The sequence below is a fragment of the Escherichia sp. E14V7 genome, assembly GCF_004212225.1.
In the GTDB taxonomy this organism is placed as follows: Bacteria; Pseudomonadota; Gammaproteobacteria; order Enterobacterales; family Enterobacteriaceae; genus Escherichia.
This window is the reverse complement of sequence record NZ_RHJJ01000004.1, coordinates 1-115,343: the sequence shown is the minus strand read 5'-3', so window position 1 is coordinate 115,343 and position 115,343 is coordinate 1. Positions and strand designations below refer to the sequence as shown.

The following is a 115,343-nucleotide window of genomic DNA, read 5'->3' as shown; positions in this document are numbered from 1 at the left end:
AAACTGAATGCACGCGGCATCGAGCTGGAAGTCCGTAAGGTTTCCACCGACCAGAAACTGAAAATGATGGATCTGATCAGCAAAATCGATAAGTAACGTATTGTGTTGATTATCACTCAGTTTTCACACTTAAGTCTTACGTAAACAGGAGAAGTACAATGGAGATTACCGCTCTTCAAATTGTGCTGGTATTTATCGTAGCCTGTATCGCAGGTATGGGATCAATCCTCGATGAATTTCAGTTTCACCGTCCGCTAATCGCGTGTACCCTGGTGGGTATCGTTCTTGGGGATATGAAAACCGGTATTATTATCGGTGGTACCCTTGAAATGATCGCGCTGGGCTGGATGAACATCGGTGCCGCTGTTGCACCTGACGCCGCCCTGGCTTCTATTATTTCTACCATTCTGGTTATTGCTGGTCATCAGAGCATCGGTGCCGGTATCGCGCTGGCAATCCCCCTGGCAGCAGCAGGCCAGGTTCTTACCATTATCGTTCGTACTATTACCGTTGCTTTCCAGCACGCTGCGGATAAGGCTGCTGATAACGGCAACCTGACAGCGATTTCCTGGATCCACGTTTCTTCTCTGTTCCTGCAAGCAATGCGTGTGGCTATTCCGGCCGTCATCGTTGCGCTGTCTGTTGGTACCAGCGAAGTACAGAACATGCTGAATGCGATTCCGGAAGTGGTGACCAATGGTCTGAATATCGCCGGTGGCATGATCGTGGTGGTTGGTTATGCGATGGTTATCAACATGATGCGTGCTGGCTACCTGATGCCGTTCTTCTACCTCGGCTTCGTAACCGCAGCATTCACCAACTTTAACCTGGTTGCTCTGGGTGTCATCGGTACCGTTATGGCGGTGCTCTACATTCAGCTGAGCCCGAAATATAACCGTGTCGCCGGTGCGCCAGTTCAGGCTGCTGGTAACAACGATCTCGACAACGAACTGGACTAACAGGTGAGCGAAATGGTTGATACAACTCAAACTACCACTGAGAAAAAACTCACTAAGAGTGATATTCGTGGCGTCTTCCTGCGTTCTAACCTCTTCCAGGGTTCATGGAACTTCGAGCGTATGCAGGCGCTGGGCTTCTGCTTCTCTATGGTGCCGGCGATTCGTCGCCTCTACCCGGAAAACAACGATGCCCGTAAACAGGCGATTAAACGTCACCTCGAATTCTTTAACACCCAACCGTTCGTGGCGGCGCCAATTCTGGGCGTAACCCTGGCGCTGGAAGAACAGCGTGCTAACGGTGCAGAGATCGACGATGGCGCAATCAACGGTATCAAAGTAGGTCTGATGGGTCCGCTGGCAGGTGTAGGCGACCCAATCTTCTGGGGTACGGTACGTCCGGTATTCGCAGCGCTGGGCGCCGGTATCGCGATGAGCGGCAGCCTGTTAGGTCCGTTGCTGTTCTTTATCCTGTTTAACCTGGTACGTCTGGCAACGCGTTACTACGGCGTAGCATATGGTTACTCCAAGGGCATCGATATCGTTAAAGATATGGGCGGCGGCTTCCTGCAAAAACTGACGGAAGGGGCGTCTATTCTCGGCCTGTTTGTCATGGGGGCATTGGTTAACAAGTGGACACATGTCAATATCCCGCTGGTGGTTTCGACTATCACCGGGCAGGATGGACAGACCCGTGTCACCACAGTACAGACCATTCTTGACCAGTTAATGCCGGGCCTGGTACCGCTGCTGCTGACCTTTGCTTGTATGTGGCTGCTGCGCAAAAAAGTGAACCCGCTGTGGATCATCGTTGGCTTCTTCGTCATCGGTATCGCTGGTTACGCTTGCGGCCTGCTGGGACTGTAAGACTGTTGTACACTACCGGGGCCTTTTGGCCCCGTTTTTTTATCTGGAGGATTAATGACAATCACGGAACTGGTGCTGATTCTGTTCATCGCCGCACTGCTTGCCTTTGCGATATACGATCAGTTCATTATGCCCCGCCGCAATGGCCCCACCCTGCTGGCAATTCCTTTGCTGCGGCGCGGTCGCATCGACAGCGTTATCTTCGTCGGGCTGATTGTCATTCTTATCTACAATAATGTGACCAGTCATGGCGCACAAATTACCACCTGGTTATTAAGTGCTCTGGCGCTGATGGGTTTTTATATATTCTGGATCCGCGTTCCGAAGATCATCTTTAAACAGAAAGGTTTTTTCTTCGCCAATGTCTGGATTGAATATAGCCGAATCAAAGCGATGAACTTATCGGAAGATGGTGTCCTGGTTATGCAATTAGAACAGCGTCGGTTGTTAATCCGCGTTCGAAATATCGACGATCTGGAAAAGATTTATAAACTTCTTGTTTCAACTCAATAGGTTATACATTTAGCCAAAGCTATGTTAAGTGTATTTTTAATAACCAGACATAGCTTAGGCTATATTATCTCTTCGATCATTTGTTATTTATTTTAACGTTTCATTTATATATAAATCTAAATGAAAATCGTTATCAACGAAGTAATGAAATAATATATTCCAACAGTTGTTTTATATTCTCAAAATATGTTAAGGTTGCGCCCTCATTTGGGGAGTAGCCGATTTCCAGACTCCGGAAATGTACGTGTCAACATACTCGTTGCAAAACGTGGCACGTACGGACTGAACATTTTCAGTCAGGCGAGACCATATGCACATCAATCGCTATGCCTGCATGAGCGCGTCTTGTCGTTCATGTGTGCATGTTTGCGGGGGGCGAAGATGTGTTTTATGGATACCCCGGTCAGGACGTTGTCATGAATATCACTGCTACTGTTCTTCTTGCGTTTGGTATGTCGATGGATGCATTTGCTGCATCAATCGGTAAAGGTGCCACCCTCCATAAACCGAAATTTTCTGAAGCGTTGCGAACCGGCCTTATTTTTGGTGCCGTCGAAACCCTGACGCCGCTGATCGGCTGGGGAATGGGCATGTTAGCCAGCCGCTTTGTCCTAGAATGGAACCACTGGATTGCGTTTGTGCTGCTGATATTCCTCGGCGGGCGAATGATTATTGAGGGTTTTCGTGGCGCAGATGATGAAGATGAAGAACCGCGCCGTCGACACGGTTTCTGGCTACTGGTAACCACCGCGATTGCCACCAGCCTGGATGCCATGGCTGTGGGTGTAGGTCTTGCCTTCCTGCAGGTCAACATTATCGCGACCGCATTAGCCATTGGTTGTGCAACCTTGATTATGTCGACATTAGGGATGATGGTTGGTCGCTTTATCGGCTCAATTATTGGGAAAAAAGCGGAAATTCTCGGCGGGCTGGTACTGATCGGCATCGGCGTCCAGATCCTCTGGACGCACTACCACGGTTAATTTGTTCGCTGCCAGAGGTGAATATTAAAGTCCGTCTGGCAGTCGAATACTTCTTTTTCCGCCAACGTTTGCCAGACATCAGGCTTCGCACGCCAGGCAAACGGCGTCATCTGCAACAATGCAACAGCTTCATCGCCGCGAAGACGCATCGGATACCGCAGTTCATCGCTCTGCTGTAATGCAAAACCTTCCAGTTGTTCAGTATGGGGGGCATGCAGAAGTACTTCGTCGTAAATCAGCCCTTTCAACTCCATTAAATGTCGTGGCCCTGGAGTAACAGTAATTACCCACCCTCCCGGTTTGACGACACGCGCTAACTCTTCTGCTTTGCATGGCGCGTAGATGCGAATAATGGCATCCATACTGGCATCGGCAAAAGGCAGACGGTGGCTGGAAGCGACACAAAAGGTAACCTGCTTATAGCGTTTCGCCGCAGCTTTAATTGCGACCTTAGAGACATCAAGACCAAAGGTTGTCACTACTGGCAAGGCATCGGCAAAAGCATGAGTGTAATACCCTTCCCCACAGCCAATATCCAGTACCGCTGTTGCGTGCTCATTAAGACATCCACGCAATTGAGCGACTATCGCATCACGAAGCGGCTGATAATGACCGGCATCTAAAAACTCACGTCGCGCCTGCATCATTTCCGCGCTGTCTCCCGGATCGCGGGATCGTTTATATTGAACGGGCAGCAGATTGACATATCCCTCTTTCGCCATATCAAATTGATGCCGCTGAGGACAGATATAGCTATTTTTTTCAAGAGATAAAGGCTGATGGCAAAGTGGACAGGAAAACGACATGAAAACTCCGGCGGGATACTAAATGCCGCAAGTGTAACGCGAATCGCGCTGCGGGCAAATATTCGAAGGTCGTAAGCGAGCATTAAACAAAGTAAAAAGCCTCGCTTTTCGACGAGGCTTTATAGCGAGATTGAAGTGCGTTAACACTTCAGATCAGTGAATTCGATCAGATAGCGGTTACGTTAACAGCTGCCGGACCTTTCTGGCCGTCCTGAATTTCGAACTCAACGTTCTGGCCTTCGGCCAGAGTTTTGAAGCCATTACCCTGGATAGCGGAGAAGTGTACGAACACATCTTTGCTGCCATCAGCCGGAGTAATGAAGCCAAAACCTTTAGACTCGTTGAACCACTTAACCTGACCTTTAATCTTTGCCATTTGAAAAATTCCTTAGATTGTTTTCTTCGCCCGCAGGCATTACAGAGATAAAACTGACACATTACTGCTTGAGGCACTAATATAAGGTTCGGCAGAGAAGCGGTATTCAACGACAACGTGTTTACTCAGGACTTCTTTACTGAAAATGCCACACATAAACAGAACTGTACCTCGTTTAACCCAAAGCTGTTATCACATACAACGTTAATTATGGCAAGCCATTTTTAAACATGTCTCGATCAGCTGCACAAATCTCGATGCGCCTTCCACTTTTTTTGCACATTTATGCAACGGAATGCGTGTCGATATATCGAGACACTAAAGCATACCAGTACAAACAGATGCCTGAACTGATGTGGTTTCTAACATAGTTCAATAAGTTCTAATCTTCCAGTTCAGAAATACAATTTAATTACACAATGTGTGTGATATCACTTTTTATACTATGTAATGATAAAGTGTTATATAACTTTATCTCATAAAACAGTCAGTTAACAACATACACAGATGCAATGCCGATGCCATATTCAAAGCATGTTAATAATGTAAAATAAGAAAAAATGATGAATGATAAAAAAATGAGAAGAGAAACGTTTCGCTTATAAACAATGCTGTAATTAATCAATATTCCGATGCAAACATCCCAATCAGCAAGTACAAAAAATAACTTTTTCTGATGTCAAAATAAATGAATTAATAACAGAGAAAATAATCAAAATCCAATAAAGGATTAACTTTAATCAATTGCATCATTATAGTGCATGTAAGAATGATGAGATGAGTAACCCATCAACACAGGGTTACTCAAATTGCAGGAAGGATTACCGTTCTGCTACCAGACGAATAATATCTTCATCTTCATCCGTTTTTTGGTTCTCAGTCACCTTTTCATCGGCTTTTTCAGGTGCGTTAGCTTCGCACAAGCGGCGTAACAGTACATTCTGCCGTTTCTGCTGATCCAGCAATGCCTCAAGCAGTTCAATCTGTTCGTTAGTCCGGGAACTGGCACGGTTGATGAAAAACCACAAGATGAGCCCAATAATAAGAACTACTACCGATACGACCAAAGACGCAATGTTCATCACGCCTGAATTTACAACTTCGTTCATTTAACCACCTCTAAGTAGAGGCGCCATTTTACCACTGCTACGCAGGAAGGAAATCTACTGATGAAAAAATGATATCACCATGGGATGAACTGATTGATGGCACAAATTCCGCTGAAAAATTGCACATCCTGATCGCACATTATGTTGAATACCTGCATCCATAACAGCAAGAAAGCCAGCACAGCGGCAACCAGAACGACCCATCGAAACTTTTTCACTCCAATCTCCGTTTAACCTCTCTTCTGCCTTTACACTATCATGCGTTAGTTAAACAACGTCTAACCATGTCGATATTCGTGCTTTTTCGGAATGATACGCTTGCTTCAGTCCATATTGCCGCTACGATTAAGCAAACAAAAAGAGAAGAGGTCGTAATGCGATTCATCATTCGCACAATTATCTTGATAGCACTGGTATGGACAGGATTATTACTCAGCGGATATGGCGTTCTGATTGGAAGCAAGGAAAATGCTGCCGGGTTAGGACTGCAATGCACATATCTCACCGCCCGAAGCACAAGCACGGTGCAATATCTGCATACTAAAAGTGGATTTTTGGGGATTACAGATTGCCCGCTGCTACGTAAAAGCAATATCGTCGTCGATAATGATTGATAGATAACGGTACAAATATCCACATCAAAACTAATGGATATAAAGTACTTTCATCTTCTGCTCGAACGATATCACTATTAACATTATTTAATCCACGCTAAATGAAGAACCTGTCTGAATTTTATGCAGGCAGGTTCTTATTTTAATCAGAATGGATAGTCGTGATACCCCATTTGTGCGGATATTTTGCGCGCTGCCGTATGCAACATAGCCACATACTCCTGCAAACGTTCTTCAGAAAAACGCAGCGTCGGGAAGGAAATACTCAAGCCGGCAATCACCACACCAAAGCGGTCAAACACCGGAACGGCGATGCAACGCAGTCCTTCTTCCTGTTCTTCGTTATCTTCGCCGTATCCCTGCTCACGGACCTGATCTAACACGGGTAATAACGCCTCAGTGCTGGTGATGGTCCGATCGGTGCTGCGTTTATATTCCACGCCTTCAAGGATTTGCTTCACTTCATCACGATCGCGCCAGGCCAGCAGCACTTTACCAATCGCAGTGCTGTACAGAGGATTACGACGGCCAATCCGTGAATACATGCGCAAATTGTACATAGAGTCAATTTTGTGGATGTAAACGATACTGTCTTCATCCAGTGCGCCAAGATGAATGGTTTCTTTGGTCAAACGGGAGATCTCACGCATCTGGATATCTGCACTGCGAATAAGATCGACGTTTTGTAACGCACGAGCGCCCAGCTCAAATAATTTCAGGGTCAGAGAGTATTTCTCCGACTCCCCTTCCTGTGCGACATAGCCCAGGGTTTTCATGGTCTGTAAAAAGCGATAAACGGTGCTTTTTGACATCATGACACGCTGTGACAGCTCGGTTATCCCTATTTCGCGCTCTTCGCCCAGCGCCTGCAAAATGCCAAAAACCTTCAGTACGGAAGATACAGAATCAGGTTGTTTATCCAGATCTGCGTTAGCCATTTATCACCTCATTGCGAGTGTTTTATAAAAATCAGAACTGTTTTTTATTATAATTTCGCGCCAGGGCGGTCGCAATCCATCTTTTGCCGGTTAGTTACAATTCTGCGACATTCACCGTGAATATCAGTGCTAAAATCATACCCCTGTTGATTATTACCAAAAGATATAAAATTCCTATGCCAAAAGTTCAGGCCGATGGCCTGCCGTTGCCTCAGCGGTACGGCGCAATTTTAACCATTATTATTGGTATTTCGATGGCGGTTCTCGACGGCGCTATCGCTAATGTCGCCTTGCCAACCATTGCAACCGATCTCCACGCCACACCAGCCAGTTCCATCTGGGTGGTGAATGCCTACCAAATCGCGATTGTTATCTCCTTACTCTCGTTCTCTTTTTTGGGCGATATGTTTGGCTATCGACGAATTTATAAATTCGGTCTGGTGGTTTTTCTGCTCTCATCGTTGTTCTGCGCTCTTTCTGATTCACTGCAAATGCTAACCCTGGCGCGTGTAATACAAGGTTTTGGCGGCGCGGCGTTAATGAGCGTCAATACTGCACTCATCCGCTTAATCTACCCACAACGTTTTCTGGGGCGAGGGATGGGAATTAACTCTTTTATCGTCGCCGTCTCCTCCGCTGCCGGGCCGACGATCGCCGCCGCAATCCTTTCAATTGCGTCCTGGAAGTGGTTATTTTTAATTAACGTACCGTTGGGTATTATCGCCCTACTCCTGGCGATGCGTTTTCTGCCGCCAAATGGTTCTCGTGCCAGTAAGCCGCGGTTTGACCTGCCCAGCGCCGTGATGAATGCGCTGACATTTGGCCTGCTTATTACCGCGTTGAGTGGTTTTGCTCAGGGGCAATCACTGACGCTGATCGGTGCTGAACTGGCGGTAATGATTATTGTTGGTATTTTCTTTATTCGCCGCCAGCTTTCCCTTCCTGTTCCACTGCTACCGGTGGATTTACTGCGTATTCCGCTGTTTACACTATCAATTTGTACCTCCATTTGTTCTTTCTGCGCGCAAATGCTGGCGATGGTTTCCCTGCCTTTTTATCTGCAAACCGTACTTGGGCGTAGTGAAGTTGAAACAGGTTTGCTCCTGACCCCGTGGCCGTTGGCAACGATGGTAATGGCTCCGCTGGCAGGTTATTTGATAGAGCGCGTCCATGCAGGATTGCTTGGTGCTTTAGGGCTGTTCATCATGGCGGCGGGACTTTTTTCACTGGTCCTGTTGCCAGCTTCACCTGCCGATATCAATATCATCTGGCCGATGATCTTATGCGGTGCAGGCTTTGGGTTATTCCAGTCCCCCAATAATCACACCATTATTACCTCCGCCCCGCGTGAGCGTAGCGGTGGTGCCAGTGGAATGTTGGGTACAGCGCGTCTGCTTGGTCAGAGTAGCGGCGCAGCTCTGGTGGCGCTGATGTTGAATCAGTTTGGTGATAATGGTACGCACGTCTCGCTGACGGCTGCGGCTATTCTGGCAGTGATCGCCGCCTGTGTCAGTGGTTTACGCATTACCCAACCGCGCGCACAAGGCTAAAAAAAAGCGCGTCAACCAGGACGCGCTTTTTTATAATTTACTGCAAATTACTTCAGGTATTCACCGGTACGCAGGGCTTCAATACGTTTATCCAGCGGCGGGTGAGTCATAAACAGCTCACTCAGCGATTTGGACTTACCATTGATACAAAAAGCCATCATGCTGGTTGCTTCCTGCGGCTCATAGCTGGTTTTCAGACGCTGCAGCGCAGCAATCATTTTCTCACGACCAACCAGTTTGGCTGAACCTGCATCGGCATGGAATTCACGGTGACGCGAGAACCACATGGTGATAATGCTCGCCAGAATACCAAATACCAACTCCAGCACCGTCGCAACCGCAAAGTAGATCAGCGGGTTGCCGTTGCTCTCTTCACCTTCATCACGGTTACCGCCCATAAAGCCCGCGGCAAGCTGCGCCAGAATACGCGAAATAAAGATAACGAAGGTGTTTACCACGCCCTGAATCAGCGTCATGGTAACCATGTCACCATTCGCAATGTGGCTAATTTCGTGGGCAATTACCGCCTCAGCTTCATCCGGGCTCATGTTCTGCAGCAAACCGGTGCTGACAGCAACCAGAGAGGCATCACGACGAGCACCTGTCGCAAAGGCGTTGATATCCGGCGCATGGTAGATAGCTACTTGCGGCATAGCAATCCCTGCCTGACGGGCCTGGGTTGCTACAGTATTGACCAGCCAACGTTCCCTTTCGTTACGCGGTTGCTCGATCACTTCCCCGCCAACAGATCGTAATGCCATCCATTTGGACATCAGAAGCGAAACGAAGGAACCACCAAAACCGAACAGCAAGGCCATAATCATCAGCCCCTGAACGCTGCTCGACTGTATCCCTGTCAGGCTCAGTACCAGCCCGAAAACGACCATGACGGCCAGGTTCGTTAGCAGGAAGAGCGCGATTCGCATCATAATTTTCTTTTTACCTCAGTTTAACAAAACGCAATATGCGATACCCACATCGTATGGGTTACGCGACTATTTTCAAGTCTGGATAGAGCGTAAGTCACCAGAAAGACACAACTTTACATTTTGTAGCATCTGATTTACGGCATCTTGCCACTGTTAAAAAATCAGGCACAATTTCTTGTGCCTGATTGATGTTACTTGACGGGAGCGGGCTGTTCCGCTGGTCTGGATTTTTCCAGCTTCGCCAGATCGAGTGCGATATTCACTGTCTCGTCCAGATACGGATCTGGCTCCTTGTAATCTTTTGGCAAATCATCCAGTTTCTTCAACTCCGGTTTGCCTTCGCGTTTAAAGCGATCGTTCAAGCGCGCCAGACGCATCGCATCATCTTCATTGTTCTCTTTCTCACGCACAGCGTAATTCAGAGAAACAATATTGCGTTTGTCCTTCATGGCATTGAAACGAGCAATATCCTTCATGATGTTCTGAAATTCAGGATCCTTCGCGATGCGCGCATTATGTTCCTTCAGCAATTCCGGCTCAAACGCCGATAAATCGCCTGATTTCACATAGGTTGCAGCATCAATGCTATCCCACGGCAGCGCATTATCTTCGAATTTCTCTCCCGTTTCCGTCTCTTCATTGCCCGTCGGCATGATGATATCCGGCGTGACGCCCTTACGTTGGGTACTGCCACCGTTAACGCGATAGAATTTCTGGATTGTATACTGCACTGACCCCAGCGCCGGCCATTCAGGACGTAACATCTGATCGTAGATACGATTCAGAGAACGATACTGCTGGACAGTACCTTTGCCGAATGTTGGTTCACCCACAACCAGCGCGCGACCGTAATCCTGCATCGCGGCGGCAAAGATTTCTGAAGCCGAAGCACTGAATCGGTCAACCAATACCACCAGCGGGCCTTTATAGAACACCTGGCCGTCGGTATCACTGTCCTCGCGGACTTTACCATTGTTATCACGGACCTGAACAATCGGACCGGAAGGAATGAACAAACCAGAGAGCGATACTGCCTCGGTCAGCGCCCCGCCGCCATTGCTACGCAGGTCGATGACGACGCTGCTGACATTCTGTTTTTCCAGCTTCTGCAACTGAACTTTGACATCGTCTGTCAAGCCAACATAGAAACCGGGAATATCCAGTACGCCCACTTTTTCTTTGCCGACGGTCTTCAAGGACATTTTAACTGCGCGGTCTTCCAGACGAATGCGTTCACGCGTCAGTGTTACCGTACGGGTTTTAGTCCCTTTACCGGCAGGTAAAATTTCTAAACGAACTTTACTGCCTTTCGGCCCTTTGATTAAGGCAACGACATCATCAAGACGCCAGCCAATCACGTCAACCATCGGCTTGCCGGTTTGACCAACACCGACAATTTTGTCACCAACGCTGATAGCTTTACTCTTCGCTGCCGGGCCACCTGCCACCATCGAATTGATAACGGTGTAGTCATCATCCATTTGCAGCACCGCACCAATACCTTCCAACGACAAGCTCATTTCAGTATTGAACTGTTCGGTATTACGCGGGGAAAGGTAATTGGTATGCGGATCAATTTCGCGCGCAAACGCCGTCATTGCCAGCGAGAACACATCTTCGCTGTTAGTTTGCGCCAGACGGCGAATGGCAAATTTGTAGCGACGAGTCAGGGTTTCACGAATTTCTTTATCCGTTTTTCCTGTTAGTTTCAGGCTTAACTCGTCGAATTTGACTTTGCTGTCCCACAGCGCGTTCAACTCGGCCTCGTTTTTCGGCCAGGGCGCTTTGCTGCGGTCCAGGTTATAAGTGTCGTTGCCGGTAAAATCCATCGGTTTTTCCAGTACCGATAAGGCGTACTGGTAACGTTCAAAACGGCGTTTTTGCGCCAGATTGTAAAGATCGTAGAAAACGTCAAGTTTACCGGAGCGCAGTTCATCGCCCAGCTCATTTTTCTTTTTCGCGAACTGTTCAACATCGCTTGCCAGCAGCACATTGTGGCTGTAATCAAGCAGGTTCAGGTAGCGGTCAAAGATTTTGGCCGAGAATGCCTGATCGAGGTCGAACTGGCGATAATGGGAGCGGGTAAAGCGCGACGTTACGCGCTCACTCACCGTCGCATGCTGCGTCTCTTCCTTTAATACCGGAATCTGATCAGCACGCGTAATATCTTCTACTGCGAAGGTCTGGCCTGCTATTGCAAGCAGGCCAGCTAACGCGGTAAGCCTAAAAAACATGTTCATGCCTGGCCCGGCCTCCGTTTCAGAACACCAGGTGTTCTGCGCGCACAATCAAAGACATACCCGAATTCAGCTGGACGCGGACGCCGTCTTTGGTGATTTCTAATACGGTGGCATCCATCGCATTTTGACCAGCTTTCACCTTCAGGGCTTGTCCGACAGTCAGAGCTGAAATGTCAGAAACTGGGGTGTGCTGTTCTTCGCGAGGTGCTTTTACTGTTTTTGGCGCTTTCTCAGCCGGTTTCTGCGCGCGAGGTTTGCGCTCGGCGCCTTCTTTACGGCGTTGCGCAGCAGGACGTGGCTTGCGTTCGCGGCGTGGTGCGTCTTCTTTCTCACCTGCAGCTGCGGCAGCTTCGCGTTTTTTCGCCTGCTGTTCGGCACGCTGCGCCTGGACGCGCGCTTTCGCTTCTTCAAGCTGCTTGCGAGCATGTTCTACATGCTGCTCGTCCAGCTCACCGCATGGGTTGCCGTCGAGATCGACACGCGTCGCGCCTGGTTTAACGCCATACAGATAGCGCCAGCTCGAAGTGTAGAGACGTAAAGCGGATCGCAGTTGCGTTTTGCTAAGGTTCATTTCCCCAGCAACGCGATCGACCAAATCCTGAAAAATACCGATTTTCAGCGGACGCGCTTCACCTTCCGCACTGAAACAGTGGGGAAAACGTTCGGCCAGAAACGCGATTACTTCTTTACTGCTATTCAACTTAGGTTGATTTTCCATGAAATTTCCTGATTACAACGGACGTAGCCAACAAGCGCAGGCATGAACAGGCGTCATTATAATGACGTCATCAGTAAATGCTACGTTATCCGTTGATTATCCTGCGACGCTCGCAAAGAATTTTTTGTAATCCGTCGTTGCAAGCACCTTTTCAAGCTGCGCCACAAGCTGACGTAAGCCTTGCTCGTCCTCGTCTGTAAAGCGACCGAAGACAGTACTGTCGATATCGAGAACGCCAATAATCTGATTTTTCACCACCAACGGCAGAACGATTTCAGAATTACTCGCCGCATCACAGGCGATATGCCCATCAAAGGCGTGAACATCCTCGATTCGCTGTACTTCATTGCGGGTAACTGCAGTGCCACACACGCCACGCCCTACCGGGATCCGTACGCAGGCAATTTTGCCCTGAAACGGCCCGAGTACCAGCGTATCGTCCTCAAGTAAATAAAACCCAGCCCAGTTTACGTCAGTCAGACGCTCGTATAACAAAGCACTGGTATTCGCCAGCGTTGCCAGAAAGCTGGTTTCTCCCGCCATCAACGCATTAAAGTCGCGGTTTAAGTCCGCGTAAAATTCTGTTTTGTTCATTATATAATCACTTAGTTGTCTTACCTGGAACTGCCAGCCTATTAAAATAAGCATTAAATGCGTTAATGCTCAAGATCATTCCCATCATGGGTTAAGATAAATGTTAATTCTTATCACATTTGGCATGTCATGGCTCTTAACACCCCACAAATTACGCCGACAAAAAAGATAACAGTGAGCGCAATTGGCGAGGAACTACCGCGTGGTGATTATCAACGTTGCCCGCAATGTGACATGCTGTTTAGCCTGCCCGAGATAAATTCTCACCAGAGTGCCTATTGCCCGCGCTGTCAGGCGAAAATTCGCGATGGGCGTGACTGGTCGCTCACAAGGCTGGCAGCAATGGCTTTTACTATGTTGTTGCTTATGCCTTTTGCCTGGGGCGAACCTCTATTACATATCTGGCTGTTAGGTATCCGTATCGACGCCAATGTAATGCAAGGCATCTGGCAGATGACTAAACAGGGCGATGCGATAACCGGCGCAATGGTGTTTTTCTGCGTTATAGGTGCACCTCTCATACTGGTGACTTCTATTGCTTATTTATGGTTTGGCAATCGACTGGGAATGAATTTACGCCCGGTGTTGCTGATGCTGGAGCGACTAAAAGAGTGGGTAATGCTGGATATCTATCTGGTCGGCATTGGTGTTGCTTCTATAAAGGTACAGGATTACGCCCATATCCAGGCGGGCGTCGGACTATTCTCTTTTTTCGCGCTGGTGATTTTAACAACGGTGACGTTGTCACATCTTAATGTTGAACAGCTGTGGGAGCGATTTTATCCGCAGCGCCCTGCCACGCGTTGGGATGAGAATTTACGCGTTTGCCTGGGTTGTCACTTTACCGGCTATCCCGATCCGCGCGGTCGTTGCCCCCGTTGCCATATCCCACTTCGCTTGCGTCGCCATCATAGTATTCAAAAATGCTGGGCGGCGCTTTTGGCTTCAATTGTCTTATTGTTACCTGCCAACCTGCTGCCTATTTCGATCATCTACCTGAACGGTGGACGACAAGAAGATACGATTCTTTCCGGAATTATGTCGCTGGCAAACAGCAATATTGCAGTTGCCGGCATTGTTTTTATCGCCAGTATCCTGGTGCCGTTCACCAAAGTGATCGTCATGTTTACTTTGCTGGTAAGCATTCATTTTAAATGCCAGCAAGGCTTACGCACGCGGATTTTGCTATTGCGGATGGTGACCTGGATTGGCCGCTGGTCGATGCTCGATCTGTTTGTCATTTCATTAACCATGTCGCTGATTAATCGCGATCAGATCCTTGCTTTTACTATGGGACCCGCTGCGTTTTATTTCGGCGCAGCGGTTATTTTGACTATTCTTGCTGTGGAATGGCTGGACAGCCGCTTACTTTGGGATGCACATGAGTCAGGAAACGCCCGCTTCGACGACTGAAGCGCAAATTAAAACTAAACGCCGTATCTCACCTTTCTGGCTGTTGCCGTTCATCGCGCTAATGATTGCCGGTTGGCTGATTTGGGGTAGTTATCAGGATAGAGGCAATACCGTCACCATCGACTTTATGTCGGCAGACGGCATTGTTCCAGGTCGCACGCCTGTTCGTTATCAGGGCGTTGAAGTCGGCACGGTGCAGGATGTCAGCCTCAGCGATGATCTACGTAAGATTGAAGTGAAGGTCAGCATCAAGTCCGATATGAAAGATGCCCTGCGCGAAGAGACGCAGTTCTGGCTGGTGACGCCGAAAGCCTCACTGGCAGGTGTTTCCGGGCTGGATGCGCTGGTCGGCGGTAACTATATCGGCATGATGCCGGGCAAAGGTAAAGAGCAAGATCATTTTGTGGCGCTCGATACCCAGCCAAAGTATCGGCTGGATAATGGTGATCTGATGATCCACCTGCAAGCCCCCGATCTCGGTTCATTGAACAGCGGTTCGCTGGTCTATTTCCGTAAAATTCCGGTGGGACGCGTCTATGACTATGCGATCAATCCCAATAAGCAAGGCGTGGTGATTGATGTCCTGATTGAGCGGCGTTTCACCGATTTGGTGAAAAAAGGCAGCCGCTTCTGGAACGTTTCCGGCGTTGATGCCAATGTCAGTATCAGTGGCGCGAAGGTAAAACTGGAAAGTCTGGCTGCCCTGGTTAACGGTGCGATTGCCTTCGATTCACCAGAAGAGTCGAAACCTGCCGATCCGGAAGATACCTTTGGTCTGTATGAGGATCTCGCCCACAGCCAGCGTGGGGTGATCATAAAGCTGGATCTACCAGGTGGAGCCGGATTAAACGCCGATTCAACGCCGCTCATGTACCAGGGGCTGGAAGTCGGGCAACTGACCAAACTGAATTTAAACCCAGGTGGCAAAGTCACCGGGGAAATGACCGTTGATCCCAGCGTCGTCACCCTGCTTCGTGAAAACACCCGCATCGAATTACGTAACCCGAAGTTATCTCTCAACGACGCCAATCTCAGCGCCCTGTTGACCGGCAAAACGTTCGAACTGGTACCAGGTGATGGCGAGCCACGCAAAGAGTTTGTCGTTGTGCCTGGCGAGAAAGCTTTACTGCATGAACCCGATGTTCTGACGCTAACCCTGACAGCACCAGAAAGCTATGGAATTGATGCCGGTCAGCCGCTCATTCTTCACGGCGTACAGGTAGGTCAGGTTATCGACCGTAAACTCACCAGCAAAGGCGTGACATTTACCGTCGCTATCGAACCCCAGCATCGCGAACTGGTAAAAGGCGACAGCAAATTTGTCGTTAATAGTCGTGTCGACGTGAAAGTGGGTCTGGATGGTGTCGAGTTTCTCGGTGCCAGCGCCTCAGAATGGCTCAACGGCGGGATCCGTATTCTGCCCGGCGACAAAGGTGAGATGAAAGCCAGTTACCCACTGTATGCCAATCTGGAAAAAGCCCTCGAAAATAGTCTTAGTGATTTACCTACCACGACCGTGAGTTTAAGTGCGGAGACACTGCCGGATGTGCAGGCAGGGTCGGTAGTGCTGTACCGTAAATTTGAGGTCGGTGAAGTGATTACCGTACGTCCACGGGCCAATGCGTTCGATATCGATTTGCATATTAAACCGGAATATCGCAACCTGCTGACCAGCAACAGCGTGTTCTGGGCTGAAGGCGGCGCGAAAGTTCAACTTAACGGCAGCGGCCTGACCGTTCAGGCGTCACCGCTTTCGCGGGCGTTAAAGGGAGCCATCAGCTTCGATAATCTCAGCGGTGCCAGCGCCAGCCAACGTAAAGGCGATAAGCGGATTCTGTATGCTTCCGAAACAGCAGCTCGTGCGGTTGGCGGGCAGATTACGCTCCACGCTTTCGATGCCGGAAAACTGGCGGTCGGTATGCCAATTCGCTATCTCGGTATTGATATCGGGCAAATCCAGACTCTGGATCTGATCACCGCGCGCAATGAAGTACAGGCAAAGGCGGTGCTCTATCCGGAATATGTCCAGACCTTTGCGCGCGGTGGTACACGCTTCTCAGTGGTCACACCGCAAATTTCGGCAGCAGGCGTTGAGCATCTTGATACGATCCTCCAGCCGTATATCAACGTCGAACCAGGTCGGGGTAATCCTCGCCGTGACTTTGAATTGCAAGAAGCCACCATTACTGATTCGCGTTACCTTGATGGCTTAAGCATTATTGTTGAAGCGCCAGAAGCAGGTTCGTTAGGTGTTGGTACGCCAGTACTGTTCCGTGGTCTGGAAGTAGGTACAGTCACCGGAATGACGCTGGGGACATTGTCAGATCGCGTGATGATTGCGATGCGCATCAGTAAACGTTACCAGCACCTGGTACGTAACAATTCCGTCTTCTGGCTGGCTTCGGGCTACAGCCTGGACTTCGGTCTGACGGGCGGCGTGGTGAAAACCGGTACCTTTAACCAGTTTATCCGTGGCGGGATCGCCTTCGCCACGCCTCCGGGTACGCCGCTGGCGCCGAAAGCCCAGGAAGGCAAGCACTTCCTGTTGCAGGAAACTGAACCGAAAGAGTGGCGTGAATGGGGAACTGCGCTTCCCAAATAATGCCCACTGCTCCGGCGTGCCTGCGCCGGAGCGTTTATGCTAAACTGCGCGCCTGTTTTTTTGCCTGTGGTACATGCTCGTGGCCCAACACACCGTTTATTTCCCGGACGCCTTTCTGACACAAATGCGCGAAGCCATGCCTTCGACGCTCTCTTTTGATGATTTTCTCGCCGCCTGTCAGCGCCCGTTGCGCCGCAGCATTCGCGTAAATACCCTGAAAATCTCCGTTGCTGATTTCCTGCAATTAACCGCCCCTTACGGCTGGACGCTAACGCCGATTCCGTGGTGTGAAGAAGGTTTCTGGATTGAACGCGACGATGAAGATGCATTGCCGTTGGGCAGTACCGCCGAACATTTAAGCGGCCTGTTTTATATTCAGGAAGCCAGTTCAATGTTGCCCGTTGCCGCATTGTTTGCCGACGATAATACCCCACAGCGGGTGATGGATGTCGCCGCCGCGCCTGGTTCAAAAACCACGCAAATTGCCGCTCGCATGAATAACGAAGGGGCGATTCTTGCCAATGAGTTTTCCGCCAGCCGGGTAAAAGTGTTACATGCCAATATCAGTCGCTGCGGTATCCGTAACGTGTCTCTGACTCATTTTGATGGCCGCGTCTTTGGTACGGCGTTACCAGAAATGTTCGACGCCATTTTACTGGACGCCCCCTGCTCTGGCGAAGGCGTGGTGCGTAAAGATCCCGACGCACTGAAAAACTGGTCACCGGAAAGCAATCAGGAAATTGCTGCCACCCAACGGGAACTGATCGACAGTGCCTTTCATGCTTTACGTCCTGGCGGTACGCTGGTTTACTCGACCTGTACCTTAAACCGGGAAGAAAACGAAGCCGTTTGCCTGTGGCTGAAAGAGACTTACCCCGACGCAGTAGAGTTTTTACCGCTTGGCGATCTCTTCCCTGGCGCGGACAAGGCGCTCACCGAAGAAGGCTTTTTGCACGTTTTCCCACAAATTTACGACTGCGAAGGCTTCTTCGTTGCCCGGCTACGCAAAACACAGTCGATTCCCGCCTTACCCGCACCGAAATACAAAGTGGGTAATTTCCCGTTTAGCCCAATCAAAGATCGCGAAGCCGCACAAATTCGCCAGGCGGCAACTGCCGTTGGCTTACAGTGGGATGAAAATCTGCGTCTCTGGCAGCGCGATAAAGAACTCTGGCTGTTCCCGGCGGGCATTGAAGCCCTGATCGGTAAAGTCCGATTTTCCCGTCTGGGAATTAAGCTTGCTGAAACGCATAACAAAGGTTATCGCTGGCAGCATGAAGCGGTTATTGCCCTGGCATCCCCGAACCATACGAACGCTTTCGAACTGACGCCTCAGGAAGCGGAAGAGTGGTATCGCGGGCGCGATGTTTACCCGCAAACCGTGCCAACTACGGATGATGTGCTGGTAACCTTCCAGAATCAGCCAATAGGTTTAGCCAAACGTATTGGCTCGCGACTGAAAAACAGTTACCCACGTGAACTGGTGCGCGATGGGAAACTTTTTACCGGTAACGCCTGATAGCGCACAAAAAAAGCGCACTTTTTGACTGGCACATTCGCCTGCCTCAACTACGCTGAAAAATGGTGCGATCGGACTGGTCGTACCACAACCGGCAGATAAATGGAGAGCACGAAGATGAAAACCAGTGTGCGCATAGGCGCTTTTGAAATCGATGACGGCGAGTTACACGGCGAATCGCCAGGTGATCGAACATTAACAATTCCTTGTAAATCTGACCCCGATTTATGTATGCAACTTGATGCCTGGGACGCCGAAACCAGCATTCCAGCTCTACTAAACGGCGAACACTCTGTCCTGTACCGTACCCGCTACGATCAAAAGTCTGATGCCTGGATTATGCGTCTTGCATGATCCAAAAAGAACCCGTCGGCATGGCGGGTTATTTATTCTGGTTATTTCCCCGAAGTAAAATCCTCTCCTAAACTTAACGGTACGGCACCACACTTCGAGGATGAAATGTTCGCGCTGGTACTTTTTGTTTGCTATCTGGATGCTGGCTGTGAAGATATTGTTGTTGATGTTTACAACACGGAACAGCAGTGCGTCTACTCAATGGACGATCAACGGATCCGCCACGGCGGCTGCTTTCCTGTTGAGGATTTTATTGATGGGTTCTGGCGGCCCGCGCAGGAGTACAGTGACTTTTAATTACTGGAGTTGTTCCACTGTGAGTGTCCCTCCGAAGACGGCGCCGGTGTCTATATAATGCAAGTTTCCAATATCTACGCGATGAGGTAACGGCGTATGACCAAACCAGAAATGGTCAGCACCGGTAATTCCCTGCCCTTTTTGGCCTTCACGTAATCGCGAACGACTCCACAATACCTGGTGCAAATCGACGTCCTTTTGCCATTGATAAACATCGTCAGGATAATCAGCATGGGCAATAACGTGTTTGCCAGTGCGACTGTTTAATTCAAGAATAAAAGGCAAATGCTGGCATTTGCTGAGCGCCCTTTCTGCTTGCTTCTGTTGCTTATCTGCCAGTGCAGCAAACCAGTCGCCACCGTTCATATACCATAAAGACATCTGCTGCGTGGCCAGCGCATCTATCGCCATCTGCTCATGATTGCCTCTTACCGCTCTGACCCAGCGTTGCTCCAGTAGTTGAAGACAACGCAAACTCTCCGGACCACGATCAATAACATCACCTACCGAGATCAATAAGTCTTGCCACGGGTCAAAACGGCAATGCCATAATTTGATACGCAGTTGCCCAAAGCAGCCATGAATATCCCCCACCAACCAGATATGTCGCCAATGGCTGCCATCAATTTTCTGATAGGTGCGGCCTGCCTCTTTCATCAATTTTTTACTCCCGCGCAGAAGGTCACATTATTTTAACATAAATGTTAAAAAAGGCTGGACTGAAGCAGTAGAGTGTGTGTTATGGTTGATTGTGAAGTCAGCACAGGGAAAACAGTGATGTATTCATCCGCTGGCTTAATAGATAAAAAGAGACCGAATACGATTCCTGTATTCGGTCCAGGGAAATGGCTCTTGGGAGAGAGCCGTGCGCTAAAAGTTGGCATTAATGCAGGCTTAGTTGCCTTGCCCTTTAAGAATAGATGACGACGCCAGGTTTTCCAGTCCACACGAAAAGTGGTCAGAAAAAAGCGTCTTTATCATCGTTTTAAAAGTAAAAAAAACGCCCGATCTGATAAAAGATCCTGGGCGTTTTTTCTGACAAATCAAAAAGCTAATTCAGGTAACTAGCAGAGTTTTTCAGCTCGTTCTATAAATGGCATCAGGCTCATTTTTTCACCGGGTTTGTTGGGATCTTCAATCTGGATCACCGAAATAGGCTGGGCCTTAGTCTTCCCACTGGAAACTTCTTTTTGCGCAACATCGTTCAAAGGGTATTGAACCAGAGTGCTGGGGTTAATGACATACAGCGCATTACCCGGTCGGCATGTCAACATCACTTCTTCGCGATTAAACGCCCATTTGTCTTTGCCAATTTCAAAACGGCTGACGGTAATCACCTGAGGAGCCGCCAGCGCCGCAGTGGAACTGGTGAGCAACAAAAACGCCAATATACTTTTTTTCATCATTTATCGTAATCCATCAAAACGGTTCCAGAGTCGCTAGCAGGCTGATAATCACCAGTACCACCGCGCCTATCGCCCATTCGAGTTGAGTCATCCATACAAACCAGGGAACAGCCCGGTCTTCATCATGCCGCATTCTTGGGACCAGAACATAACGATTTGCCAGCGCGATAACCACCATAATCATTACCAGTATGACTTTGAGCAATAAGAGCTGGCCCCAGTAAGAGGCAAGCGTGGGGGGAAATCCCGTGATGAGTAATGCATTGAGCACACCACTCACTAGCACGCCAATGACAGCAAAATGTCCGCACCAGGAAAAACGCATCAGCGCATGAATGGCCGGGCGTTTCCAGCGCCCTTTCACCAGCCGCATACACCAGACAACCGGCAGTAGCCCTCCAAACCATGCGGCAGCACAGATAAGATGTACGGCGTGATTGGTCTGATGAATTTTTGCGGTTAATCCTTCATTTAATGTCGCGTGTCCCATACCCGCCATCAGGATAAATTGCGCGGTAGTCAGCATAAACAGTAACCGCAACATATTCCGTGGTTGCATCAGAACGACGGTCAACGTAACGAGAGCGAGAACGATTTGCCAAATCCAGACGCCTCCGAAGTGCGTTTGTAACACCGACTGCCAGATGCTCAGCGAAACGACATCTGGCCATCCCGCGCCCATCAACCCACCCTGAACGGCGAACATCGCTGCGGCACTGATCAAACTCCATGCGGCTGCGTGCTGTTGTAAACGCAAAAAACGCTTCGTCAATAATCGACGAATCGTCACTGGTGCCAACCATGCCCCGTACATCGCGAAGCCAAAAACCAGCATCAGAGAGATAAAATGGATAAATCGCAGTGTGACCCAGGTAAGCGCTAGCATGCTTTATTTCACAGTAAAGGTGTACTGCCCTTTGGTTTTATGCCCGTCCACCGAAACAACATGCCAGTCAACGGTATAACTTCCGGGATTCAGGGCGTCGGCAAGCGGAACGATCAATTGCTTTTTGTCTTGTTCATTACGCTTCGCGGGTAATGTTTTAACATTTTCATTCTTCGGGCCGATGATTTTGGCCCCACTGAATCCAGGTTCAATATCTTCAGAGAAATTTAAAGTAACGGCCTGTGGGGCAGCGGTGACCGCCGCATTCGCCGCAGGATACTGGTGAGTCAGGTGCGCATGAGCCCAGACGGAAGGGGCCGCCAGCAAACCGGCAATGATTGCCAGCGTATAACGAAGAGAACGCGCAGTTGAAACCATATTATCTATTCCTTTTTGTAATGAGTTTTTTACAGAGCATAACCTTGTCTAATGAGAGAGTCGAGGATCATCAATTCAGGCTTGCCATCCTGGCTGACTCTTAGTAACTTTTGCCCGCAATTAACGAGGAGACACCGTATGCTGAAGAATCTGGCCAAACTGGATCAAACTGAAATGGATAAAGTAAATGTCGATCTGGCCGCTGCCGGAGTGGCATTTAAAGAACGGTACAATATGCCGGTGATTGCTGAAGCGGTTGAACGTGAACAACCGGAGCACTTGCGTGGCTGGTTTCGTGAGCGCCTTATTGCCCACCGTCTCGCCTCTGTAAATCTGTCACGTTTACCTTACGAGCCCAAACTTAAATAAACCTTATATTAAGTTACACTTTCTTACATGGTGCCTGCTAAATTATAAGTATTTTCTCATACACGCCATTATTCGCAGACACTATGAAAAGGAAGTCATCATGTCGTACTGGAAAGTTGCAGCAGCACAATATGAGCCTCGTAATGCTTCACTCACTGAACAGGTAGCCCATCATCTGGAGTTCGTGAGGGCTGCCGCCAGACACCAGTGCGAACTTTTGGTTTTTCCCTCACTTTCTCTACTGGGATGTGATTACAAACGACGTGCGCTTCCGTCTCCGCCCGATCTCTCGCTTTTAGACCCGCTTTGTTATGCAGCAACAACCTCGCGAATGACCATTATTGCTGGCCTTCCCGTTGAATATAATGAGCGTTTTATTCGCGGTATTGCCGTATTCGCCCCCTGGATGAAAACGCCAGGAATTTATCATCAAAGTCATGGTGCATGCCTGGGTCAACGTTCCGAAACCATCACTGTAGTGGATGGCCAACCGGAAGGTATTGATATGGACCCGACTTGTTCACTTTTTACAACCGGGCAATGCATCGGTGAACCTGACCTATTGGCTTCGACCCGACGCTTAGAGTTTTTCTCACATCAATACTCCATCGCTGTGCTAATGGCGAACGCCCGTGGTAACAGCGCACTGTGGGATGAACATGGCCGCCTTATTGTTCGCGCCGATCGCGGTTCGCTTTTGTTGGTTGGCCAGCGCTCTTCCCAGGGTTGGCAAGGCGATATCATTCCATTACGCTAGGCGTTTTCTTCCTGGAGCATGACCATGTTGCGCATTATCGATACAGAAACCTGCGGTTTGCAGGGAGGGATCGTTGAAATTGCCTCTGTTGATGTTGTTAACGGGAAAATCGTCAACCCTATGAGCCACCTGGTGCGTCCCGACCGTCCCATCAGTCCACAAGCCATGGCGATTCACCGTATCACAGAGTCCATGGTTGCCGACAAACCGTGGATTGAAGAAGTTATCCCGCACTATTACGGTAGCGAATGGTATGTCGCCCACAATGCCAGTTTTGACCGCCGGGTATTGCCAGAAATGCCCGGTGAGTGGATTTGCACCATGAAACTGGCTCGTCGTTTGTGGCCAGGAATCAAGTACAGCAATATGGCACTGTATAAATCGCGCAAGCTGAATGTCCAGACACCATCGGGTCTGCATCAACACCGCGCGTTGTATGATTGCTATATTACCGCAGCCCTGCTTATCGATATTATGAACACATCAGGCTGGACGGCGGAGCAGATGGCGGATATCACCGGGCGGCCGTCGTTGTTGACAACGTTCACGTTTGGCAAGTATCGCGGTAAAGCCGTATCAGACGTTGCAAAGCGCGATCCGGGCTATCTGCGCTGGTTGTTTAACAACCTTGACAGTATGAGCCCGGAGTTACGTTTAACCTTGAAGCATTATCTGGAGAGTGTTTAACCCGCTGATTGGCCTGGTAATGTCCCCTGCGCCAGGGCTATCAGAAAAGCATATTCCATCGCCACACCTTCGTAGGATTTAAAACGTCCGGATTTACCGCCATGCCCTGAATCCATGTCGGTACAAAGCAATAATAGATGATTATCAGTTTTAAGCTCGCGCAGCTTAGCCACCCATTTTGCCGGTTCCCAGTATTGCACCTGTGAATCGTGTAATCCGGTCGTTACCAGCAGATGCGGATAAGCCTGAGCCGTGACATTGTCATACGGGCTGTAGCTTTTCATATACTCATAATATTGCGGATCCTGCGGATTTCCCCACTCTTCAAATTCGCCGGTAGTAAGAGGAATCGACTCATCAAGCATCGTTGTTACAACATCAACAAACGGTACCTGGGCAATCACGCCGTGGAATAACTCGGGGCGCTCATTAATTGCAACGCCCATCAACATACCGCCAGCACTGCCCCCCATCGCATAACAGAGTGAAGGTGAACCGTAGCCCAGCTTTAACAATGCGTCGCAGGCATCGAGATAGTCATTAAAGGTATTTTTCTTTTTCAGGAATTTACCGTCTTCGTACCATTGCTGCCCCAGCTCGCCGCCACCACGGACATGGACAATGGCGTAGACAAAACCGCGATCCAACAAACTCAGGCGGCTAAAACTAAAATCGGCATCAATGCTTGCGCCGTAAGAGCCATATCCATATACCAGCAGCGGGTTGTGGCCTTTCTGGAAATGCTTGCGATGATAGACCAGCGAAACAGGCACTTCGACGCCATCACGGGCAGTGATCCACAAGTGTTCGCTGCGGTAATTCGCCGCATCGAAACCGGGGACTTCCGTTTGTTTTAATACCCGACGCTCTCCAGTATCCATATCCAGTTCAAACAATGTATCTGGCGTAGTCATGGAGGAATAGCCATAACGCAATCGTGAGGTTTCAGGTTCCGGGTTATAGGCAATCCAGGTAACGTAAGCCGGATCATCAAAGGCAATGCCGATAACCTCCCGCGTTTTGCGGTTGATTTGCCGCAGACTGGTTAACCCACGCTGACGCTCTTCAACCACCAACCAGTCAGTAAACAGCGTAAAGCCTTCGAGCATGATGTTATCGCGCGGTGGGATTAACTCTTCCCACGCTTGCTCATCACGCATACGGGTACGGTATAAGCCAAAATTTTTGCCGTTGCGGTTGGAGCGCAGATAAAACCGATGCTGGTAGTGATCAAGACTGTATTCGTGATCTTTGCGACGCGGTAAAAAGACAAACGGCTCGGCATCGGCCAGCTCTGCATCCAGCAGCCGAACTTCGCTGGTAGTGGCGCTGGCAAGATGAATAACCACATAGTGTTTCGACGTCGTTTTATGTAGGCTGACGTAAAAGGTATCGTCTTTTTCTTCGTAAATCAGTTTGTCTTCAGATGCTGGAGTGCCAATGGCATGCCGCCAGACCTGATACGGCAACAACGTCACTGGATGCTTGCGAACATAATAAAATGTCCAGGAGTCATTCGCCCAGACAAAGCTGGGTTCCACGTTATCAAGCAGTTCAGGATACCAGTTGCCCGTTTCCAGATTGCGAAAACGGATACCGTACTGGCGTCGGGAAAGAAAATCTTCTGCAAGTGCCATAATCGTGTTATCGGGCGTAATCGCCATTCCGCCCATTGAATAAAACTCACTGTGCGCCGCCCGTTTGTTCGCATCGAGCAGAGTCTCCCATTCGTCCCACTCTTCACTGAACGCTGACTGACGCTGGTAGATTGCATATTCACAACCAGGTTCATAAATTTGCCGGTAGCGATAGCCATTTTTGACGTAAGGTGCAGAGACTTCTCTTTGCGGTATGCGGTCAATGATTTCTTTTAATATCCGATCCTGCAAAGCTTGTTGCGACGCCATGACCTGATGACCGTAGCTATTTTCTTGTTGCAGGTAATCCAGCACTTCCGGCTGCGAGCGTGTGTCGTCCCGCAGCCAGTAGTAATTATCGATGCGCGTGTCGCCATGAAGCGTCATGGCATGGGGGATGCGGGCGGCTTTTGGTAGCATGTTATTGTTCTTTCTGGTTGAAACATCTTATAAGGGTGGCAAAACTCACCCGGGATGCAAGCGAAACAGGGCGGTCATTGTATAGATGATGACAGGTAATGGTGTGAAAATCGAAAGGATGTCGCCAGCGAAAATTAATTCGCTCAAATAGCTGTGCGGTTTTGTATAGCCCGATAAACAGGCATATCAGGCTATACGGAGTGAGATATTATTCAGACAAAGTGCGTTTTTGCTGTTCGAGATCGCGTTCAATTCCTTCACGGACTTCCTGGGGAATTTTCAGCGCATCCCCCAGTGCATTCAGGTAACTGCGCTCCATAAAATGGTCAATATCAATAGCCGCACAGCTCAGGAAATAGATCTCCAGTGCCTCTTCTTCGTTGCGAATCCCCTGGGCCAGGCGCTGCGGATCCAATGGTTGCTCGATTGCCTGTTCGATAAGTTCACGCCCCTGCTCTTCAACACCAGCTTCACGCAATTGCTGGTCGATAGCCGCGCGTTCTTTACTATCGATATGACCATCGCTTTTGGCAGCAAAAACCAGGGCGAGGATTAAACGTTCTGTACGTTCATCCAGCGGCGTACTTTGAGTGCCGAATTGCGGTTCGTTCTGATGTGCCGCACGAATTTTATCTTTGTATTTGTTCCACAGTACTGTACCGGCGACCGCTCCGCCACCGACCAGCAACGCGTTTGTACCGTATTTCGTTAATAGTTTACGCGCTGATTTATTCGCAACCAGCAGCCCTGCCAACCCGCCTAATGCGCCGGGTACTAAAAGTTTTCCCAATCCCTGATCTGTAGACGAAGAGGAAGAACTGCTTTGCCCAAGAAGGGATTGCAGTTGATTTAACCAGTTAGCCATTTTTGCTCCTCAATTCACCATTTTAATGGCAATAGCATAGCGAATGAGGATGTCAGAAAGTGTATATAGAGACAAAAGATGCGCAAATAAGCGGGACGGGAGGCAGTCCTCACAGGAAATTCACGTCAGGTAAGGTGCCGGGTGATGTGATTAATTTGAGGCTTGTAGATTTGATTGTGATTGTCTTATGCGAACCTGGCGTTTCTTATCAGGATTCTGGGGAGTTAGTGCATTGTTGGGCGGATAAGGCGCTCGCGCCGCATCCGCCAGCGGTAAACCGAATTATCAGAAGCCATTAGCGCCGCTGATATTCCGCCATTCCCGCTTTACAATCCACATTAACCAGATAATGAATATCGGCACTTTTACCACGCACGGTCAGCGGTACCGACCATTTATCATCTTTCCCCTGAATGTCCTGCAAACTAACCCACGCCACCGGATCGGCCTGACCGACGATTTTTTGATCGTCTGCCCAGCGCGCCACGCGGTTTTGCTGATAATCACGTTTTACACTCGCAGCGATTCCGGCTGCATCTAAACCTTCACATTTGGGGAAAGTTACCGACTTGCTGGTTTCGTTATTGGCAGCGAAAACTGATATACAGGCGGAAACCAACAACAGCCCCAACAACGCTCCTCTTTTTTTCATGTTTTTCTCCATAGCACAATGATTCAGGAGAAAGCATGGTACAAATTATCAGGAGCGCAAGTTACTTCAGGCGGCGTGAGTTTCACCTTCCCCATCCGTGTCAGTATCAACCACCTGAGGAGAAGGTAATTTACCGGTTTTCAGAATGGTACTAAGCACATCTTTCTGTTCCGCCAACCACAAAGAAAGCGCCTCACGCTGCTCGTCTTCCATTGTCACCGGAGAATTCGCCAACCATGTGTCGAGTAGATCCGCTGTATCGAGCATTTTGTCATAAGCATCGGCTTCCTTTTTGCTGGTAAACGACATCTTCTCTTCGCCCTCACGAATGACTACGTATTTAATTTCAACCGCCATTTGCAGCCTCTCATCATAACTGTAATTTTATACAGTATATTTCTTTTCAGTCGAGAAATCAACGCAAGCAATCAAGCAATAAAGACACACGCAAACGTTTTCGTTTATACTTCACGCGGAATTAATCAGGGGATATTCGTTATGACGTTATTAGGCACTGCGCTGCGTCCGGCAGCAACTCGCGTGATGTTATTGGGCTCCGGTGAACTGGGTAAAGAAGTGGCTATCGAATGCCAACGCCTCGGCGTAGAGGTGATTGCGGTCGATCGCTACGCCGACGCGCCCGCCATGCATGTCGCTCATCGCGCCCATGTCATTAATATGCTGGATAGCGACGCATTGCGCCGTGTTGTTGAACTGGAAAAACCACATTATATCGTGCCGGAGATCGAAGCTATTGCTACCGATATGCTGATCCAGCTTGAAGAGGAAGGGCTAAATGTTGTCCCCTGCGCGCGTGCAACACAATTGACGATGAACCGCGAAGGTATTCGTCGTCTGGCTGCGGAAGAGCTTCAGCTTCCCACTTCAACTTATCGTTTTGCTGATAGCGAAGACCTTTTCCGCGAGGCGGTCGCCGCCATTGGCTACCCCTGCATTGTTAAACCGGTGATGAGTTCTTCCGGCAAGGGGCAGACGTTTATTCGCTCTGCCGAACAACTGACTCAGGCATGGGAGTACGCCCAGCAAGGTGGTCGCGCCGGAGCGGGTCGCGTGATTGTTGAAGGCGTCGTTAAGTTTGATTTCGAAATTACCCTGCTGACCGTCAGCGCGGTAGATGGTGTTCATTTCTGTGCGCCTGTAGGTCATCGCCAGGAAGACGGTGACTATCGTGAATCCTGGCAACCGCAGCAAATGAGTCCACTGGCCCTCGAACGTGCGCAGGAGATTGCCCGCAAGGTGGTGCTTGCACTGGGTGGTTATGGGCTGTTTGGTGTCGAGTTGTTTGTCTGTGGTGATGAAGTGATTTTTAGTGAAGTCTCCCCTCGCCCACATGACACCGGGATGGTGACGTTAATTTCTCAGGATCTTTCTGAGTTTGCCCTGCATGTGCGTGCTTTCCTGGGACTGCCGGTGGGCGGGATTCGCCAGTATGGTCCTGCCGCTTCAGCCGTTATCCTGCCGCAACTGACCAGCCAGAATGTCACGTTTGACAACGTGCAGAAGGCCGTTGGCGCAGGTTTGCAGATTCGTTTATTTGGTAAGCCCGAAATTGATGGTAGCCGTCGTCTGGGGGTTGCGCTGGCTACAGCAGAAAGTGTTGATGAAGCGATTGAACGCGCGAAGCACGCCGCCGCACAGGTAAAAGTACAAGGTTAAATCTGGCAAAAACGCGACAAAAATGCCCGATCCACGATCGGGCATTTTGACTGTTACAGCTTCGCGCCTTCTACTGCTTCACGCGCCAGCTTAGTAATGCGCTCGTAATCGCCCGCTTCCAGCGCATCTGCCGGAACCAGCCAGGAACCACCAATGCACAGTACGCTTTTCAGCGCCAGGTAATCACGGTAGTTAGCCGGAGAAATACCACCAGTCGGGCAGAAACGAACCTGAGAGAACGGACCCGCAATTGCCTGCAGTGCTTTCACGCCGCCATTAGCTTCTGCCGGGAAGAATTTGAACTCTTTCAGGCCGTAGTCCATACCCAGCATCAGTTCGGAAACAGTGCTGATACCTGGAATCAGAGGAATAGTCCCTTCTGTCGCCACTTTCAGCAGTGGTTCAGTCAGACCTGGGCTGATTGCGAACTGAGCCCCCGCTTCAGTCACTTCTGCCAGTTGCTGCGGATTCAGCACCGTACCGGCACCGACAATCGCTTCCGGCACTTCTTTGGCGATAGCGCGGATAGCATCAACTGCACACGCCGTACGCAGAGTCACTTCCAGAACGCGCACCCCACCAGCAACCAACGCTTTTGCCATTGGCACCGCGTGTTCCAGTTTATTTACCACGATAACCGGTACAACCGGGCCGGTGGTCAGGATTGATTCTGCACTTGTTTTCCAGTTTTTCATCAGAGTTTTCTCTCGCCTGATTACAAATTTTGTCGTCTTAAAAAGTGATACAGGTTGCGCCCTGTTCGGCACCGGACAGTTTTTCGCGCAAGGCGCTGAATAATTCACGTCCTGTTCCCACGCGTGAAGCGCTCAGGTCAGGAATGTGCGGTTCGCGAGCAGCCAGTTCAGCTTCGTCTACCAGCAGCGTCAGTTCGCCTGTCTGTCCATTCACACGAATGATGTCCCCATCGCGCACTTTTGCCAGCAGCCCACCATCGTAGGCTTCTGGTGTTACGTGGATAGCTGACGGCACTTTACCTGAAGCACCAGAGAGTCGTCCATCGGTAACTAACGCAATTTTGAAACGCCGGTCCAATAATACACCAAGTGGCGGCATGAGTTTATGTAATTCTGGCATTCCGTTCGCTTTTGGCCCCTGATGGCGGACAACAACCACACAATCACGGTCCAGCATACCTGCTTCAAAAGCAGGCATAACGTCATGCTGGCTCTCGAAAACAACAGCAGGCGCTTCAATCACCTGGTTTTCAACCGGCACTGCAGAGGTTTTCATGACGGCACGGCCCAGGTTGCCGCTTAACACTTTTGTCCCGCCATGATGCGAGAAAGGTTGTTCAAAGGAAGCAATCACATTGCTGTCGAGCGATTTGTCTGCACCTTCGCGCCAGTCCAGCTCGCCGTTATTCAGCCATGGTTCGAGGGTATAGCGCGAAAGACCAAAGCCCGCCACCGTATTGACATCTTCATGCAACAGGCCCGCCTTGAGCAGCTCACGCACCAGAACCGGTACACCACCCGCCGCCTGGAAGTGGTTAATATCGGCCGGACCGTTTGGATACAAACGCGCCATCAGAGGTACGACATCAGAAAGGTCAGAGAAGTCATCCCAGTTAATCTGAATACCGGCTGCACGCGCCATCGCCACCAGGTGCATGGTGTGGTTAGTAGAACCACCGGTCGCCAGCAGTGCAACAATACCGTTCACCACCACTTTCTCGTCGATCATCTTACCGATCGGCATCCATTCATTACCGTTGCCAGTCATGCGTGTAACCTGGCGCGCAGCGGCTGCGGTTAATGCATCACGTAACGGGGAGTCTGGATGAACAAAAGAAGAGCCCGGCAACTGCATCCCCATAAACTCCACCACCATCTGGTTGGTGTTGGCAGTACCGTAGAAAGTACATGTACCAGGGGCGTGATAAGACGCAGCCTCTGACTCCAGCAGTGCCATTCGATCCACCTTCCCTTCGGCATAAAGCTGGCGAATACGCACTTTTTCTTTATTTGGCAACCCGCTTGCCATCGGACCTGACGGCACAAATACCGCAGGCAAATGACCGAACGACAGCGCTGCCATCGTCAGCCCTGGGACAATCTTATCGCACACACCGAGGAACAGCGCGCCATCAAACATGTTATGGGACAGCCCCACAGCCGCAGACATCGCAATGACTTCGCGGCTTAACAGCGACAGTTCCATACCATCCTGCCCCTGGGTGACACCATCACACATCGCCGGAACACCACCCGCAACCTGCCCAACCGCATTAGCTTCATGCAGTGCTTTACGAATGATCTCGGGATAATGTTCATAAGGCTGGTGGGCGGAGAGCATGTCGTTGTAGGAGGTGATGATAGCGATATTGTTACGCAACATGCTTTTCAGGGAGGCTTTGTCTTCTGGCTGGCAAGCGGCGAAACCGTGAGCCAGGTTACCGCATGCCAACTGCGAACGATGAACGGTCGAAGTTTTCGCTTGTTCGATCCGGGCGAGGTAAGCAGAGCGAGTCTCGCGCGAACGTTCAATGATTCGATTTGTTACGCGTAACAATTGTGGATTCATAAAGGCTCCTGAAATTGAGTTGTCAGAGCAGGATGATTCACAACGCGTTTCATACATGGATATTATGATTGAAACGCCTGTAACCGGAGCTCATAGGGCAAAAACGTTTCAGTCAGTGTAATAAAAAAAGCCTCGTGGGTGAATCCGCACGAGGCCTGAAAGTGTAAAAATTGTTCTACAATCTGTGCAAGATCATGTTACCGGTAAAATAACCATAAAGGATGAGTGCAGATATTACTCAAACTCATTCCAGGAACGGCCATCGCGGGTAATCATCGCCACCGAAGCAACCGGTCCCCAGGTTCCGGCCTGATACGGTTTCGGCGCATCGTTATCCATCGCCCATGCTTCAGTAATGGAGTCCACCCATTTCCAGGCTTCTTCCACTTCATCACGACGTACAAACAGCGCCTGAATACCGCGCATGGTCTCCAGCAACAGACGTTCATAGGCATCTGCCAGATGCGTCTGATTAAAGGTTTCTGAATAGCTCAGATCCAGCTTGGTGATTTGCAGGTTATGTTTGTGATCAAGACCCGGGACCTTGTTCAATACTTGAATATCCACGCCTTCATCAGGTTGCAGACGGATAGTCAGTTTGTTCTGCGGCAGGTCCTGCCACGACTCTTTAAACAGATTGAGCTCTGGCGTTTTGAAATAGACCACCACTTCAGAGCATTTGGTCGGCAAACGTTTACCGGTACGCAGGTAGAACGGTACGCCAGCCCAGCGCCAGTTGTCGATATCGACACGGATAGCCACGAAGGTTTCCGTGTTACTGCTTTTGTTCGCGCCCTCTTCTTCCAGGTAACCCGGAACTTTTTTGCCCTGGGCGAAGCCCGCAGTGTATTGCCCGCGTACGGTTTTTTCGCGTACGTTGGAGCGGTCAATGCGGCGCAGAGACTTCAGTACTTTCACTTTTTCATCGCGGATGCTGTCTGCGCTCAGATCAGACGGCGGAGACATCGCAATCATGCAGAGAATTTGTAGCAGGTGGTTCTGGATCATGTCGCGCATCTGACCGGCTTTATCAAAATAGCCCCAGCGCCCTTCGATCCCCACTTCTTCTGCCACGGTAATCTCAACATGATCAATAGTGCGGTTGTCCCAGTTGTTCACAAACAGGGAGTTAGCAAAACGCAGCGCCAACAGGTTCAGCACCGTTTCTTTACCAAGGTAATGGTCGATACGGTATACCTGGCACTCCTCGAAGTATTCGCCAACCTGATCGTTGATTTCCTGCGAGGTCGCCAGCGACGTCCCCAGCGGTTTTTCCATCACCACACGCGCCGGTTTGCCGTTCAGTTTCGCCTCACCAAGCCCTTTGCAGATTGCGCCAAAAGTGCCTGGCGGCATGGCAAAGTAGTTAATGGTGATACGATTTTTTTGATCCAGCATCGCACCAAGACGGCTGAATGCAGCGGTGTCATTGACATCGAGATTACAAAAATCCAGACGTGCACTCAGGGTGTCCCATAAACCTTCATCAATAGTTTCTTTCATGAAGGTTTCCAGCGCTTCGCGGACTACTTTGGTATATGCCGCTTTATCCCAGTCAGCACGCCCTACGCCGATAATACGGGTATCCGGGTTGAGCTGACCGGCTTTTTCCAGTTGATACAGGGAAGGCAGCAATTTACGACGCGCAAGGTCGCCTTTCGCGCCGAAAATGACCAGGTCACAAGCCTGGGCTGTTTGCGTTACCGCCATGTCATTCTCCTTAAGTTAACTAACCCGGTACTTAAGCCTGGGTATACTTGTAATTTTCTTACGGTGCACTGTACTGCTTTTACGAGCTTGCGAAAACTGTAAACGCTTATCCACCTGTGCGATTACGGCAAAAGCGCGCAAAGTGCGGCAAAACTGATAAAAAAATCATCGTTTTCCATTGGGTAAAAATCTGACACTGATCATGTTATGAAAAAAAATGACAACTTTTTTATCCGCTTTTGTCATTAATACGACACACAGGCGTAATATCAGACCAAACTGCATTTCGATTTCTTTCAGTGTGGAAATCGTCATTACCGTGAGTCTCTTTACATCATGAATATGCTGGAAAAAATCCAGTCTCAACTGGAACATTTGAGCAAATCAGAACGAAAAGTCGCCGAGGTCATTCTTGCTTCGCCTGACAACGCGATCCATTCGAGTATTGCTGCTCTGGCGCTTGAGGCCAATGTTAGCGAACCAACGGTGAATCGTTTCTGTCGCAGCATGGACACCCGCGGTTTTCCTGATTTTAAACTCCATCTGGCACAAAGCCTGGCAAATGGCACGCCCTATGTTAATCGCAACGTTAATGAAGATGACAGCGTTGATTCATACACGGGGAAAATATTTGAGTCGGCAATGGCCACGCTCGATCACGTCCGTCACTCGCTGGACAAATCTGCCGTCAACCGTGCCGTCGATCTCCTGACTCAGGCCAAAAAAATCGCCTTTTTCGGTCTGGGCTCTTCTGCCGCCGTCGCCCACGATGCGATGAATAAGTTTTTTCGCTTTAATGTTCCAGTGGTTTACTCCGACGATATTGTGTTGCAACGCATGAGTTGTATGAATTGTAGCGACGGAGACGTGGTTGTGCTGATTTCTCACACCGGAAGAACCAAAAATCTGGTTGAACTGGCGCAGTTAGCACGGGAAAACGACGCGATGGTAATTGCCCTCACCTCCGCCGGTACGCCACTCGCCCGGGAAGCAACGCTGGCAATTACCCTCGACGTACCTGAAGATACTGACATTTATATGCCCATGGTGTCTCGACTTGCGCAGTTGACCGTGATAGATGTGCTGGCAACAGGATTTACTTTGCGACGCGGCACAAAATTCAGAGATAACTTGAAGCGGGTCAAGGAAGCGCTCAAGGAATCGCGCTTTGATAAGCAGTTACTTAAATTGAGTGACGATCGCTAAATCGATTATCACTGTTCTATCCTTATACGATATTCGCATGTGTTTAAATTACAACCATAATGGTTTTAGTTTATGCGAATTCATGTTCAAGCAACACCTGGTTGTTTCAGTCAACGGAGTATTACATGTCCAGAAGGCTTCGCAGAACCAAAATCGTTACCACGTTAGGCCCAGCTACCGATCGCGATAATAACCTTGAAAAGGTCATCGCAGCGGGTGCAAACGTCGTACGAATGAACTTTTCTCATGGCTCGCCTGAAGACCATAAAATGCGCGCGGATAAAGTTCGTGAAATTGCCGCAAAACTGGGTCGTCATGTGGCTATTCTCGGTGACCTTCAGGGGCCAAAGATTCGCGTATCAACTTTTAAAGAAGGTAAGGTTTTCCTCAATATTGGGGATAAATTCCTGCTGGATGCCAACTTGGGCAAAGGTGAAGGCGATAAAGAAAAAGTCGGTATCGACTATAAAGGTCTGCCTGCTGACGTCGTGCCTGGCGACATTCTGCTGCTGGACGACGGTCGCGTACAGTTAAAAGTACTGGAAGTTCAGGGCCTGAAAGTGTTCACCGAAGTGACCGTCGGCGGCCCTCTTTCCAATAATAAAGGGATCAACAAACTCGGTGGTGGTCTGTCTGCTGAAGCGCTGACAGAGAAAGACAAAGCAGACATTAAAACTGCGGCATTGATTGGCGTAGATTATTTGGCTGTCTCTTTCCCACGCTGCGGCGAAGATCTGAATTATGCTCGTCGTCTGGCGCGCGATGCAGGTTGTGATGCGAAAATTGTCGCCAAAGTTGAACGTGCAGAAGCCGTTTGCAGCCAGGATGCAATGGATGACATCATCCTCGCTTCTGACGTGGTGATGGTCGCACGTGGCGACCTCGGCGTAGAGATTGGCGATCCGGAACTGGTTGGGATTCAGAAAGCGCTGATTCGTCGCGCGCGTCAGCTGAACCGCGCAGTCATTACTGCTACCCAGATGATGGAATCGATGATTACCAACCCAATGCCGACGCGTGCAGAAGTCATGGACGTGGCGAACGCCGTTCTGGATGGTACTGACGCCGTAATGTTGTCTGCGGAAACCGCCGCAGGTCAGTATCCATCTGAAACCGTTGCTGCAATGGCGCGTGTTTGCCTAGGTGCCGAAAAAATCCCGAGCATCAATGTGTCTAAACACCGCCTGGACGTTCAGTTCGACAATGTGGAAGAAGCTATCGCGATGTCCGCAATGTACGCGGCTAACCACCTGAAAGGCGTTACCGCGATCATCACCATGACCGAATCCGGTCGTACCGCGCTGATGACTTCCCGTATCAGCTCCGGTCTGCCGATTTTCGCCATGTCTCGTCATGAACGCACGCTGAACCTGACTGCGCTTTATCGTGGTGTTACGCCGGTCTATTTTGACAGTGCAAATGAAGGCGTGGTTGCTGCCAGCGAAGCAGTAAATCTGCTGCGCGATAAAGGCTACCTGATGTCTGGTGATCTGGTGATTGTCACCCAGGGCGACGTGATGAGTACCGTGGGTTCGACGAATACCACGCGTATTTTAACGGTAGAGTAAGTACGTTGCCGGATGTGGCGAAAACGCCTCATCCGGCCTACAGTTCAATGATAATTCAATAGATTTCTAATCTTCTGAAGCAAACTTGAACTTATCATCAGGCGAAGGCCTCTCCTCACGAGAGGCTTTTTTTATTTGATGGGATAAAGATCTTTACGCTTATACGGCTGGATTTCGCCCGGTTTGCGCGTTTTCAGCAATTTTAAAATCCAGGTGTACTGCTCTGGTCGCGGACCAACAAAAATCTCAACTTCTTCATTCATACGCCGCGCAATGGTAGCGTCATCCGCCTCTAACAGGTCATCCATCGGTGGACGAACCTGAATCGTCAGACGATGGGTTTTGCCATCATAGATTGGGAACAACGGAACGACACGCGCGCGACACACTTTCATCAGGCGACCAATTGCTGGCAGCGTTGCTTTATACGTTGCGAAGAAATCAACAAATTCACTGTGTTCAGGTCCATGATCCTGATCCGGTAAATAATAGCCCCAGTAGCCCTGACGAACCGACTGGATGAAAGGTTTAATACCATCATTTCTCGCGTGCAGACGACCGCCAAAACGACGACGCACCGTGTTCCAGACATAATCAAAAACCGGGTTGCCCTGATTATGGAACATCGCTGCCATTTTCTGCCCTTGTGAGGCCATCAGCATAGCGGGGATATCAACTGCCCAGCCGTGCGGTACCAGAAAGATCACTTTCTCGTTGTTACGCCGCATCTCTTCGATGATCTCCAGCCCCTGCCAGTCGACGCGAGGTTGGATTTTCTCCGGCCCACGTATCGCCAGTTCAGCCATCATTGCCATCGCTTGCGGCGCGGTGGCAAACATCTCATCCACAATCGCTTCGCGTTCGGCTTCGCTACGTTCGGGAAAGCAGAGAGACAGATTGATCAACGCCCGACGACGTGAGCTTTTACCCAGTCTTCCGGCAAAACGCCCCAACCGCGCAAGGATGGGATCACGGAATTTCGCGGGTGTTAAGGCAATACCGGCCATTGCCGCCACGCCCAACCAGGCTCCCCAGTAACGAGGGTGACGAAAGGATTTATCAAACTCAGGAATATATTCGCTATTATTTTTTTTCGTTTCCATGCTTTTCCAGTTTCGGATAAGGCAATAATCAATCTGGTGGTAGTGTAACGGCGCAACTTGCCCCGCACCAAATAAAAAAGCCGGCACTGACTGCGTACCGGCTGCCAATGGGTATTAATTAATCAAACTGTAGCTGCGGTACAATCTCCTTGGCCTTCGCCAGGAAATCGGTACGATCTGAACCGGTCAGCCCTTCAGTACGCGGCAGTTTCGCTGTCAACGGGTTCACCGCCTGCTGGTTAATCCATACCTCATAATGCAGATGTGGCCCAGTTGAACGCCCGGTGTTACCGGAAAGCGCGATACGATCGCCACGCTTCACTTTCTGCCCCGGTTTAACCAGAATCTTACGCAGGTGCATATAACGCGTGGTGTAGCTGCGACCATGACGAATCGCGACATAATAACCCGCTGCGCCACTGCGTTTAGCAACTACCACTTCACCGTCTCCCACCGAAAGCACCGGCGTACCCTGCGGCATCGCAAAATCAACGCCTCTGTGCGGCGCAACGCGAGCGGTTACCGGGTTCAGACGACGCGGGTTAAAGTTAGACGAAATGCGGAACTGTTTTGCCGTCGGGAATCGTAAGAACCCTTTCGCCAGGCCAGTGCCGTTGCGGTCGTAGAATTTGCCATCTTCAGCGCGAATAGCATAGTAATCTTTGCCTTCTGAACGCAAACGCACGCCCAGCAGTTGGCTTTGTTCACGTTTGCCATCAAGCATCTCACGTGACATTAATACCGCAAATTCGTCACCTTTTTTCACTTTGCGGAAGTCCATCTGCCACTGCATTGCTTTAATCACCGCGCTCACTTCAGCACTGGTTAAACCTGCATTTTTGGCGCTGGCAACAAAACTTGTCCCAACGGTTCCTTTCACCAGATTGTTAACCCACTCCCCTTGCTGCATTTCGCTGGTCATTTTAAAACCATTAGCGGCGGTGCGATCATAGGTACGGGTTTCGCGGCGAGACACTTCCCAGGTCAGACGCTGTAACTCGCCTTCCGCGGTTAATGTCCAGGAAAGTTGTTGACCAATTTTCAGGTTACGCAGATCTTTATCAGCAGCAGCAAGTTGGGTGATATCACCCATCTCAATACCATATTGATTAAGGATGCTACTTAACGTGTCGCCCGTAGAAACGACATATTCATGAACGCCGGCTTCACCAGCGATTTTGTCGTCGAGTTCGTCCTGGGGAATGGCTTCATCTTCTTGCGCGGCTTGATCAATCGGCTCACTGGCCTCAGGTAAGAGAGAACGAATTTCGTTCTGTTCAAGCTCAATGGTTTTGACAATAGGCGAGGCGTCTCGGTGGTAAACATAAGGCCGCCAGACAGCGACGGCCAGAGTAAGAACGGTAAGCGACCCCAACATAACGCGGTGTGGTCGCGGTAAATTATTAAACGCCAGGGCGACAGAGCGGGCTATCTGTTGCACGTAATCACTTCCTCATTAATCTCCTTTCAGGCAGCTCGCGTACTGGTTAGCTAATTGATTCAGGAATTCTGAATAGCTTGTTTTGCCCAGTTTGATATTCGTCCCAAGGGGATCCAACGTTCCCATACGAACGGATGTCCCTCGTGCGACGCTTTCAACGACCGCAGGCCTGAACTGTGGCTCAGCAAAAACGCAGGTTGCTTTTTGCTCAACCAACTGTGTTCTTATTTGATGTAAACGCTGCGCGCCAGGTTGAATCTCAGGGTTTACGGTAAAGTGACCAAGCGGTGTCAGTCCGAATTGTTTTTCGAAGTAGCCGTAAGCATCATGAAAAACGAAATAACCTTTTCCCTTGAGCGGCGCGAGCTCGTTACCAACCTGTTTCCTACTTGAAGCTAATTGTGCCTCAAATTCCATCAGGTTGGCGTCAAGTTTGGCTCGACTTTGCGGCATAAGTTCCACTAATTTTCCATGGATTGCAACCGCTGTAGCCCGCGCTATCTCTGGGGAAAGCCAAACGTGCATGTTGAAATCGCCGTGATGGTGATCTTCGTCACTTTTTTCCGCGTGGTCATGATCATCATCAGCGTCGTGAATGCTTTTCATCAGCAGCGGTTTTACACTCTCAAGCTGCGCAATGGTTACCTGCTTCGCCTCGGGTAATTTACTCACGGGCTTTTGCATAAACGCTTCCATTTCCGGTCCAACCCAGACAACTAAGTCCGCGTTCTGTAAGCGTTTTACATCAGATGGACGCAGTGAATAATCATGTTCAGAGGCCCCATCAGGAAGTAACACCTCCGTCTCTGTTACTCCATCAGCAATAGCGGAAGCGATGAATCCAACAGGTTTAAGCGAAGCGACAACGGCAGCTTCTGCTACCTGAGTTGCACTGCCCCAGAGAGCAGCAGATAATGCTGCGAAAAGAAGCGTTTTTTTATGTAACATAATGCGACCAATCATCGTAATGAATATAAGAAGTGTGATATTATAACATTTCATGACTACTGCAAGACTAAAATTAACATGACAAGTCTGGTTTCCCTGGAAAATGTCTCGGTTTCATTTGGCCAACGCCGCGTCCTCTCTGATGTGTCGCTGGAACTCAAACCTGGTAAAATTTTGACCTTACTTGGGCCGAACGGCGCAGGTAAGTCGACATTGGTTCGGGTTGTTCTCGGGCTGGTAACACCAGATGAAGGTGTTATCAAGCGCCACGGAAAACTGCGCATTGGTTATGTGCCGCAGAAGCTGTATCTCGACACCACGTTGCCACTGACCGTAAACCGTTTTTTACGCTTACGCCCCAGAACACATAAGGAAGATATTCTGCCTGCACTAAAACGCGTTCAGGCTGGGCATCTTATTGACGCGCCAATGCAAAAGCTCTCTGGCGGTGAAACGCAGCGTGTACTACTCGCGCGCGCATTGTTAAATCAGCCCCAGTTATTAGTTCTGGACGAACCCACCCAGGGCGTGGATGTGAATGGTCAGGTGGCGTTATATGACCTTATTGACCAGTTACGTCGCGAACTGGACTGTGGCGTTTTAATGGTGTCTCACGATCTGCATCTGGTAATGGCAAAAACCGATGAAGTACTTTGCCTTAACCATCACATCTGTTGTTCTGGCACACCAGAAGTCGTTTCCCTGCATCCGGAATTTATTTCGATGTTCGGGCCTCGCGGAGCTGAACAGCTGGGTATTTATCGCCATCATCATAATCACCGCCACGATTTACAGGGGCGAATTGTTCTGCGTCGGGGAAGTGATCGCTCATGATTGAATTGTTATTTCCCGGTTGGTTAGCCGGGATTATGCTGGCCTGTGCCGCAGGTCCTTTGGGTTCTTTTGTTGTCTGGCGTCGTATGTCTTATTTTGGCGATACGCTGGCCCATGCGTCTTTACTTGGAGTGGCGTTTGGTCTGTTGCTGGACGTGAATCCCTTCTATGCAGTGATTGCCGTTACGCTGCTGCTGGCGGGCGGTCTGGTATGGCTGGAGAAGCGCCCACAGCTGGCGATCGACACGTTATTGGGAATTATGGCGCACAGTGCCTTGTCGCTGGGCCTGGTCGTTGTCAGTCTGATGTCTAACATTCGCGTTGACTTGATGGCATACCTGTTCGGTGATTTGCTGGCAGTGACGCCGGAAGATCTCATCTCCATCGCCATTGGCGTGGTCATTGTGGTGGCAATTCTGTTCTGGCAATGGCGTAATTTACTGTCGATGACCATTAGCCCGGATCTGGCATTTGTCGATGGTGTGAAATTACAGCGAGTGAAATTGCTGTTGATGCTGGTAACAGCATTGACGATTGGTGTGGCAATGAAATTTGTCGGGGCGTTGATTATTACCTCGCTGCTGATCATTCCGGCTGCTACCGCACGTCGTTTTGCCCGTACGCCGGAACAGATGGCAGGTGTCGCCGTTTTAGTGGGGATGATTGCTGTAACTGGCGGTTTAACTTTTTCAGCGTTTTACGATACGCCTGCGGGTCCGTCAGTGGTGCTGTGCGCTGCGCTGTTGTTTATTTTGAGTATGATGAAAAAACAGGCCAGCTAATTTGTACCTAAACACAATTGTCGGATAAGACGCGAACGACGTCGCATCAAGCACATTGCCAGTGTCGGATGCGGCGCGAGCGCCTTATCCGACCTACGGTTCGCTATATCAGGTAGGCCTGATAAGACGCGAACGACGTCGCATCAGGCATATTGCCAGTGTCGGATGCGGCGTGAACGCCTTATCCGACCTACGGTTCGCTATACCGGGTAGGCCTGATAAGACGCGAACGGCGTCGCATCAGGCATATTGCCAATGTCGGATGCGGCGTGAACGCCTTATCCGACTTACAGCTCTATACCTGGTAGGCCTGATAAGACGCGAACAGCGTCGCATCAGGCACACTGCCAATGTCGGATGCGGCACGAGCGACCGAACCGACCTACGGCATTTCTGGCGGTGTGATGCCGAAATGGTTCCATGCCCGCACTGTCGCCATACGCCCGCGTGGTGTACGCTGCAAAAAGCCTTGCTGAATCAGATAAGGCTCCAGCACATCCTCAATGGTTTCACGTTCTTCGCCAATAGCCGCCGCCAGGTTATCCAGACCTACAGGCCCACCAAAGAATTTATCGATTACCGCCAGCAACAATTTGCGGTCCATATAATCGAAACCTTCAGCATCGACATTCAGCATATCCAGCGCCTGGGCGGCGATATCTGCCGAGATGGTGCCATCGTGCTTCACTTCGGCGAAATCACGCACTCGACGCAGCAGACGGTTGGCAATGCGTGGCGTACCGCGAGCGCGACGAGCAACTTCCAGCGCGCCGTCATCACTCATCTCAAGCCCCATAAAGCGTGCACTACGACTAACGATATATTGCAGATCCGGCACCTGATAAAACTCCAGACGTTGCACAATACCAAAACGGTCGCGCAACGGTGATGTCAGCGAACCTGCGCGCGTGGTTGCGCCAATCAGTGTAAACGGGGGCAAATCAATTTTAATGGAGCGTGCAGCCGGACCTTCACCAATCATGATATCTAACTGGTAGTCTTCCATTGCCGGATACAACACCTCTTCCACCACTGGTGAAAGACGGTGGATCTCATCAATAAACAGCACGTCATGTGGTTCAAGGTTAGTGAGCATTGCTGCCAGATCGCCGGCCTTTTCCAGCACCGGACCGGAAGTCGTGCGTAAATTAACGCCCATTTCATTGGCGACAATATTAGCAAGCGTGGTTTTACCTAAACCCGGAGGGCCAAAAATCAACAGATGATCGAGGGCGTCGCCGCGCAGTTTCGCTGCTTTGATGAAAATCTCCATCTGTGAACGAACCTGCGGCTGACCAACATACTCTTCCAGTAATTTGGGGCGAATGGCGCGATCTGCTACATCTTCCGGCAAAGTCGTACCGGCAGAAATCAGACGGTCTGCTTCAATCATCCTTTACCTCATAACGCGGCGCGTAGGGCTTCGCGAATTAATGTTTCACTGCTGGCGTCAGGGCGGGCGATTTTGCTCACCATGCGGCTGGCTTCTTGTGGTTTATAGCCCAGCGCCACCAGCGCAGCAACCGCTTCCTGTTCAGCATCATCGGTTGCCGGGCTGGCAGGCGACGTGAGCACCAGATCGGCGGCTGGCGTAAAGAGATCGCCGTGCAAACCTTTAAATCGGTCTTTCATTTCGACAATTAAACGCTCGGCGGTTTTTTTACCAATGCCCGGCAGTTTCACCAGTGCTCCCACTTCTTCACGTTCAACGGCATTAACGAACTGCTGCGCTGACATTCCGGAGAGGATCGCCAGCGCCAACTTCGGGCCGACGCCGTTGGTTTTGATTAACTCTTTAAACAACGTGCGCTCTTGCTTATTGTTAAAGCCGTACAGCAGCTGCGCGTCTTCACGCACCACAAAGTGGGTGAAAACGATCGCTTCCTGTCCCGCTTCAGGGAGTTCATAAAAACAGGTCATCGGCATATGCACTTCATAGCCTACGCCGCCCACTTCGATTAACACCAGCGGGGGTTGTTTTTCAATGATGATGCCTCTGAGTCTGCCTATCACATGACGCTCCTGCGTAATGAATCAAAGATAATGCTGTATGATAAAAAAATGCTGGATAGATATCCAGCGAAGGATGAAGAAAACTTGCGAGGCGTCCCGATGATCTGAAAAATGGCGCAGTATAATTTATTCTACAGGTTATATTGGAAGCAAATATTTGAATATTACATATTCAGTGAGTTAATGCGTAAAAAAATATACATTTCGACTCCTGAAAAATAAACTTTTTTATGTTATTACGTGTATTCATATTTATTTCAATGGAATGACAACGTGAATATTAATTACCCTGCTGAATATGAAATTGGTGATATCGTCTTTACATGTATAGGTGCTGCCTTATTTGGCCAAATATCAGCAGCATCAAATTGCTGGAGTAATCACGTCGGGATCATTATCGGTCATAACGGTGAAGACTTCCTGGTTGCAGAAAGCCGGGTTCCCCTTTCAACCATCACCACGCTATCCCGTTTTATTAAACGTTCTTCTAATCAACGCTATGCTATAAAGCGATTAGACGCAGGGCTAACAGAACAACAAAAACAACGAATTGTTGAACAGGTTCCCTCCCGGCTACGCAAACTCTACCACACCGGTTTTAAATACGAATCTTCACGCCAGTTCTGTTCAAAATTTGTCTTTGATATTTATAAAGAGGCGCTATGTATTCCGGTGGGCGAAATAGAGACATTTGGAGAATTGTTAAATAGCAATCCGAATGCAAAACTCACTTTCTGGAAATTCTGGTTCTTAGGTTCTATTCCGTGGGATCGTAAAACGGTTACGCCAGCGAGTTTGTGGCATCATCCGAGTCTAATGTTGATTCATGCGGAGGGAGTAGAAACGCCTCAGCCTGAACTGACTGAAGCGTGATAATTTAGCGCAGTCGCCCTCTCGCCAGGTTCAGCCGCGATTCGCTCATCTGCATCGCATTCTGGCTGACATGGCAGTGGGTGATGGCAATCGCCAGCGCATCGGCGGCATCCGCCTGTGGATTAGCAGGTAATTTCAGCAAGGTACGCACCATATGCTGCACCTGGCTTTTTTCGGCGCTACCAATGCCCACCACTGTTTGCTTCACCTGACGCGCAGCATATTCAAACACCGGCAATTCCTGATTCACCGCAGCCACAATCGCCACGCCTCGTGCCTGCCCCAGTTTCAGGGCAGAGTCAGCGTTCTTTGCCATAAAGACTTGTTCGATTGCGAAATAATCGGGCTGGAACTGGGTGATGATTTCCGTCACGCCCGCATAGATCAGTTTCAGACGAGACGGTAAATCATCCACTTTGGTGCGTATGCATCCGCTACCCAGGTAGGACAGTTGCCTACCTACCTGGCGGATGACGCCGTAGCCGGTCACGCGCGAACCCGGGTCAATACCGAGAATAATAGACATCACGCGTCTCCGTTTTGTTGTTTAGCCGGCCTCATCAGAGGGTCGCTGCAACCTCATCAGAGATCTCACCGTTATGGTAAACTTCCTGCACGTCGTCACAGTCTTCCAGCATATCGATCAGACGCATCAGTTTCGGTGCAGTTTCTGCATCCATATCGGCTTTGGTTGACGGGATCATGGAAACTTCTGCGCTGTCTGCTTTCAGACCTGCCGCTTCCAGAGCGTCGCGTACTTTACCCATCTCTTCCCATGCAGTGTAGACGTCGATTGCGCCGTCATCATAGGTCACAACGTCTTCAGCACCTGCTTCCAGTGCTGCTTCCATGATGGTGTCTTCGTCGCCTTTCTCGAAGGAGATCACGCCTTTTTTGCTGAACAGATAGGCTACGGAACCGTCAGTGCCGAGGTTACCGCCACATTTGCTGAATGCGTGACGCACTTCAGCAACGGTACGGTTGCGGTTGTCAGACAGACATTCAATCATGATTGCCGTGCCGCCAGGACCGTAACCTTCGTAGATGATGGTTTCCATGTTCGCATCATCATCACCGCCCACACCACGTGCAATTGCGCGGTTCAGGGTGTCACGGGTCATGTTGTTAGACAGTGCTTTATCAATTGCTGCACGCAGACGCGGGTTAGCGTCCGGATCGCCACCGCCCAGCTTAGCCGCGGTTACCAGCTCACGAATGATTTTAGTGAAGATTTTACCGCGCTTAGCATCCTGCGCAGCTTTACGATGTCTGGTGTTGGCCCATTTACTATGACCTGCCATAAAAATATCTCCAGATAGCCCTGCCTGTTCAGGCAGCGTTAATAACAAACTGTTCAATCGCCTGCCGGTTGCTCCAGGACTTAGTGAGCGCCGCCGCAGCAGGCGCATCAAGCCACTTGTAAGCCAGATGTTCAGTGAAAACAATCTGGCGTTCGTGCGGGAGCGCAAGACAGAACCATGATTCTGTATTACGCGTCACGCCCGGCGCATAGCGATGACGTAAATGTGAAAAAATTTCAAACTCTACCGTGCGCTGACAGTCAATTAAGGTCAGTTGTTCAGCGACAACATCGATGGTGACCTCTTCCTTTACTTCGCGCATGGCAGCTTGCGGCGCGGTTTCACCCTCTTCCACACTGCCGGTTACCGACTGCCAGAAATCGGGATCGTCACGCCGCTGCAACATCAGCACCCGTTTCGTATCTTGTGCATAGATGACCACTAAGATCGAAACGGGACGCTTATACACTTTATCCTTCACGCTGCCTCTTCGTTGACTGCCTTCGCTCATCCCATTCACATAGTTATCTATGCTCATGGGAGTTCACTCAGTTGCCGCCTCGATGCAACGCGAATGATTTCGTGTATTTGAGTCATATCAGTTATTCTCAGCCTTCTTCACAACCTGAATGCTCAGCTCAGCCAGTGCAGTCGGGTTAGCAAAGCTCGGTGCTTCAGTCATCAGACACGCTGCCGCCGTGGTTTTCGGGAAGGCGATAACGTCACGGATGTTGTCGGTGCCGGTCAGCAGCATGGTCAGACGGTCAAGACCGAATGCCAGACCTGCGTGCGGCGGAGTACCGTATTTCAGGGCGTCGAGCAGGAAGCCGAATTTCTCGCGCTGTTCCTCTTCGGTGATCCCCAGAATGCCAAACACCGTCTGCTGCATATCACCATTATGGATACGCACTGAACCACCGCCCACTTCGTAACCATTGATGACCATATCGTAAGCGTTCGCCACCGCATTTTCCGGTGCAGCTTTCAGCTCTGCCGCCGTCATGTCTTTCGGCGCGGTGAACGGATGGTGCATTGCCGTCAGGCCGCCTTCACCGTCGTCTTCAAACATCGGGAAGTCGATAACCCACAGCGGCGCCCATTTGCTTTCGTCGGTCAGGCCAAGGTCTTTACCCACTTTCAAACGCAGTGCGCCCATCGCGTCGGCAACAATTTTCTTGTTGTCGGCACCGAAGAAAATCATATCGCCATCTTGCGCGGCAGTACGATCCAGGATGGCTTCGATGATTTCCGCATTAAGGAACTTCGCTACCGGGCTGTTGATACCTTCCAGACCTTTCGCGCGTTCGTTAACTTTGATGTAAGCCAGACCTTTCGCGCCATAGATTTTAACGAAGTTACCGTATTCGTCGATCTGCTTACGGGTCAGCGATGCGCCACCCGGAACACGCAGAGCGGCAACACGGCCTTTCGGATCGTTCGCCGGACCCGCAAATACCGCGAATTCAACGGATTTCAGCAGATCGGCAACGTCGGTCAGTTCCATCGGGTTACGCAGGTCCGGTTTATCAGAACCATAACGGCGTTCAGCTTCCGCAAAGGTCATTACCGGGAAATCGCCCAGATCAATGCCTTTCACTTCCAGCCACAAATGACGCACCAGCGCTTCCATCACTTCACGCACTTGCGGCGCGGTCATGAAAGAGGTTTCCACATCGATCTGAGTAAATTCAGGCTGACGATCAGCGCGCAGGTCTTCGTCACGGAAGCATTTAACGATCTGATAGTAGCGGTCAAAACCGGACATCATCAGCAGCTGTTTGAACAACTGCGGGGATTGCGGCAGCGCGTAGAATTTACCTTTGTGCACACGAGAAGGCACCAGGTAGTCACGCGCGCCTTCCGGCGTGGCTTTAGTCAGCATCGGAGTTTCGATGTCGAGGAAGCCGTGGTCATCCATAAAACGACGTACCAGGCTGGTGATTTTAGCGCGGGTTTTCAGGCGCTGAGCCATTTCCGGGCGACGCAGGTCGAGGTAGCGGTATTTCAGACGTGCTTCTTCGGTGTTGACGTGGTTAGAGTCAAGCGGCAGAACGTCTGCGCGGTTGATGATGGTCAGCGAGGAAGCCAGCACTTCGATTTCGCCAGTCGCCATATCGCGGTTGATATTTTTTTCGTCACGCGCACGTACGGTGCCCGTGACCTGAATGCAGAACTCATTACGCAGTTCAGAGGCCAGCTTTAACGCGTCCGCACGATCCGGATCGAAAAATACCTGCACGATACCTTCGCGGTCGCGCATATCGATAAAGATCAAGCTACCAAGATCACGACGACGGTTGACCCAACCACACAGAGTCACCTGCTGCCCCACGTGGGACAAACGGAGCTGTCCACAATATTCTGTACGCATGAGATATCCCTTAACTTAGCTGCTGGCGGATGTCCCCTGCTGTGCAGGTGACCTGAGTCGCAGCGTTAGCTGTATGTCACAACTGAATGAAAAAAGGCGGCTATTATACTGGAAATTCTGCCGCACCGTAAGAGCCTGGCCCGCGCTGGAACGCCTCGTTACCACTTTATATCGGGCCTGGATTCAGACTCTACGCCAGTTTGCTATAAAGGTGTTGCCCGAACTCATAAAAATTAACAAAATTTGTCGTTCCGCCATCGGCTAATCGCATTAAGGTGAGAGGCACGATTTTGTTTTATCTGGAGTGATCATGCTTGAACTTAATGCCAAATCCACAGCGCTAGTGGTGATTGATTTACAGGAAGGCATCTTGCCTTTTGCCGGTGGTCCGCATACTGCCGAAGACGTGGTAAATCGCGCCGGGAAGCTGGCGGCGAAATTTCGCGCGAGCGGTCAGCCCGTGTTTCTGGTGCGTGTTGGCTGGTCTGCCGATTATGCTGAAGCATTAAAACAGCCGGTTGATGCCCCTTCTCCCGCTAAAGTGTTGCCCGAAAATTGGTGGCAACATCCTGCTGCATTAGGTGCAACCGACAGCGATATCGAAATCATCAAACGTCAATGGGGTGCGTTTTACGGTACGGATCTGGAGTTGCAATTACGCCGCCGAGGTATCGATACAATAGTGTTATGTGGGATCTCGACCAATATCGGCGTTGAGTCCACCGCCCGCAATGCCTGGGAACTCGGTTTTAATCTGGTGATTGCCGAAGATGCCTGTAGCGCCGCCAGTGCCGAGCAGCACAATAACAGCATCAACCATATCTATCCACGCATCGCCCGTGTGCGCAGCGTGGAAGAGATCCTCAACGCGTTATGATTTATATCGGTCTGCCGCAATGGTCGCATCCTAAATGGGTGCGTCTGGGGATAACCAGCCTGGAAGAGTATGCCCGCTACTTTAATTGCGTGGAGGGCAACACCACGCTATACGCCCTGCCGAAACCCGAGGTTGTCCTGCGCTGGCGGGAGCAGACTACGGATGACTTCCGCTTCTGTTTTAAGTTTCCGGCGACCATTTCGCATCAGGCAGCGTTGCGTCATTGCGATGATTTAACCAGTGAATTTTTGACCCGTATGTCACCGCTGGCTCCGCGCATTGGGCAATACTGGCTGCAACTGCCTGCCACCTTCGGCTCACAGGATTTGCCTGCGCTTTGGCATTTTCTCGATTCTCTTCCCGGCGAATTTAATTATGGTGTGGAAGTGCGTCATCCGCAGTTTTTCGCCAAAGGGGAAGAGGAACAAACGCTTAATCGCGGTTTACATCAGCGCGGCGTTAATCGGGTAATTTTAGATAGCCGCCCGGTTCATGCTGCACGTCCGCATAATGAAGCCATACGCGACGCCCAACGGAAGAAACCGAAGGTTCCGGTACATGCCGTACTAACGGCGACAAATCCGCTGATCCGTTTTATCGGCAGCGATGATATGGCGCAAAACAGGGAATTATTTCAGGTCTGGTTAAAGAAATTAGCGCAGTGGCATCAAACCACTACGCCTTATCTTTTTTTACATACGCCAGATATTGCCCAGGCTCCGGAACTGGTACATACACTGTGGGAAGACCTACGTAAAATGCTTCCAGAGATCGGAGCAGTCCCGGCTATTCCACAGCAATCTTCTCTTTTCTGAATTTGCCACCTATCATAGACAAGTGCCATCGGCCATTTTAAAGGGAGTTTGTATGGTAAGCGCGCTGTATGCCGTTTTAAGTGCGTTGTTATTAATGAAGTTCTCTTTTGATGTTGTTCGCCTGCGAATGCAGTATCGCGTTGCCTATGGCGACGGCGGTTTTAGCGAACTACAAAGTGCTATTCGTATTCATGGCAATGCGGTGGAATATATTCCTATCGCGATTGTATTGATGCTATTTATGGAAATGAATGGTGCTGAAACCTGGATGGTGCATATTTGCGGCCTCGTTTTGCTCGCTGGTCGTCTGATGCATTATTACGGTTTCCATCACCGTCTGTTTCGCTGGCGACGTTCTGGTATGAGCGCCACCTGGTGTGCGCTATTGCTGATGGTGCTGGCGAATCTTTGGTATATGCCCTGGGAGTTGGTTTTCTCCCTACGTTAGCGCACAATACGCCACTTTCTTTTTCCCGGATTTTTACGTTATGTCTCACCGCGACACGCTATTTTCTGCTCCTATCGCCAGACTGGGCGACTGGACCTTTGATGAACGGGTAGCTGAAGTCTTCCCGGATATGATCCAACGTTCCGTTCCCGGCTACTCCAATATTATTTCAATGATTGGTATGTTAGCTGAACGCTTCGTTCAACCGGGTACGCAGGTTTACGATCTGGGCTGTTCTTTGGGCGCGGCGACGCTCTCAGTGCGTCGCAACATTCATCATGATAATTGTAAAATTATCGCCATCGACAATTCCCCGGCAATGATTGAACGCTGCCGCCGTCATATTGACGCCTATAAAGCGCCTACGCCTGTTGACGTTATTGAGGGTGATATTCGTGATATTGCCATTGAAAACGCGTCGATGGTTGTACTGAATTTTACCCTGCAATTCCTGGAACCTTCCGAGCGCCAGGCGTTACTGGATAAAATTTATCAAGGGCTAAACCCGGGCGGCGCGCTGGTGCTTTCGGAAAAATTCAGTTTCGAAGATGCCAAAGTTGGTGAACTGCTGTTCAACATGCACCACGATTTTAAACGTGCCAACGGTTACAGCGAGCTGGAAATCAGCCAGAAGCGCAGCATGCTGGAAAACGTGATGCTGACCGATTCCGTGGAAACCCACAAGGCACGCCTGCATAAAGCCGGTTTTGAGCATAGCGAGCTGTGGTTCCAGTGCTTTAATTTTGGTTCACTGGTGGCATTAAAAGCAGAGGACGCTGCATGATCGACTTTGGTAACTTTTATTCTCTGATTGCCAAAAATCATCTTTCACACTGGCTGGAAACCCTGCCCGCGCAGATTGCCAGCTGGCAGCGCGAACAGCAGCACGGTCTGTTTAAACAGTGGTCCAATGCGGTGGAATTTCTGCCTGAAATTAAACCGTATCGTCTTGATTTACTGCATAGCGTGACGGCAGAAAGCGAAGAACCACTGAGCGCTGGGCAGATTAAGCGCATTGAAACGCTGATGCGCAACCTGATGCCGTGGCGCAAAGGGCCGTTCTCACTGTATGGCGTCAACATCGATACCGAGTGGCGTTCCGACTGGAAATGGGATCGTGTTCTGCCCCATCTTTCTGATTTAACCGGGCGCACCATTCTTGATGTCGGCTGCGGCAGCGGCTATCACATGTGGCGCATGATTGGCGCAGGCGCACACCTTGCGGTGGGGATCGACCCTACGCAACTATTCCTCTGCCAGTTTGAAGCGGTGCGTAAACTTTTAGGTAACGACCAACGGGCGCATCTGCTGCCGTTAGGGATTGAACAACTTCCGGCACTGAAAGCCTTTGATACCGTCTTTTCGATGGGCGTGCTTTATCATCGTCGTTCACCGCTGGAGCATCTCTGGCAGTTAAAAGACCAACTGGTCAATGAAGGTGAACTGGTGCTTGAAACGCTGGTTATTGATGGCGACGAAAACACGGTGCTGGTACCAGGCGATCGTTACGCACAAATGCGTAATGTTTATTTCATCCCGTCGGCCCTGGCGTTGAAAAACTGGCTGAAGAAGTGTGGTTTTGTTGATATTCGCATTGCGGATGTGAGCGTCACCACTACAGAAGAGCAGCGTCGTACCGAGTGGATGGTCACCGAATCGCTGGCCGATTTTCTTGATTCACATGATCCGGGTAAAACGGTAGAAGGTTATCCTGCGCCTAAACGCGCGGTGCTGATTGCGCGTAAGCCGTAAAGGTCTGGTATTACTGCCGGATGCGGCGTGAACGCCTTATCCGGCCTACAAAACCTTGCTAATTCAATATATTGCAGGGACTATGTAGGCCTGATAAACATAGCGCATCAGGCAGTTTTGCGTTTGCATAACCTCAGCGCCCGTTTCCGGGCGCTATTCACTTCTTATGCCTGAATAGCTGGCTGATCAAACGCCGTTAACTTCGGCGCATTACCCGTATATTTTTCGATATACACCAGCGCAGAGTTACCGGCACAGGCATTCGCCAGCTGCGAGCTGGGGATATCCGCCGTTAACACGTTCGCACTGCCGTTTTTACACAAACCATTTTCCAGATCCGGCCATGCACCTTCATGCACGCATACCACGCCTTTTTTGATCCCGTCAGTCACCACAGCGCCTGTCAGGATCTGACCACGTTTATTCCAGACACGGACCAGATCGCCATTCTCAATACCAAAGCGAGCAGCATCTTCGGTGTGAATTGTGATCGGCTCACGATCGGCAACCGCATATTTTTTACGCAGCTCCGCATAGTTAAGCTGACTGTGTAGACGATGTGCCGGATGCGCGGTCAGAAGCTGCAACTGCTTCTCGTCGGCGGTACCTTTCCACTCATCAGGCGCAAGCCAGGTTGGGTGTGCCGGGCAATCCTTATAGCCAAATTTTTCCAGCGTTTTTGAATAGATTTCAATTTTGCCGCTTGGCGTACCCAGCGCATTTTTCACCGGATCGGCGCGGAAATCACCATAGCGAACATATTGCTCGCTCTTCTCGCTGCGGCGCATTTCAAGCAGTTTATTTTGCTGCCAGAAGGCATTAAACATTGGCATAGTCACGCGTTGCGCACGCGCATCTTTCTGAGCGGCATCATAGAAAAATTTCAGCCACGCCATTTCATCTTTACCTTCGGTATAGATCTCTTTTCCGCCAGGTTTCAGTAATTCCGCAAGATCGGCAAACACGTCAAAATCGTTACGCGCTTCAAATTGCGGAGCGACAGCTTGCTTCATCGGCACAATATGCTGGTTGCTGTAATCACCGGTCATCGTCAGGTCATTGCGCTCAAACGATGTGGTGATCGGTAATACGATATCTGCGTGTTTGGCTGCTGCGGTCCAGTAGCATTCAGAAACGACGATCATCTCCGGTTTCTGCCATGCTTTGATCAGACGATTAGTATCCTGGTGATGGGTAAAGTTACCGCCACCCGCCCACCAGATCATTTTGATATTTGGGTACGTTTGCTCTTTACCGTTGTGCTGATATTTCCCGCCAGGATTTTCCAGCGCATCGACAATACGGGCGACCGGAATCGCGGTCATTCCGCCATCATCAGCTTCCTCACTTGCCTGTCCGGCAATCGCCGCAGACATTTCTGGCAGTACGCCGCCAACTCGCGTCGGGTTGCCACCGTTGGAGTAATGATAAGAGAATCCAAAACCGCCGCCCGGTGTACCAATTTGCCCTAACATCGCCGCCAGCGTCACCAGCATCCAGTGTTTCTGTTCACCGTATTGCTGGCGTTGGATCCCCCAACCAGCCATCAGCATCGTGCGATTCGCCGCCATCAGTTCTGCAAGTTTGACAATCTGCGCTTCCGGTACGCCAGTAATTTCTGCCGCCCAGGCCGCACTCTTCGGCGTATTATCGTTCTTGCCGGTCAGATACTCTTCAAACTGCGGATAACCGGTGGTGTATTTCTCAAGGAAGGCTTTATCGTGTTTGCCTTGAGTCATCAGGGTATGCGCGATGCCTAACATCAGCGCCACGTCGGTCCCCATATTCGGCGCGATCCAGGTCGCGTTATCGCCAAAGAACTCGATGGTTTCGGAACGGATAGGGTCGATGGCAATCACTGGTTTGCCCGATTTTTTCAGCTGATGGAAGTATTCCAGCCCTTGTTCATCGGTACTGCTCCAGGCAATTTTTAAGGTATTCAGCGGGTTCATGCCCCACAACACCACCACCTGACTGTTTTCCAGAATCAGCGGCCAGGAAGTCTGCTGTTCATAGACCTCCACAGAACCGACAACGTGCGGCATGATCACCTGCGCAGCCCCGGTAGAGTAATCGCCACTATGCCCGGAATATCCCCCTGCCAGATTCATATAACGTTGCATCAGCGTTTGCGCTTTATGCAGCACCCCTGATGAACGCCAGCCGTAAGACCCTGCAAAAATGGCCGAAGGGCCATTGGCCTTGCGAATGCGATCGTGTTGCTCATGAATCAGTTTTAATGCCTGTTCCCAGCTCACCTGAACGTAACTGTCTTCGCCACGACCTTTCGCCGGTTGCAATGGATTGTCGAGATAACTTTTTCTCACCATCGGATGCTGAATACGCGCCGTAGTGTGTACCTGATCCGCCGCCGTAGACTGTAAGGAGTTCGGGATGGTCTTCGCCAGCGCGCCTGTAGAAGAAACAATCTTACCGTCCTTCACTTCTACGTTCATCGCTCCCCAACGACCCGCGGTGAGGATTTTTCCGCCCTTCTCTTCTGCCCATGCGGGTAACGGCGTAGCCGATGTCACCACCAGCGCCCCGGCAGCAATACTGCTATGTTTAATAAACTCACGTCTTGTTAATGTCATAACTTCCTCCCTGATCTACGAGGATCACTGTTTTTCGGTAATATCTTTGGCGTTGTACTGGAAGTACCGCGTCAAAATGTCCAGTTCGTTTTCGCTCATGCTGGTTCGCGCCCCCATTCCTTTGGCGATAGAGGGCCAGGCATTGACGGTGTAATGGTCAGCGGCAATAGGCGCATGGCAGCCAGCACAATAGGTGTCATCGAGTTTTTCAGCGTATTGCCATAACGGTTTACGATCCGCTAATACGGGATCGATTAGCGCCCCTTGTAATGACGCCTGACGCCATTGATTACCGTATTCGTCAGCCTGCCATTCCCCGTTTACCGTTAGCGCCTTGATACCTTCATCACTTAATGTGGCTAGCGCCAGACGTTGACCTGCCGCCAGGTAGAGCGTGTTTTCACTGCCCTGCATTTGATAACCCTGCAACAGAACGATCGGCTGTTTGCCACTGGCATCAACGACGGTGAGATCGGTACCAGGATTCACAGTGGCCAGTTCGCCTATGCGGGAAGGTTTGAAAGGATAAATATGTGCGCCATTGGTCACAGAAGTGGCAGCCTGACTTTCCAGTTCATGCGCCGCGTTGTCATCCATTTTTATTTCTGGCGGGAAATGGGCAATTCCTTTATGACAATCAATACACGTTTCACCGTCCTTTTGCGCTTTGGTATGCATTTTCTGCGCAGATTCACTTTGCGAGGCAATATCCATAGCATCAAAAGAATGGCAACTACGGCACGTTGCAGAATCCGATGCTTTTAATTCTTTCCATACTGTTTCGGCCATTTCCTGACGATGCGCTTCGAACTTATCGTCACTGTCTATTTTGCCGCTAACAAATTCATGATAAATATCTTTAGATGCTTTTAATTTGGCAAATAAATAATCCATCCCTGACTTTGGAATATGGCAATCGGCACATTCCGCACGTATCCCTTTCTGGTTCGAAAAGTGGACAGTTCCCTGATATTCCTCAAAAGGTTTACTCATCGAGTGGCAGGAAAGGCAAAATGCTGTATCCGACGTTTTATGTAAGGCTTTTTGCGCCAGCAATAACCCGCCGCCACCAACCACAACCGCTATCAGCAGAAAAAATAACCCAATGCGTTTTTTCCCTCGCATAGATTCCTCTAATTAAATTCCAGGACACCGAAGTCATTATATAAATAAATATACAACGAATTAACTACTTGCTTAATTCGGCACAACACTGCCTGAAATAATCGATAAAGAATATGATTTATTACAATGTAATCATTAATTGCTAAGGAATAACCCAGTTGTTATTTGGAATATATATTTATCAGTTTTAGCAATTTAAATCCCATAATTAATGTGAATATATAAAATATTTTTAGCACCACGCTATGCGCACTGTCACCCGCTCAGCAGATCACAGTTATCGTTCGTTTTTTATACGGTTTAGGGATAAAAAAAGGCCCCTGTTGAAATTGCAGGGGCCTGGTACGAGCAAGCATCATATTGGGCGACATGATGCAACGGTAAAAATCATTTGGCCTGATGGCGTTCAATGATTCCTTTCATTTCAGCAACCGCCGCCCCGTCTACGACATAACGCGAATACTCGTCCGCGTGTGCATCTGATGACATGGACAATCCTTGATTACGATAACGCATCGGTGAGGCTTGCCACGCTCCCGCGGAGCTATGGACTTCCAGCACTCCGGCATCGAGGAAGTGGTGCAGGTTTTCTGCACGGACTCCTGCTCCGGCCATGATGATTGGAGTATCACCATAGGCAATAAGTTCCATAATTTTTGATAAACCTTGCAGAGCGTCTGATTTTTGCCCGGAAGTCAGTACCCGGGCAATGCCCAATTGCGCAAGATTATTCAGTGTATTTAATGGGTTAGCACACATATCGAAGGCACGATGAAAAGTAACGGCCAACGGACCGGCAGCAGACATTATTTTTTCCATTCGTGGCATATCGACATTACCGTCAACATCGAGAACGCCCGTCACCAGTCCCGGAAAGCCTAATTCGCGGACAGTACGAACATCCTCAAGAATGGCGGCAAACTCGCCGTCGCTGTAGCAAAAATCACCACCGCGCGGGCGGATGATCGGATGCACGGGAATCGTTATCTGCTGACGCACGGATTTAAGCACGCCCAGCGACGGCGTTAAGCCCCCTTCTTTCGGTGCCGCACACAATTCAATTCTGTCAGCGCCATTTTGCTGCGCCGTTAGTGCGCATTCCATGCTGTAACAGCAAATTTCCAGTAATGCCATTTTTGCTCCTTAATTACGCCGACTGCTCGCTGGCGACGATCTCTTCAATGGACCACGGATGAAATTTAATCGTCGTTTTGCCATCGGTGACCGCCAGCGTCGGATTCGGTAATCGCTCATGCTCACCTTTTGGCGAACTGGTTTTAACTGAGATCCCTGGCAGGCTGAGTCCTTCATCAGAAAGCAACGCCAGCGCACGGGCATTCAGCGTTTCTGGCTCGCCCGGCAGAACGATTTCAATATGTTCCCAACCTTCGTGCGGGTAACGTTTTTCCCCGGGCCACGGTAGCTCCACAATGGAAAACTGCCAGTGCGCAACCTGTACCGGTTCATGCAATTTAAACAGACAAATCGGCCTGCCATTGATCATATTTTCTGACAGGAGTTCGCCGCACTGTTCAAACCCGCGACGCCAGCGTTCAGCGGTGGCGTTTTGATGGCAACGCAAAGAAATGTGATCGGCAGTCAGCGGAGTGATATCCAGCCCCAGACGGCGGGAAAGTTCATCTAATGCGTGGGTAAATCGCGGTAAATCCGATGCAATATCCTGCAACTCGTCGATAGATTGCCAGTTCGCCATAATCACTCTTCGTCTTTCAGTAAAAGCGTTAATTTACCCTGTTGCCCTTCCCCAACCAACCGCTGATTTCACGCCGCTTCTGATGCAATAGTGAAAACGGCAATACGCCGCGCGCACGTTGCTGACGAAAACAGCCATTTGCAGTATACTCCCGCCCTAATTTCTTTAACTGGTGCGGGCAATTTTTGCTCGCTTCATCAATGTAAGGTATTCCGGTGAATATTCAGGCTCTTCTCTCAGAAAAAGTCCGTCAGGCCATGATTGCGGCAGGCGCGCCTGCGGATTGCGAACCGCAGGTTCGTCAGTCAGCAAAAGTTCAGTTCGGCGACTATCAGGCTAACGGCATGATGGCAGTTGCTAAAAAACTGGGTATGGCACCGCGACAATTAGCAGAGCAGGTGCTGACTCATCTGGATCTTAACGGTATCGCCAGCAAAGTTGAGATCGCCGGTCCAGGCTTTATCAACATTTTCCTTGATCCGGCATTCCTGGCTGAACATGTTCAGCAGGCGCTGGCGTCAGATCGTCTCGGTGTTGCTACGCCAGAAAAACAGACCATTGTGGTTGACTACTCCGCACCGAACGTGGCGAAAGAGATGCACGTCGGTCACCTGCGCTCTACCATTATTGGTGACGCGGCAGTGCGTACTCTGGAGTTCCTCGGTCACAAAGTGATTCGCGCGAACCACGTCGGCGACTGGGGTACTCAGTTCGGTATGCTGATTGCGTGGCTGGAAAAACAGCAGCAGGAAAACGCCGGTGAAATGGAACTGGCTGACCTTGAAGGTTTCTACCGCGATGCGAAAAAGCATTACGATGAAGATGAAGAGTTCGCTGAGCGCGCACGTAACTACGTGGTAAAACTGCAAAGCGGTGACGAATACTTCCGCGAGATGTGGCGCAAACTGGTCGACATCACCATGACGCAGAACCAGATCACCTACGATCGTCTGAACGTGACGCTGACCCGCGATGACGTGATGGGCGAAAGCCTCTACAACCCGATGCTGCCGGGTATCGTAGCGGACCTGAAAGCCAAAGGTCTGGCAGTAGAAAGCGAAGGCGCAACCGTCGTATTCCTTGATGAGTTCAAAAACAAGGAAGGCGAACCGATGGGCGTGATCATTCAGAAGAAAGATGGCGGCTATCTTTACACCACTACTGATATCGCCTGTGCGAAATATCGTTATGAAACACTGCATGCCGATCGCGTGCTGTATTACATCGACTCCCGTCAGCATCAACACCTGATGCAGGCATGGGCGATCGTCCGCAAAGCAGGCTACGTGCCGGAATCCGTACCGCTGGAACACCACATGTTCGGCATGATGCTGGGCAAAGACGGCAAACCGTTCAAAACCCGCGCGGGCGGTACGGTGAAACTGGCCGATCTGCTGGATGAAGCCCTGGAGCGTGCACGTCGTCTGGTGGCAGAAAAGAACCCGGATATGTCAGCTGACGAGCTGGAAAAACTGGCTAACGCGGTTGGTATTGGTGCGGTGAAATATGCGGATCTCTCCAAAAACCGCACTACCGACTACATCTTCGACTGGGACAACATGCTGGCGTTTGAGGGTAATACCGCGCCATACATGCAGTATGCTTACACGCGTGTATTGTCCGTGTTCCGTAAAGCAGAAATTAACGAAGAGCAACTGGCTGCAGCTCCGGTAATCATCCGTGAAGATCGTGAAGCGCAACTGGCAGCTCGCCTGCTGCAGTTTGAAGAAACCCTCACTGTGGTTGCCCGTGAAGGCACGCCGCATGTGATGTGTGCTTACCTGTACGATCTGGCCGGTCTGTTCTCTGGCTTCTACGAGCACTGCCCGATCCTCAGCGCAGAAAACGAAGAAGTGCGTAACAGCCGTCTGACACTGGCACAACTGACGGCGAAGACGCTGAAGCTGGGTCTGGATACGCTGGGTATTGAGACAGTAGAGCGTATGTAATCGCGTTATGTGTCAAAGGCCGATGTCGCAGTTACGGACATCGGCTTTTTTATCACCGCCGATAATTCACAATCACTTCATTACGTTGTACTTTCAGCGGCGGAATTAACCGCCCACCGCCAGGCACTTCCCAGATAAAGCGCAACGGTTCTGCCGCCGGTATACCGAAAAAGGCCACGTTGGTTCCACTCTGCCCCTCTAATTCGACACAACGAGATTGTGAGCATAAACGTACCCGCAGTCCCGCGGGGGTCGGACCGATAAGCTGATAACGCCACGCCACCAGCGTCATCAATCCTGAAGCAGGTTGTCGCGAAGAAAGAGGCGCTGACGACATCGACTCACCGCGATGATTTAGCGTAATTCCGATACTACTTGCCTGCCACATCCCCTCCCCGGCGGCTTGCGCCAGCAGCGGAAACAATAATATTGCTAATAAAGTTCTCATCATTTACCGCCAATCGTCGCCGTCATGCGGATATGTCGGTTATCAGATAGTTCAAGATTCGACAGCACCACTAACTGCGGCAAGCTGCGGCGCAGAAAGCGAGACAATAATGGTCGCAGCGCGTGGTTCACCAACAATACTGGCGGCGCACCCAACATCTCCTGACGGGATAGCGCTTCCTGAGTTTGCGCCAGTAAACGATCCGCCAGCCCCGGCTCCAGTCCGCCCCCGCCCTGCAACGCCTGTAGTAACAAACGTTCCAGCGGTGTATCGAGGCCAATAACATGGACTTCATCTTTGCCAGGAAACCACTGCTGGGTAATCGCCCGTCCCAACGCCACGCGCACGACGGCGGTTAATTCATGTGGATCGCTTTGGATGGGCGCATGCTCCGCCAGCGCTTCGAGAATGGTGCGCATATCGCGAATCGGCACTTTTTCATCGAGCAGATTTTGCAGCACTTTATGTAGCGTGGTGAGCGTGACAACGCCAGGAACGAGATCTTCCGTCAGCTTTGGCATCTCCTGGGCGACGCGATCCAGCAGTTGTTGCGCCTCCTGGCGACCAAACAACTCTGCGGCATGCTGGCTAATGAGATGGTTAAGATGCGTTGCCACCACTGTGCTGGCCTCAACCACGGTGTACCCCTGAATCTGCGCCTGTTCTTTTAGCGCACTTTCGATCCAGATAGCGTTCAGACCAAAAGCCGGATCGACGGTCGCTTCACCAGGTAACGTCCCGGCAGCGGTACCTGGGTTAATTGCCAGCCAGCGCCCCGGATAAGCATCGCCACTGCCAATCTCTACGCCTTTCATCAAAATACGATAACGTGCCGGTTGCAGATCCATATTGTCACGAATGTGCACCACCGGCGGCAGGAAGCCCATTTCCTGAGCAAATTTCTTACGAATACTACGAATACGGCCCAGCAACTCGCCATCTTGTTGGAAATCAACCATCGGGATCAGTCGATAGCCCACTTCCATTCCCAGAGAATCTTCCAGTTGCACATCGTTCCACGTCGCTTCGACAACGGCATTATTCTCTGCCATTTTTACCGGTTTGGGTTCGGCAGGCGCTTTTTGTTCGCGTCCGCGGATCCACCAGGCCAGCCCGAGCAATCCCGCCGTGAACAGCAAAAATACCAGGTTCGGCATTCCAGGCACCAGCCCGAGTAAACCGAGCACGGCGGCGCTTAACAACATAACGCTTGGGTTACTGAAAAGCTGATTCACCATCTGCTCGCCAACATCCTGATCGGTGCTGACACGCGTAACGATGACCCCCGCGGCGGTAGAAATCACCAGCGCCGGGATTTGTGCCACCAGACCGTCGCCAATGGTCAATAGCGTATAACTTTCCGCCGCGTGCCCCATGCTCATGCCATGTTGCAGCACACCGACCAGCAATCCGCCGACAACGTTAATGACCATGATGAGGATCCCGGCGATGGCATCACCACGAACAAATTTACTTGCCCCGTCCATTGAGCCGTAAAAGTCGGCTTCCTGAGTCACTTCGGAGCGGCGTTTTTTCGCCTCATCTTCACCAATCAATCCGGCGTTCAGGTCAGCGTCAATCGCCATCTGCTTACCCGGCATACCATCGAGAACAAAGCGCGCGCCCACTTCCGCGATACGCCCGGCACCTTTGGTAATAACCATAAAGTTGATGATCACAAGAATGACGAACACCACGATACCGATAGCGAAATTGCCACCAACGAGGAAGTGACCAAACGCTTCGACCACCTTCCCTGCCGCCGCCGCGCCCGTATGGCCTTCCATCAAAATGATACGGGTTGAAGCCACGTTAAGTGCCAGACGCAACAGCGTGGTGAACAGTAAGATTGTCGGAAAGGCGGCAAACTCGAGCGTACGCTGGGTAAACATCGCCACCAGCAACACCATAATCGATAACGCGATATTAAAGGTAAACAGCAGGTCGAGAATGAATGCAGGCAATGGCAGCACCATCATCGACAAAATCAGCAAGATCAAAATCGGTCCGGCAAGGATCTGCCATTGTGTCGATTTCAGGTTTGCAGGCAGGCGCAGCATCGCGGCCAGATTACTCATGGGTCGGTTTCTCGTTAATAAAATCCAGGGCTTCCGGCACCGGAAGATGAGTTGGTTGTACAGGGCGCTGTCCACCAGCCAGACGCCAACGTTTCAGTTGCCAGACCCAGGCCAGCACTTCCGCCACGGCGGCATATAGTTGACCCGGTATTTGTTGACCGATTTCAGCATGTCGATACAGCGCACGCGCCAGCGGCGGCGCTTCGAGGGTCGGGACATTATTTTCAGCTGCTATTTCACGAATGCGTAATGCCACCAGCCCCGCGCCCTTGGCAACGACCTTTGGCGCACTCATTTTGTTTTCGTCGTACTGCAAAGCCACTGAGTAGTGAGTTGGGTTATTGACGATAACGTCCGCTTTCGGCACATCGGCCATCATCCGCCGCCGTGCCGCAGCTCGCTGCATCTGACGGATTCGCCCTTTGACATGAGGGTCGCCTTCGCTTTGTTTGAACTCATCACGAATATCCTGCCGTGACATACGCAGCTTTTTCAGGTGGCTGAAGATTTGGAAAAAGACGTCAAATCCCACCATCGGAATAACGCCAAGCACCACCAGCAGTGCGCACAGCCCTACCAGATCCATCGCATTACCCATAGCGGTAATGGGGGACTCCGCCATTAAGCGCATCATCTGCGGCCAGTGGTGCCAGAGATAAAATCCCGTCACACTGCCGACCAGGATGGATTTCAGTATCGCTTTCAGCAACTCCGCACCGGTTTGTGCCGAAAACATCCGTTTAATGCCCGGTAGCGGGTTGAGTTTGGAAAACTTCGGCTGCAAGGATTTGCCGCTAAATACCAGGCCACCCAGCATCACCGGAGAAATGAGCGCCACCAGCACCACGCCGCTAATCAGCGGCAGCAGCGCCAGCATGGCTTCTCTGATCAGCAGAATAATCTGCCCGAGGATCAGATTCGGGTCATTGATGATGCTGTGATCAAAATGCAATCCCGCGGAGAGCATGCCCGACAATCGACGAGCCAGCGACACACCGCCAAACCAGATAACACACACGCCCACTAACAAAATCAGCAGCGACGTTAATTCACGGGAACGCGGGATTTGCCCCTCTTCCCGCGCTTTTTCAAGTCGGTGAGGTGTGGGGGCTTCTGTTTTGTCGTCGCTCTCGTCAGACACGTCGCCAATCCTGGAAAGAGTAATAAGCGTGAATGATGCCAGAGCGCAAAGCGTTCAATGGTTTGAGTAAGGGGTAAAAAAGGCGGGATTTAGGGCTTTTGCTGCCACACATCATGCATAGTGTGCGTTTGTCGGATGCGGCGTCATCCGACCGCCTGATGTGACGCGGCCGCGTCACATCAGGCAATACAAATCAGAATCCAAGGCTATCCAACAAATCGTCGACCTGGTCCTGACTGGCTACTACACCGGCTTTGCTGGTATCAACCTGCGGTCCATTCAGCAAACTCTGGCTTTCACGTTTCGGACGTGCATCCTGCTCTGGGATATTTTCCAGCAGCACCATTAGCAACTGGCGTTCAATCTCCTGAATGACATCCATCATTCGTTTAATGACCTGCCCGGTGAGGTCCTGAAAATCCTGCGCCATCATGATTTCCAGCAACTGCGCATTGGTAAAACTGGTATGCGTCGGCACATCCGCCAGAAATTGCCGTGTATCGGTCACCAGTTCGCGAGCGTCGGCAAGGTCAATGGGATCGGCAAACCAGCCATCCCAGCGTTGGGTTAACGCTTTTGCTGATTTCTCCATGTGATCCTGATGCGGTTGTGAGGCCTCAACACTGTTCAGCGCCCGCTCCGCAGCCTGGGCAGTCATCTGCACAACGTAGTACAAACGATCGCGAGCATCAGGGATGGCTTCCGCCGCTTCTGCAATGGCCTGGTCCAGCCCCAGCTCCCGCAGACTGTCGCGCAGCATACGCGTCAGGCTGCCGATGCGCGCAATGATATCGCCAGCAGAATTTTCATCAGCAGGTTTAATTGATGGTTGCATCATAGTCGCATCCTCACATGCCCAGTTTCTCAAAGATTTTGTTGAGTTTTTCCTCCAGCGTCGCGGCGGTAAATGGCTTAACCACGTAGCCACTGGCCCCCGCTTGTGCTGCGGCAATAATGTTTTCTTTCTTCGCTTCCGCAGTCACCATTAACACTGGCAATGCTGACATCGCGCCATCAGCACGAATCGTTTTCAGCAATTCAAGGCCGTCCATGTTTGGCATGTTCCAGTCGGAGATAACAAAACCATATCCTCCCGCCTGCAACTTATTGAGAGCATCGGCGCCATCCTCCGCTTCCTCAACATTATTAAATCCAAGCTCTTTCAGCAGGTTACGCACGATGCGTCGCATGGTGGAAAAGTCATCCACAACCAAAAATTTAAGCTCTTTATCCGCCATCTCACACTCCTGATTTAAATACGTATCGCCTGTCCGGCACTGATTTTTGCCAGCATTTGCTGGCTTACCTGGCTAAGATCGACCACTTCGCAGACGCCACCCATATTGATGGCCTCGCGCGGCATGCCGAACACCACGCTGCTTGCTTCATTTTGCGCAAGAGTCCATGCCCCCGCCTGACGCATTGCTAACATTCCCGCCGCGCCGTCGTTGCCCATGCCCGTCAGGATCACCCCAACCGCATTACGCCCCGCCTGTTTGGCCACAGAATGAAACAACACATCTACCGATGGCCGATGGCGATTGACCGCCGGACCATCGTGAATTTTGATTTGATAATTCGCGCCGCTACGCGCCAGTTCCATATGCCGATCGCCCGGGGCGATATAGGCATGCCCCGGCAAGACGCGTTCTCCGTCCTCGGCTTCTTTCACGCCGATTTGGCACAGCTTATTAAGTCTGTCGGCAAAAGAGCGGGTAAAACCGGGCGGCATATGCTGGGTAATTAACAGTGCCGGGCTGGAAAGCGGCAACGGTTGCAGTACGTGACGAATCGCCTCAGTTCCCCCCGTTGAGGCGCCAATCGCAATCAGCTTTTCTGAGCTCAAGAGCGGTCCGGCCTTCAGCGTTGTCGGTGCCGACAACGGTTTATGCGCAGTAAGGCTCGCCCTTGCTGCCGTACGCACCTTTTCGGCAATCATTTCGCTATACGCCAGCATTCCTTCGCGGATCCCCAGTTGCGGTTTGGTGACAAAATCTATCGCCCCCAACTCCAGAGCACGCAGCGTGACTTCGGAACCTTTGCCTGTCAGAGAAGAAACCATCACTACTGGCATCGGTCGCAAACGCATTAATTTTTCGAGGAAATCCAGTCCATCCATACGCGGCATTTCGACATCCAGCGTCAGCACATCAGGGTTGAATTTCTTAATCAAATCACGCGCGACCAGCGGATCGGGAGCCGTCGCTACCATTTCCATGTCACTATGGCTATTGATGATTTCTGTCATTATCTGGCGCATCAGTGCCGAATCATCGACCGACAACACCCTGATTTTGCTCATCGTTAATCCTTACTTAGCGCATACACCGTCTGTCCACGCAATGTGAAGCTGCGCTCAAGGTGGCTAAAGTTTTCAGAATGACCCGCAAACAATAATCCGTCGGGCTTAAGCAGCGGTACAAAGCGGCGCAAAATCTCCTGCTGGGTCGTTTGATCGAAGTAGATCATGACGTTACGACAGAAGATCGCATCGAACGGCCCCGGCGCAGCGTACTGTTTCGCCAGCAAATTCAGCGGGGAAAAATCGATGTAGTTCGCTAGTGCCTGACGCACACGCACCAGCCCTTGATGCGGCCCTGTGCCGCGCATGAAGTAGCGCTGGAGTTGTTGCGGCGTCAGGTTTTTCAGCTCTTCATGGCGATAAATGCCGCTTCTGGCTTTCTCCAGCACTTCGGTGTCGATATCGCTGGCGAACACTTTCCAGCGTCCGGGCGCGGTGCCCAGCGTGTCCGCCAGCGTCATCGCAATGCTGTACGGTTCTTCACCTGTCGATGCCGCCGCACTCCATACGCGATATTCACCAGAGGCGTGGCGGGCGTGCTCCGCGAGCAATGGGAAATGATGCCCCTCGCGGAAAAATGCCGTCAGGTTTGTGGTCAGCGAATTAATAAACGCCTGCCACTCGCCGCTGTGCTGATTAGATTCCAGTAAATTCAGATAATGGCCGAAGTCTGCAAGCCCCAGCGAGCGCAAACGGCGCACCAGGCGGTTGTAAACCATGTCGCGTTTGTGGTCCGCCAGGACTATCCCCGCACGTTGATAGATCAATTGACTTATCCGCCGAAAATGCGCGTCGGAAAGCGCCAGGCGCTCGGTCATCTGTAACAATAAAGACGTTTGCCCGCAGGGCAGAGATGATGTCATAGCGCCTTCTCAGTCACTTCAGGATACCCCTGGCGCAGCCTGTAACTGCGCCAATTGTGTTGTAATAGCGCACCAGAAACGATAAGCGCGACGTTCTGTTGCATCATCAGCCTCATCTGACGGCAATGGCGCTTGAGTAAATACCCATCAAAATGTTTCCCAGTTTGGATCTTGTTCAGTAATACGCAATCGCGGCTGTGCGGGTGGTTGTTCAGTACCAGGGCGGGATTGTAATTGTGGTTTATTCGTTTGCGAGCGGGCAGTCAGACGGAACGCGGAAACCGCTTGCGTTAAACGGCTGGCCTGTTCTTCCAGCGCAGCTGCGGCGGAAGCTGATTCCTGCACCAGCGATGCGTTCTGTTGCGTGACGCGATCCATTTCCGACACTGCCAACGCCACTTGATCGATACCGCGACTCTGTTCGTCCGATGCCGAGGCAATCTCGCCCATAATGTCGGTAACACGGGTGACGGCATTGACAATATTCGTCATGGTTTCCCCGGCACTTTCTACCAGCACCGAACCGGTATCAACGCGGGAGGCGGAATCTTCAATCAGCGCTTTGATCTCTTTTGCCGCCTGGGCGCTGCGACTGGCGAGATTACGCACTTCGCCCGCCACCACGGCAAAACCACGCCCCTGTTCCCCTGCTCGGGCGGCTTCAACAGCCGCGTTCAGTGCCAGGATATTGGTCTGGAAAGCAATGCCATCAATAACGCTAATAATGTCAGCAATTTTCTGCGAACTGTCGGCAATTTCGTGCATGGTTTTCACCACACCGTCCACGACTTTGCCACCATGCTGAGCAGTGTCGGAGGCACTTTGCGCCAGTTGCGAGGCTTGACGGGCGTTATCGGCGTTCTGTTTCACCGTTGCAGTGAGCTGCTCCATGCTGGCGGCCGTTTCTTCCAGCGCCGATGCCTGCTGTTCAGTACGGGAGGAAAGATCGGTATTCCCCGCAGCAATCTCACGAGTACCAGCATAGATAGCGTCTGAACCTTCTCGCACATGGTTGACCGTGTCAGTCAGAGAACCTTGCATATGTGAAATACTCTGTGCCAGGTCGCCCATTTCACTGCGCCCGGCAATGCTGAGGGTATTCGCCAGATTGCCACCAGCAATTTCTCGGATGTGAGAAATGATCTTCGCTAACGGGTTAAGTAGCATGCGGCGGATGCCGTACCACGCCACCAGCAGAATCAATACCACCACCAGCGCGATAACCGCCAGTTGCCACTGGGCAAATCGGTAATCATCCGCGTTGTCAGTGACGATATCTTGATACCGTTTTTCACTACTGAGGGCGTACTGGGCAAAGGCTTCGCCCATCGCATTTTGCATTCCCTGGGTTGGCTGAGCGAAATAGGCTCCAGTATTGCCATAATCAAGATAATCAATCAGTTCTGTTAATGCTGTGTGATAGTTTTTATATTTTTCATCGATATTACGACTGGTAGCGACCATTTCAGGTAACGGTGCCATGCTTTTGAATTTTTTATAATGCGTCGCTGCCTGGGCCAATGTTTTCCTGGCGCTATCAAGTAATTCAACTTTGGCGTTACTTTGTTGATTGGATGAATCCATCATCATCCGCACCGCTGAACGACTCAGATTAATGCGCGTTTGCAGCATTAAATCCCAGGTTGAGGTCAACTCGCTCTGTTGTTCCCGTAATTGATTGGAAACCACAAAACTTTTCTGGCTATGGTGAAGAGAAGAAAAAAACAGACTTCCGGAAATAAGCTGTAACAGTGCGAATACCCCCAGCACCATTACCAACAGCGTGACTACGCGGATACGGTTAATCATAAGGCACCTTCCTGAAAACAAGTTGATTCCGTTATCGGCAGGAAGGAGGGAAACTTTATTTCTGATGCCAGTCATGGCGAAATTAAAATGAAAAACCCGATCCGCAGGGTATCGGGCTCATTTCATTTGAGTACAGCGGGATAAATTATGCGACTTCTGATGCCGTGCTATCCAACAGCGCCATCTCTTCGCTATTCAGCAGTTTTTCGATATTAACCAGAATTAGCATGCGATCGCCCAGCGCGCCCAGGCCGGTGAGGTATTCTGTGGAAAGCGTCACAGCAAATTCCGGTGCCGGGCGAATTTGTTCCGTCGTCAACGAAAGAACATCTGAAACGCCATCTACCACAATGCCGACCACCCGCTGCCCAAGATTCAGAACGATAACCACCGTGTTATCGTTGTACTCCACATCCACCTGGCTGAACTTAATACGCAAATCGATAATTGGCACAATCACGCCGCGCAGATTAGTGACGCCTTTGATAAACGCGGGTGTATTGGCAATCCGCGTAACCTGATCGTAGCCACGGATCTCCTGCACTTTCAGAATATCGATGCCGTACTCTTCGTCACCGAGGGTAAATACCAGAAACTCCTGGCCTGACGGTTCGCTGGCCAGCTTTGTTACATTTGTCATACCGGTCATATTTATTCCCTTTTTACTCAATCAGGCGGCGGTATTCGCCATACGTTGTTCGCGGTTTATCGCCTGCAAGGCGGAAACATCAACAATCAGTGCCACGCTGCCGTCGCCAAGAATGGTTGCAGCAGAAATGCCAGGGACTTTGCGATAGTTACTTTCAAGGTTTTTAACCACCACCTGATGTTGACCAATTAACTGATCCACCAGCAAGGCGTAGCGGCGACCGCCACTTTGCAGAATGACAACAATCCCCTCTGTAGCTTCGGTTTTCGCGCCTGCGACGTTGAACACTTTCCACAGTTCAACGATGGGCAGATATTCACCACGCACTTCCAGTACTCGCTCGCCGCCTGCCAGTGGATGGAGATCGGCTTCACGAGGTTGTAGTGATTCCATGACGGCGTTCAGCGGCAGAATGAAAACTTCGTCAGCAACGCGTACCGACATGCCATCGAGGATCGCCAGCGTAAGCGGCAGTAAAATGCGGATTGTGGTGCCAACGCCCTGCTTCGACTGGATTTCAACGTGGCCACCCATCTCCTGGATATTACGTTTGACGACATCCATGCCGACGCCGCGCCCGGAAACATCGGTGACCTGCTCCGCCGTGGAAAAACCAGGGGCGAATATCAACATCGCCACTTCGTCGTCAGTCATATTGTCGCTAACGCTCAGACCTTGTGAGACGGCTTTTGCCAGAATCCGCTCTCGATTAAGCCCCGCGCCATCGTCGGTCACTTCGATGCAGATGTTGCCCCCCTGGTGTTCCGCAGACAGGATTAAATTTCCAACGCTATCTTTACCCGCAGCGAGTCGTTTTTCTGGCAATTCAATACCATGGTCGAGGCTATTGCGTACCAGGTGGGTCAGAGGATCGATAATGCGTTCTATCAGACTCTTGTCGAGTTCGGTGGAACTGCCCACCAGCGTCAGCTCCACCTGTTTGCCAAGTTTACCCGCCAGGTCGCGCACCAGCCGGGGATAGCGACTAAAGACATATTCCATCGGCATCATGCGAATCGACATCACTGATTCCTGCAAATCGCGGGCGTTACGTTGTAACTGCCCCATGCTGGTAATCAAATCCCCATGATTCACCGGGTCCAGTTCACTGGAGCGCTGGGCCAGCATCGACTGAGTAATCACCAGTTCGCCAACGAGGTTAATCAGCTGATCAACCTTCTCAACCGCCACGCGGATACTGGTAGATTCACTACCGCGCGTCGGTTTTTCCCGTTCCACACGTTCTGCTGGCGCTTGTTCGGCTGCCAGTTTAAGTACCGGTGGCGGGGATATTTTTGGCGCGGATTCTACTGTTTCAAAGGCAATCTGATCGGCCTCAATCACAAAACAGAGCACCGCTTTAATATCATCTTCCGCGATGTCGCCCGGTAATATTGCCGAAAGAGAATCAGCGGCTTTCACCACATCAGTCAACGTTGTCAAATGACACAGCTCTTCTTCCAGTAGATCGACTTCTCCCGCTTTCAGACGCGAAAGTAGAATTCGTCGCGGCGACTCACTGTTACCCTGTTCATCTTGCGGTTCACTTTTGGCAACCACACTTAACCGGGCCATGGCGGGGGTCGATTCGCCTTTCGCTTCTATTGCCAGTTGACGTAAGGCCTGGCAGATATAGTCAAAACTGGCGGCATCCGGCTCTTGCGACTGTTTATAAGCGTCGAGCTGTTCCTGCATGATGTCCTTCGTTTCCAAAAACAGATTGATAATGTCGGTGTTAAGCAGCATTTCACCGCGTCTGGCTTCGTCGAGCAGGTTTTCCATCAGATGCGTGGTTTCCTGCAATACGCTAAAGCCAAAGGTTCCCGCCCCTCCTTTGATAGAGTGGGCCGCACGAAAGATGGCATTCAATTGTTCGGCATCTGGCGCTTCTGGCTGTAAATTCAGCAGATGCTGCTCCATATCGGCCAACAGTTCGTCCGCTTCATCAAAAAATGTCTGATAAAAATCGCTTATATCCATGCTCACGCTGTCACCTCGGTTCGGCTGATGGCATTGTGGAAACACTGACCTGCGGTGTTACCCCAGGTTTTTCCAGGACGCTTACTGGCTCATTCTGGCTTTCGGCGTTTTCATGCAAAATGGCCTGTTCGGCTTGTTTATTCAGTACCAACAGACTGATTCGACGATTAACGGCATCATCCGGGCCGCGATCGCTTAAGCGCATGGTCGCCGCCATGCCGACAACACGTAAAATTTTGCCATCAGCCAGACTTCCCACCATTAGCTCACGGCGCGAAGCATTAGCGCGTTCAGTGGAAAGCTCCCAGTTGCTGTAACCTTTCTCACCATTGGCGTAAGGGAAATCATCGGTATGGCCTGAAAGGCTGATACGGTTAGGAATACCGTTCAGCACCGGCGCAATGGCGCGCAGAATGTCGCGCATATAGGGCTCGACATCAGCACTGCCGGTTTTAAACATCGGGCGATTCTGGCTATCAATTATCTGGATACGTAAACCTTCCTGTACCAGATCGATTTTGAGATGTGGACGCATTGCCCGTAGTTTCGGGTCTGATTCAATAAGCTCGTCGAGATCGCCACGCAATTTCCGCAGCCGACTTTGCTCCATGCGTTTTTTAAGTTCTTCAATGTTCGGCTGCTTATTCACTTCCCCCTGGCTTTGGGTGAAATCATCACCGCCGCCGGGAATTGGGCTTTCACTATTAGAAATGCGATCGCCGCCCGTAACCGCTGTCGCCAGCGGCGTACGGAAGTATTCCGCAATCTGAATCAGCTCTTTTGGGCTGGAGATGGAGATAAGCCACATCACCAGAAAAAAAGCCATCATCGCGGTCATAAAGTCAGCATAAGCAATCTTCCACGAACCATGTGCTGCGCCGTGGGATTTCGCTTTGCGTCGTTTGACGACAATAATCGGGTGCGCTTGATTCTTCATGCTTCCTCGGTTGTCGTCTGCTGCTGCGGATTTTTCACCGCGCGCACATGCTCTTCCAGTTCAACAAACGACGGACGTTCACTGGAATAGAGCGTTTTGCGACCAAATTCAACGGCGATAGGCGGTGCGTAACCATTCAGATTAGAAAGCAGTGTGACTTTGACGCACTGCATCATTTTGCTGGTTTCGGCGCTTTTCTGGCGCAAAACACTCGCCAACGGGGAAATAAATCCGTAAGCCAATAAGATACCGAGGAAAGTCCCCACCATCGCATGTGCGATGAGCGCACCCAACTCGGCGGCAGGACGATCGGCTGATCCTAGTGCGTGCACCACCCCCATTACAGCCGCAACAATACCAAACGCAGGAAGAGAGTCTCCGACCAACGCCAGGCTGTTCGCCGGGACTTCCGCTTCGTTTTCGTGCGTTTCTATCTCTTCGTCCATCAGGGCTTCAATTTCGAAGGTATTCATGTGGCCGCTGATAATCAGGCGCAGATAATCGACGATAAAATCCAGCATAACGGCATCCGCGAGGATGCGCGGATAACTGGCGAAGATCTCGCTCTCTCGTGGATTTTCAATATCGCGTTCCAGTGAGAACATGCCCATTTGCCGCGATTTCGCCATCAGGCGGTAAAGCAGCGCCAGCAAATCCATATACATTGCTTTGGTATATTTAGAGCGACGAAACAATAATGGCAGCGCCTTCAGCGTACCTTTGATTGCTTTGCCATTATTGCCGACGATAAACGACCCAATGCCTGCACCGGCAATAATCACCAGTTCAGCGGGTTGATAGAGTGCTCCAAGGCTTCCACCGGTCATCAAATAACCGCCGAAAACTGTACCGAGAACAACCAGGTAACCTAATAAGATAAGCACGACATCATCCTTCCACTGTTGACCATGACAGGATGTTCAGTCGGCAGACGTTACCTTACGGCTGGAGAAAAAAAAGCAGCGGCAATTGCTTACCGCTGCTGGAGTGTTTCGCCACACCGTATGAGTTAAACAGCCTGTATTCTCTGTTCATCCAGCAGTTGAGGGATAATATCGGCAGGGTTCTGAGAAAGTTTACGTCTTTTTACGGCGCGCGATGGCGGTTGACATAAGCTGCAGGCAAAACTGCCGACAGGTTGATGAGCATGGGTGATAAAATTACCGCCGCAGCAGTTGCAGCTGGAAAGTTGTAGTAAATCACTTTCGACAAATCGCACCAGAGTCCAGGCGCGGGTTAGCGCCAGCAGTGGTCCGTTTTCGGCTTGTGGGCACTGTTCAAGGTATAAACGATAGGCTTTGATTACCGCATCAACGCCATTACATAACCCGGTTTTCAGTAAAAACTGCCATGCATTACAGAACATCGACGCATGGACATTTTGTTCCCAGGTCATAAACCAGTCGGTGGAAAACGGCAACATACCTTTCGGCGGCGGGCTTCCGCGCAGCTCTTTATAGAGTTTGATCAGGCGTCCGCGACTTAATTGTGTTTCGCTTTCCAGCATCTGCAAACGAGCACCGAGGGTTATCAACTCCATGGCGAGTTGAATATCACGGGCTTCCTGAACAATGCTTTTTTCACTCATGATCAGGCCCTTTTCTTACGTTGTACTTCTTCGGGCTGATTAACATCATTCAACAAACGCGTGGAGAGCATAATACCGGTATGAATTTGCTGGAGATCGTCAACACGGGAATCCTGCGTCAGTTGGTTAACAGTCTGGTGGCTGTCAAAGCGGAATTGACAAATCAGTTGATTGGTTTCGGCCAGTTTAACCATTTGTGGAAGAGTCAGCGTCGCCAGCGTTGTTGCCATTTCTTCATTAATACCGAGACGAAACATGGCGGACGCTTTGTCCTGAACGATCAGACGCTGTGCAAGAAGTAAATATGACAAATTGATGTCATAAATATGTTTCAGCAACTCGGAGGTATGCATTATTCCCACCCAGAAGAACTAACTTTATTTTTTATGCGGTATCACCGCACCCCGTGATGTCGCCGGGAAATCCCGGTAAAAAGTAAATAAAAATGGAATAGTAGCGATCAACGAAAAAACACACAGACATCATAAGAGGTGAAACACGTCTTACACAGAGTGATGCTTTTTACACTTATCTAAGATTTTTCCTAATTCGACGCAACTGTACTCGTCACCACTCATACATACAACGGAGCGGAGCTGCGATTTTCGACAATGTGTGACACAGATCACACAAAACACTCAATTACTTAACATTGATGTATAAGTCATACTTTTGTTTTGCGTATATTTCATTCTGTTAAAAAGTTTTTCAGCTTATCTGTCAGCAAAAATGATGAGAAGGGATAAAATTGAGATGTTGCGCACTGTTAATATAAATCACCGTGAATAACCATATCCCGAATATGGGATAAATATCGTTGATCTCTGTAAATCATTAAAAAACAGTCAATTAAATAATACTATTCCATTTAAGAAAAATTAAGGCTGCCAACAACACCAATGTTAACAACATGTTTTATTAATATTAACCATTTGTTTAGTGAGCGAAATCAATTTCTCCACTTCCTCATCATCACCCGCATTACTACACAGTAACACTACGCAATTGATTAAATGTATTTATTAATGACCATGCTAATATTTGCGTTTTTGACCAAGTTGTTATTGCATCTATAGCTCATTCAGGGTAAAGCTGTGATCTCACCTGAAGTTCATAGAATAAGGAGCAGGTTATGAGTTACGCCAATATTCTTGTTGCCGTTGCTGTCTCACCAGAAAGCCAGCAACTGTTAGCAAAAGCGGTATCTATCGCCCGTCCCGTGAATGGGCGTATCAGTTTAATCACCCTCGCGTCCGATCCAGAAATGTACAATCAATTAGCCGCGCCGATGCTTGAGGATTTACGCAGTGTGATGCATGAAGAAACACAAAACTTTCTGGACAAATTAATCCAGGATGCTGGATATCCCGTTGAAGAAAAGTTTATAGCTTACGGAGAGTTGAGCGAACATATTCTGGCGGTATGCCGTAAACATAAATTCGATTTGGTGATTTGTGGTAATCATAATCACAGTTTCTTTTCGCGAGCATCCTGCTCTGCGAAAAGTGTGATTGCTTCAAGTGAGGTTGATGTGCTGTTGGTTCCGCTTAAGGGAGATTAAGCGCAATTACGCCAGCTTTGGAAAGGTCGCAACTTTATCGCGCTGCTGGCTTTCCGCGCTGCGCGGAACTATCAGCTTTAGGTCGCTAATAAAGCACTCCTGCCAGTGGTTAATATCGTTTTTCACGATAATTTCCAACATTTCTGCATGACGGGAAATACGTTCTGCCAGCGACATAGTCAATGCCCGATTCAACGCCGCCGCGACTTCATCACGATCGTATGGGTTAACGATTAACGCTGACGTCAGTTCATTCGCCGCCCCCGCAAATTGTGAAAGTACCAGTACACCGGGATTGGCAGGATCCTGGGCGGCGACATATTCTTTCGCCACCAGATTCATCCCGTCACGCAGCGGCGTCACTAATCCGACATCGGAATAGCGGAAGATTTTCATCAGTAATTTACGGTCGAAATGCTGGTTCAGATAATAAAGCGGTGTCCAGCCTAATTGCCCATATTTTCCGTTAATTCTCCCGGCTTCATTTTCCAGCTGATGACGAATATCCTGATATGCCTGCACATCACCACGCGAGGTTGGCGCTATCTGGGTATAACGTATTTTGCCATGATGCTGCGGATATTTTTCCAGCAAGGCTTCATAGGCAAGAAAACGCTCAGGCAGACCTTTGGAATAATCCAGTCGTTCGACAGAAAAGATATTTTGTACGCTTTTCAGCTCCGCTTTTAATTGCGCCAGTTTGGCCGGCAGCGGTCCGGCAGCCTGTTTGGCTATTTCATCCGGTTCAATACCAATAGGGTAAACTTCGGTGCGAAATGCCTTGCCCCAGGCCGTATGATTGCGCGAACTACGCGTCGTGACGCGCGTCAGGTTGGAAAGGCAATCCAGAAACGCCAGGCGATCGTTTTCTGTCTGAAACCCCAGCAAATCATAATCACAAAGCTGTTCAAGCAACGTGTTATAAGTCGGCAGCGCGTTGAAGATTTCCGGTGTTGGGAAAGGAATATGCAGAAAGAAACCAATGCGATTATTCACGCCACGTTTACGGAGTTCATGCGCAAATGGCAACAGGTGATAATCGTGGATCCAAATAATGTCATCGTCTTCCAGCAACGGCAGTAATTTATCTGCCAGCAATGCATTCACGCGTAAATAGCCTTCCCAGGCGGAACGCTGAAATTGCACCAGATCGAGTCGATAATGAAATGCGGGCCAGAGAACAGCATTGGAGAATTGGTTGTAGTATTCGTCGAGATCCTTTTCACTGAGGTTAAAAGAGGCCCAGGTGATATTTCCTTTTTTCACCTTTTTTAGCGGCTGATCCTCATTCCCTGTTTCGCCACTCCAGCCAAACCACAGTCCACCTGCGGCTTTCAGCGCCCCCAGTATACCGACAGCAAGGCCACCGGCACTGGCGGCGTGCTCGTCTGGTGGTGCAATCCGGTTAGATACTACGACTAAACGGCTCATAGTCATCACTCCTGTTATTGTCTCTTTTTAGTTGTTGTAATGCGTTGGTTATCATTTCAAGCCAGCGCCAGACATCCGGCACGCCCGCCAGCCGCCATGATGCCTGAGTTGCGCCTGTGCCAATTTTCACTGACATTCCGCCCAGCCTGTTAACGACCGAGAAGCCAGATTCATCGGTTAAGTCATCGCCTAAAAAAATAGGCTTGCGGCCAATAAAGGGAACTTCCTGCATAAATGCGGCAATCGCGTCCCCTTTGCTGGTGCCTCTTGGTTTTATCTCAACGACACACTTTCCCTGTTGTAACGCCATTTGCGGCCAAATCTGGGTAATGCGCTGCGCTAATGTCAATAAGGCGTCCTCATGCTGCGGTGCCTGACGATAATGCAGCGCAAACGCCATCCCTTTAGCCTCAATCTCCACACCGGGAAGCCTGGCGATAGCCGTATGCAGTTGAACGCTAATATCCCGGGCAATCGCTTCCGGCAAATGAACAATATGCGTTTTACCATTGATGTCACGGCGCTCCGCCCCATGCACACCCGCTAACGGGAAGCGATAAGGTTTCGCCAGTGCGTCAAGCTCTACCATTGAGCGCCCTGATATCAATGCCAATGCACCATCACTTGCGGTTGCCAGCAGCTGGAGTCCTTGCAGAATATTTTCAGGTACGACGACCTGATCGGGATGCGGTTTGATTTCCGCCAGCGTTCCATCGAGATCAAAAAACCAGGCATAATTCGCGGATAGTTCAGGGGGTTCGGTTAACGGTTCTGTCACCCGGTACTCCTCCTTATCTTTTTATTGTTCGCGCAGAACGCGCTTTACAGACATGTAAGTATAGACAGTGTGACGAGGCTCGCCATTGACAAAAAGAACAGCCAACCGTTGTGGCGGTTGGCTGTGGAGGATTTTTGAACTAAATAATGGTCGGATAAAGCATCAAACAGTGCGTTTCGCTTTTTGCTTATAACGGTCGAAGATCACCGCAGCCAGCAGGATTAAGCCACGAACAACATACTGTGCGAACGGAGAAATATTAAGCAGGTTCATGGCGTTTTCCACGGTGCCTAAAATTAAGATACCCGCCACTACATATGAGATTTTTCCGATGCCGCCTTTCAGAGAAACGCCACCTAAAACGCAGGCAGAGATAACAATCAACTCATAACCAATAGACGTCATTGGCTGGCCGCTGGTCATACGAGAAGCCAGAATGATCCCGGCAATCGCCGATACCAGACCAGAGAGAACGAAGATAATAATTTTGGTACGGACCACCGGTACACCCGCGAGACGTGCCGCCTCTTCGTTACCGCCAATTGCCAATGTATTACGACCAAAAGTGGTTTTGTTCAGCAGCAAACCAAAAACGACCAGGCAAGCCACAGTGAGCCAGATTGGCGCAGGCAGGCCGAACCAGTTGGCATAACCGAGTGCAAAGAAGCTTTCATCTTCGATGCCCACCGCTTTACCGTCAGAGATAATATACGCCAGACCACGGACAATCTGCATCGTCGCCAGCGTGGTAATCAGGGCGTTGATTTTCAATTTAGCGATAACAAAGCCATTCACCAGGCCGCACAGAACGCCCAGCAGTAGACCTGCCGCCACGCCAATCCACAAACTTTCGGTCAGGTTAATAACCACCGCAGTGGTTACGCCTGCGCAGGCAATCACCGAGGCAACAGAAAGGTCAAAGTCACCTGAGGCCAGGCAAAACAACATACCGCAAGCCACCATCCCCGACATGGAGATTGCAAGTCCCAGCCCTTTCATATTAATAAAGGTGGCAAAGTTCGGCACGAAGATGGCACAGGCGATGAAAAGCACTGCGAACACCACCAGCATACCGTACTGATCCCAGATACGCCCGAGGCTGAATGACGACTTAGGTGCGCCAGAACCCGATGTAGAAACAGAAGACATCTTATTCTCCTTACTCAGGCAACTGCCTGGCTGACTTTAGGCATAGCAAGGCTTAGTGCCTGACGCTCATCTGCCTGCTCGTGTAGTAATTCACCGGCGATTTCACCTTCCCGCATAACTACGATGCGGTCGGCGACACCAAGGACTTCGGGCAGGTCACTGGAGGCAAACAGTACCGCCACGCCCTGCGCGGCCAGCGCATAAATCACGTTATAAATTTCATGTTTAGCCCCCACATCGATGCCGCGCGTAGGTTCATCAAGCAAAATGACTTTCATCTCTTCGGATAACCAGCGCCCCAAAATAGCTTTTTGCTGATTACCCCCGGAAAGATTCATGATCAATTGCTCTGCACCTGGCGTTTTGATGTTGAGAGAACGAATGTGGTGATCGGCATTATTGGCTTCCCAGCCGTTGTTGATCACGCACCCGCCGTGCACATGTTTGCGACGAGCGCTGATGTTGATATTGTCGCGCACCGAATGCACTGGAATAATGCCCTCCGCTTTGCGATCTTCTGGGCAGAGCATCATGCCCGCGGCAATGGCGTGGCCCGGTTTACGGATATCGATCGGCTGTTGGTCGATATAAACCTGACCAGCGGTAATTTGCGTACCGCCAAACATGCCTTTCATTAATTCGCTGCGCCCTGCCCCCACCAGACCAAACAGACCGACGATTTCGCCACTGCGAACAGCCAGGCTTATTGGCGTACGCACGCCTGGTGCCTTTACCGCATCCAGACGCAAGCGCTCCTCGCCGTAGCTGCGCGGTTGCCAGCCGTAGATATCGCCGATGTCGCGACCAACCATTGCCTGTACCAGCGAGTCATGATCTACCTGCTGCATGTCGGTAAAGGTTTTGACGTAACGACCATCTTTAAAGACAGTGATGGCATCGCTGAGCGCAAAAATTTCTTCCATACGGTGAGAAACGTATAAGATCACCCGCCCCTCTTTTCGCAGTTCACGAATGACGCGAAACAGATTGTCTATTTCACGCGCGGATAAGGAGCTGGTTGGTTCATCAAAAGCGATAATTTTGGCGTTACGTGCCAGAGCTTTGGCAATTTCAACCATCTGCCATTGCCCAATGGAGAGATATTTCAGCGGCGTATCCGGGTCAATATCCATACCCAGATGTTTGAGCTGTATCCCAGCTTCATAATTCAGCAGTGAACGATTCACGATGCCGCCTTTATGAGGAAGCTGGCCGAGATAGATGTTCTCCGCGACGGTCATTTCCGGCACGAGATGCAGTTCCTGGTAAATAATCGCGACACCCGCATTCAGTGCCGCGGTGGTATCGGAAAAGGACATTTCCTGCCCATTAATCACTACAGAACCCGTGGTTGGCGCATAGTTTCCACTAAGGATTTTTAAAAGTGTTGATTTTCCGGCGCCATTTTCACCCATCAATGCATGAACCTGACCGGCATAACAGTCAAAACTGATATCCGTAAGCGCCTTGACGCCTGGAAAGGTTTTACCAATGCCGCGAAATGAGAGATACGGGGTAGACTGTTGCATAACGTCTCCGTGAATCACTGGTCGTTTTACACCCCCTCTGCATAACGCAGAGGGGAATTTTTCCGGCAGATTACTTACCGCCTAAACCTTTTTTCTCCAGTTCTTCTTTAAAGTTGTCACGCGTGATCAGCACCACGTCGGTAACTTCAGTGAATTTTGGCGGTTCAACGTCTTTTGCTACCCAGTTGTAAAGCATTTCGCTGGATTTATAGCCATGAACGTCCGGGCTTGGCAGCAGTGAACCATAGAAACCCGTAGCCTGTGCCTTTGACAGTTCGCTCACCGCATCCACACCGTTAATACCGATACCGATAATATCAGCTGCTTTAAAGCCCTGACCTTCCGTCGCGCGTACGCCACCCAGCACGGTGCTGTCGTTCATACCGACGATCAACCAGTGTTTAACTTCAGGATGCTGAACCAACATTGAGTTGGCGGCGTCAAACGCCCCCGGAATATCGTTAGATTTGGTAGGAACCTGATAGATTTGTTTTTCCGGGAATCCGGCGGCTTTCAGCGCGTCCATAGAACCGGTAGTACGACGGCGGGCGGTATCCAGTTCGTTGGCAGTAATCGCCATTACGGCGCTTTCTTTCACATCCCAGCCACGTTTCTGCATCTCTTTATACAGTTCCTGGCCCTGACGTTCGCCAATTTTCGTCGCAGCCATCATCACTAACGGAACGGTATCAACCGGCTTACCTTTAGCATTAACAAACTGATCATCCACGGCAATAACTTTCATATCGTAGCCACGCGCTTTCGCCACGATGGCTGCACCCAGTTTCGGGTCCGGGGTACAGATAACAAAACCTTTCGCACCACTGGCTGCCAGGCTATCAATAGCGTTCAGTGTTTTTTCGCCATCAGGTACGGCTATCTTAATAACTTCAAAGCCTAAATCTTTCCCGGCTTTATCGGCAAACTTCCATTCAGTCTGAAACCACGGTTCTTCTGGTTGCTTCACCAGGAAACCGAGTTTCAAATTTTCCGCCATAGCGGATTGTGACATAACGGCAGCCAGACCGATGGCTGCAAGAGCTTTAGTAAATTTGTGCATGGTTATCTCCAGCTTTAGCATCATTTTGTGTAGGGCAAAACCTAAGAACTTTTGTTAATTCAATCGGAAAACAAAGCATTACCTTTGGCGAAAAGATAAGTGACTGTGTTGGCATAGTTTTAGCGAGAAATTAATTCTCCATAGGAGAGCAATATCACACCGCAGAATTACAGTGAGAACGTGCATGAATTTAGCAATAAAAGACATACGGAAGACGTCAATTGTATGACAAATGAGAAATGACTTAGCAGATTAGTCCATAAGATTAGCCTGGAAATCCTTGTGGCATCATTTGATAGCTCTGGCGTGTCTTCTTTTTAATCTAATTTGCTCGGGCAAGAAGCTGCTCATTACAGCTGAATGGTGAATGATGTAAGAAGAATAAAAACTCCAGACAAAATTCCTTTTGCTGTTAATTATCACCACCTTCATTAATGAAGGATAAATCCATAATGCGAGCATCATCGCAAAACTGAAAAAATACCTGAAAATATAAGAACAGCATCATGAAATTGATAAATTCATTTAATATCAATAACATCCAGAAACTCACAACATTGAGAGTTATTGCAAATCAATAACTCTAATCAATGAAATGTAAAAAAATATAAACTTGGTGATTTAAGGATTTTCTTATAATGCTTCAGACGTTATGCTTATTTCAGATCATCGTCAGAATTGACTCCAGGATCACATTTCGGACCCGCAGAAAGGAATTATTCTGCAAACAGTAATTACGGTGTTTTGATTTATCTTGCACCTCTCGTCTTCTGGATATAAGGATATTAGGTATGGCAACCACTGGAATGCTTCTCAAACTCAACACCCAAATGAACCGCGAGTTTTATGCATCCAATCTCTACCTTCACCTGAGCAACTGGTGTTCTGAACAAAGTCTGAATGGCACCGCGACTTTTCTTCGCTCCCAGGCACAAAGTAACGTGACTCAAATGATGCGCATGTTTAACTTCATGAAAAGTGTCGGAGCGACGCCCATCGTTAAAGCCATTGATGTACCTGGAGAAAAACTGAACTCTCTGGAAGAACTCTTCCAAAAAACGTTGGAAGAATATGAGCAGCGTTCAAGCACGCTGGCGCAATTAGCAAATGAAGCTAAAGAATTGAATGATGATTCTACTGTCGATTTTCTGCGCGATCTGGAAAAAGAACAGCAGCACGATGGCCTCTTACTGCAAACCATTCTTGATGAAGTGCGCAGTGCGAAACTGGCCGGTATGTGCCCTGTCCAGACCGACCAGCATGTTCTGAATGTCGTGTCGCATCAGATACATTAATAAAATCGGCGCATAAAAAGATGCGCCGAATACAAAAAAGTGGTGAAAACCGCTGCCTCACATTACTGAGGCAGCGGTTTTTTTAATGGGATTCGTTTTGTGGGGTGAACTTTAGCTCAATCAACGCGATGGCTTTTTGAATAGCGCGCATAGTGACTGGGTCAGCAGCAGCCGGATGGTGAGTAAAATCAATATTCTTCAGCTGGCTGGACATTTTTTCACGTACCTCAACAGGCGCGATCACATCGAGCACGTCGAGAATTTGTTTGATCACCAACTGGCAAGCAACAACATCAGAAACCAGTTCCTGATCGGCATTCAGCGGCTGGGACATCCTAAACTCCTGATAGCATTTTGAAAGCCGTTATAGTAGCGGCTTCCCTTCCTCAACGATAGTCACATCAGCCCGCATCAGGGTACAAAAAAACCTGCCGAAGCAGGTTTTTTTGTTATCTGAACATATTGCCAGGCGGTACGTCTTTGAACGTCTTGCAATAATTATTAAACATGCTTTTCAGGATCTTACGCAGTTTCATCGCGCCACTCCGATTATTTGTTATGCAGGTGTTATCGTCTTTACGTTTATAATATGACATTCATCACAAAAATCAATCTTTATGTGATATGCATCACATAAATACCTCTTTAATGTTATAAAGATGATAAACACAAAACCTCTGCGTTCTGCAGAAAGCAGGGAATAGCGCTAATCCGTCGTCTTTTCTGTCCATAGCCTGGCTGTGTCCACAAGTACAATACCTGTTTCTTCTCCCTCTTCAGGCTGTGACATGAAACATCTGATAATTGTTTTTTCACTTTTAACAGTAGCGGGCTGTACCGTAACTCGTCAGGCTCACCTGAGCGATGTTGACGCCACGAGTGGCATTGTCCGCCTCGTTTACAATCAGGCTTTTTTACAACACGCCCGCACTGACAACTATCTCGATCAGGGAATCGCGAACCGCGCATGTCAGCAGGTTGGATTTACCCGCGCCTTTGCGTTTGGGCAACCTGTAAGTAACTGTAGTTTGTTTGCAGGATCATTATGTCTGAATACGCAATTTACACTGTCGTATCAGTGCCGATACTTAACACCCTCGGCTTATCAATAAAGATTTTAATCAGCGAGGGAGGCTTCGCTGGTTAATTAACATCACAAATAGCGTTAATGCGTTTTATTCACATTCGCATTTTTAATAATTGAATTTAATATTTTACCTTTTGCAAATAATAAAATAACAAATTATAGTGGCGCCACAGCAACAAATATAACCTTTGTGGAGCACTATCATGCTGAAACCAGAAATGATTGAAAAACTTAATGAGCAGATGAACCTGGAACTCTACTCTTCACTGCTTTATCAGCAAATGAGCGCATGGTGCAGCTATCACACCTTCGAAGGTGCTGCCGCGTTTCTGCGTCGCCACGCCCAGGAAGAGATGACGCATATGCAGCGTCTGTTTGATTACCTGACCGATACCGGAAATTTACCGCGAATTAATACCGTTGAATCACCGTTTGCTGAATATTCTTCACTTGATGAATTATTCCAGGAAACCTATAAACACGAACAATTAATTACGCAAAAAATTAACGAACTGGCTCATGCTGCAATGACCAATCAGGACTACCCAACGTTCAATTTCCTGCAATGGTATGTGTCTGAGCAACACGAAGAAGAGAAATTGTTCAAATCTATTATTGATAAATTGAGCCTGGCAGGGAAAAGCGGCGAAGGTCTTTATTTCATCGATAAAGAACTCTCTACCCTCGACACGCAAAACTAATCTTCTCCGGCGGCAGATTACCTGCCGCCGTTTCAGATCAGTGACGACAAATCTTACTTTTATCGGTTGAGAACCCTTCTTCGCAGGGAATAAATTTGCCTTTTGCCGCCAGAAAAGCCACCAACTCTCCCGCAGTCATCCCTTCAGCCGAGCAAGTATGAAAACGTGTCTGATCACCAAAACGCGCTTTGATCGCCGCTTCCAGGCTGGCGTGCGTATATTGCTCACCTGATTCAATCATCATATTTAACACTTCATGACCGTGAATCGATTCCATCGTTCCTCCTCAAAAAAAAGCATAGCGTAACGATCCCCGCGCCTTATGGCTTTGCGCCAGCTCAGTTCTGAATGCATTTATTGTACATTTTTATTTACACCAGATGTAACGTCGATTTGACGAAATATGGATAATGCCTTAACCTGCGCCGCAGATATCACTCATAAAGATCGTCAGGACAGAAGAAAGCGTGAAAAACAGAACTCTGGGAAGTGTTTTTATCGTGGCGGGAACCACAATTGGCGCAGGTATGCTGGCAATGCCGCTGGCAGCGGCTGGCGTCGGTTTTACCGTCACTCTGACATTGTTAATTGGCCTGTGGGCCTTGATGTGTTACACCGCGCTGTTACTGCTGGAAGTGTATCAGCATGTCCCTGCAGATACCGGCTTAGGCACGCTGGCAAAACGCTATCTGGGCCGCTACGGTCAGTGGCTGACCGGCTTCAGTATGATGTTTTTAATGTATGCCCTGACCGCAGCATATATCAGCGGTGCCGGCGAATTGCTTGCCTCCAGCATCAGCGACTGGACAGGCATTTCAATGACCACAACCGCTGGCGTGCTGTTGTTTACTTTTGTTGCCGGTGGTGTGGTTTGTGTTGGGACGTCGCTGGTCGATTTGTTTAACCGTTTTTTGTTCAGCGCCAAGATTATTTTCCTGGTGCTAATGCTGGTATTGCTGCTACCACATATTCATAAAATCAATCTGCTAACGCTGCCACTGCAACAGGGTCTGGCATTGTCTGCAATTCCGGTGATTTTTACCTCGTTTGGTTTTCACGGTAGCGTACCAAGCATCGTCAGCTATATGGATGGCAACATTCGTAAATTGCGCCGGGTGTTTATTACCGGTAGCGCGATCCCTCTGGTGGCATATATTTTCTGGCAACTGGCGACACTGGGCAGCATTGATTCAACAACCTTTATGGGACTGCTGGCGAATCATGCTGGATTAAATGGGCTGTTACAGGCATTACGCGAAGTGGTGGCCTCGCCGCATGTCGAGTTGGCAGTGCATTTATTCGCTGATTTAGCCCTCGCCACATCTTTCCTGGGCGTAGCGTTAGGCTTATTTGATTATCTGGCGGATTTGTTTCAGCGTTCCAATACCGTTGGTGGAAGACTGCAAACCGGTGTAATTACCTTTCTGCCGCCACTGGCGTTTGCGCTGTTTTATCCACGTGGTTTTGTAATGGCGCTCGGGTATGCTGGCGTAGCGCTGGCAGTATTGGCGTTGATAATTCCTTCACTGCTGACCTGGCAGAGCAGGAAGCATAATCCACAAGCAAGCTATCGGGTGAAAGGTGGACGTCCCGCACTGGTGTTGGTGTTTATCTGTGGCATTGGCGTGATTGGCGTGCAATTTTTGATTGCGGCAGGATTGTTGCCAGAAGTGGGATGAATGCTTTGCCGTGTATTTGGGCATAGTCCAGATTTTTGTCCACATCCTTATCAGGCCCATAAAACATGGGTGCCAGAGTTAATTCTGACACCCAATATAGCCTCTTAATGCAGGCAGCACTGCTTATATTTCTTGCCACTACCACATGGGCAAGGGTCGTTACGACCAGGTTTTTCTTCAGCTTTAATCGGTTGCTGAACAGCTTTTTCCTGAGGATGCGTCATCCAGTAAGCATGCAAATCAAGCGCCGCCAGTCGAATGGCATCCACGCTTTCTTCAAACGCTTCTGGCGACATCTTCTCTACCCGCTCGAAGTTTTCCTCAGTACCGTGCAGCGCAATCGCTTCAAGCGCCGGTTTTAATGAGTCAGGCAATGCTGACCAGTCAGAAAGCGCAACGCCACGCATATAGCCAAAGCACCACTCTTCGACAATCGTCAGCTCCCTACCGTCAACTTCTCGCAGACCAAATAACGGTTCAAACTGTTCAGGAAACTCGTTGAGTCGCTCTGCAGTATCGGCCATATGTTGAAACGCCAGGTTCATAAAGCGCGTCATCTCTTTCTCTGACGCCCAGCGCGGCACATAATCCGCCCCACCCCACACAGCAACCAGCCACTGTTCTGGTTCAATTTCTTGCGGAGAACTCAACACCGCCGTCAACAAACCGTCCAGCTCTGCCACATCAAGGATGGCGTGGTCTGTGTTGTATTTGGTCAAGATATCATCCAGCCATTCCAACTCACTTTCGTTTAACGGTCCAGTTTTCATACGCTTTTCCTTGTGGATCTCGACTCGCCAGCGCCTATCTTACATGTCGGTCTGGCATAGAGATACTTTTCGAGTGGATTACCCGGAGATTAAAAATCAGAGAGGGTGTAACGACAAGTTGCACATACAAAAAAACCACCCGAAGGTGGTTTCACGACACTGCTTATTGCTTTGATTTTATTCTTATTTTCCCATGGTACCCGGAGCGGGACTTGAACCCGCACAGCGCGAACGCCGAGGGATTTTAAATCCCTTGTGTCTACCGATTCCACCATCCGGGCTCGGGAAAAATTGGAGGCGCGTTCCGGAGTCGAACCGGACTAGACGGATTTGCAATCCGCTACATAACCGCTTTGTTAACGCGCCAAATTCTTCATGCTTTTCAGCCAGACACCCGCTTAATGCCGATGCCTTTTAAACTGGAGCGGGAAACGAGACTCGAACTCGCGACCCCGACCTTGGCAAGGTCGTGCTCTACCAACTGAGCTATTCCCGCAATCATCAAGCAATCAGCTAATCACTTGATTTTATTATCGTCTGGCAATCAGTGCCGCCGTTCGATGCGTTGCATTCTACTTACCTGACGCGTTGAGTCAACGATATTTTTCACCACTTTTGATCGTTTGCTGAAATTTGCGTCGAAACGATCACTGATCAAGCAAATCCGCGCGAGCAGCGCTCAAATATTGCAACATTGACCAGAGTGTCAGCACCGCAGCCACAAAGAAAAGAGCAATACCGGCGTACTCAACCCAAATATTCGGGCGCCACAGCAACCAGGCCAGCGCGACCATCTGGGCAGTCGTTTTGACTTTACCAATCCAGGATACGGCCACACTGCTACGTTTACCGAGTTCAGCCATCCATTCACGCAGAGCAGAAATGATAATTTCACGGGCAATCATCGTTGCCGCCGGTAAGGTCACCCACCAGCTATGATAATGCTCGGTTACCAGCACCATGGCGATGGCGACAAGCACTTTGTCTGCTACTGGATCAAGGAAGGCACCAAAACGAGTACTCTGGTTCCAGCGACGCGCCAGAAAACCATCGAACCAGTCAGTCACCGCCGCGACGCAGAAAATGAGCGCGGCAGCAAACGGCGACCAGGGAACAGGTAGATAAAAAACCAATACAAAGAATGGGATAAGGATGACACGGAACAGTGTGAGCAACGTAGGGATATTAAATTGCATAATGACGGGTAACTATCTGTTGTCAGTAAGATTACCCCTATGTTGCTACAGAGACATCAATGTTTCAACGACCAGAAGATCTTTTCTGCCAGACCTTGCGAAATACCCGGCACTTTTGCAATTTCTTCGACGCTGGCGTTACGTAAACCTTGCAAACCGCCCATATATTTCAACAACATTTGCCGACGTTTTGGCCCGACGCCTTCAATGGTTTCCAGGGTGCTGGTATTTTTGACCTTCGCCCGTTTTTTGCGATGTCCGCCAATCGCATGATCGTGTGATTCATCGCGAATATGCTGGATGACGTGCAACGCAGGCGAATCAGGCGGTAAGCTAAAGCCCTCTCCTTCAGGCTCGAAGAACAATGTTTCCAGCCCAGCCTTACGGTCGGCCCCTTTGGCAACGCCAAGTAACAACGGATGGTTTTTATCCCAGGGGACGTCCAGCTCGGCGAAGACATTTTTCGCCTGCGCAAGTTGTCCTTTGCCACCATCAATCAGGATCACGTCCGGAATCTTACTGTCATCGATGGCTTTACCATAACGCCGACGCAACACCTGATTCATCGCCGCATAATCATCGCCCGGCGTAATGCCATTGATGTTATAGCGCCGATACTCCGCACGCAGTGGGCCATTAGCATCAAACACCACGCACGAGGCAACGGTTTGTTCGCCCATCGTATGGCTGATATCGAAACATTCCATCCGTTTCACTTCCGGCAATTTCAACACGCTGGCAAGCGCTGTCAGTCGCTGATGAACGGTTGATTGCTGCGAAAGTTTGGTGGTTAACGCTGTTGCTGCATTCGTCCGCGCCAGTTTCAGGTAACGCGCCCTGTCGCCACGCGGTTTGGTCTGAATGTTAATCTTGCGCCCCGCCAGTTCTGATAATGAATCGGCGAGCAGCGTTTTATCGCTAAGATTAAAATCGAGCAGGATCTCTCCCGGGAGAGTGCGCATCTGGCTGCCCTGTAAATAGAACTGACCAACAAAGGTTTCCACGACTTCGCCCAGTTCCGTACCGCCCGGCACCTTCGGGAAATAGCTACGGCTACCGAGCACTTTGCCCTGACGAATAAACAAAACATGGACACATGCCATGCCAGCATCGAACGCCACACCAATAACATCAAGGTCGTCGCCCGTATTAGAGACAAATTGTTTTTCGGTGACGCGTCGCACCGCCTGAATTTGGTCGCGAATACGTGCCGCTTCTTCAAACTCCAGATTCTGGCTGGCTGTTTCCATGCGGCTAATCAGTTGCTTAAGCACCTGATCGTCTTTACCCGATAAAAACAGGCGCACATATTCAACCTGCTGGGCATACTCTTCTTCGCTAACCAACCCGGCCACGCACGGCCCAAGACAGCGCCCTATCTGGTATTGCAGACATGGACGCGAGCGATTGCGATAAACGCTATTTTCGCACTGGCGAATAGGGAAAATCTTTTGCAACAACGCCAGAGTTTCACGCACCGCATAACCATTCGGGAACGGGCCGAAATACTCTCCCTTGGCGTGCTTCGCACCGCGATGCATCGCCAGACGTGGATGTGTATCGCCACTGAGGAAAATAAAGGGGTAAGATTTGTCGTCGCGTAACAAAACGTTGTAACGCGGCTGATAGAGTTTGATGTAGTTGTGTTCCAGCAATAATGCTTCGGTTTCAGTATGAGTCACCGTGACATCGATTTGCTGGATCTGGGCGACCAACGCTTCCGTTTTGCGCGAAGCGAGATTGCTACGGAAATAGCTTGAAAGCCGTTTTTTCAGGTCTTTCGCTTTACCGACATAAATAACCGTACCACCAGCATCATACATGCGATATACGCCCGGCTGGCTGGTGACGGTTTTTAAAAACGCTTTTGCGTCAAACTGAACACTCACTGACTTGTTAACGTCTCCGCATTACACAAACCATGGCGAATAGCCAGGTGAGTCAGCTCAACATCGCCATGAATGTTTAATTTACTGAACATACGGTAGCGATAGCTGTTCACCGTTTTCGGGCTGAGATTAAGCTGTTCTGAAATCTCATTGACCTTCTGGCCTTTGGTAATCATCAGCATAATCTGCAATTCGCGTTCAGACAAACTGGCAAATGGGCTTTCTGTTTTTTCTGGTTCGATCTGGCTTAACGCCATTTGTTGCGCAATGTCAGAAGCAATATAACGCTGCCCAGAATAGACAGAACGAATCGCGCTCACCACCTCCTGCGGGGCCGCACCTTTGCTTAGATAGCCCGCAGCGCCAGCCTGCATGACTTTTGCTGGTAAAGGGTTTTCGGTGTGAACCGTAAGCATGATGATTTTGACATCTGCGGTTGAACGGGCGATTTTACGCGTCGCCTCAAGGCCGCCAATGCCAGGCATACTCATGTCCATTAGCACCACGTCGACGGAATTTGCCCGGCACCACTTAACGGCATCTTCACCACAGGAAGCCTCACCAACGACTTTAATACCCTTTATATCTTCCAGAATGCGTCGTATCCCTGCGCGCACCAGTTCGTGGTCATCAACAAGTAGAACGTTGATCAAAGGAATATCTCCAGAAATAGGGATAACGCTACTGATAGTTAGTCATCCGTATATTAGCGGGTTTTATTGCAACTTTGAAACGTTAAAAATGGTGGGTATTCGATTTTTCTCTCATTTTTGATAATTCGATTGTCCACAGTTATGATCACGTCCGTCACCAAAAAGCTTCCGGGGCGTTGTAACCTGTCTGTTAGACTGAAATGTGACAAAAATTGACTTCATTCAGCACAAATGAAAAATCATCAGCATGAATATGTAACATTAATTAACTCAATAAATACGCACAAAAAACATTCATGATATAAATATTTATTAACCACTATATTAACTAATTTAATATCAATCATGATTCAGTGAGTAAAAAACAACCACTGCTATTTTTAGCAAAGCTTATGGTATACTCCGCCGCCTTAACATTTTTTACTGCAAATTTTCATTGCAACATGACGAGGAAAATAAATGAGTACGCCTGATTTTTCTACTGCCGAGAATAATCAAGAACTGGCAAATGAAGTCTCCTGCCTGAAAGCGATGCTGACGCTGATGCTGCAGGCGATGGGACAAGCTGACGCGGGCCGCGTGATGTTAAAGATGGAAAAACAGCTTGCGCTGATCGAAGACGAAACCCAGGCTGCGGTATTTTCCAAAACGGTTAAGCAAATTAAACAGGCCTACCGTCAGTAATATAAAACCGGCTGAAAGCACACCTTTCAGCCGGTTTTACACCTGGCACGCAGAATGTAATAGAGGTCATATTAAGCCAGTTGCGGCGGCGTAACAGGCAACCTGGGTCTTATTCGGCGCGTTGATTTTTTTCTGCATGTTTTTCTGATGAAAATTAACCGTGTTCTCGGAGATTGACAAGATCATCGCAATCTCTGCCGATGTCTTACCTTCCGCGGTCCATTTCAAAATTTCCTTTTCCCGCTTACTGAAATTCATCTCCGGCGTCATCACTATTTGATCATTTAAACGCATCAGCGCCATCAGACTTTCGCGCACCAGTAGCTGCATTTTTAATTGCAGCTCATCACTAAGAACAGGTATTTCGCGCGTACTGCTACGAGAAAATGACAAAAATCCCAACGCCCGGTTCGGTAGCATTAAATACTGAGTAACTCCCCTGCGTAAACCATGTGCACGCGCAGCCTCCCATAATGGCTGGGCTTCACTGAATAAGTCATCATTCCACAATAAATGGCCCTGACTGAAGTTTTCAGGGTTGAGCACGGGATCAATAGCGAGAAAGTTTTTTGCCTGATAATAACTAACCCACGACTCAGGGTAATTGGTGTAGAAAGCCACTTTGGGTCGCGTGAATGGCACCGGGTGGCGAACACATAACGAATAGTAATCGTACTCGAGCTGCTGAGCCTGAAGCTCTATTTCATGGTAGACCTCTTCTGCGGCCTCCATCCTCTGAAAGCGCGACAGCATTGTGCGACGCCAGCTAAAAAAATCCGTATCCTGCATAGTAAACCGCAATGCCCCTGAGAGTGAGTATCATTTATACTGAAAACTCAAGCTATCACATAAATAAGATTTATATATAATTTATATTATTCAGATAATGAATTACTTTTGCAAGACATCGCATTCTCTTATGTTATTAATGAGTTATGCTGATTTATTGACCGTTTATTGAGTCTTCAGAAGAGTGGTTCGCCCCGGTCACTAACTCACCGGGGCTGATTTTTTCTTATTATTGCAGTAGAAACTTCTCGAGAAACTGGCGGGTACGGGGCTGCTGTGGATTGGCAAATAACGCTTTCGCCGATCCCTGCTCTACTATCCGCCCCTGGTCCATAAAGATCGCGCGGTCAGCAACATCTCGGGCAAAGCTCATTTCGTGTGTCACAATCACCATTGTGCGCTTTTCCTGTGCCAGCTGGCGGATAGTATTCAGGACTTCGCCCACCAACTCTGGGTCCAGAGCCGAGGTTGGCTCATCAAACAAAATCACCTCGGGGCGCATCGCCAGCGCCCGGGCAATCGCAACTCGCTGCTGTTGACCGCCAGATAAACGACGTGGATAGCTGGTTTCTTTGCCTGCAAGGCCAACTTTCGCCAACAACTCACGTGCGCGCGCCGTGGCTTCCTCTTTAGGTTCACCTTTGACAATCACCGGCCCTTCAATAATGTTTTCCAGCACCGTACGATGCGGAAACAAATTAAAGTTCTGGAAAACAAAACCAACGTGCTGGCGCAACTGACGAATCAGGGATTTTTGCTGACTTAACGAACGCGCGGTATCAATGGTGATATCCCCGACGGTAATCGTCCCCGCTTCTGGTTGTTCCAGCAAATTTATGCTGCGTAGCAACGTGGTTTTTCCGGAGCCGCTTGGACCTATAATCGCCACCACTTCGCCGGTTTTAACCTCCAGATCTATGCCATGCAGCACCGTCTGACCGTGGAATTTTTTCACCAGGTTTTTAACGTCAATGGCACTCATTTTGGCTCCCTCTCCTGGCGATTAAGTTGATTCTCAAAATGGTTCTGCAACGTCGATAACACCGTCGCCATAATCCAGTAGATGAGCGAAGCCGCCAGATACATGGTGAAAACTTCCAGTGTGCGCGAAGTAATCAACTGCGCCTGACGGAACAGCTCTGGCACCTGAATCGTCGCAGCCAGAGAAGTATCTTTTACCAGGCTGATAAAACTGTTCGACAACGGCGGCAGTGCTACCCGCGCGGCCTGTGGCAAAATAGCACGACGCATAGTTTGCCACGGCGTCATGCCGATACTGGCAGCCGCCTCCCACTGACCTTTATCAATGGACGAAATCGCTGCCCGCAGCGTTTCGGCTGCATAGGCGGCGGTGTTCAGTGACAGGCCAATCATCGCTGACGGAATCGGGTCTAATTCAATGCCAAACTGCGGCAAGCCGTAGTAGATCATAAACAGCTGTGCGATGAGTGGCGTACCACGGAAGATGGAGATATAAAAACGCGCCAGCCAGCGCACAGGCCAGACGGGCGACAAGCGCATCAGCGCGAGAATAAATCCCAGCAGTAAGCCAAAAAACATGCCGCCGATGCTGAGTTGCAGCGTATACCCTGCCCCTTTCAACAGGAACGGCAGAGAATCAATAACCAGTTGTATACTTTCTTGCATGAGCATTTCCGGCGCTAAACGTGGGGATGATAGGCGAACAGTGCAGGCGCGCCCCCGGTATGAATAAACAGAATCGGTCCTTCATCTTTGAAGCGTTTCTGACTTATACCATCAATCAGCCCCGCCATCGCTTTTCCGGTATACACGGGATCAAGCAGAATACCTTCCAGACGCGCCAGCAGTTTCACCGCCTCCATGCCTTCGTCATTCGACACACCGTAGCCAGGCGCAAAATAGTCATCCCAGAGTAAAATTTCCGCTGATGCAGTCAGCTCCAGTTCTTTCGCAATCGCCTGTTGTAGGCTAACCACTTTCGGCAACTGGTCAGCAACAGAACGTGAAACAGTCACGCCAATCAATTCTGTTTCAGGCATCAGTTGTTCCAGCCCTACTGCAAGCCCGGCGTGAGTTCCGGCACTGCCTGATGCCACCACCACCGACGATATGTTAACCGCCCCTTCACACTGCTGGGCGATTTCCAGCGCACTCTCCACATAGCCCAACGCGCCTAAAGCATTGGAACCGCCAACCGGAATGACGTATGGGCGAAAGCCTTGCGCTTCGACGCGAGTCGCTAACTCTTCCAGTTGGGCATCAGGATTGGTCAGCGCATCGCACATTTCAATCTGAGTATTGAACAGATCCAGCAACAAGCGGTTGCCGTTGGTTAAATAGTTTTCTGCGGCAGTGCCAATGGGATTTTCCAGCAGCGCCACGCAATGCAAACCAAGTTTTGCGGCCACTGCGGCAGTCTGGCGCACATGGTTAGACTGAATCGCTCCGGCGGTAATCAGTGTATCGGCACCTTCGCGCAAGGCGTCTGCTGCGAGAAATTCCAGTTTGCGTAACTTATTTCCGCCCATTGCCAACGGGGTGACGTCATCCCGTTTGATGAAAATGTCCCGCCCGAGATAATCAGAAAAACGTGGCAGATATTCGAGCGGTGTCGGTGCGCCGATAAACTCCAGCCGTGGAAAACGAGTTAAATTATGCAGTGGCATAAAAGCCTCCGATGTGTGTTGTTGTGATCTTGTTATTATGCACGCAGGAAACGTATAAATAAAAAATGCGCCGATTAAAGCGCCCTTTTTTGTCATTATGCCCCGCCCAGAATAGCGTTGACACGTTCCTGGCTGTGAGTTCAACCGAGGGATGCAACACACTGGTTGAACCGATCTGCGGATGATTCATAGTTTAGCGTTTTTCTCAGTCTTTCGTTGAGCATATGGCAACTGTAGTACTCATGGATTCCGGGCGATAGCAGTTAGTGTGTTAATAGAATCAGATTTGTGGTCCCGTGATACTGTTGAATGTCCGATGGGTCATCAGGAACGTAACGGTGTAAAGGCTGCTTATGTCCATAAAGCAGAAAATCTGATGTCCCCTGGTTACGGGGATAACTTCTCCTGGCATTTTAGGTTGATCAAGCCTGGTTATCCATACTCGTTCATTAATATGGCAATCATTATCTCTGCATTAATTATTATTTATATCCAGGTCTGTTTTTAGGATAAAAATATTATATTCCATGACGATATTTTCAGGCACTTTTCTTATAAAAAAGCAGAGAAACACTCACTATCTAAAATTACACCAATCAATAAACAAACTAACATCCAGAAAACATTACAATTCCAAATTACTCGTCAAAAAAAATCAACCCAATTGCTTGAGATGGATTTTTTCTGTTTATTTGCAATAATGCCCGCATCGATCATTTGTATGATGATTAGATAATACATATTATTTTCCAATGGCATTTACACAGTCAAAACATTTAACCCACCATTCTTAAACAAAAAAATTGGAGCTTTTGTGAAAATCAAAATTAATAAAAAAGAAAAGTTTTATGTCTATATAAAAAACAGAAAAACATTCGGCATAACGCAAGAGGGAATGAAGACAACATTACTATGCAGCCTTATATCTGCCACTCTGACCATTCAGCCTGCTTTGGGAGCCAAAATGGAAGTTACTCTTTCTAAAGGAAACCCTGCAGAAATATCTGAAAATATCATTGGTGCTGATGGCGTGCGTCACCCCCCGGGTAATGATGATGGGGAAGCTGGTGAAGATGCTCTCATTGTTAATGTTGTACCTGGTTCGTTACAGGATGAAAATATCCTGACAATTAACAGCGGTACTCGCATTAGTGGCGGTGAAGGCGGATGGGCTGGTGATGATGATGTTACTAAGATGGGTTCTGCAGGAGGCCTGGGCGGCACAGCTATTACTGGAAATAATTTTACTCTTGTTAATTATGGTGATATTTCCGGTGGTAAGGGTGGTTGGGGAGGTTATGGTAATGGCGGGGGCGATGGAGGTGAAGCGGGTACCGCTATTTCCGGAGATGATCTTACCATTACGAACAACGGAAGCATTACGGGTGGCGATGGCGGAATGCCTGGAGCCAGTGGTTATGGCGATGAGAGTGGTGGTTTAACGGGGACTCCTGCTGTTGGTGGGACTGCCATATCTGGCAATAATCTTCAAATAAGCAATAACGGAAACATCACTGCCGGGCAAGGTAGTAGTGGTGCCTGGTGGGCGGTATGGGGGTCTTCTGCCGGCACAGGAGGGAATGGAGGCACGGCAATATCCGGAAATAATATGGAGATAACAAATAATAATCACATTACAGGTGGCCAGGGGGGGGATGGTGCTCGCGGTGGTGAAGGTAGTGTCGAATTTACTACCGATCAGAATATTAATGGAAGTAGCGGTGGTAGTGGTGGTATTGGAGGGTCTGCTATATATGGTAATAATATTAAGATAAATAATACGGGAGATATAACTGGCGGACTGGGGGGCACTGGTGGTGAAGGTGGTGAAGGTGGTACAGATGAATATGATCACACTGACTCAGCGCCCCTTGGTTCTGGTGGTACTGGTGGTATTGGTGGTAACGGTGGGAATGCCATCTCTGGAAATAATATGGAAATAAATAATTATGGAAATATTATTGGTGGAAATGGCGGCACTGGTGGTGATGGTGGCGATGGATGGCGTTCCCATGAAAATAATAAAACTGGTGCCGGAGGTAATGGTGGCAACGGAGGTAATGGTGGTACTGCTATATCCGGGAGTAATATTACGATAAATAATCATGGTAGGATTTTGCCTGGTAGTGGAGGAGAGGACGGTAAAGGCAATATTGACTTCTACGGAGGGATACCGGGTAACAGAGGGCAAGATTGTGATACCGCAATATCTCTGAATGGTGGAACTAACTCGTTGAATCTCTACGCCGGTTCTACCATTCAAGGTGATATTGTTTTGAATAATGTTGAAAATAATGCTGATGGTAATTCTCTGTCCATTACAAATAAAGACTCCGCCAGCTCTGAAATAAAAGGCAATCTGAGAGCGGGTACAGGTACACATGTTTCCGTTTCGGGAGCTGATGTTTCCTTTAGCGGACGTTCGATATTTGACACAGATTCATCGCTGAATATGAGCACAGGTTCCAGTCATTTAACTGCCAACAGTATTCAGTTCAATAACGGTGCAGTGCTTAATGTTGATACTGCCATGACAATATGGAAGCAAAATGAGTACGGCTTGTTGACGACCTCCGACGGCATAACAGGGCTCTCTGAAAATAATATTTATCAGCATAATAATCTACTGAGTGATGGTGCTGAAGACTATGTTTTAACATCACTTAGTGGTAACGGGCAGACAGTAAAAGAGGTGAGTTCTTCCCTGAAGTGGAATGACCCCTCAGGAAATGGATATGGCTCGTTTGATCTAAGGAGAGGCGCGGTGTTAGAGCTGAAGGTGCGACTTGCAGATAACAATGCGGCTCAGTTATCTCATGGCTGGGATGGAAAAACGCTGACCAAAGCCGGCGAAGGAACACTGATTCTGTCTTCCAAAAACACTTACACGGGTGTAACAGACATCCGCGGCGGCAATGTTCGCATGAACAGCAACAGTGCTCTGGGGCAGACCAGCGAGATTCGTCTGGCAGACGACACCATGCTGGACATGAACGGTCACAGCCAGACCGCAGGTAAACTGAACAGCGCAGCAGGTTCCATACTGAACATTAATGGCGGTAATCTGACCCTCACAGGTGGAGGCCTGTCTGCAGGTACCCTCATCGGCTCTGGCTCCCTGAACCTCAGCGGTGGCGTGTTCGATATTACTGGTGCCAGCCGCGCCCTGAATGCCACCATTGCTATCGCAGATAAGGCAATGGTGAAGGTGCTTAATACTGACGGACTGGGAGCAGGCTCGGTTAACACTGTCGGCACACTGATTCTGGGCAAGGCTGATGCACCTGTCATGCTTGCTAACAGCCAGGTCACCATCGCTCAGCAGGGGACACTCTCCGGCTCTGGTGGTGTCGCCGGGAACGTAACCAACAGCGGTACTCTTGACCTGAGAGCCGATGCTCCGGGTAATGTACTGACGATCGGGGGTAACTATACCGGTAACAATGGCCTACTGCTCATGAACACCGCTCTGGGAAATGACAGCTCCGCAACAGACAAACTGGTAATCAGAGGCGATGCTTCCAGTCAGACCCGTGTGGTTGTTATAAATGCAGGTGGTACCGGAGCACAGACACTAAACGGTATTGAGTTGATTCATGTCGATGGTAATGCTGACAGTGCTGAATTTATTCAGGCCGGGCGTATTGCTGCCGGGGCTTATGACTACACGCTGGGACGTGGTCGGGGAAGCAACAGTGATAACTGGTATCTGACCAGTGGTAAAAACACGCCGTTCCAGCTGCGCGCTCTGAAAGCAATGCAACCCCCTGCCCCTGAACCTGCTCCGGGTGGTAATGACAACGACTTGCGTCCGGAAGCTGGCTCCTATACGGCGAACATGGCTGCCGCAAACACCATGTTCGTATCCCGTCTTCATGAACGCCTGGGGCCGATGCATTACACCGATGTGATTACCGGTGAACAGGAAAAAACCAGCATGTGGATGCACCATGAAGGGGAACACAACCACTGGCGTGACGGTACAGGTCAACTGAAAACACAGGGTAACCGTTACGTCCTGCAGTTGGGCGGTGACCTGGCTCAGTGGAGCCGGAACAGCTCTGACCGCTGGCATCTGGGAGTTATGGCTGGTTACGGTAATGACCATAACAATACGGATTCTGTACGTACCGGATACAGTTCAAAAGGCAGTGTGAAAGGATACAACACAGGTCTGTATGCCACCTGGTATGCTAATGATGAGACACATAGCGGGGCTTATCTGGATAGCTGGGCACAGTACAGTTGGTTCGATAACGATGTGAAAGGTGACGGACTGCCGGGGGAATCCTGGAAATCAAAAGGTCTGACAGCCTCACTGGAAACCGGTTATGTCTGGAAAACCGGTGAGTTTACCGGTAGCCATGGCAGTCTGAACGAATGGTATGTCCAGCCTCAGGCTCAGGTTATCTGGATGGGCGTAAAAGCTGATGAGCACCATGAACGCAATGGTACCCGTGTTGAAAGCACTGGTGACGGTAACGTCCATACCCTTCTGGGCGTGAAAACCTGGATTAAGGAGCACAACAGAATGAATGACGGCAAATCCCATGAGTTCCGTCCGTTCGTTGAGGTGAACTGGCTGCACAACACCCGTGATTTTGGCACCCGCATGAACGGTGTGACGGTACATCAGGACGGCGCCAGCAATATCGGAGAAGTAAAAACCGGTGTTGAGGGGCAGATAAATGACCATCTGAACCTGTGGGGCAATGTGGGTGTACAACTCGGTGACGAGGGATACAGCGACGCCTCTGCCATGCTGGGTATGAAGTATACATTCTGAACCGGGTTGCTCTTTATCAGTCAGTGCATGAGAGAAACGGGATAACCTGCTCAATGACCGTTGGTTATGACGGCGACCAGAATGCGCTGGCTGAACGAATAAACGGGCTCCTGAAAAACTCGCGTCCTGCAGGTCTGGAAAATAGTAAAAAATCCGTGGCTATTTATAACCATGAGCGGCCACACCTGGCACTAAAATACAAAACGCCCGATGAAGTTCATCAGGCGTTTTACAGACAAAAAAACTGTCAACTTATAGCAGGGCCGTCAATACGTTGATTACTTGGTCACATCAGCACCAAACCATTTTTCGGAAAGGGCTTGCAAGGTTCCATCTTTTTGCATTTCTGCAATGGCATCGTTGACTGCTTTCAGCAAGTCTTCGTTACCTTTACGCAGCGCGACACCTGACTCCTGGCGGGAAAAGGCTTCGCCAGTTACTGCCAGCGTATCATTGGTTTTCTTCACCAAATCCAGCGCCGCCAGACGGTCAACCAGGATGGCATCAATACGGCCTACGCGCAGATCCTGGTACTTGGTCGGGTCGTCATCATAGGTGCGCACATCAACACCCTGAACATTCTGACGCAGCCACTCTTCATAGTTGGTGCCTAAACCAACGCCAACTTTTTTACCTTTCAGGTCGTCTGCGGTTTTTATTGTGCCTTCATTACCTTTTTTCACCAGCGCCTGAATACCGGAAATGGTGTAAGGGGTAGAAAAATCGTATTTTTTCTTGCGTTCATCAGAAATGGTGACCTGGTTAATCACCACATCGATGCGTTTAGAATCCAGTGACGCCAGCATCCCGTCCCATTTGGTCGGTTTTAATGCGGCATCAACGCCCAGATGTTTTGCCAGTTGTTGGGCAAATTCCACTTCAAAACCAGTCAACTTGCCGTCATCGCCCTGAAAGCTGAACGGCGGGTAAGTCCCTTCCAGTCCCACCAGCAACGTGCCACGCTCTTTTACTTTATTGAGCAGGCCTTCGTTGGCAAAACTTTTCACGCTCATACCCGCAACCAGCGCCACGGCCATAACGCCCATCAACGCCTGATGTCCCAGATGTGCTAGTTTCATATTCACCCCGAATGTTGTTTTGTTGGTTTGCAGTGTAGAGCTATTGTTTGTAAACACAAAAACAAGTCTGCTACATCTTATTCTTATTTAATATATATCAGAAGCTGACATGCAGGGGGAATTCTGCGCAAGATCACCGCGGGTTTGCGTCTGGTAACACTGATACTTACGTAATGCGATGCGGTAATTATTGGTGCTTGTGGTGGGTAGCCATGGCGCCAGGTTTTCATCAAGAAAACCATCCTGCAGCAGGTCGGTGGAAATATCTTGCTCGCTTAAATAATTACCCAAACGACGCAGACGCACCACATACTCGCGCACAGTACCGGGGCTCATTTCAGTATGGTCAAAGAGAAACTGCTTGAAGCCGATAATATCAAAAAAATCACTCTGCGTTTTGCAGTGTAAATCGCCGCAAAAACGACACAACGCGGACCATGATTTTTGTTCTTCCTGCCAGCCATTTTCATCAAGCAGTGTATCGAGACGGGAAATCTCGATTTTATTCACTATTTTGCCGTCGCGAACCAGCGTAATGCGATCAAGTAGTTTACGGCAAAATGCGCAATGGGTTTGACTGTGTTTAAAGTCTTTAAGATAGCGACTCAATGGCCGCCTTTTCTGGTGCTGCATCATTATTAAGAACTCCTGGTATTCAAAATTAATGTGCGGCATTTACTTAAGTTATAACTTACCCAGTTTGGTGCGTAACCGTTTAATGGCCTGACTGTGTAACTGACTGACCCGCGATTCACCAACTTCCAGCACCGCGCCAATCTCTTTGAGATTAAGCTCTTCCTGGTAATAGAGCGTTAATACTAACTGTTCACGCTCCGGCAACATTTCGATGGCTTCCATTACCCGTTGACGCAAATTACTTTCCAGTAATTTTTGTAACGGGTTTTCCCGCTGATGATCGTCACTTACCAGTTCAATACTATCGCCGTGCTCTTCACGCCACTCATCGTAGGAAAAGAGTTGGCTGTTATTAGTATCAAGCAACATTTGTCGATAATCGGCGATTTCGATCCCTAAACGTTCTGCCACTTCAGTTTCTGTGGCGTTACGGCCAAGTTCCTGCTCCAGTTGCCCCATTGCCTGCGCCACTTCACGCGCATTGCGTCGCACGCTTCGTGGCACCCAGTCACGGCTGCGAAGTTCATCCAGCATAGCACCACGGATTCGCTGCACTGCGTAAGTTGTAAATGCCGTTCCTTGCAGGGCGTCATAACGTTCAACGGCATTAAGTAATCCAATGCCGCCCGCCTGTAGGAGATCATCAAGTTCTACACTCGCGGGCAGTCGGACCTGCAGGCGCAATGCTTCGTGACGCACCAGCGGGATATAACGCTGCCACAGCGAGTATTTATCCATTACACCTTCAGCGGTATAGAGTGATTTCACGATAAACAACCCTGCGTTATATAAGTAATCGGCATAATTATCCGTTTCTGCAGGTTTTTTAATCGGACGATTAATGGGTGAAATAAGCGGTTATTTAGAGTGATCGGTAAATAATGAGCAAAATAACCCCGCCGGACGCGGGGTTAAGAGATCTGACAACGTACGCTTCATCTTGCCGGATGCGGTGTAAATGCCTTATCCGGCCTGGACGAATATGCAAATTTAATTAATTGCGATTCACCTTGTAGGCATGATAAGCGCCGCGCATCAGGCAATTTGGCGTTTGCTGTCATTATCGGTTAATCCGGTTTTGGCGATTAACCTTGCAGCAGAGACAGAACTTGCTGCGGCACCTGGTTAGCTTTAGACAGCACGGAGTTGCCCGCCTGCTGGATGATCTGCGCTTTCGACATGTTGGACACTTCGGTCGCATAGTCGGCGTCCTGAATACGGGACTGCGCTTCAGACAGGTTGGTGGTGGTGTTGTTCAGGTTAGTGACCGCAGAATCCAGACGGTTTTGTACGGCACCGAGGGAGGAGCGGAATTTGTCGACTGATGCAATCGCTTTGTCTAAAAGTGCCAGTGGATCAGCAGAAGAAGCCCCTGAGAACTGTGCAGTCGGAGTTGCTGTAGATAATTCAACAACAACCTTGTTCCCTGTGGCTGTTGCTGCAGTGTCATCATCAAGCGCCGTTGAAACCGTTGTAGCGTAGTTTTTGCCCTGGAATGTTACATAACCCGCAGCCGCACCTTTAGAGTCAGCGGCAACTTTAATCAGTTGATCTTTCTGAGTAGCCGCTGTCGTTAGTCCATTATCGGTGTCTTTGTATTCGACATCGGCTTTATTCAACGTGACTTTACCGTTTGAATGATCAATCGACGCGGAGTAGAAATCACTGCCGGATTGAACGACGAACTGTGCAGTGGCAGCCCCTTTCGCATCCAGTGTATTGTGTAACGTCAGGCTAGAAACATCGACTGTTTTACCTGTCGCAGTAGTCAGATCTTTCGCAACAGCAGTGAAATCAACACCAACGGGTTCCGTTCCTGCATCACCCGTAATTTGAGTAATGGAACTGCTAACATTCAGCGACTGACCCGAAACGGAGAAGCCATTCAACCCTAATGTTGAAGAATCAATTTTCTGCAAATCGATAGAGATGGTCTGCCCATCATTCGCGCCAACCTGAATCTTCATCGAACCGTCTTTCGCCAGCACATTCACGCCGTTGAACTGGGTCTGACCGGAAACACGGTCAATTTCATCCAGACGGGATTTGATTTCGTCCTGAATAGAAGACAGGTCAGAATCAGAGTTAGTCCCGGTCGTCGCCTGAACGGTCAACTCACGCACACGCTGCAAGTTGTTGTTGATTTCAGACAGTGCGCCTTCTGCGGTCTGCGCCAGAGAAATACCGTCATTGGCGTTACGCGCGGCCTGAGTCAGCCCTTTAATGTTAGAGGTGAAACGGTTAGCAATCGCCTGACCAGCGGCGTCGTCTTTCGCACTGTTGATACGCAGGCCAGAAGAGAGGCGTTCGATAGAAGTCGACAGCGCAGACTGGTTTTTGTTGATGTTGTTCTGAGTGATCAGCGAGAGGCTGTTGGTGTTAATGACTTGTGCCATAATTTTTATTCCTGTTTTTAGCTCTACGGTTTAAGTATTGGGCTTCCACCCTTCGGCTTCGTCGCCGTCAACCCTGTTATCGTCTGGTCACTCACAACCTTTAGAATTTTTTTCTAGCCGTCGAAATACTCCCCTTCCTCGTTGCTGTTCGTGTCATTAAGCCAAAAAATAAATCGTAAACTTTGCCCCGCTTGCGCCGATAACCCCGGTATTCGTTCTACATGTCGCATGATTAAGGAATATATATGGCTAGTATTTCAACGCTCGGGGTTGGGTCGGGGCTGGATCTCAGCAGCATCCTCGACAGTCTTGAGGCGGCAGAAAAATCTACCCTGACGCCGATATCAAAACAGCAAAGCTCGTACACCGCGAAACTGAGCGCCTACGGGACGCTGAAAAGCGCGCTGGAGAGTTTTCAGACCGCCAACACGGCACTGAATAAAGCCGACTTATTTACCGCTACCTCAACCACCAGCAGTTCTTCAGCTTTTAGCGCCACCACCACGGGCAGCGCAATTGCCGGAAAATACACCATTAGTGTCAGCCAACTGGCACAAGCACAGACGCTCACGACCCAAAACAGCCAAAAAGACAACAAAGCCGCCATCGCCACCAGCGATAGCGTCCTGACCATCCAGCAAGGCGGTGGAAAAGATCCCGTCACGATTGATATCAGCGCGGCTAACTCGTCACTCTCTGGTATCCGCGATGCAATTAACAACGCCAAAGCCGGTGTCAGCGCCAGTATCATCAATGTGGGTAACGGCGAGTATCGTTTGTCTATCACCGCCAATGATACCGGTAGCGATAACGCCATGAAACTGAGCGTCAGCGGCGACAGCGCCCTGCAAAGTTTTATGGGTTACAACGGAACGTCGGGTGATAGCAGTAATGGCATGATTGAAAGCGTCACCGCGCAGAACGCCAAACTGACGGTTAATAACGTTGAGATTGAAAACAGCAGCAACACTATCAGTGACGCGCTGGAAGATATCACTCTCAACCTGAATGACGTCACCACCGGTAATCAGACCCTCACCATCAGCAAAGACACCTCCAAAGCTGAAAATGCGGTTAAAGCGTGGGTGGATGCCTATAACACGTTACAGGATACGTTCAGCAGCTTAACAAAATACACCGCAGTCGATGCCGGGGCAGAAAGTCAGGACTCCAGCAACGGCGCGTTACTCGGTGACTCCACGCTGCGCACCATCCAGACCCAGTTAAAAACGCTGCTTGCCAATACGCATAGCAGTTCGGCCTATAAAACATTGGCACAGATCGGTATTACCACCGACGCCAGTAGCGGAAAACTGGAAATAGCGACCGACAAGCTGCAAACAGCCCTGAAGAAAGATGCTGCTGGCGTAGGTGAAATGTTTATTGGTGACGGTAAAAGCACTGGCGTAACCACCAGCATTAGCAGCAACCTGACCAGTTGGCTCTCCTCCACCGGGATAATCCAGGCTGCAAAAGATGGCGTAAGCAAAACGCTGAACAATTTGACGGATCAGTACAACGCTGCCAGTGAACGTATCGATACATTAATGGCGCGCTACAAAGCCCAGTTCACCCAACTGGATGTGTTAATGAACTCGCTTAACTCCACCAGTAGCTATCTGACACAGCAATTCGACACCTCAAATAGCAGCTCGAAATAATCTTCAGGAGAGACTATGTACAGCGCAAAAGGCACGCAGGCCTATGCACAAATTGGCGTTGAGAGCGCCGTGATGAGCGCCAGTCCACAGCAACTGGTTACCATGCTATTTGACGGCGTGTTGAGTGCGCTGGTAAGAGCACGCCTGTTTATGCAGGACAACAACCTGGAAGGTAAAGGCGTTTCTTTATCGAAAGCTATCAACATCATTGAGAATGGGTTGAAGGTGAGCCTCGAAGAAGAAAGCCAGGATGAATTAACCCAGAATTTAATTGCGCTCTATAGCTATATGGTCAGGCGTTTGCTGCAAGCGAATTTGCGTAACGATGTCTCCGCAGTAGAAGAAGTGGAAACGTTGATGCGCAATATTGCCGATGCCTGGAAAGAGACTTTACTCTCCCCTTCTTTGATTCAGGACCCTGTCTGATGAACCATGCACCGCACTTGTATTTTGCCTGGCAACAACTTGTCGAAAAAAGCCAGCTCATGTTACGCCTGGCGACAGAAGGACGATGGGATGAACTCATCGCCAGCGAAATGGATTATGTGAATGCGGTGCAACAAATCGCGCACCTGACGGAAGAAATGGAACCCTCTGCCATGATGCAGGAACAACTCAAACCAATGTTACGCCTCGTCCTGGACAACGAAAGCAACGTTAAGCAGTTATTGCAGGTGCGAATGGATGAGCTGGCGAAGCTGGTTGGTCAGTCATCGATGCAAAAATCCGTATTAAGTGCTTACGGTGACCAGGGCGGCTACGTACTGGCGCCGCAGGAGAATATCGTCAATTTTTCTCCCCATCTGCATTTTGGCAAAGTATAAAAGTTGGATTACTCGCGAATAACCTGATTACGGCTACGCTTCTAATGTTCCCCTCATGTGGAGTCGAAGAATGCGTAATCCCACGCTGTTGCAATGCTTTCACTGGTATTACCCTGAAGGCGGCAAGCTCTGGCCCGAGCTTGCCGAGCGCGCCGACGGTTTAAATGATATTGGTATCAATATGGTCTGGCTGCCGCCTGCCTATAAAGGCGCATCGGGCGGATATTCTGTCGGCTACGATTCCTATGATTTATTTGATTTAGGCGAGTTTGATCAAAAAGGCACTGTCGCGACGAAATATGGTGATAAAGCGCAATTGCTGGCGGCCATCGACGCGCTTAAACGCAACGACATCGCCGTACTGCTGGATGTGGTGGTGAACCACAAAATGGGTGCCGACGAAAAAGAAGCGATTCGCGTTCAGCGAGTTAACGAAGAGTGTCGCACGCAAATTGATGATGAAATTATCGAATGCGAAGGCTGGACCCGTTACACCTTCCCTGCACGAGCCGGAAAATATTCACAATTCATATGGGACTTCAAATGTTTTAGCGGTATCGACCATATCGAAAACCCGCATGAAGATGGCATCTTTAAAATCGTCAACGATTACACTGGCGAAGGCTGGAATGATCAGGTCGATGATGAATTAGGCAATTTCGATTATCTGATGGGCGAAAACATCGATTTTCGTAACCATGCCGTCACCGAAGAGCTCAAATACTGGGCGCGCTGGGTAATGGAACAAACTCAGTGCGATGGTTTTCGTCTCGACGCGGTAAAACATATTCCGGCGTGGTTCTATAAAGAGTGGATCGAGCATGTGCAAGAAGTTGCGCCGAAACCACTCTTTATTGTGGCGGAATACTGGTCGCGCGAGGTCGAGAAACTGCAAACGTATATTGATCAGGTGGAAGGTAAAACCATGCTGTTCGATGCACCGCTACAGATGAAATTCCACGAAGCGTCTCGTATGGGGCGTGATTATGATATGACTGAGATTTTTAGCGGCACATTGGTTGAAGTCGATCCTTTCCACGCTGTGACGCTGGTCGCCAACCACGACACCCAGCCGTTACAAGCCCTTGAAGCTCCGGTGGAGCCGTGGTTTAAGCCGCTGGCTTATGCCCTTATTTTGCTACGGGAAAATGGCGTGCCTTCGGTGTTTTACCCTGATCTGTACGGAGCTCATTACGAAGATGTCGGCGGTGACGGTCAAACCTATCCAATCGATATGCCAATAATCGAACAACTTGATGAGCTAATCCTCGCCCGACAGCGTTTTGCCCACGGTGTACAGACGCTATTTTTCGATCATCCGAACTGCATTGCCTTTAGTCGCAGTGGCACCGATGAATATCCTGGCTGCGTTGTGGTTATGTCGAATGGCGACGATGGCGAAAAGACGATTAATCTGGGGGAGAACTATGGCAATAAAACCTGGCGCGATTTCCTCGGTAATCGACAAGAGAGCATAGTTACCGATGAAAATGGCGAAGCGACTTTTTTTTGCAACGGCGGCAGCGTCAGCGTTTGGGTTATCGAAGAGGTGATTTAAAACCGATCGCTGACAATACACGCATCGTTATTGCCGCGCCGTTACAGTTTCAGGCCCGATAAGCTTGCGTATCGGGCACTTTTTTTGACATAAAAATCCCCCAGAGCCAGGGGAATTTTCATTACGGCAGCGGCGTCGGTAACGGCGCTTTTTCCAGCGCGGCGGCACACTCTGCCGTCGGACGAGCCACGCGTTCCATCGTCATGCCATCATACTCAATAGTGTTACCGTCACGCTCAATCTCGTACAGCTCACGTTTCACAGTAACGTTAGTGAGAGAATCAGACATCAGCGTCAGCTTACCCGGTAACGCAATCACTCGCTGCCATTGACGGCAATCCAGGGTATCACCCTCTTTAGTGACAATCAGGCTACCAATCGCTTCCGGGCTGACCAGTGCACGTTGCGGCCCTTTGGTCTGCCAGTACCCTGTCAGCCAGTCTGGCGCGGGGGTTTTTACAACATTATTATAGTTTTCGACTTCGGCACAGCCCGCCAACAACATGAGTGCGCCTGCAATTGCGAGTTTTTTCATCATTCGTCCTGCATGAGAAGAAAAGTGGATTGTGGCATTAAAGCCCTGACGCTGCCAGCCTTTCCAGGCCCAAAGAGAAATTTGATCTAACTATTATTTTTGTGAATTATTGCCACGCAAATAAATTATCCTGATGTATGATTCGCGACTCTTGTTTAAACCTTCTGAGTTCAGAGGCTACATACATGTCATGGCAGCAATTCAAACAAGCCTGGTTGATTAAATTCTGGGCGCCAATCCCTGCGGTCATCGCGGCGGGCATTCTCTCCACTTACTATTTTGGCATTACCGGCACTTTTTGGGCAGTTACGGGTGAATTTACCCGCTGGGGCGGTCAGCTCCTGCAACTGTTTGGCGTCCATGCTGAAGAGTGGGGCTATTTTAAAATTATCCATCTGGAAGGATCGCCATTAACCCGCATTGACGGAATGATGATTCTCGGTATGTTCGGCGGCTGTTTTGCCGCGGCATTATGGGCCAACAACGTCAAACTGCGCATGCCGCGTAGCCGTATCCGCATTATGCAGGCCATTATTGGCGGGATTATTGCTGGTTTTGGTGCACGTCTGGCGATGGGCTGTAACCTGGCGGCGTTCTTTACCGGCATTCCTCAGTTCTCGCTGCACGCCTGGTTCTTTGCCATCGCCACCGCCATCGGCTCATGGTTTGGCGCGCGCTTTACCCTGCTGCCTGTTTTTCGTATCCCCGTGAAAATGCAGAAAGTCTCTGCCGCCTCACCGCTGACGCAGAAACCAGATCAGGCGCGGCGCCGTTTTCGTCTCGGGATGCTGGTCTTTTTCGGCATGCTTGGCTGGGCGCTGCTGACGGCGATGAACCAACCAAAGCTGGGGCTGGCGATGCTGTTTGGTGTCGGCTTTGGCTTACTGATAGAACGTGCACAAATCTGCTTTACTTCGGCGTTCCGCGACATGTGGATCACCGGACGAACCCACATGGCGAAAGCGATCATTTTCGGTATGGCGGTAAGTGCCATCGGGATTTTCAGTTATGTACAGTTAGGCGTAGAACCTAAAATCATGTGGGCGGGTCCGAACGCGGTAATTGGTGGATTACTGTTTGGTTTTGGTATTGTGCTGGCGGGCGGCTGCGAAACGGGATGGATGTACCGCGCGGTGGAAGGCCAGGTGCATTACTGGTGGGTCGGTCTGGGCAACGTTATTGGCTCCACGATTCTGGCGTATTACTGGGATGATTTCGCCCCGGCACTGGCAACCGACTGGGACAAAATCAACCTGCTAAAAACCTTTGGTCCAATGGGCGGCCTGCTGGTGACATATTTACTATTGTTCGCTGCGCTGATGCTGATTATCGGCTGGGAAAAACGTTTCTTCCGCCGTGCGGCGCCGCAGACAGCTAAGGAGATCGCATGAAAAATATCGTTCCTGATTACCGTCTTGATATGGTGGGTGAGCCCTGCCCTTACCCGGCGGTTGCAACCCTTGAGGCTATGCCGCAGTTAAAAAAAGGCGAGATCCTCGAAGTGGTCAGCGATTGTCCACAGTCGATTAACAATATTCCGCTGGATGCGCGTAATCACGGCTATACGGTACTGGATATTCAGCAAGACGGGCCGACCATTCGTTATTTAATTCAGAAGTAATCTTTTCTCCCGCTGTTTCAGGCAGCGGGACCCACTTGCTACGAATACTCCGTTGTCTATTTTCCGTACCACAGTTGAATTATTATTGATTCACACAGACACAGCATTAAGTGATCGGACCAGATTGAAGGAATAACACCGATCATGCAAACTACTCTCCCTCACAACTGACGAGAGATTATTTCCCTGATGGATCAGGTTGCTAATTTTCAAAAGATGTTTGAGCAAGTGAGAACGGAGCTAAACTTTTCCTGGTTTTATGCTGAGTTAAAACGTCATCATATTGCACATTATATTTACTATCTTGCCACAGATAACATCAGGATCGTCACGCACGATGACAATGTTTTGTTAATAAGAGGAAGCAGAAGTCTATTAAAAGTCAGTGCCATCAAGGATCCTGAGCAAGTCAAAAAAGCAGCCCGAACTCACATTTCAAGACGGTCTACATTTCGGGAATATTGTATAACGCTTGCAAAGGCTGGTGTTTTTCGGTGGGTTACTGACGTTGGTGACAATAAGCGGCGTTACTATTCTATCGATAATACACTTTTATATATTGAAGATATCGAGAACAACAAACCACTTATTTAGCTGTTCTCGCCAGCTCAGGTCTGACAGTGGCTGGTTATTAATAAAATTTTCAATGATCGGTTCTGAAATAGCGATTAACTAACGCCTTCATGTTCATGCCTGTGACCTTGTATTTTTCGTTGATGACAAAGAAAGCCCTAGAGCGCACCAGATAACAGGCGGAGTGAATCATCAAGCATCATCGTTCACCGTAGATCTCCCGGTGTGTCATACCCTATACACGCCCATCACTCGATGGGCATTCTGAAAGCAAGTTACTGCGAAGCGTTCTTCCAGCGATGGCTCCATACAATGGTGAGCGGTCATTTTTTACAAACAGAACCGTGTCATAAGAAACATCTATTAGACAACGATGTTTTCGCCTGTTGGTATGTTGTAATTAGACAACCAACAAGAAACAATCATGTTCACTGTCAAAACAGATGATCTCTCCCATCCTGCAGTACAAGAATTAGTGAATTACCATATTTCCGGTATGCAGGAACAATCTCCACCAGAAAGCATCCATGCTTTAGACGTACAAAAACTACGTGATCCGGCAGTGACATTCTGGTCAGCATGGGAAGGAGATCGACTCGCCGGAATTGGCGCGCTGAAGTTACTGGATGATGAACATGGCGAGTTGAAATCAATGCGTACTGCGCCAGACTTTTTACGTCGTGGCGTTGCAAATCTGATTTTACGGCATATTTTGCAAGTTGCACATGACAGACGCCTTCAGCGCCTGAGTTTAGAAACAGGAACACATGCTGGATTTACGGCCTGCCATCAACTTTATCTCAAACATGGCTTCACTGCCTGCGAGCCCTTCGCTGATTATAAACCGGATCCAAATAGCCGTTTTATGACCTTGAACTTATATGAAAATCATCAATTGTCATGACTGGTAGCCCAACCAACTGCGGCAGGGAATGCTGATTATGTGTTTGCAGCACTTTTTTGTGCTTGCAGGCAGCTTCTTATAAAGGTTCGATCACTTCATACTAATGAATACTCATTACCTTACGGTGCGGCCCCAAAAGTGATTAATCAGTCGCCCATTACCTATTGTTCCAATGTAAATGGGACATCATCCCCCCACTCTCACCATTGCTCGTACAGCCAAAAACTTAGCTTTAGTGTACTCAACCCACTGTAAGCAAGTTAAATAACTCTGACAAAAACAGGGAACGTGCCATTTGCTCGTGATTTTTGCATTTTTATGAATATTGGTTAAGTAATACCACCTAGGAATGAAATAACAAAATCGAGAGTTAATATCACCTAAATTAAATGATAAAGCACAGTTGTTTGCTATGGGATTACAATCTGATACTCTAGATAAACTCTAAAGTAATCCATACCCATTTATATAGATTACTGATTATTTTTAACATTTACTGCAGAAGAGTTTTGTTCATATGAACCTGTCATTCTCATTTATTTTAGCATTTTTCTGTATCGTAGGTGCATTAATCGCATTCAGCTTGCCAATATTTAAATTTCTTGATAACGACATTCAGCCAAACAGAGCCAATAGACTTGATGGCATGCGTTTTTATCTTGCATCTTTTGTTATATTCCATCATATGGACTGCGCTTACTCATATTTTACAACTGGTCAATGGGCTCCGATATCCCAATGGCTTTTAATTATGGGAAAGAATGGCGTAGCATTGTTTTTCATGACAACCGCTTATTTATTTTGGGGAAAGATTAGGGACAAAGATAATATAGACTGGATTGATTTATATAAAAAAAGACTCCTTAGAATTGTCCCGTTAACTTTCTTTTGCTCATTCCTGGCTATTTCTCTCCTTTTCATATTCACGGAAAAAATCCCATTCACCGCAACGACTATATCTAATTTACTGACCTGGTTTGATGGTGGTTTATGGGACAATAAATTACCAGTGACGGCTTTTCATACCCCCTTTATTGTATTAGCCGGGGTTACGTGGACATTAAAATGGGAATGGATGTTTTATTTTTCTCTTCCATTGCTATTTATGCTCAATAAAAGATCTATGGAACTGAGCATTGTACTTTTTGCATTTTCATTTTATTTCTTACCTTCCTTCACGAATACAGCTTATCTTTGGTCATATTTCTTTGCAGGAATGCTTTGTAAGGAATTGAAAGAAAGGGTTATTCTATCAAAGACCACTGCAAATTGTATTTTATTATCTACAATACTGCTGGCCTATCTGTCAGCACCTACATTGTATAGCCCGCCAGAGACTGCTTTCCTTGCTATTATTTTCTTTTGTATCATCTCTGGAGCCGAACTATTTGGTGCATTAACAACCAGAGCAGCTAAAAGATTAGGGGCGATTAGCTACAGTTTGTACCTCACGCAGGGGTTAGTACTTTTCCCAGTTTACAACTATCTGGCAACTGCAAAAATGATAGCTATTGGCCCCTTACTACTTTCGATACTTATTATAGCCTTCTTCGCTATTTGCCTTCTATCCACTTTCACTTACCATTTTATAGAGCTACCATTTATCAAAAAAATAAAGACTAACTCGCCATCCTCATTACATGAAATATAAAAAATAATGAGAGTGTACTTATCTGCATTCACTAATCGCCGCCCCAGGTTTCGTAGACCAGTTGTTTTTGTTGTATCGGCAGGACGCCTCAGTTACAAAACCTACACCTGCATGGACATCATATGACCATGTATTTTTCATAAATGACAAAGATCGCCCAAGAGCACACCAGATAACAGGCAGTTAGAGTTGACTGAAACATCAAGCATCGTAGTTCTCCGTAGATCTAACGGTGTGATTTGCCCCATATATGCCCCACCACTCAGCATCGAAGAGCACAAAGCCTTGCAATCCAGTGCAAAGCTTTGTGTGCCCCCCACTACGACCTGCATAACCAGTAAGAAGATAGCAGTGATGTCAAACGGCGCAGCAGTCTTCTTTTCCTTCACACTTTCCCCACCCAGCATGCATACCTTTCTGCCGTAACTGAAGTGAATGTCTCAGGGCGTGAAGCGGACGTTGTATTCTTTGAAGTCAAATACTCCAACAACGGACTATCAGGTTAGCGATACTGCTCATACTCAATCGCTTCCCGAACTTTAAGAATTGCCTTGTATAAGGCATCGGTAGTCACGGAACCTAGGGCTAACCTGATTGCCTGGGGCACCACTAATGATGTACTAAACGGTTCTGCTGTTGAGACAGAAATGTTGCAATTCATTAAATTCTTGGCAACCCTATCAGCTCGTGCTTCATCTGGCATAGGGATCCAGGCAAAATAGGAATTCGAATGCGTAACACAGCGAAGATTGCCCAAGTTGGATCTTAATACAGCCTGGCGCTGGCGCGCATCGCGCCTTTTCAGTATTTCAAACCGGGAAACAGTACCATCTTTTATCCAGTTACAGACCAGCGAGGTAATCACTGAGGGCGTATTCCACGCGGTTGCTCTCACAGCTCTTTCCAGAGCTGGTCTGTAGGTTTCAGGACAAACTATAGCCCCTACTCTAAGTCCCGTCGCGATGTTCTTTGAAAAACCCGTAACGTACACGGTGCGTTCCTGCGCATAAAAGGCAACCGGTGGCGGAGGCCTGTGGATCAGAAAACTATAAGCTGTATCTTCAATGATGATCAGGTCATAAGCTCGGGCAATATCAGCCATTTTTTTTCGCTGCTTACGGCTAAGCACCCAGCCCAAAGGATTGTGCAACGTAGGCATTGTATAGATGGCTCTTACATCCCTTTTCTGGCATATCGCTTCCAGTGCAGATAAATCGGGGCCATCAACCAATGCTGGAATACTGACAATCTCCAGATGGTATAACTCAGCCAGTACTTTAAAGCCGGGATAGGTCAGAGCATCGACGGCCACCACATCTCCTGGTCGCAATAACCCCATAACTGTGACGGTAAGTCCATGCTGCGCGCCATTCACAATAATCACATTCTCTGGTTCAGGCTCAAACTCTGGACTGGCAAGGTAACCGGCGATAATTTTTCGCTCAGTCATTCTGCCTGCATGCGGCTGATAGCGCAGAAGCGACTCAATATCTCCCACGGTCGATATATGTCGGAGAGCGCCACGCAATATTTCCCCCTGATCCGGTAACGATGGATAGTTAAAGTTCAAATCAATCACATCTGTAGCAACAGCAGGCTGGTCGACTCCATGTCCGTATGGAAGCGCGATTTCACGAACAAACGTCCCCCTTCCCGTTTCTCCGCTGACCAGCCCCATAGCCTCCAGCTCGCTATAAACTCGTGTCGCTGTCGCCAGCGAAATGTGTTCCCGCGCAGAGAGTGCTCTGTGTGTCGGTAAACGGGTGCCGGAAGGAATATCTCCACTGCGTATCTTCTTTGCGAACATATCTACGATGGATTTATAGCGCTCTTTCATCGAATGTATCCATGACAATAATTATATTGTATCGAATGTTTGAGCGTACCATCGCCATCACAATGCTCAAGTCTGTAGGCAACAAAAAGTGAGGTCGGTATGGAGAATTCAGTGGCAGATAAAATGGCTGCAAGTTCAGTATCTGGTTGGGTCAACGGTCTGTTGGGCGTCATCATTTTTAGTGGTTCCCTACCGGCCACACGTGTTGCCGTGCTTGATATGGATCCGTTTTTTCTGACTTTCCTCCGGGCATCCATTGCCGGTACGCTGGCGGTGATTCTTGTTTATTACTTTCGTGAAAAACGCCCACAAGCCGCTCAGTTCGCACCGCTAATTATTGTGTCTGTGGGCGTCATTGTTGGCTTTCCCTTACTTACAGCGATGGCGCTAAAGCATATTGATGCGGCCCACTCGATCGTTTATTTAGGGCTACTGCCGCTTAGTACAGCGATTTTTGGGGTACTACGAGGTGGTGAACGACCAACAATAGCGTTCTGGATTTTTTCTGTTCTGGGTAGCCTACTGGTGATAGGGTTTGCCTTCATGCAAAGTGATACAGTCTCCCTGACAGGCGATCTTCTTATGCTTGCCGCTGTGGTTATTTGTGGACTTGGGTATGCAGAAGGCGCAAAACTGACCCGAGTGCTTGGGGGATGGCAAGTCATTAGCTGGGCACTGATTATTTCCCTGCCTTTTATGGTGTTGGCCTCATTGATGACAATACCCGATACTTTTGGCGGGATTTCTACATCGGCCTGGTTCGCTCTGGCCTACGTCTCGCTATTCAGCATGCTGATTGGCTTTATATTCTGGTATAAGGGACTGGCTACTGGCGGGATTGCAGCTGTCGGTCAGCTACAGCTATTACAGCCTTTCTTTGGATTGGGTCTGTCAGCCACACTGCTGCATGAAGCCATTAGTCCGCTGATGATACTGATTACATTCGGTGTCATCCTCTGCGTCATAGGCTCCCGTAAATTTTCCTGATAAAATTCAGTCTGGTCTGCCAGTACTGACCAGGCGTTCTATCTGGAAAACTCGTCTTTATGTTCACCGATCCAAGCGTTTTTCCAATGTAAAAATAAACGTCTTCCTCTGGCACATAGCAGTCCTAAAGATAGTGGCGTACAGTCATAGATGGTCGGTGGGAGGAGGTGCAAATCCTCTCATACAAAAAAATACGTAAAATCGATAACGGCTGGAAATAATTCAATACTTGCACTATCGGAAGTTCACCAGCCAGCCGCAGTATCCTATCATGACAAGTTACTGCGGCTTTTTATATTTAACGGATCAACAGCCAGACCAGCAGACACACCACCACTGGCACAGCAAAATCCATCAGGCTTGCCACATCCCATGCCCGAGGATCAAAACCGCCCCACCACGGCATGTTAATCCGCTTGCCATACCAGGCTCAGTAAAAGTGCCTGAACTGTTTGTGGTAGAGCCCTTCCCTGCCGTGCATCATCTGGTCAGCACCATAACGGCACACCTACCAGAACAGT

115 protein-coding genes, 3 tRNA genes and 4 pseudogenes (1 of these 122 running past the window's edge) are annotated in these 115,343 nt (G+C 49.4%); 48 read left to right on the top strand and 74 right to left on the bottom strand.

Annotated elements, in window-relative coordinates; genetic code table 11:
- The 5 genes from manX to mntP all read left to right on the top strand — a co-directional run.
- Positions 1 to 96 carry the final stretch of a PTS mannose transporter subunit IIAB gene (gene manX / locus D9741_RS04925; RefSeq protein ID WP_130218753.1) on the top strand. The gene continues 876 nt to the left of window position 1, outside the view, so the window shows 96 of its 972 coding nt (coding positions 877–972); the start codon falls outside the window, past its left edge; its stop codon occupies positions 94 to 96.
- A gap of 62 nt (positions 97 to 158) precedes the next feature.
- Positions 159 to 959: a PTS mannose transporter subunit IIC gene (gene manY, locus D9741_RS04920; RefSeq protein ID WP_130218751.1), complete on the top strand. Its 801-nt coding sequence runs from the start codon at positions 159 to 161 to the stop codon at positions 957 to 959.
- 12 nt (positions 960 to 971) lie between these two features.
- The gene (manZ, locus tag D9741_RS04915; RefSeq protein WP_130218749.1) at positions 972 to 1,823 is read left to right on the top strand and encodes a PTS mannose transporter subunit IID; all 852 of its coding nucleotides are present in this window, start codon (positions 972 to 974) and stop codon (positions 1,821 to 1,823) included.
- A gap of 54 nt (positions 1,824 to 1,877) precedes the next feature.
- On the top strand, positions 1,878 to 2,336 hold the full coding sequence (locus D9741_RS04910) for a DUF986 family protein (protein ID WP_130208443.1): 459 nt from the start codon (positions 1,878 to 1,880) through the stop codon (positions 2,334 to 2,336).
- Between the two features lie 416 nt (positions 2,337 to 2,752).
- On the top strand, positions 2,753 to 3,319 hold the full coding sequence (gene mntP, locus D9741_RS04905) for a manganese efflux pump MntP (protein ID WP_001353153.1): 567 nt from the start codon (positions 2,753 to 2,755) through the stop codon (positions 3,317 to 3,319).
- Here mntP and rlmA read toward each other — a convergent pair.
- From rlmA to mgrB, 5 genes are all read right to left on the bottom strand, one after another.
- The gene (gene rlmA / locus D9741_RS04900; RefSeq protein WP_130218747.1) at positions 3,316 to 4,125 is read right to left on the bottom strand and encodes a 23S rRNA (guanine(745)-N(1))-methyltransferase; all 810 of its coding nucleotides are present in this window, start codon (positions 4,123 to 4,125) and stop codon (positions 3,316 to 3,318) included. The two genes, mntP and rlmA, sit on opposite strands and share 4 nt — an antisense overlap.
- A gap of 166 nt (positions 4,126 to 4,291) precedes the next feature.
- Entirely contained in the window at positions 4,292 to 4,501 is a 210-nt protein-coding gene (gene cspE / locus D9741_RS04895; RefSeq protein WP_001062678.1) for a transcription antiterminator/RNA stability regulator CspE, read from the bottom strand.
- A 39-nt stretch (positions 4,502 to 4,540) separates the two neighbouring features.
- A complete protein-coding gene (locus D9741_RS04890; protein WP_064529246.1) occupies positions 4,541 to 4,657 on the bottom strand; it encodes a DUF2627 domain-containing protein in 117 nt (38 codons plus the stop codon).
- Between the two features lie 665 nt (positions 4,658 to 5,322).
- Positions 5,323 to 5,610, bottom strand: coding sequence for a YebO family protein (locus D9741_RS04885; RefSeq protein WP_130218745.1), 288 nt, complete (start codon positions 5,608 to 5,610; stop codon positions 5,323 to 5,325).
- Between the two features lie 74 nt (positions 5,611 to 5,684).
- On the bottom strand, positions 5,685 to 5,828 hold the full coding sequence (mgrB, locus tag D9741_RS04880) for a PhoP/PhoQ regulator MgrB (protein ID WP_130208449.1): 144 nt from the start codon (positions 5,826 to 5,828) through the stop codon (positions 5,685 to 5,687).
- A gap of 156 nt (positions 5,829 to 5,984) precedes the next feature.
- Between mgrB and D9741_RS04875 the strand changes: the two genes are divergently transcribed.
- Complete coding sequence (locus D9741_RS04875; protein WP_130208729.1) at positions 5,985 to 6,224, top strand: YobH family protein; 240 nt, start codon at positions 5,985 to 5,987, stop codon at positions 6,222 to 6,224.
- A gap of 146 nt (positions 6,225 to 6,370) precedes the next feature.
- On the opposite strand, the gene kdgR is transcribed toward D9741_RS04875, so the two are convergent.
- Positions 6,371 to 7,162, bottom strand: a complete 792-nt coding sequence (gene kdgR / locus D9741_RS04870) for a DNA-binding transcriptional regulator KdgR (RefSeq protein WP_096849880.1) — start codon at positions 7,160 to 7,162, stop codon at positions 6,371 to 6,373.
- A gap of 176 nt (positions 7,163 to 7,338) precedes the next feature.
- Between kdgR and D9741_RS04865 the strand changes: the two genes are divergently transcribed.
- Entirely contained in the window at positions 7,339 to 8,712 is a 1,374-nt protein-coding gene (locus tag D9741_RS04865; protein WP_130208451.1) for an MFS transporter, read from the top strand.
- Between the two features lie 47 nt (positions 8,713 to 8,759).
- On the opposite strand, the gene htpX is transcribed toward D9741_RS04865, so the two are convergent.
- The 4 genes from htpX to msrC all read right to left on the bottom strand — a co-directional run bounded on the left by htpX (position 8,760) and on the right by msrC (position 13,193).
- Positions 8,760 to 9,641 carry a protease HtpX gene (gene htpX, locus D9741_RS04860; protein WP_000984517.1) on the bottom strand — a complete coding sequence of 294 codons (882 nt, stop codon included), beginning with the start codon at positions 9,639 to 9,641 and terminating at the stop codon, positions 8,760 to 8,762.
- A 191-nt stretch (positions 9,642 to 9,832) separates the two neighbouring features.
- On the bottom strand, positions 9,833 to 11,881 hold the full coding sequence (gene prc / locus D9741_RS04855; RefSeq protein ID WP_130218743.1) for a carboxy terminal-processing peptidase: 2,049 nt from the start codon (positions 11,879 to 11,881) through the stop codon (positions 9,833 to 9,835).
- Positions 11,882 to 11,900: 19 nt separating this feature from the next.
- Positions 11,901 to 12,599, bottom strand: coding sequence for an RNA chaperone ProQ (proQ, locus tag D9741_RS04850; RefSeq protein WP_000431365.1), 699 nt, complete (start codon positions 12,597 to 12,599; stop codon positions 11,901 to 11,903).
- A gap of 96 nt (positions 12,600 to 12,695) precedes the next feature.
- Positions 12,696 to 13,193, bottom strand: coding sequence for an L-methionine (R)-S-oxide reductase (msrC, locus tag D9741_RS04845; RefSeq protein WP_130218741.1), 498 nt, complete (start codon positions 13,191 to 13,193; stop codon positions 12,696 to 12,698).
- Between the two features lie 129 nt (positions 13,194 to 13,322).
- On the opposite strand from msrC, the gene yebS reads away from it, so the two are divergent.
- From yebS to D9741_RS04820, 5 genes are all read left to right on the top strand, one after another.
- Positions 13,323 to 14,606 (top strand): membrane integrity lipid transport subunit YebS, encoded by a 1,284-nt coding sequence (yebS, locus tag D9741_RS04840; protein WP_130218738.1) that lies wholly within the window; start codon positions 13,323 to 13,325, stop codon positions 14,604 to 14,606.
- Positions 14,575 to 17,208: a lipid-binding membrane homeostasis protein YebT gene (gene yebT / locus D9741_RS04835; RefSeq protein WP_130218736.1), complete on the top strand. Its 2,634-nt coding sequence runs from the start codon at positions 14,575 to 14,577 to the stop codon at positions 17,206 to 17,208. The genes yebS and yebT overlap by 32 nt, the downstream gene beginning before the upstream one ends.
- A 79-nt stretch (positions 17,209 to 17,287) precedes the next feature.
- On the top strand, positions 17,288 to 18,727 hold the full coding sequence (rsmF, locus tag D9741_RS04830; protein ID WP_130218734.1) for a 16S rRNA (cytosine(1407)-C(5))-methyltransferase RsmF: 1,440 nt from the start codon (positions 17,288 to 17,290) through the stop codon (positions 18,725 to 18,727).
- Between the two features lie 117 nt (positions 18,728 to 18,844).
- Positions 18,845 to 19,081 (top strand): YebV family protein, encoded by a 237-nt coding sequence (locus D9741_RS04825; RefSeq protein WP_002431586.1) that lies wholly within the window; start codon positions 18,845 to 18,847, stop codon positions 19,079 to 19,081.
- Positions 19,082 to 19,186: 105 nt separating this feature from the next.
- Entirely contained in the window at positions 19,187 to 19,378 is a 192-nt protein-coding gene (locus D9741_RS04820) for a YebW family protein (RefSeq protein WP_130208463.1), read from the top strand.
- Here the strand turns inward: D9741_RS04820 and pphA are convergent, their stop codons facing one another.
- The 4 genes from pphA to yobA all read right to left on the bottom strand — a co-directional run bounded on the left by pphA (position 19,379) and on the right by yobA (position 22,048).
- A complete protein-coding gene (pphA, locus tag D9741_RS04815) occupies positions 19,379 to 20,035 on the bottom strand; it encodes a protein-serine/threonine phosphatase (protein WP_130218732.1) in 657 nt (218 codons plus the stop codon).
- Positions 20,036 to 20,442: 407 nt separating this feature from the next.
- Entirely contained in the window at positions 20,443 to 20,784 is a 342-nt protein-coding gene (locus tag D9741_RS04805) for a YebY family protein (RefSeq protein WP_130208467.1), read from the bottom strand.
- 13 nt (positions 20,785 to 20,797) lie between these two features.
- Positions 20,798 to 21,670 carry a copper homeostasis membrane protein CopD gene (copD, locus tag D9741_RS04800; protein ID WP_130218728.1) on the bottom strand — a complete coding sequence of 291 codons (873 nt, stop codon included), beginning with the start codon at positions 21,668 to 21,670 and terminating at the stop codon, positions 20,798 to 20,800.
- Positions 21,671 to 21,673: 3 nt separating this feature from the next.
- On the bottom strand, positions 21,674 to 22,048 hold the full coding sequence (gene yobA, locus D9741_RS04795) for a CopC domain-containing protein YobA (protein WP_130218726.1): 375 nt from the start codon (positions 22,046 to 22,048) through the stop codon (positions 21,674 to 21,676).
- 138 nt (positions 22,049 to 22,186) lie between these two features.
- Here yobA and holE point away from each other — a divergent pair, with 138 nt between their 5' ends.
- From holE to exoX, 3 genes are all read left to right on the top strand, one after another.
- Entirely contained in the window at positions 22,187 to 22,417 is a 231-nt protein-coding gene (gene holE, locus D9741_RS04790) for a DNA polymerase III subunit theta (protein ID WP_000916758.1), read from the top strand.
- A gap of 100 nt (positions 22,418 to 22,517) precedes the next feature.
- Positions 22,518 to 23,174, top strand: a complete 657-nt coding sequence (yobB, locus tag D9741_RS04785) for a carbon-nitrogen hydrolase family protein YobB (protein WP_130218724.1) — start codon at positions 22,518 to 22,520, stop codon at positions 23,172 to 23,174.
- Positions 23,175 to 23,198: 24 nt separating this feature from the next.
- Positions 23,199 to 23,861 (top strand): exodeoxyribonuclease X, encoded by a 663-nt coding sequence (gene exoX / locus D9741_RS04780; RefSeq protein ID WP_130218722.1) that lies wholly within the window; start codon positions 23,199 to 23,201, stop codon positions 23,859 to 23,861.
- Here exoX and ptrB read toward each other — a convergent pair.
- From ptrB to yebG, 4 genes are all read right to left on the bottom strand, one after another.
- Positions 23,858 to 25,918 (bottom strand): oligopeptidase B, encoded by a 2,061-nt coding sequence (ptrB, locus tag D9741_RS04775; RefSeq protein ID WP_130218720.1) that lies wholly within the window; start codon positions 25,916 to 25,918, stop codon positions 23,858 to 23,860. The genes exoX and ptrB overlap by 4 nt on opposite strands.
- Before the next feature lie 208 nt (positions 25,919 to 26,126).
- Positions 26,127 to 26,783 (bottom strand): tellurite resistance TerB family protein, encoded by a 657-nt coding sequence (locus D9741_RS04770; RefSeq protein WP_130218718.1) that lies wholly within the window; start codon positions 26,781 to 26,783, stop codon positions 26,127 to 26,129.
- 295 nt (positions 26,784 to 27,078) lie between these two features.
- Positions 27,079 to 27,435 carry a protein YebF gene (gene yebF / locus D9741_RS04760; RefSeq protein WP_130218714.1) on the bottom strand — a complete coding sequence of 119 codons (357 nt, stop codon included), beginning with the start codon at positions 27,433 to 27,435 and terminating at the stop codon, positions 27,079 to 27,081.
- Positions 27,436 to 27,501: 66 nt separating this feature from the next.
- Complete coding sequence (gene yebG, locus D9741_RS04755) at positions 27,502 to 27,792, bottom strand: DNA damage-inducible protein YebG (RefSeq protein ID WP_130208483.1); 291 nt, start codon at positions 27,790 to 27,792, stop codon at positions 27,502 to 27,504.
- Positions 27,793 to 27,933: 141 nt separating this feature from the next.
- Between yebG and purT the strand changes: the two genes are divergently transcribed.
- Positions 27,934 to 29,112 (top strand): formate-dependent phosphoribosylglycinamide formyltransferase, encoded by a 1,179-nt coding sequence (gene purT / locus D9741_RS04750; RefSeq protein WP_130218712.1) that lies wholly within the window; start codon positions 27,934 to 27,936, stop codon positions 29,110 to 29,112.
- Positions 29,113 to 29,165: 53 nt separating this feature from the next.
- Here purT and kdgA read toward each other — a convergent pair whose 3' ends face one another.
- The 3 genes from kdgA to zwf form a co-directional block, all read right to left on the bottom strand.
- Positions 29,166 to 29,807 carry a bifunctional 4-hydroxy-2-oxoglutarate aldolase/2-dehydro-3-deoxy-phosphogluconate aldolase gene (gene kdgA / locus D9741_RS04745; protein WP_130218710.1) on the bottom strand — a complete coding sequence of 214 codons (642 nt, stop codon included), beginning with the start codon at positions 29,805 to 29,807 and terminating at the stop codon, positions 29,166 to 29,168.
- A 37-nt stretch (positions 29,808 to 29,844) separates the two neighbouring features.
- Positions 29,845 to 31,656: a phosphogluconate dehydratase gene (gene edd, locus D9741_RS04740; RefSeq protein WP_130208487.1), complete on the bottom strand. Its 1,812-nt coding sequence runs from the start codon at positions 31,654 to 31,656 to the stop codon at positions 29,845 to 29,847.
- A 234-nt stretch (positions 31,657 to 31,890) separates the two neighbouring features.
- On the bottom strand, positions 31,891 to 33,366 hold the full coding sequence (gene zwf, locus D9741_RS04735; RefSeq protein ID WP_130208489.1) for a glucose-6-phosphate dehydrogenase: 1,476 nt from the start codon (positions 33,364 to 33,366) through the stop codon (positions 31,891 to 31,893).
- Between the two features lie 336 nt (positions 33,367 to 33,702).
- Here zwf and hexR point away from each other — a divergent pair, with 336 nt between their 5' ends.
- Both hexR and pyk read left to right on the top strand, forming a co-directional pair.
- A complete protein-coding gene (gene hexR, locus D9741_RS04730) occupies positions 33,703 to 34,572 on the top strand; it encodes a DNA-binding transcriptional regulator HexR (RefSeq protein ID WP_130218708.1) in 870 nt (289 codons plus the stop codon).
- Between the two features lie 125 nt (positions 34,573 to 34,697).
- Entirely contained in the window at positions 34,698 to 36,140 is a 1,443-nt protein-coding gene (pyk, locus tag D9741_RS04725) for a pyruvate kinase (RefSeq protein WP_130218706.1), read from the top strand.
- A 131-nt stretch (positions 36,141 to 36,271) separates the two neighbouring features.
- Here pyk and lpxM read toward each other — a convergent pair whose 3' ends face one another.
- The 3 genes from lpxM to znuA all read right to left on the bottom strand — a co-directional run bounded on the left by lpxM (position 36,272) and on the right by znuA (position 39,632).
- Positions 36,272 to 37,243, bottom strand: a complete 972-nt coding sequence (gene lpxM / locus D9741_RS04720; RefSeq protein ID WP_130208491.1) for a lauroyl-Kdo(2)-lipid IV(A) myristoyltransferase — start codon at positions 37,241 to 37,243, stop codon at positions 36,272 to 36,274.
- Positions 37,244 to 37,361: 118 nt separating this feature from the next.
- Complete coding sequence (gene mepM, locus D9741_RS04715) at positions 37,362 to 38,684, bottom strand: murein DD-endopeptidase MepM (protein WP_130218704.1); 1,323 nt, start codon at positions 38,682 to 38,684, stop codon at positions 37,362 to 37,364.
- A gap of 15 nt (positions 38,685 to 38,699) precedes the next feature.
- On the bottom strand, positions 38,700 to 39,632 hold the full coding sequence (znuA, locus tag D9741_RS04710; RefSeq protein ID WP_074399578.1) for a zinc ABC transporter substrate-binding protein ZnuA: 933 nt from the start codon (positions 39,630 to 39,632) through the stop codon (positions 38,700 to 38,702).
- 78 nt (positions 39,633 to 39,710) lie between these two features.
- Between znuA and znuC the strand changes: the two genes are divergently transcribed.
- Both znuC and znuB read left to right on the top strand, forming a co-directional pair.
- A complete protein-coding gene (gene znuC / locus D9741_RS04705) occupies positions 39,711 to 40,466 on the top strand; it encodes a zinc ABC transporter ATP-binding protein ZnuC (RefSeq protein ID WP_130208493.1) in 756 nt (251 codons plus the stop codon).
- Positions 40,463 to 41,248 (top strand): zinc ABC transporter permease subunit ZnuB, encoded by a 786-nt coding sequence (znuB, locus tag D9741_RS04700; RefSeq protein WP_130208494.1) that lies wholly within the window; start codon positions 40,463 to 40,465, stop codon positions 41,246 to 41,248. Before znuC ends, znuB begins: the two co-directional genes overlap by 4 nt.
- Positions 41,249 to 41,630: 382 nt before the next feature.
- On the opposite strand, the gene ruvB is transcribed toward znuB, so the two are convergent.
- Both ruvB and ruvA read right to left on the bottom strand, forming a co-directional pair.
- Positions 41,631 to 42,641 carry a Holliday junction branch migration DNA helicase RuvB gene (gene ruvB, locus D9741_RS04695; RefSeq protein WP_000568522.1) on the bottom strand — a complete coding sequence of 337 codons (1,011 nt, stop codon included), beginning with the start codon at positions 42,639 to 42,641 and terminating at the stop codon, positions 41,631 to 41,633.
- An 8-nt stretch (positions 42,642 to 42,649) separates the two neighbouring features.
- Complete coding sequence (gene ruvA, locus D9741_RS04690) at positions 42,650 to 43,261, bottom strand: Holliday junction branch migration protein RuvA (protein ID WP_000580323.1); 612 nt, start codon at positions 43,259 to 43,261, stop codon at positions 42,650 to 42,652.
- 273 nt (positions 43,262 to 43,534) lie between these two features.
- Between ruvA and D9741_RS04685 the strand changes: the two genes are divergently transcribed.
- Positions 43,535 to 44,134: a YebB family permuted papain-like enzyme gene (locus tag D9741_RS04685; protein WP_130218702.1), complete on the top strand. Its 600-nt coding sequence runs from the start codon at positions 43,535 to 43,537 to the stop codon at positions 44,132 to 44,134.
- Positions 44,135 to 44,138: 4 nt separating this feature from the next.
- On the opposite strand, the gene ruvC is transcribed toward D9741_RS04685, so the two are convergent.
- The 4 genes from ruvC to aspS all read right to left on the bottom strand — a co-directional run bounded on the left by ruvC (position 44,139) and on the right by aspS (position 47,806).
- Positions 44,139 to 44,660 carry a crossover junction endodeoxyribonuclease RuvC gene (gene ruvC, locus D9741_RS04680; protein WP_010350951.1) on the bottom strand — a complete coding sequence of 174 codons (522 nt, stop codon included), beginning with the start codon at positions 44,658 to 44,660 and terminating at the stop codon, positions 44,139 to 44,141.
- Positions 44,661 to 44,694: 34 nt separating this feature from the next.
- A complete protein-coding gene (locus D9741_RS04675) occupies positions 44,695 to 45,435 on the bottom strand; it encodes a YebC/PmpR family DNA-binding transcriptional regulator (RefSeq protein ID WP_000907234.1) in 741 nt (246 codons plus the stop codon).
- Positions 45,436 to 45,463: 28 nt separating this feature from the next.
- On the bottom strand, positions 45,464 to 45,916 hold the full coding sequence (gene nudB, locus D9741_RS04670) for a dihydroneopterin triphosphate diphosphatase (protein WP_001300367.1): 453 nt from the start codon (positions 45,914 to 45,916) through the stop codon (positions 45,464 to 45,466).
- 117 nt (positions 45,917 to 46,033) lie between these two features.
- The gene (aspS, locus tag D9741_RS04665; RefSeq protein ID WP_130208496.1) at positions 46,034 to 47,806 is read right to left on the bottom strand and encodes an aspartate--tRNA ligase; all 1,773 of its coding nucleotides are present in this window, start codon (positions 47,804 to 47,806) and stop codon (positions 46,034 to 46,036) included.
- Positions 47,807 to 48,116: 310 nt separating this feature from the next.
- On the opposite strand from aspS, the gene D9741_RS04655 reads away from it, so the two are divergent.
- From D9741_RS04655 to cmoB, 5 genes are read left to right on the top strand one after another with little or no spacing between them, the layout of a single operon-like run.
- On the top strand, positions 48,117 to 48,683 hold the full coding sequence (locus tag D9741_RS04655) for a hydrolase (protein WP_130218698.1): 567 nt from the start codon (positions 48,117 to 48,119) through the stop codon (positions 48,681 to 48,683).
- The gene (locus D9741_RS04650; RefSeq protein WP_130218696.1) at positions 48,680 to 49,498 is read left to right on the top strand and encodes a DUF72 domain-containing protein; all 819 of its coding nucleotides are present in this window, start codon (positions 48,680 to 48,682) and stop codon (positions 49,496 to 49,498) included. The genes D9741_RS04655 and D9741_RS04650 overlap by 4 nt, the downstream gene beginning before the upstream one ends.
- 52 nt (positions 49,499 to 49,550) lie before the next feature.
- Positions 49,551 to 49,946 (top strand): MAPEG family protein, encoded by a 396-nt coding sequence (locus D9741_RS04645; RefSeq protein WP_130218694.1) that lies wholly within the window; start codon positions 49,551 to 49,553, stop codon positions 49,944 to 49,946.
- A 40-nt stretch (positions 49,947 to 49,986) separates the two neighbouring features.
- A complete protein-coding gene (cmoA, locus tag D9741_RS04640) occupies positions 49,987 to 50,730 on the top strand; it encodes a carboxy-S-adenosyl-L-methionine synthase CmoA (protein ID WP_000019588.1) in 744 nt (247 codons plus the stop codon).
- Entirely contained in the window at positions 50,727 to 51,698 is a 972-nt protein-coding gene (gene cmoB, locus D9741_RS04635) for a tRNA 5-methoxyuridine(34)/uridine 5-oxyacetic acid(34) synthase CmoB (protein ID WP_119457715.1), read from the top strand. Before cmoA ends, cmoB begins: the two co-directional genes overlap by 4 nt.
- 164 nt (positions 51,699 to 51,862) lie before the next feature.
- Here the strand turns inward: cmoB and torZ are convergent, their stop codons facing one another.
- The 4 genes from torZ to D9741_RS04615 all read right to left on the bottom strand — a co-directional run bounded on the left by torZ (position 51,863) and on the right by D9741_RS04615 (position 57,131).
- Positions 51,863 to 54,292, bottom strand: coding sequence for a trimethylamine N-oxide reductase TorZ (gene torZ / locus D9741_RS04630; RefSeq protein WP_130218692.1), 2,430 nt, complete (start codon positions 54,290 to 54,292; stop codon positions 51,863 to 51,865).
- A gap of 24 nt (positions 54,293 to 54,316) precedes the next feature.
- Entirely contained in the window at positions 54,317 to 55,417 is a 1,101-nt protein-coding gene (locus D9741_RS04625) for a NapC/NirT family cytochrome c (protein ID WP_130218690.1), read from the bottom strand.
- A 387-nt stretch (positions 55,418 to 55,804) separates the two neighbouring features.
- Complete coding sequence (gene cutC / locus D9741_RS04620; protein ID WP_130218688.1) at positions 55,805 to 56,551, bottom strand: copper homeostasis protein CutC; 747 nt, start codon at positions 56,549 to 56,551, stop codon at positions 55,805 to 55,807.
- Positions 56,552 to 56,564: 13 nt separating this feature from the next.
- A complete protein-coding gene (locus D9741_RS04615) occupies positions 56,565 to 57,131 on the bottom strand; it encodes a VOC family protein (protein WP_130218686.1) in 567 nt (188 codons plus the stop codon).
- A 215-nt stretch (positions 57,132 to 57,346) separates the two neighbouring features.
- Between D9741_RS04615 and argS the strand changes: the two genes are divergently transcribed.
- On the top strand, positions 57,347 to 59,080 hold the full coding sequence (argS, locus tag D9741_RS04610; RefSeq protein ID WP_130218684.1) for an arginine--tRNA ligase: 1,734 nt from the start codon (positions 57,347 to 57,349) through the stop codon (positions 59,078 to 59,080).
- A 52-nt stretch (positions 59,081 to 59,132) separates the two neighbouring features.
- Here the strand turns inward: argS and flhe are convergent, their stop codons facing one another.
- From flhe to flhD, 14 genes are all read right to left on the bottom strand, one after another.
- Positions 59,133 to 59,528, bottom strand: a complete 396-nt coding sequence (gene flhe / locus D9741_RS04605; protein WP_130219010.1) for a flagellar protein FlhE — start codon at positions 59,526 to 59,528, stop codon at positions 59,133 to 59,135.
- On the bottom strand, positions 59,528 to 61,606 hold the full coding sequence (gene flhA, locus D9741_RS04600) for a flagellar biosynthesis protein FlhA (RefSeq protein ID WP_130218682.1): 2,079 nt from the start codon (positions 61,604 to 61,606) through the stop codon (positions 59,528 to 59,530). The genes flhe and flhA overlap by 1 nt, the downstream gene beginning before the upstream one ends.
- Entirely contained in the window at positions 61,599 to 62,747 is a 1,149-nt protein-coding gene (flhB, locus tag D9741_RS04595; RefSeq protein ID WP_130208511.1) for a flagellar biosynthesis protein FlhB, read from the bottom strand. The genes flhA and flhB overlap by 8 nt, the downstream gene beginning before the upstream one ends.
- 193 nt (positions 62,748 to 62,940) lie before the next feature.
- Complete coding sequence (gene cheZ, locus D9741_RS04590; protein ID WP_130208513.1) at positions 62,941 to 63,585, bottom strand: protein phosphatase CheZ; 645 nt, start codon at positions 63,583 to 63,585, stop codon at positions 62,941 to 62,943.
- A 10-nt stretch (positions 63,586 to 63,595) separates the two neighbouring features.
- Positions 63,596 to 63,985 (bottom strand): chemotaxis response regulator CheY, encoded by a 390-nt coding sequence (cheY, locus tag D9741_RS04585; protein WP_000763855.1) that lies wholly within the window; start codon positions 63,983 to 63,985, stop codon positions 63,596 to 63,598.
- 14 nt (positions 63,986 to 63,999) lie between these two features.
- Complete coding sequence (cheB, locus tag D9741_RS04580; protein ID WP_064529294.1) at positions 64,000 to 65,049, bottom strand: protein-glutamate methylesterase/protein glutamine deamidase; 1,050 nt, start codon at positions 65,047 to 65,049, stop codon at positions 64,000 to 64,002.
- A 2-nt stretch (positions 65,050 to 65,051) separates the two neighbouring features.
- Positions 65,052 to 65,912, bottom strand: a complete 861-nt coding sequence (cheR, locus tag D9741_RS04575; RefSeq protein ID WP_130218680.1) for a protein-glutamate O-methyltransferase CheR — start codon at positions 65,910 to 65,912, stop codon at positions 65,052 to 65,054.
- A 147-nt stretch (positions 65,913 to 66,059) separates the two neighbouring features.
- Positions 66,060 to 67,721, bottom strand: a complete 1,662-nt coding sequence (tar, locus tag D9741_RS04570; protein ID WP_130218678.1) for a methyl-accepting chemotaxis protein II — start codon at positions 67,719 to 67,721, stop codon at positions 66,060 to 66,062.
- A 145-nt stretch (positions 67,722 to 67,866) separates the two neighbouring features.
- Complete coding sequence (gene cheW / locus D9741_RS04565) at positions 67,867 to 68,370, bottom strand: chemotaxis protein CheW (RefSeq protein WP_130218676.1); 504 nt, start codon at positions 68,368 to 68,370, stop codon at positions 67,867 to 67,869.
- Positions 68,371 to 68,391: 21 nt separating this feature from the next.
- On the bottom strand, positions 68,392 to 70,356 hold the full coding sequence (gene cheA, locus D9741_RS04560) for a chemotaxis protein CheA (RefSeq protein ID WP_130218674.1): 1,965 nt from the start codon (positions 70,354 to 70,356) through the stop codon (positions 68,392 to 68,394).
- 4 nt (positions 70,357 to 70,360) lie between these two features.
- Positions 70,361 to 71,287, bottom strand: a complete 927-nt coding sequence (gene motB, locus D9741_RS04555; RefSeq protein WP_130218672.1) for a flagellar motor protein MotB — start codon at positions 71,285 to 71,287, stop codon at positions 70,361 to 70,363.
- Complete coding sequence (gene motA, locus D9741_RS04550) at positions 71,284 to 72,171, bottom strand: flagellar motor stator protein MotA (RefSeq protein WP_130208527.1); 888 nt, start codon at positions 72,169 to 72,171, stop codon at positions 71,284 to 71,286. Before motA ends, motB begins: the two co-directional genes overlap by 4 nt.
- 125 nt (positions 72,172 to 72,296) lie before the next feature.
- Positions 72,297 to 72,875 (bottom strand): flagellar transcriptional regulator FlhC, encoded by a 579-nt coding sequence (gene flhC / locus D9741_RS04545; protein WP_064529301.1) that lies wholly within the window; start codon positions 72,873 to 72,875, stop codon positions 72,297 to 72,299.
- A gap of 2 nt (positions 72,876 to 72,877) precedes the next feature.
- On the bottom strand, positions 72,878 to 73,228 hold the full coding sequence (gene flhD, locus D9741_RS04540) for a flagellar transcriptional regulator FlhD (protein ID WP_130218670.1): 351 nt from the start codon (positions 73,226 to 73,228) through the stop codon (positions 72,878 to 72,880).
- A 779-nt stretch (positions 73,229 to 74,007) separates the two neighbouring features.
- Between flhD and uspC the strand changes: the two genes are divergently transcribed.
- Entirely contained in the window at positions 74,008 to 74,436 is a 429-nt protein-coding gene (gene uspC, locus D9741_RS04535) for a universal stress protein UspC (protein ID WP_130208531.1), read from the top strand.
- 6 nt (positions 74,437 to 74,442) lie between these two features.
- Here uspC and otsA read toward each other — a convergent pair whose 3' ends face one another.
- From otsA to araF, 5 genes are all read right to left on the bottom strand, one after another.
- Positions 74,443 to 75,867 (bottom strand): alpha,alpha-trehalose-phosphate synthase, encoded by a 1,425-nt coding sequence (gene otsA, locus D9741_RS04530; RefSeq protein WP_130218668.1) that lies wholly within the window; start codon positions 75,865 to 75,867, stop codon positions 74,443 to 74,445.
- Positions 75,842 to 76,645 carry a trehalose-phosphatase gene (gene otsB, locus D9741_RS04525; RefSeq protein ID WP_130218666.1) on the bottom strand — a complete coding sequence of 268 codons (804 nt, stop codon included), beginning with the start codon at positions 76,643 to 76,645 and terminating at the stop codon, positions 75,842 to 75,844. Before otsB ends, otsA begins: the two co-directional genes overlap by 26 nt.
- Positions 76,646 to 76,807: 162 nt before the next feature.
- Positions 76,808 to 77,794, bottom strand: a complete 987-nt coding sequence (gene araH / locus D9741_RS04520) for an arabinose ABC transporter permease AraH (RefSeq protein ID WP_130208537.1) — start codon at positions 77,792 to 77,794, stop codon at positions 76,808 to 76,810.
- Positions 77,795 to 77,808: 14 nt separating this feature from the next.
- The gene (gene araG, locus D9741_RS04515; RefSeq protein WP_130218664.1) at positions 77,809 to 79,323 is read right to left on the bottom strand and encodes an arabinose ABC transporter ATP-binding protein AraG; all 1,515 of its coding nucleotides are present in this window, start codon (positions 79,321 to 79,323) and stop codon (positions 77,809 to 77,811) included.
- 70 nt (positions 79,324 to 79,393) lie between these two features.
- Entirely contained in the window at positions 79,394 to 80,383 is a 990-nt protein-coding gene (gene araF / locus D9741_RS04510) for an arabinose ABC transporter substrate-binding protein AraF (protein WP_130208541.1), read from the bottom strand.
- Positions 80,384 to 81,174: 791 nt separating this feature from the next.
- Here araF and D9741_RS04505 point away from each other — a divergent pair.
- The gene (locus tag D9741_RS04505) at positions 81,175 to 81,678 is read left to right on the top strand and encodes a non-heme ferritin-like protein (RefSeq protein ID WP_130208543.1); all 504 of its coding nucleotides are present in this window, start codon (positions 81,175 to 81,177) and stop codon (positions 81,676 to 81,678) included.
- An 82-nt stretch (positions 81,679 to 81,760) separates the two neighbouring features.
- Here D9741_RS04505 and yecJ read toward each other — a convergent pair whose 3' ends face one another.
- Together yecJ and azuC are read right to left on the bottom strand one after the other, a co-directional pair.
- Entirely contained in the window at positions 81,761 to 82,012 is a 252-nt protein-coding gene (gene yecJ, locus D9741_RS04500; RefSeq protein ID WP_064529310.1) for a DUF2766 family protein YecJ, read from the bottom strand.
- Positions 82,013 to 82,127: 115 nt separating this feature from the next.
- Complete coding sequence (gene azuC / locus D9741_RS04495; protein WP_010723106.1) at positions 82,128 to 82,214, bottom strand: stress response protein AzuC; 87 nt, start codon at positions 82,212 to 82,214, stop codon at positions 82,128 to 82,130.
- 252 nt (positions 82,215 to 82,466) lie between these two features.
- Between azuC and yecR the strand changes: the two genes are divergently transcribed.
- Together yecR and ftnA are read left to right on the top strand one after the other, a co-directional pair.
- Complete coding sequence (yecR, locus tag D9741_RS04490; protein WP_130208545.1) at positions 82,467 to 82,790, top strand: YecR family lipoprotein; 324 nt, start codon at positions 82,467 to 82,469, stop codon at positions 82,788 to 82,790.
- 178 nt (positions 82,791 to 82,968) lie between these two features.
- Positions 82,969 to 83,466 (top strand): non-heme ferritin, encoded by a 498-nt coding sequence (gene ftnA, locus D9741_RS04485; RefSeq protein ID WP_000917208.1) that lies wholly within the window; start codon positions 82,969 to 82,971, stop codon positions 83,464 to 83,466.
- Between the two features lie 37 nt (positions 83,467 to 83,503).
- On the opposite strand, the gene D9741_RS04480 is transcribed toward ftnA, so the two are convergent.
- Positions 83,504 to 83,743 carry a YecH family metal-binding protein gene (locus tag D9741_RS04480; RefSeq protein ID WP_064529312.1) on the bottom strand — a complete coding sequence of 80 codons (240 nt, stop codon included), beginning with the start codon at positions 83,741 to 83,743 and terminating at the stop codon, positions 83,504 to 83,506.
- A gap of 190 nt (positions 83,744 to 83,933) precedes the next feature.
- Between D9741_RS04480 and tyrP the strand changes: the two genes are divergently transcribed.
- Positions 83,934 to 85,145: a tyrosine transporter TyrP gene (gene tyrP, locus D9741_RS04475; protein ID WP_130218662.1), complete on the top strand. Its 1,212-nt coding sequence runs from the start codon at positions 83,934 to 83,936 to the stop codon at positions 85,143 to 85,145.
- A gap of 104 nt (positions 85,146 to 85,249) precedes the next feature.
- On the opposite strand, the gene yecA is transcribed toward tyrP, so the two are convergent.
- From yecA to uvrY, 7 genes are all read right to left on the bottom strand, one after another.
- Positions 85,250 to 85,915, bottom strand: coding sequence for a UPF0149 family protein YecA (gene yecA / locus D9741_RS04470; RefSeq protein WP_130218660.1), 666 nt, complete (start codon positions 85,913 to 85,915; stop codon positions 85,250 to 85,252).
- 194 nt (positions 85,916 to 86,109) lie between these two features.
- Positions 86,110 to 86,196 (bottom strand) — tRNA-Leu (locus tag D9741_RS04465).
- Positions 86,197 to 86,207: 11 nt separating this feature from the next.
- Positions 86,208 to 86,281 (bottom strand) — tRNA-Cys (locus D9741_RS04460).
- A 54-nt stretch (positions 86,282 to 86,335) separates the two neighbouring features.
- Positions 86,336 to 86,411, bottom strand: a tRNA-Gly gene (locus D9741_RS04455).
- A 151-nt stretch (positions 86,412 to 86,562) separates the two neighbouring features.
- Positions 86,563 to 87,111: a CDP-diacylglycerol--glycerol-3-phosphate 3-phosphatidyltransferase gene (gene pgsA, locus D9741_RS04450; protein ID WP_001413418.1), complete on the bottom strand. Its 549-nt coding sequence runs from the start codon at positions 87,109 to 87,111 to the stop codon at positions 86,563 to 86,565.
- Positions 87,112 to 87,167: 56 nt separating this feature from the next.
- Positions 87,168 to 89,000, bottom strand: coding sequence for an excinuclease ABC subunit UvrC (gene uvrC, locus D9741_RS04445; RefSeq protein ID WP_130208553.1), 1,833 nt, complete (start codon positions 88,998 to 89,000; stop codon positions 87,168 to 87,170).
- A complete protein-coding gene (gene uvrY, locus D9741_RS04440; protein ID WP_064529316.1) occupies positions 88,997 to 89,653 on the bottom strand; it encodes a UvrY/SirA/GacA family response regulator transcription factor in 657 nt (218 codons plus the stop codon). The genes uvrC and uvrY overlap by 4 nt, the downstream gene beginning before the upstream one ends.
- Positions 89,654 to 89,991: 338 nt before the next feature.
- On the opposite strand from uvrY, the gene D9741_RS04435 reads away from it, so the two are divergent.
- Positions 89,992 to 90,126: a hypothetical protein gene (locus D9741_RS04435; RefSeq protein ID WP_240725505.1), complete on the top strand. Its 135-nt coding sequence runs from the start codon at positions 89,992 to 89,994 to the stop codon at positions 90,124 to 90,126.
- Positions 90,113 to 90,337: a DUF2594 family protein YecF gene (yecF, locus tag D9741_RS04430; RefSeq protein ID WP_000106474.1), complete on the top strand. Its 225-nt coding sequence runs from the start codon at positions 90,113 to 90,115 to the stop codon at positions 90,335 to 90,337. The genes D9741_RS04435 and yecF overlap by 14 nt, the downstream gene beginning before the upstream one ends.
- A 66-nt stretch (positions 90,338 to 90,403) precedes the next feature.
- On the opposite strand, the gene sdiA is transcribed toward yecF, so the two are convergent.
- The 4 genes from sdiA to dcyD form a co-directional block, all read right to left on the bottom strand.
- Positions 90,404 to 91,126 (bottom strand): transcriptional regulator SdiA, encoded by a 723-nt coding sequence (gene sdiA / locus D9741_RS04425; protein WP_130208555.1) that lies wholly within the window; start codon positions 91,124 to 91,126, stop codon positions 90,404 to 90,406.
- 229 nt (positions 91,127 to 91,355) lie between these two features.
- A complete protein-coding gene (tcyN, locus tag D9741_RS04420) occupies positions 91,356 to 92,108 on the bottom strand; it encodes an L-cystine ABC transporter ATP-binding protein TcyN (RefSeq protein ID WP_130218658.1) in 753 nt (250 codons plus the stop codon).
- Positions 92,105 to 92,773 carry a cystine ABC transporter permease gene (gene tcyL / locus D9741_RS04415; protein ID WP_001158230.1) on the bottom strand — a complete coding sequence of 223 codons (669 nt, stop codon included), beginning with the start codon at positions 92,771 to 92,773 and terminating at the stop codon, positions 92,105 to 92,107. The genes tcyN and tcyL overlap by 4 nt, the downstream gene beginning before the upstream one ends.
- 14 nt (positions 92,774 to 92,787) lie before the next feature.
- Positions 92,788 to 93,774, bottom strand: coding sequence for a D-cysteine desulfhydrase (gene dcyD, locus D9741_RS04410; protein WP_130218656.1), 987 nt, complete (start codon positions 93,772 to 93,774; stop codon positions 92,788 to 92,790).
- 241 nt (positions 93,775 to 94,015) lie between these two features.
- Between dcyD and D9741_RS23530 the strand changes: the two are divergent.
- The 3 genes and pseudogenes from D9741_RS23530 to D9741_RS04395 form a co-directional block, all read left to right on the top strand.
- A pseudogene (locus D9741_RS23530) lies at positions 94,016 to 94,147 on the top strand (integrase); the annotation flags it as partial.
- Positions 94,148 to 94,588: 441 nt separating this feature from the next.
- The gene (locus D9741_RS04400; protein ID WP_130218654.1) at positions 94,589 to 98,560 is read left to right on the top strand and encodes an autotransporter outer membrane beta-barrel domain-containing protein; all 3,972 of its coding nucleotides are present in this window, start codon (positions 94,589 to 94,591) and stop codon (positions 98,558 to 98,560) included.
- A gap of 11 nt (positions 98,561 to 98,571) precedes the next feature.
- Positions 98,572 to 98,838 (top strand): annotated as a pseudogene (locus D9741_RS04395) (integrase core domain-containing protein); the annotation flags it as partial.
- On the opposite strand, the gene tcyJ reads toward D9741_RS04395, so the two are convergent.
- The 4 genes from tcyJ to D9741_RS04375 all read right to left on the bottom strand — a co-directional run bounded on the left by tcyJ (position 98,839) and on the right by D9741_RS04375 (position 102,671).
- A complete protein-coding gene (gene tcyJ / locus D9741_RS04390; RefSeq protein ID WP_130218652.1) occupies positions 98,839 to 99,639 on the bottom strand; it encodes a cystine ABC transporter substrate-binding protein in 801 nt (266 codons plus the stop codon).
- Between the two features lie 87 nt (positions 99,640 to 99,726).
- Entirely contained in the window at positions 99,727 to 100,278 is a 552-nt protein-coding gene (gene fliZ / locus D9741_RS04385; protein WP_130208735.1) for a flagella biosynthesis regulatory protein FliZ, read from the bottom strand.
- A gap of 45 nt (positions 100,279 to 100,323) precedes the next feature.
- Positions 100,324 to 101,043, bottom strand: a complete 720-nt coding sequence (gene fliA / locus D9741_RS04380; RefSeq protein ID WP_064529323.1) for an RNA polymerase sigma factor FliA — start codon at positions 101,041 to 101,043, stop codon at positions 100,324 to 100,326.
- A gap of 317 nt (positions 101,044 to 101,360) precedes the next feature.
- Entirely contained in the window at positions 101,361 to 102,671 is a 1,311-nt protein-coding gene (locus D9741_RS04375; RefSeq protein WP_130218650.1) for a flagellin, read from the bottom strand.
- Positions 102,672 to 102,916: 245 nt separating this feature from the next.
- Here D9741_RS04375 and fliD point away from each other — a divergent pair, with 245 nt between their 5' ends.
- The 4 genes from fliD (at position 102,917) to amyA (ending at position 106,714) form a co-directional block, all read left to right on the top strand.
- Positions 102,917 to 104,332, top strand: a complete 1,416-nt coding sequence (fliD, locus tag D9741_RS04370; RefSeq protein WP_130218648.1) for a flagellar filament capping protein FliD — start codon at positions 102,917 to 102,919, stop codon at positions 104,330 to 104,332.
- Between the two features lie 15 nt (positions 104,333 to 104,347).
- Positions 104,348 to 104,758 (top strand): flagellar export chaperone FliS, encoded by a 411-nt coding sequence (gene fliS, locus D9741_RS04365; protein ID WP_130208571.1) that lies wholly within the window; start codon positions 104,348 to 104,350, stop codon positions 104,756 to 104,758.
- Complete coding sequence (gene fliT, locus D9741_RS04360) at positions 104,758 to 105,156, top strand: flagella biosynthesis regulatory protein FliT (RefSeq protein WP_130218646.1); 399 nt, start codon at positions 104,758 to 104,760, stop codon at positions 105,154 to 105,156. The genes fliS and fliT overlap by 1 nt, the downstream gene beginning before the upstream one ends.
- 70 nt (positions 105,157 to 105,226) lie before the next feature.
- Positions 105,227 to 106,714, top strand: coding sequence for an alpha-amylase (gene amyA / locus D9741_RS04355; protein ID WP_130218644.1), 1,488 nt, complete (start codon positions 105,227 to 105,229; stop codon positions 106,712 to 106,714).
- A 121-nt stretch (positions 106,715 to 106,835) separates the two neighbouring features.
- Here amyA and yedD read toward each other — a convergent pair whose 3' ends face one another.
- Positions 106,836 to 107,249 carry a lipoprotein YedD gene (gene yedD / locus D9741_RS04350; protein ID WP_130218642.1) on the bottom strand — a complete coding sequence of 138 codons (414 nt, stop codon included), beginning with the start codon at positions 107,247 to 107,249 and terminating at the stop codon, positions 106,836 to 106,838.
- A 185-nt stretch (positions 107,250 to 107,434) separates the two neighbouring features.
- Here yedD and yedE point away from each other — a divergent pair, with 185 nt between their 5' ends.
- From yedE to D9741_RS04325, 5 genes are all read left to right on the top strand, one after another.
- Entirely contained in the window at positions 107,435 to 108,640 is a 1,206-nt protein-coding gene (gene yedE, locus D9741_RS04345; RefSeq protein WP_130208577.1) for a selenium metabolism membrane protein YedE/FdhT, read from the top strand.
- Positions 108,637 to 108,870, top strand: a complete 234-nt coding sequence (yedF, locus tag D9741_RS04340) for a sulfurtransferase-like selenium metabolism protein YedF (RefSeq protein WP_000790504.1) — start codon at positions 108,637 to 108,639, stop codon at positions 108,868 to 108,870. The genes yedE and yedF overlap by 4 nt, the downstream gene beginning before the upstream one ends.
- Before the next feature lie 189 nt (positions 108,871 to 109,059).
- Complete coding sequence (locus tag D9741_RS04335; protein ID WP_130218640.1) at positions 109,060 to 109,464, top strand: DUF1398 domain-containing protein; 405 nt, start codon at positions 109,060 to 109,062, stop codon at positions 109,462 to 109,464.
- A gap of 403 nt (positions 109,465 to 109,867) precedes the next feature.
- A complete protein-coding gene (locus D9741_RS04330; protein ID WP_130218638.1) occupies positions 109,868 to 110,347 on the top strand; it encodes a GNAT family N-acetyltransferase in 480 nt (159 codons plus the stop codon).
- Between the two features lie 517 nt (positions 110,348 to 110,864).
- Positions 110,865 to 111,998: an acyltransferase gene (locus tag D9741_RS04325; RefSeq protein WP_130218636.1), complete on the top strand. Its 1,134-nt coding sequence runs from the start codon at positions 110,865 to 110,867 to the stop codon at positions 111,996 to 111,998.
- A gap of 502 nt (positions 111,999 to 112,500) precedes the next feature.
- On the opposite strand, the gene D9741_RS04315 is transcribed toward D9741_RS04325, so the two are convergent.
- Entirely contained in the window at positions 112,501 to 113,835 is a 1,335-nt protein-coding gene (locus tag D9741_RS04315; protein WP_130218632.1) for a PLP-dependent aminotransferase family protein, read from the bottom strand.
- A gap of 99 nt (positions 113,836 to 113,934) precedes the next feature.
- Between D9741_RS04315 and D9741_RS04310 the strand changes: the two genes are divergently transcribed.
- The gene (locus D9741_RS04310; protein WP_001560838.1) at positions 113,935 to 114,822 is read left to right on the top strand and encodes a DMT family transporter; all 888 of its coding nucleotides are present in this window, start codon (positions 113,935 to 113,937) and stop codon (positions 114,820 to 114,822) included.
- A gap of 190 nt (positions 114,823 to 115,012) precedes the next feature.
- Here D9741_RS04310 and D9741_RS23830 read toward each other — a convergent pair.
- Positions 115,013 to 115,087, bottom strand: a pseudogene (locus D9741_RS23830) (capsid protein); the annotation flags it as partial.
- A gap of 150 nt (positions 115,088 to 115,237) precedes the next feature.
- On the opposite strand from D9741_RS23830, the pseudogene D9741_RS04300 reads away from it, so the two are divergent.
- Positions 115,238 to 115,343, top strand: a pseudogene (locus D9741_RS04300) (hypothetical protein); the annotation flags it as partial.

Bases quoted from the DNA above. Each gene is read 5' to 3' on its own strand.
- D9741_RS04335 (WP_130218640.1), top strand. From the start codon at position 109,060: ATGGATCAGGTTGCTAATTTTCAAAAGATGTTTGAGCAAGTGAGAACG.
- torZ (WP_130218692.1), bottom strand. From the start codon at position 54,292: ATGACATTAACAAGACGTGAGTTTATTAAACATAGCAGTATTGCTGCC.
- araG (WP_130218664.1), bottom strand. From the start codon at position 79,323: ATGCAACAGTCTACCCCGTATCTCTCATTTCGCGGCATTGGTAAAACC.
- motB (WP_130218672.1), bottom strand. From the start codon at position 71,287: ATGAAGAATCAAGCGCACCCGATTATTGTCGTCAAACGACGCAAAGCG.
- cheR (WP_130218680.1), bottom strand. From the start codon at position 65,912: ATGACATCATCTCTGCCCTGCGGGCAAACGTCTTTATTGTTACAGATG.
- kdgR (WP_096849880.1), bottom strand. From the start codon at position 7,162: ATGGCTAACGCAGATCTGGATAAACAACCTGATTCTGTATCTTCCGTA.
- htpX (WP_000984517.1), bottom strand. From the start codon at position 9,641: ATGATGCGAATCGCGCTCTTCCTGCTAACGAACCTGGCCGTCATGGTC.
- yedE (WP_130208577.1), top strand. From the start codon at position 107,435: ATGTCATGGCAGCAATTCAAACAAGCCTGGTTGATTAAATTCTGGGCG.
- D9741_RS04375 (WP_130218650.1), bottom strand. From the start codon at position 102,671: ATGGCACAAGTCATTAACACCAACAGCCTCTCGCTGATCACTCAGAAC.
- D9741_RS04655 (WP_130218698.1), top strand. From the start codon at position 48,117: ATGCTTGAACTTAATGCCAAATCCACAGCGCTAGTGGTGATTGATTTA.
- yebS (WP_130218738.1), top strand. From the start codon at position 13,323: ATGGCTCTTAACACCCCACAAATTACGCCGACAAAAAAGATAACAGTG.
- yobB (WP_130218724.1), top strand. From the start codon at position 22,518: ATGTCGTACTGGAAAGTTGCAGCAGCACAATATGAGCCTCGTAATGCT.
- D9741_RS04645 (WP_130218694.1), top strand. From the start codon at position 49,551: ATGGTAAGCGCGCTGTATGCCGTTTTAAGTGCGTTGTTATTAATGAAG.
- D9741_RS04910 (WP_130208443.1), top strand. From the start codon at position 1,878: ATGACAATCACGGAACTGGTGCTGATTCTGTTCATCGCCGCACTGCTT.
- yebF (WP_130218714.1), bottom strand. From the start codon at position 27,435: ATGAAAAAAAGAGGAGCGTTGTTGGGGCTGTTGTTGGTTTCCGCCTGT.
- araF (WP_130208541.1), bottom strand. From the start codon at position 80,383: ATGCACAAATTTACTAAAGCTCTTGCAGCCATCGGTCTGGCTGCCGTT.
- D9741_RS04330 (WP_130218638.1), top strand. From the start codon at position 109,868: ATGTTCACTGTCAAAACAGATGATCTCTCCCATCCTGCAGTACAAGAA.
- znuB (WP_130208494.1), top strand. From the start codon at position 40,463: ATGATTGAATTGTTATTTCCCGGTTGGTTAGCCGGGATTATGCTGGCC.
- D9741_RS04315 (WP_130218632.1), bottom strand. From the start codon at position 113,835: ATGAAAGAGCGCTATAAATCCATCGTAGATATGTTCGCAAAGAAGATA.
- pgsA (WP_001413418.1), bottom strand. From the start codon at position 87,111: ATGCAATTTAATATCCCTACGTTGCTCACACTGTTCCGTGTCATCCTT.
- yecF (WP_000106474.1), top strand. From the start codon at position 90,113: ATGAGTACGCCTGATTTTTCTACTGCCGAGAATAATCAAGAACTGGCA.
- flhA (WP_130218682.1), bottom strand. From the start codon at position 61,606: ATGAGTAATCTGGCCGCGATGCTGCGCCTGCCTGCAAACCTGAAATCG.
- cheB (WP_064529294.1), bottom strand. From the start codon at position 65,049: ATGAGCAAAATCAGGGTGTTGTCGGTCGATGATTCGGCACTGATGCGC.
- D9741_RS04770 (WP_130218718.1), bottom strand. From the start codon at position 26,783: ATGGCTAACTGGTTAAATCAACTGCAATCCCTTCTTGGGCAAAGCAGT.
- sdiA (WP_130208555.1), bottom strand. From the start codon at position 91,126: ATGCAGGATACGGATTTTTTTAGCTGGCGTCGCACAATGCTGTCGCGC.
- znuA (WP_074399578.1), bottom strand. From the start codon at position 39,632: ATGTTACATAAAAAAACGCTTCTTTTCGCAGCATTATCTGCTGCTCTC.
- lpxM (WP_130208491.1), bottom strand. From the start codon at position 37,243: ATGGAAACGAAAAAAAATAATAGCGAATATATTCCTGAGTTTGATAAA.
- D9741_RS04650 (WP_130218696.1), top strand. From the start codon at position 48,680: ATGATTTATATCGGTCTGCCGCAATGGTCGCATCCTAAATGGGTGCGT.
- prc (WP_130218743.1), bottom strand. From the start codon at position 11,881: ATGAACATGTTTTTTAGGCTTACCGCGTTAGCTGGCCTGCTTGCAATA.
- zwf (WP_130208489.1), bottom strand. From the start codon at position 33,366: ATGGCGGTAACGCAAACAGCCCAGGCTTGTGACCTGGTCATTTTCGGC.
- yedD (WP_130218642.1), bottom strand. From the start codon at position 107,249: ATGAAAAAACTCGCAATTGCAGGCGCACTCATGTTGTTGGCGGGCTGT.
- kdgA (WP_130218710.1), bottom strand. From the start codon at position 29,807: ATGAAAAACTGGAAAACAAGTGCAGAATCAATCCTGACCACCGGCCCG.
- yecA (WP_130218660.1), bottom strand. From the start codon at position 85,915: ATGAAAACTGGACCGTTAAACGAAAGTGAGTTGGAATGGCTGGATGAT.
- D9741_RS04505 (WP_130208543.1), top strand. From the start codon at position 81,175: ATGGCAACCACTGGAATGCTTCTCAAACTCAACACCCAAATGAACCGC.
- ruvB (WP_000568522.1), bottom strand. From the start codon at position 42,641: ATGATTGAAGCAGACCGTCTGATTTCTGCCGGTACGACTTTGCCGGAA.
- aspS (WP_130208496.1), bottom strand. From the start codon at position 47,806: ATGCGTACAGAATATTGTGGACAGCTCCGTTTGTCCCACGTGGGGCAG.
- mntP (WP_001353153.1), top strand. From the start codon at position 2,753: ATGAATATCACTGCTACTGTTCTTCTTGCGTTTGGTATGTCGATGGAT.
- D9741_RS04885 (WP_130218745.1), bottom strand. From the start codon at position 5,610: ATGAACGAAGTTGTAAATTCAGGCGTGATGAACATTGCGTCTTTGGTC.
- ftnA (WP_000917208.1), top strand. From the start codon at position 82,969: ATGCTGAAACCAGAAATGATTGAAAAACTTAATGAGCAGATGAACCTG.
- yecJ (WP_064529310.1), bottom strand. From the start codon at position 82,012: ATGTCCCAGCCGCTGAATGCCGATCAGGAACTGGTTTCTGATGTTGTT.
- yebT (WP_130218736.1), top strand. From the start codon at position 14,575: ATGAGTCAGGAAACGCCCGCTTCGACGACTGAAGCGCAAATTAAAACT.
- edd (WP_130208487.1), bottom strand. From the start codon at position 31,656: ATGAATCCACAATTGTTACGCGTAACAAATCGAATCATTGAACGTTCG.
- pphA (WP_130218732.1), bottom strand. From the start codon at position 20,035: ATGAAAGAGGCAGGCCGCACCTATCAGAAAATTGATGGCAGCCATTGG.
- D9741_RS04805 (WP_130208467.1), bottom strand. From the start codon at position 20,784: ATGATGAAAAAAAGTATATTGGCGTTTTTGTTGCTCACCAGTTCCACT.
- manZ (WP_130218749.1), top strand. From the start codon at position 972: ATGGTTGATACAACTCAAACTACCACTGAGAAAAAACTCACTAAGAGT.
- proQ (WP_000431365.1), bottom strand. From the start codon at position 12,599: ATGGAAAATCAACCTAAGTTGAATAGCAGTAAAGAAGTAATCGCGTTT.
- D9741_RS04625 (WP_130218690.1), bottom strand. From the start codon at position 55,417: ATGCGAGGGAAAAAACGCATTGGGTTATTTTTTCTGCTGATAGCGGTT.
- exoX (WP_130218722.1), top strand. From the start codon at position 23,199: ATGTTGCGCATTATCGATACAGAAACCTGCGGTTTGCAGGGAGGGATC.
- yobA (WP_130218726.1), bottom strand. From the start codon at position 22,048: ATGGTTTCAACTGCGCGTTCTCTTCGTTATACGCTGGCAATCATTGCC.
- cmoB (WP_119457715.1), top strand. From the start codon at position 50,727: ATGATCGACTTTGGTAACTTTTATTCTCTGATTGCCAAAAATCATCTT.
- flhe (WP_130219010.1), bottom strand. From the start codon at position 59,528: ATGAGAACTTTATTAGCAATATTATTGTTTCCGCTGCTGGCGCAAGCC.
- otsA (WP_130218668.1), bottom strand. From the start codon at position 75,867: ATGAGCCGTTTAGTCGTAGTATCTAACCGGATTGCACCACCAGACGAG.
- cheZ (WP_130208513.1), bottom strand. From the start codon at position 63,585: ATGATGCAACCATCAATTAAACCTGCTGATGAAAATTCTGCTGGCGAT.
- hexR (WP_130218708.1), top strand. From the start codon at position 33,703: ATGAATATGCTGGAAAAAATCCAGTCTCAACTGGAACATTTGAGCAAA.
- purT (WP_130218712.1), top strand. From the start codon at position 27,934: ATGACGTTATTAGGCACTGCGCTGCGTCCGGCAGCAACTCGCGTGATG.
- D9741_RS04310 (WP_001560838.1), top strand. From the start codon at position 113,935: ATGGAGAATTCAGTGGCAGATAAAATGGCTGCAAGTTCAGTATCTGGT.
- D9741_RS04675 (WP_000907234.1), bottom strand. From the start codon at position 45,435: ATGGCAGGTCATAGTAAATGGGCCAACACCAGACATCGTAAAGCTGCG.
- yebG (WP_130208483.1), bottom strand. From the start codon at position 27,792: ATGGCGGTTGAAATTAAATACGTAGTCATTCGTGAGGGCGAAGAGAAG.
- amyA (WP_130218644.1), top strand. From the start codon at position 105,227: ATGCGTAATCCCACGCTGTTGCAATGCTTTCACTGGTATTACCCTGAA.
- copD (WP_130218728.1), bottom strand. From the start codon at position 21,670: ATGCTAGCGCTTACCTGGGTCACACTGCGATTTATCCATTTTATCTCT.
- znuC (WP_130208493.1), top strand. From the start codon at position 39,711: ATGACAAGTCTGGTTTCCCTGGAAAATGTCTCGGTTTCATTTGGCCAA.
- ptrB (WP_130218720.1), bottom strand. From the start codon at position 25,918: ATGCTACCAAAAGCCGCCCGCATCCCCCATGCCATGACGCTTCATGGC.
- araH (WP_130208537.1), bottom strand. From the start codon at position 77,794: ATGTCTTCTGTTTCTACATCGGGTTCTGGCGCACCTAAGTCGTCATTC.
- holE (WP_000916758.1), top strand. From the start codon at position 22,187: ATGCTGAAGAATCTGGCCAAACTGGATCAAACTGAAATGGATAAAGTA.
- cmoA (WP_000019588.1), top strand. From the start codon at position 49,987: ATGTCTCACCGCGACACGCTATTTTCTGCTCCTATCGCCAGACTGGGC.
- tar (WP_130218678.1), bottom strand. From the start codon at position 67,721: ATGATTAACCGTATCCGCGTAGTCACGCTGTTGGTAATGGTGCTGGGG.
- yecR (WP_130208545.1), top strand. From the start codon at position 82,467: ATGAAACATCTGATAATTGTTTTTTCACTTTTAACAGTAGCGGGCTGT.
- D9741_RS04825 (WP_002431586.1), top strand. From the start codon at position 18,845: ATGAAAACCAGTGTGCGCATAGGCGCTTTTGAAATCGATGACGGCGAG.
- tcyN (WP_130218658.1), bottom strand. From the start codon at position 92,108: ATGAGTGCCATTGACGTTAAAAACCTGGTGAAAAAATTCCACGGTCAG.
- azuC (WP_010723106.1), bottom strand. From the start codon at position 82,214: ATGAAACTGCGTAAGATCCTGAAAAGCATGTTTAATAATTATTGCAAG.
- fliS (WP_130208571.1), top strand. From the start codon at position 104,348: ATGTACAGCGCAAAAGGCACGCAGGCCTATGCACAAATTGGCGTTGAG.
- flhC (WP_064529301.1), bottom strand. From the start codon at position 72,875: ATGAGTGAAAAAAGCATTGTTCAGGAAGCCCGTGATATTCAACTCGCC.
- cspE (WP_001062678.1), bottom strand. From the start codon at position 4,501: ATGGCAAAGATTAAAGGTCAGGTTAAGTGGTTCAACGAGTCTAAAGGT.
- dcyD (WP_130218656.1), bottom strand. From the start codon at position 93,774: ATGCCACTGCATAATTTAACTCGTTTTCCACGGCTGGAGTTTATCGGC.
- cutC (WP_130218688.1), bottom strand. From the start codon at position 56,551: ATGGCATTACTGGAAATTTGCTGTTACAGCATGGAATGCGCACTAACG.
- D9741_RS04865 (WP_130208451.1), top strand. From the start codon at position 7,339: ATGCCAAAAGTTCAGGCCGATGGCCTGCCGTTGCCTCAGCGGTACGGC.
- D9741_RS04890 (WP_064529246.1), bottom strand. From the start codon at position 4,657: ATGTGTGGCATTTTCAGTAAAGAAGTCCTGAGTAAACACGTTGTCGTT.
- flhD (WP_130218670.1), bottom strand. From the start codon at position 73,228: ATGCATACCTCCGAGTTGCTGAAACATATTTATGACATCAATTTGTCA.
- pyk (WP_130218706.1), top strand. From the start codon at position 34,698: ATGTCCAGAAGGCTTCGCAGAACCAAAATCGTTACCACGTTAGGCCCA.
- ruvC (WP_010350951.1), bottom strand. From the start codon at position 44,660: ATGTCTATTATTCTCGGTATTGACCCGGGTTCGCGCGTGACCGGCTAC.
- D9741_RS04480 (WP_064529312.1), bottom strand. From the start codon at position 83,743: ATGGAATCGATTCACGGTCATGAAGTGTTAAATATGATGATTGAATCA.
- D9741_RS04615 (WP_130218686.1), bottom strand. From the start codon at position 57,131: ATGGCGAACTGGCAATCTATCGACGAGTTGCAGGATATTGCATCGGAT.
- yedF (WP_000790504.1), top strand. From the start codon at position 108,637: ATGAAAAATATCGTTCCTGATTACCGTCTTGATATGGTGGGTGAGCCC.
- manY (WP_130218751.1), top strand. From the start codon at position 159: ATGGAGATTACCGCTCTTCAAATTGTGCTGGTATTTATCGTAGCCTGT.
- tcyJ (WP_130218652.1), bottom strand. From the start codon at position 99,639: ATGAAACTAGCACATCTGGGACATCAGGCGTTGATGGGCGTTATGGCC.
- tcyL (WP_001158230.1), bottom strand. From the start codon at position 92,773: ATGCAAGAAAGTATACAACTGGTTATTGATTCTCTGCCGTTCCTGTTG.
- msrC (WP_130218741.1), bottom strand. From the start codon at position 13,193: ATGAACAAAACAGAATTTTACGCGGACTTAAACCGCGACTTTAATGCG.
- uspC (WP_130208531.1), top strand. From the start codon at position 74,008: ATGAGTTACGCCAATATTCTTGTTGCCGTTGCTGTCTCACCAGAAAGC.
- fliD (WP_130218648.1), top strand. From the start codon at position 102,917: ATGGCTAGTATTTCAACGCTCGGGGTTGGGTCGGGGCTGGATCTCAGC.
- cheW (WP_130218676.1), bottom strand. From the start codon at position 68,370: ATGACCGGTATGACAAATGTAACAAAGCTGGCCAGCGAACCGTCAGGC.
- D9741_RS04325 (WP_130218636.1), top strand. From the start codon at position 110,865: ATGAACCTGTCATTCTCATTTATTTTAGCATTTTTCTGTATCGTAGGT.
- rlmA (WP_130218747.1), bottom strand. From the start codon at position 4,125: ATGTCGTTTTCCTGTCCACTTTGCCATCAGCCTTTATCTCTTGAAAAA.
- D9741_RS04820 (WP_130208463.1), top strand. From the start codon at position 19,187: ATGTTCGCGCTGGTACTTTTTGTTTGCTATCTGGATGCTGGCTGTGAA.
- fliT (WP_130218646.1), top strand. From the start codon at position 104,758: ATGAACCATGCACCGCACTTGTATTTTGCCTGGCAACAACTTGTCGAA.
- cheY (WP_000763855.1), bottom strand. From the start codon at position 63,985: ATGGCGGATAAAGAGCTTAAATTTTTGGTTGTGGATGACTTTTCCACC.
- D9741_RS04875 (WP_130208729.1), top strand. From the start codon at position 5,985: ATGCGATTCATCATTCGCACAATTATCTTGATAGCACTGGTATGGACA.